Below are 112,510 nucleotides of genomic sequence, written 5' to 3'. Positions count from 1 at the left end.
GGTCCCGCTGCTGCGCCAGTACCTCGGGGAGCGGGCGGTCGTGGCGGTGGGCGGCCAGAAGTGACGGAAGTCTGACGGCGCGGGGCGGACCCTGGCCCTTCGGCCTTCCGACTGGTCGGATCGGCCGTGTGAGCGAAAAGGACGAAGAGGGCCGGGGCACGCCGGTCGGCCGGCGCGTGGTGCTCGGGATGCTCGGGCTCGGCGCGGCGGGAGTCGTGGCCGGTCCGTACCTGCAACGCGCCCAGGACGCGGTGGCCGGCAAGGACCCGACGGGTCTCACCGGCCTGCTGCCGGGCGGAGGCGGCTTCCGGTACTACTCGGTGGTCGCCTCGGTCCCGGCCCGGGGCGAGGACACCTACAGCCTGACGGTGGACGGGCTGGTGGAACGGCCCGGCCGCTACCGACTGGCCGACCTGCGGGTGATGCCGCAGCGCCGGATCGTGCGGGACGTGCAGTGCGTGACCGGCTGGCGGGTGCCGGACACCCCCTTCGAGGGCGTGCCGTTGGCCCACCTGCTCGACGCCGCCGGTGTGACGGCGGGCGCCCGGGCGGTGCGGTTCAGCTGCTTCGACGGCGAGTACACCGAGAGCCTCACCCTGGAGCAGGCCCGGCGGGACGACGTCCTGGTCGCACTCAAGCTCCAGGACGCCCCGATCTCCCACTCCCACGGCGGTCCGGTGCGGCTGTACGTGGCCCCGATGTACTTCTACAAGTCGGCCAAGTGGCTGTCCGGGATCACCGTCACCGATGCGGTGCGGCCGGGCTACTGGGAGGAACTCGGCTACGACACCGACGCCTGGGTCGGCCGCTCGAACGGACGCGACGATGCGCCGACCGCCTGAGCTCCTGCTGCGCTTCACCCGGGCCGAGCGCCTGGTGCACCGCGCCACCGCCGCGCTGATGCTGACCTGCCTGGCCACCGCCGCCTGCCTCTACCTGCCGCCGCTGGCCGAACTGGTCGGCCGCCGAAGGCTGGTGGTCACCGTGCACGTGTGGTGCGGCCTCGCGCTGCCGGTGCCGCTGCTGCTCGGACTGGCGTTCCGCGCGGTGCGCGCGGACGTCTCCCGGCTGAGCCGCTTCGGCCCCGCGGACCGGGCCTGGCTGCGGGCGGTACGGGCGCGTGCGGCGCACCGTCCGGCGGGGAAGTTCAACGCCGGGCAGAAGCTGTACGCCCAGTGGACGCTCGGGTCGATGCTGGTGATCGTCGGCACGGGCCTGATGATGTGGCTGGTCCACCTGACGCCACCGGGCTGGCGGACCGGCGCGACCTTCGTCCACGACTGGCTCGCGGCGGCGATCGCTGTGGTGACCGCCGGGCACGTGCGGATGGCGGTCCGCGATCCCGAGGCCCGGCTCGGGATGCGGACCGGCCTGGTGGACCGGCGCTGGGCCGAGCGCGAGCACCCGCACTGGGTGCCCGCGCCGGCCGCGGACCGGGCGGACCCCGTCCGCGGCGGCGGACCCCCTCCGTGAGCCGCCCGGCGGTGCGGTCCCCGGGTGCGGAGGGGGACGGCCTCAGCGGGCGGGTCCGGCGCGCCCGCGCAGGGCGAGGAAGTGGCGGCCGTGCGAGGTCCACCGCTCCGCCTCGACCAGCCCGGCACCGCGGGCCCGCCGGACGGCGGCCGCTGCGCCGAGGCGCGCCCAGGCGAACGGCGGCCCGAGCCGGCCGTCCGGGCCCTCGACCCGGACGGTGACCCGCTCGTCCACCTCCCGCGGTTCCACCTCCACCAGCAGCAGACCGTCCGGGGCGACCAGTTCGGCGGCGCGCCGCAGCAGGGCCTGCGGGTTGCCGCCGATGCCGAGGTTGCCGTCCGCCAGCAGGGCCGCGCCCCAGCGGCCCTCGGCCGGCAGCCGGTCGAACACCGAACGGCAGAGCGCCGCGCCGCCCAGGCCCAGGGTGCGGCTGACGGCGGCCGGTGTCACGTCGACACCGAGCGCCGGGACGCCGAGGGCGAGCAGCGCGGCGACCAGCCGGCCGGGTCCGCAGCCGAGGTCCACGACCGGCGCGGACAGGTCGAAGCAGCGCAGCAGCAGGCTGTGGTCACCGCCGGCGGCGGGCGCGCACCAGCGTTCGATGTCGAGCGGGATCCGGTGGCCGTCCTCGTCCCGCAGCCAGAGCGGGCCGCGTCCGGTGCGGACGGCCTCGGCGAACGGGTCGTCGATCCAGGCCGTGGCCGTGCCGCTCAACCCGCCACCTCGGGGGCGGTCGGGAGCGTCGACCCGGGGGCGCCCTGGATCGAGTGGAGGAGCGCGGCGAACCGGCTGCGCGGTGCCTGGGCGGCGACCAGCCGGGCGTCCTCGACGGTGTCGACATCGGTGGCCTCGGGCAGCCGGCGGACCACCAGATCCGCCGCCGCGAGCCGGTCGAGCAGCATCCGCCCGGTGTCCGGGGTCGACATCGGCACCCCCAGGAGGAGCCGGCGGGCGAGGTCCTCGGTCGGCCGGGCCAGCCCGAGGGCCCAGAAGCCGCCGTCGGACGCGGGCCCGTACCAGGCGTCCGCCCCGGCCCGGCCCACCGGCGAGAGCGGCTCGGCCAGGGTGGCCGCGGTCACCTGCGGGGTGTCCATGCCGACCAGCAGGGCGGGCGCGTGCGGGGCGAGCCGGGCTGCGTGGCCGAAGGCCGCCGCGAGCCGTGCGTCCAGCCCGCCGCCGCTCTGCGGAACCACCTGCCAGCCCGGCGGGAGCCAGCGGCCCGGTTCGCCGTCGAGGACCAGCAGGCGCCGCCCGGCGGGCACGGTCGCCAGGGTGTGCAGGGTGTCCACGAGTGCGGCCTCGGCCAGCGCCGCCGCCTGCTCGGGCGTGCAGGCCGGGGTGAGCCGGGTCTTCACCCGGCCCGGCACGGGAGCCTTGGCGATGACCAGCAGGGTGGGCGGCGGGGCGGCCAGGACGGCCCCCATGTCGCGGACCGCCTGCCGGGTGCCGCGCAGCGTGCCGGTGACCTTCGACCGGCCGGCGCGCGGCAGGTAGTCGACGGAGGTCTCGGTGATCCGCATGCCGGCGGCCGAGGCGGCGAGCACCATCTCCAGCGGGTAGCCGGAGCGGCGGTCGCCCAGCCCGAGCGCGAGCAGGCGTTCCCGCCGCGCGGCCCGCATCGGCCCCAGGTCGTGCAGCGGGGCGCCGGTGCGGGCCCGCAGGCGGTGCGCCAGCACGGTGTTGGCGAGCCGGGCGTGCACGGGCCAGGCGTTCACGGTCACCGGCCGGCGGCGGCCGAGCACGAGGTCGGCGCTGCCGTCGGCCACCGGAGCGGTGACCCGGGGCAGCTGGGCGGGATCGAGGGAGCCGTCGCAGTCCAGGAAGCAGACCAGCTCGGCGGTGGCGGCCAGGAGCCCGGCATGGCAGGCGGCACCGAATCCGCGCCGGGACTCCTCGACCACGGTCGCCCCGAGGGAGCGGGCCAGCTCGGCCGAGCCGTCGCGCGAACCGTTGTCCACGACGACGGCCCGCCAGCCGGGCGGGATCCGCCCGAGGACCCAGGGCAGGGCCGCCGCCTCGTCGAGGCAGGGCAGGACGACATCGACGCCGGGGGAGAGCGGGGTTACGGAGGTCACGCCGGTCACGCTAGGGGCCGTCCGGCCCCGCGCGGCGGTGCCGCAGCCTTACGGAAGTCGAACGTCGCGCCGACGGCCCACCGGGGCACCGTCGCGACGGAGCGCCGGATCTTACGGAGGTCGAACGGAAGCCTGCCGCGGCCCCCGCACCGGTGCGGGGGCACCTATCCTCGGCGGGGTGAACGAGCCCTCCGCCACCACCGGACCACCGGCCGCCGGCCGCGTCCTGGTGATCGACGACGACCCGACCGTGGCCGAGGTCGTCGCCGGTTACCTCGCCCGAGCCGGCCACCACGTCGACCACGCCGCCGACGGCCCGCAGGGGCTCGCCCTGGCCCGCGCCCACCGTCCCGACCTGGTGGTCCTCGACCTGATGCTCCCGGGCATCGACGGCCTCGAGGTGCTGCGGCGCCTGCGCGGCCAGGACACCGGCGCGCAACTGCCCGTCGTGATGCTCACCGCCAAAGGCGACGAGGGCGACCGCATCCTCGGCCTGGAGCTGGGCGCCGACGACTACGTCACCAAGCCGTTCAGCCCGCGCGAGCTCGTCCTGCGGGTCCAGTCGGTGCTGCGCCGCTCACGGGCGGGGGCTCCGGCGCCCGGCGGCTCGGCCGGTCCGGTCCGCTCCGGGGACATCGGCCTCGACGGGCCGGCCCGTCGCGCCCACCGGGCGGGGAACGAACTGTCTCTCACTGCACGGGAGTTCGACCTGCTGGCGTTCCTCCTGCGGCACCCGGGGACGGTGTTCTCCCGGCAGGAGCTGATGGCCCGCGTCTGGGGCTGGGACTTCGGCGACCTCTCCACCGTGACCGTCCATGTGCGGCGCCTGCGCGAGAAGATCGAGGACGACCCCGCCGCACCCCGGCTGATCAGCACGGTGTGGGGCGTCGGCTACCGCTACGACCCGGCGCCGGGCGCCGAGGAGGACCGCTCGTGAAGGACCTGCTGCTGATCGCCCTGTTCGCCGCCCTCGGCGCCGGCGGAGCGGGCCTGCTCGGCTGGCCCGCCGTCCGGCTGCTGCGCCGGCGCTCGATGGCGCTCTCGCTGTTCTGCGTCGCCGTCGTCACCGTGCTCGCCGTCACCTCCGGGACCTTCGCCGTCGCGCAGGCCATGTTCCTCTCCGCCCACGACCTCGGCGTCGTGATAACGGTGCTCGCCATGGCCGCCGTCGTGTCCCTGTGCACGGCCGCGCTGCTGGGACGGCAGGTGGTCGCCGGCAGCCGGGCGCTGACCGCGGCCGCCAGGACCGTCGGCAGCGACACCGGCTTCACCGCGCCCGCCCACCCGCTGGGCCGCGAGCTCGCCCAGCTCAGCGGGGAGCTCGCCGCGACCAGCGCCCGGCTCGCCGAGTCCCGGGCCCGCGAGCAGGCCCTCGAACAGTCCCGGCGGGAGCTGGTCGCCTGGATCTCGCACGACCTGCGCACCCCGCTGGCCGGGCTGCGGGCGATGGCCGAGGCGCTGGAGGACGGTGTCGCCGAGGAGCCCGAGCGCTACCTCCGGCGGATCCGGACCGAGGTCGAGCGGCTCACCGGCATGGTGGACGATCTGTTCGAACTCTCCCGGATCCAGGCCGGCACCCTCTCCCTCTCGCTCTCCCGGGTCTCCGTCTACGACCTGGTCGACGACGCCCTGGCCGGTGCCCACGCGCTGGCCCGTCAGCGCGGAGTCCGGCTCGAGGGCCGGCAGGTGGAGCCCGAACCGGTCGAGGTGGACAGCCGGGAGATCACCCGGGTGCTGGGCAACCTCCTGGTCAACGCGATCCGTTCGACGCCCCAGGACGGTGTGGTCGCGGTGTCCGCGCGGCGGGAGGCGGACGAGGTACTGCTGTCCGTCACCGACGGCTGCGGCGGCATCCCCGCCCAGGACCTGCCCCGGGTCTTCGAGACCGGCTGGCGCGGCACCGCGGCCCGCACGCCCAGACCGGCCGATCCGGGCGAGCGGTCCGACCGGCCCGAGGCCGGTGGCAGCGGGGCCGGTGGCAGCGGGGCCGGTCTGGGCCTCGCCATCGTCCGTGGCATCGTCGAGGCCCACGCCGGGCGCGCCCGGGTCCACAACGTCGCCGGCGGCTGCTGTTTCGAGATCGCGCTGCCCTCCGCCCGGGGCTGATCCCACCAACCCGGGCCGCCCGCGGAAGCCGCGGGCCCGCGGAGACCACGGGCCCGCAGGGCCTCAGACCTGCAGGACCTCAGACCCGCAGCGGTGCGGCGGCGAACTCCGTCATGCCCCGCTCGAACGGAACCCGCGGCCGCCAGCCCAGTTCGGCCCGCAGCCGGGTCGAGTCGGCGGTGACGTGGCGCACGTCGCCGAGCCGGTACTCGCCCGTCACCACCGGAGCCGGGCCGCCGTGGGCCGCGGCCAGCGCGTCCGCCATCTCCCCGACGGTGCGCACCTCGCCGCTGCCCACGTTGTACGCCCGGGCGCTGCCCGGCGGCCGGTCTCCCACGGCCACCAGCGCCGCCAGGTTGGCGGCCGCGACGTCCTCGACGTGGACGAAGTCCCGCCGCTGGCCGCCGTCCTCGAAGACCCGGGGCGCCTCGCCCCGGGCGAGGGCGGACCGGAAGAGCGAGGCCACCCCCGCGTACGGGGTGTCGCGCGGCATGCCGGGGCCGTACACGTTGTGGTAGCGCAGCGTCAGGACGGCTCCGCCGCAGGCCCGAGCCCAGGCGGCGGCCAGCTGCTCCTGGGCCAGCTTGGTCACCGCGTAGACGTTGCGGGGGTCGGCGGGCGCGCTCTCCGCGACCAGGTCCGGCCGCAGCGGAGCGCCGCAGACCGGGCAGGGCGGCTCGAACCGGCCGGCGTCCAGATCGGCGGGCCGCCTCGGCCCCGGTGCCACCCCGCCGTGCCGCGCGCAGCGGTAGCGCCCCTCGCCGTAGACCACCATGGATCCGGCCAGGACCAGCCGGCGCACGCCTGTCCGTGCCATGGCGGCCAGCAGCACGGCGGTGCCGAGGTCGTTGCAGCCGACGTACTGCGGTGCGTCGTCCAGGTCCAGTCCCAGCCCGACCATCGCCGCCTGGTGGCAGACCGCGTCCACCCCGGCGAGCGCGTCCTCGACGGCCGCGGCGTCCCGGACGTCCGCGTGCCGGAACTCGACGCCCGGCGGCAGCGCGGGTGCCCTCCCGGACGGATGGACCGCGGGCAGCAGGGCGTCCAGGACCCGCACCGCGTGTCCGGCCGCGACCAGGCCGCGCACCACGGACACGCCGATGAAACCGGCACCGCCGGTGACCAGGATTCTCATGCCGTCGACGCTAGCCGCCGCCCGGGTCGTCGGTGCTCCGACACGGGGCGGCGTCAGGGAACGGTAAGACGTGGGTGCCGCCCCGCAGCGGTACGGACGTCAGTAGCCGTAGACCATCCGGTAGGCGACCTCGGGCAGGAACTGGCCGCCGGTCGAGCCCGTGCCGACGCCGCAGTTGCCGTCGGACTCGCCGGGCACCTTGATCCACAGCAGCAGCTCGGCGCCGCCGCCCGTCTGCGGGCGCCGGCCGATCCGCCGTCCCGCCGGGTTGCACCACGTGCCGTCCGAGCCGTTCCCGTTGCGGCTGGTGTCGACGACGTACGGCTTGCTGAAGCCCTTCGTCGCCCTCAGGGCGGCGTTGACGGCGTTGCCGTAGGCGGTGTTCTCCGCGGTGGTGAAGTAGTTCGACACGTTCAGGGAGAAGCCGTGGGCGCCGGCCACCCCCGCCGCGGCCAGATGCCGGGCCATGGTGTCGGCGCTCAGCCAGCCGGGGTTGCCGGCGTCCAGGTAGACCCAGGCGTTCGGCGCCTTGGCCCTGAACTGCGCGAGGGCGTCGTTCAACAGCCCGTTGCGGGCGGCGATCTGGGCCGGGGACATGCAGCTCTCGTCGCCGAGCGAGTCGGGTTCGAGGACGACCAGCGCGGGCCGGCTGCCGATCCCGGCGGCGAACGCGCCGATCCAGCTCCGGTACTCGGCGGCGCTGCCCGCCCCGCCGCCGGACTGTCCCGCGCAGATGTCCCGGTCGGGGATGTTGTAGGCGACCAGGACCGGCCGTTTCCCGGCGGCGGCGGCCGCGCGGGTGTAGGCCGCGGTGGCCGTGCCGACGGCGCCGCTCCAGTTGCCGAACCAGCGTGCCAGCGGCACGTCGGCGATCGAGGACTGGATCGCGGGGGCGCGCCCGTCGCCGCGGTTGGCGTTGACCCACAACTGCGGTCCGGAGCCGGGGTCGACGTAGAAGTCGTCGGCGAGGGGAGCGGGGCCGACGGCGTGGGCGGGCCCGGGGACGAGCGCGAGCAGGACGGCGGTCAGGGCCGGTGCCACGAGCAGGGACGACCTGCGGTTCGATCGGCGCATGGGGGAGCTCCTCCGTGACGGGGCGGGGCGCGGGTACGAGCTCGGCGGGTCTTCGTCGCACACCCTGCCCCCGCCCCTGTCACCGAGTATGTCGAGCAGGTGGCCGCATGCTGCGGGAAACCTAGGGCTGTCCTGACTGTTCGTCAAGTGATTCGTCAAGTGATCCGACCGGGTGGAGCCGACCCTCGTGGCGGCGTCGAACGGACGGCGTGGCCGGTGGTGCCGGTCCGGTCGGCGGCGGTGCCCCGGCGGCGGTTCAGCGGTTCACCGCGCGCATCCCGTCCTCGTCGTAGCGCTCGCCCTCGACCTCGGGCAGCTCGGCGTCGATGCGGGCCAGGTCCTCGGCGGTCAGCTCGACGTCGACCGCACCGGCGTTCTGCTCCAGATAGCTGCGGCGCTTGGTGCCCGGGATCGGCACGAGGTCCTCGCCGCGGGCCAGGACCCAGGCGATGGCCAGCTGGGCCGGGGTGACGTCCTTCTCGGCTGCGATCTCCTTCACCTTCGCGGCGAGCCGGAGGTTGGCGGCGAGGTTGGCGTCGGTGAAGCGCGGGTTGGTGCGGCGGAAGTCGTCCTGGTCGAGCTCCTCGGGGGAGCTGAAGCGGCCCGCGAGGAAGCCCCGGCCGAGCGGGGAGTACGGCACGAAGCCGATTCCGAGCTCCCGGCACGCCGGGAGCACCTCGGCCTCCACGTCCCGGGTCCAGAGCGAGTACTCGCTCTGGACGGCGGTCACCGGGTGGACGGCGTGGGCGCGGCGGATGGTCTCGGCGCTCGCCTCGCTCAGCCCGATGTGGCGCACCTTGCCCTCGGCGACCAGTTCGCCGAGCGCGCCGACGGTCTCCTCGATCGGCACGGTCGGGTCGACCCGGTGCTGGTAGTACAGGTCGATGCGGTCGGTCCCGAGCCGGGCGAGCGAACCGTGGACGGAGCTGCGGACGTGCTCGGCCGAGCCGTCCTGGCGGCCCACCGTCGACATGTCGCCCGGAACGGCTTCGTCCATCCGGTAGTTGAACTTGGTGGCGATCACGTACTCGTCACGGTGGCCCCGGACGGCCTCACCGACCAGGGACTCGTTGGTGAGCGGCCCGTAGACCTGCGCCGTGTCGAGGAAGGTGATCCCGAGGTCCAGCGCCCGCCGGACGGTCGCGATGCCCTCGTCCTGGTCGGCCGTGCCGTAGAAGGCGGACATCCCCATGCAGCCGAGGCCGATGGCCGAAACCTGGAGATCCCGCAGACTGCGCTGTCGCATGTGGCGTGCCGGTCCTTCGTCTCGTTCGTGCCGTGTGCTCTTGATCGTGCGTTCCCGACGTGGCCCGACGCCCTCCGGGCGCCCCGTCCGGTCGACCCCGTTCGGCCACGTCCCCCGGAGACCTTACGGGGTGCTCCGCCGAAGGGAACTGACCGGGCGTCGGTTCGGCGTGCCGCTCGCAGCCCGGCTAGCCTGGAGTCGTGGTTGCCGTCTACCAGGAAGAAGTGGCCATGAGCGAAGCGGAGTTCATCAGCGCCCCCGCCCTCGTCCTGCGGTCCCTCGCCCGGGACCCCGACCGGCCGGCGGTCACCACCGCCGACGGTGCCACCCTCACCGCCGGAGAGTTCGCCGCCACCGCCTACCGGCTCGCCCACGAGCTGGTCGCCCGCGGCGTCACCCGGGGCGACACCGTCGCCCTCCTCACCGGCAACACCGCCGAGGCGCTCGCCGCCCGTTACGCCGTCGGCGTCGCCGGTGCCCGGGTGGTCAACCTCTACGACGGGATGAGCACCGCCGTCCTCGCCGGGATCGTGGCCGGCGTCGACACCGCCGTCCTCCTCGTGGATTCCGAACGGTACGCGGAAGTGGCGGAGTTGACGGCTCTGGTCGACGTGCCGACGGTGCTCGCCCTGGGGCCGGGCCCGGCCGGGGTCGGCGAGGACGCGATCGCGGCCTCGGCCCACCGGCCGGCCGAACCCCCGGCCGTGCCGATCGGCCCGCAGGACCACCTGGGCATCCGCCACACCGGCGGCACCACCGGCATCCCCAAGGGAATCCTCAGCCTGCACGGCCCCTACCGCCGGGTGTTCGACGTCCCGTTCGGCCCGGACGGGACGGCTCCCCGGTTCCTCGCCGCCACCTCGATCGCCCATCTCGCCGGTGTGCTAAGCGATCTGACGCTCCACCACGGTGGAGCGGTGATCCTCCAGCGCTCCTTCGAGCCCGGCGAGGTACTGGCCGCCGTCGAACGCGAGCGCATCACCGACCTGTGGGTCCTGCCGCCGCTGCTCCACCGCCTGCTGGACCACCCGTCGATCTCCACTGCCGACCTCTCCAGCCTGCACCGCGTCAGTTACGGCGGCTGTGTCGCCTCCCCGGCCCGGGTCCGCGAGGCCATCAAGGCGTTCGGCCCGATCCTGACCGGCGGTTACGGGATGTCGGAGGCGCAGAACATCGCCGTGCTCGCCCCGCAGGACCACGACCGGACCGGGCCCGGCGGACAGCTCTCGGTCGGCCGGCCCCTCCCGGGAGTCGAGGTGGAGATCCGTTCCGCCGACGGTACCCGGCTGCCGAGCGGGGAGCAGGGCGACATCCACGTCCGCTCGCGCTCCCTGATGGCCGGGTACTGGAAGCGCCCCGAACTGACCGCCGAGGTGCTGCGCGACGGCTGGCTGCACACCGGTGACATCGGCCACCTCGACCAGGACGGCTACCTCTACCTGGCCGACCGGCGCACGGACCGGATCATCGTGGTCGGCGGCCACGTCTACCCGTCCGAGGTGGAGGAACTGCTGCTCACCCACCCGGACGTGGCCCAGTGCGCGGTCCTCGGCGTGCGGGACGCGCAGCAGACCGAGCACGTCCACGCCGTGGTGGTCCCCGCGCCCGGGAGGCGACCGGACCTCGGGGAGGTGCGCGCCTTCGTCAGCACCCGCAAGGGCCGTATCTACGCTCCCGAGGCGCTGCACCTGGTACCCGAGATCCCGCTCACCTCGGCGGGCAAGCCGGACAAGAAGCGCCTGCGGGAGACGCTCGCTCCCGTCGCGCGGTAGCCGGGGTCCGCTTCCCCGCCGGGGTCCTGACGCTCTCTCGGCGGTCCGGCGGTCGGCAGCGGGGCGGGGTGCGAAAACGACTTGTCCGCCTCGCGAGGCCTGTGCCACTGTTCCGACTCGATCAACAGTGGATCACTGCCGACTGCCGACCGGCGGCTGCCGGGCGCCCCGGCGTCCGCCGGGTCATGGATGGGGAAATATGAGCCTTGGCGCGATGGACCAGCAGTACGCGGACGAGTGTCGGCGGTCCTTGGCCACGGAGCAAGCGCGGAGCCTCTCGGAGACGGACAACTGGGGGCATGTGGACAAGGAGCAGGTCCATCGGGACTGGGGCGTCCTCTACACCGAGGTCGCGGCCCGGCTGGAGGGATCCCTCCCGGAGGACGAGCACATCCAGGAGTTCGTCCGCAGGCACTTCGCGATCATCTGCCGCTTCTACACCCCTACCAGGCAGGCGTACATCGGCATGGCTCTCCTGTACGCGGAGGACGACGCGATGAGGGAGTACCACAACTCCTTCCACCCGCGGATGGTCGAGTTCCTGGGCGACGCGATGAAGGTCCACGCCGAACAGGGCGCCGGCTTCCCCGCGTAGCGACCGGGCCCGCCCGCGCGCAGCGGCCGCCGCGCGGGCGGGCGACCGCCACCGCCAGGCAGGGCGTCCCGTCTCACAGCGGGGCGAGGACGTCCTGGGGGGCTCCGTCGAGGACGAGGCCGTTGTCCCAGCGGACCCGGACCGTCACCCGGTCGCCCCGCTCGCGGTGGGCGGCCCATTCCGGCTCCAGCGTGGCGATCTCGGCCTCCAGCCGCTCCCGGCTGCCCGTCGGCATGGTGTGCCCGTAGTCCTCGAACAGCGCCTTGAGCCGCTGGTACTCGCGTACCTCGTGGCTCTCCGGGAGGACGCCGTCCACCCGCTCGACGGTGCCCTCGATCCCGGCGCCCAGCGAGAGGAACCCGGCCGGGGCCCCGGACTCCCCGGCGAACGCCTCGCCGATCCCGAGGTCCTCCGTCAACCGGACCCGCCGGCCCTCCTCCAGGGTCATCCGTCCGCTGCCTCTCCGTCGTTCTCCGGTGCCGCCGCCGGCCCGGCGGGCCCGCGACCCGGTCATTATCCGCCCCGCGCGCCCCGGCCCTCTCCGGGCCCTGGCCCTTGTCCCGGCCCCGTCCCCGTTCGGGTCCCGGCCGGATCCCGCGCCGGGCCGGAACGACGTACGACCGGCCGTCACGCGAAATTCACAAACCGGCATCTACTCGCATAGACCGGCGATGGGCCATCCTGGTGCGGCATTCGCGGTCGAGTCCGAGGTCCACCACATCCTCACCAGGAGAAGCCGATGAAGCAGATGAAGCCACGTACCGCCGCCACCGCCGCCACCGCGGCCACCGTCCTGGCCCTGGCCGGCCTCGCCGTCTCGGCGCCCACGGCCGGTGCCAGCGGCACCAAGCTGTCGCAGGCGACGGCGGCCGGTCAGTTCCGGAGCGCCGGCATCACCTGGAGCTCCAGTGGCGGCTGCACCACCCGCTCCAACTCCACCTGCACCTCGTTCGAGCAGATCAACTCGGGCACGGTGAGCACGATCATCACCCTCAAGCAGTCCAGCGGCTGCGCGATCAACATCACGGGCGGGACCGAGGTGGGCCACGCCTCCGGCACCTACAGCCACTACAACGGCTACAAGGTCGACATCTCCCGCAGCTCCTGCATCGACGGCTACATCCAGAACAGCTTCACGTACATCGGCCTGCGCGGCGACGGCTACCCGCAGTGGAAGGCCGCCTCCGGCAACCTCTACTGCAACGAGGGCAACCACTGGGACATCACGGTCTACTGACACCGCGCCGGTCCACCGGCACCGCTCCACGGGGCCGGTCCACGGGGCCGGCCCCTCCGGCGGGCCGATCACTCGCCCTCGGTGAACGCCTCCCGCAGCCGGGCCTCCTCCTCCGCCGAGAGGTTCGTCTCCAGGAGCTCGGCCTGCCGGCCGGTGAACTCCGCCCGCACCCGGTCCACCACCGCGTCCGAGCTGAGCACGAACAGCGCCGAGGTGCCCGGGGTGACCTTCTCCCGCACCTGCCGCACGAAGTCGTCGTCGATACCGACGTGCGCGAGGTGTCCCCCGAGCGCACCTCCGGCCGCGCCCAGCGCCGCGCCGAGCAGCGGTACGAAGAAGATCAGCCCGAGGATGAAGCCCCAGAACGCGCCGCCCACGGCGCCCATTCCGACGAGGTCGCCCAGGTGGCGGGTCCGGGGCTTCCTGGCGCCGTCCGGCCAGCTGACCACGGCGCCGTCCTCGACCTTGATCAGTTCCTGCCGCTGGAGCTTCTGCAGGGTGTCGAGGGCTTCGTCCGCCCCGGTCGCGGTGGGGAAACGCCAGACCGTCAGGGTCGCCATCATGGTCTCCGATCGCACGGGAATGTCCGAAGCCCCATCGTCGTCCCGGGCACCGGCCGCCGCCACGCACGGCCGTCGGACGGGCGACCGGGGCGGCCCGGACCACCGGAACCGGCCCCTGCGGCCCTCCGGGCCCCGACTCCCGGCGGCAGCCCGCCCCGGACGGCCGAGGACGGATTGACGCGGCCACCGGGCGGCCGCAGCGTGGCAGACGGCACTCCCTCCACGGACGGCTCCGGCCCCCGTCGGCCCTCGCCGGCCGCCCGGGCCCACCCGGCCGTGCGGACGGAGCGACCGGCGGACTGCGAAAGGAACCGGTGCGGGCGATGTCGGAGGGACGTGCGGCCGAACGCGTCGCGGAGTTCATCGAGCCACTGCGGGTGAAGCCGGGGTCGACGGTGGACCTCACGGAGGACTTCGACCCCCGGTACAAGGCGGGCCTGAAGAAGAGCGAGAGCGTCGAACTGCTCCGCACCGGGGTGTCGCTGCTGGCCGACCACCAGGCGCGACTGGCCGCCCAGGACACCTACGGCGTGCTGTTCTGCCTCCAGGCGATCGACGCCGGCGGCAAGGACGGGACGATCCGCCACGTCATGAGCGGCGTGAACCCGCAGGGTGTCCGGGTGAGCAGCTTCAAGGTGCCGTCCGCCGAGGAACTCGACCACGACTACCTGTGGCGGTACGCGCGGCGGCTGCCGGCGCGCGGCGAGATCGGCGTCTTCAACCGCTCGCACTACGAGGAGGTCCTCGTCGTGCGGGTCCATCCGGAGAACCTCGACCGCCAGAAGCTGCCGGGGGAGGCGAAGGGCCCGGACGTGTGGCAGCGCCGCTACCGGGAGATCAACGACTGGGAGCGCTACCTCACCGACAACGGCATCAAGGTGGTGAAGGTCTTCCTGAACCTCTCCAAGGAGGAACAGCGCCTGCGTTTCCTGAAGCGGATCGACCGGCCGGAGAAGAACTGGAAGTTCTCCGCGGCCGACGTCCGTGAGCGCGAGCACTGGGACGACTACCAGGAGGCCTTCTCGGAGATGCTGTCGGCCACCAGTACGCCGTGGGCGCCCTGGTACGTGGTGCCGGCCGACCGCAAGTGGTTCGCCCGCATCTGCGCGGCCGCCGTGCTCGCACACACGCTGATCGGGATCGACCCGCGGTACCCCTCGCTCGACGCGCAGGCGCGCGAGGAACTCCTCGCCGCCCGGCGCAGGCTGGAGGCGGAGGCCCCCTGACCGGAGGGTCGGAGCGACCGGCGCGTCGGCCGCGGCGGCCCTCCCGGCCCGAGCGGCCGGGCGGCCACCCGGGCCGGGCGTCAGTGCTCGGGGGATCCGGTGTGCCAGGTCAGTTCGACCTCCAGCTCGACCTTGCCGTCCTCCAGCTCGACCTCGATCTCGACGGCGAGCTCGTCGGGGATCCGCAGGGTGAGCCGGCCCGGTCCGAGTTCCAGCTCGGCCTGGCCGCCGCGCCTGAGCGCGGCCGCGAGGGCTTCCAGCTGATCGGCGGCCTCGGCGCGCGACAGGGTGCGCTTCTGGGTGAACTCGAGATCCTTCACGGGTGCCTCCTGCTCCCGGCGGAATCGGCGGCCACACCCCATTCTGGTTCCGTTTCTCCCGGTCGGCCCGGCGGGAGGAGCAGGAGCGGGAACCGGAGCAGGAGCAGGAGCGGGAGCAGAAGCGGGAGCAGCGGAGCAGGGGGGCGGGAGCGCGGACGGGCCGGGAGGGAGGGAGCGTGCCAGACTCGCAGTACCGGGCCCGGTCCACGGTCCGGTGGCGGGCCGGGGAGGCTGGTCCGGCCGGGGCCCGCCGGGTGCGACGGGAGGTACGGCGTCATGTCCTTCGAGGGCGCGATCCCGGATGTCTACGAGCGGTACTTGGTCCCGCTGTTGTTCCGCCCCTATGCCCGGGACCTGGCGCGGCGCCTGGCCGGGCGACGGCCCCGGGACGTGATCGAGACCGCCGCCGGAACCGGTGCGGTCACCCGGGAGCTGGCCGCGGAGCTGCCCCCGGAGACTTCGATCACGGCGACCGACCTCAGCGGGCCGATGCTCGACCGCGCCCGGGCAGTGGTGCCCGACCGCCCGGTGCGCTGGGTCGAGGCGGACGCGACGGCGCTGCCGTTCCCGGACGGTTCCTGCGACGCGGTGGTGTGCCAGTTCGGGGTGATGTTCTTCCCCGACCGGCCGCGTGCCTTCGGCGAGGCGCTCCGGGTGCTGCGGCCCGGCGGCGTCCTGCTGTTCAACGTCTGGGACGCCATCGGGGCGAACGGGTTCACCGCCGTCGCGGAGGCCGCGGTCGCGGAGGTCTTCCCCGCGGACCCGCCGGACTTCATGAGCCGGGTCCCGTTCGCCTACCACGATGCCGCCCTGATCGCGCGCGACCTCGCGGCCGGAGGGTTCACGACCCCGCCGCAGATCGAGACCGTCGCCGAGCGAAGCCGTGCCGGGGCGGCCCGGGACGCGGCGGTGGCCCTCTGTCAGGGCACCCCGCTGCGCACCGAGATCGAGGCGCGGCCCGGGCGCTCCCTGGACGAGGTGACCGGGGCGGTCGAGGCGGCGCTCGCCGACCGTTTCGGCACCGGGCCGATCGAGGGCCCGCTGAGCGCCCTGGTGGTGACCGTCACCCGCTGAGCGGGCGGGGGAGGGGAGGGCCGGGGAGGGGAGGACGGGGGGAGGGCGGGGCACCCGTCGTGGTCGGGCGGTGGCGCTCCGGCACGCTCGCGGTGATACGCCCGGACCTGCCGTACCCGCCTGTCCGGGTGGGGAGTTGCGCCGGTCGGGGTGACGGTTCGGGCCCGGCGTCACGGTGCTCCGGAAGTTGAGGACTTGGTTCCGTTCAACGTCTTCCGCCGCAATGTGAAGTATGCCATTGTACATGCCACACTCCACCGCACCGATGGTGTGCCGATCCCCGCGGCCTGCCCTTCGACGGTCCCCACCCATGCCCGGTCGTGACCCCACGACGTCCGGGTACAGCTCGGAGGCCCCCACTTGAGCCCCACCCGCATACCCGGCCTGCCACAACTGGCAAGGCTGCTGACCCTCCTTCTGGCACTGTGCACCGTGCTCGCCGTGTTCGCCCCCGGCAGCCACGCCGCCCCGTCGGCCACCCCCACGGCCCCGGCCGGCGCCGGCACCCCGGCACCCCAGCCCGCCGCCGGAACCTCCCCGTACACCGGCGAGGCCGACCGGGGCACGCCCGTCCCGGCCAGGAACCGGGCACCGTTCAACGCCCCGCTGGACGCGGTGGCTTCGGCCCAGTCCCTCGGCCTGAACACCAGTACCACCGGCCGCTCCCCGTCCTCCGGGACCGCCGCGAAGTCAGTCGGCAGCGCCGCGCCCTCGGCCACCGCGGCCGCCGAAGCCGCCTGCAACGCCTCGGACTTCACCTCCCGCACCGGCGGTGCCCTGGTCCAGGCGGTCAAGGCCGCCACCAGCGACTGCGTCAACCAGCTGTTCAACCTCACCGGCAACGACGCCTACTGGGCCTTCCGCGAGGCCCAGATGGTGAGTGTCGCCGACGCGCTGCGCTCCTCGGCGTCGGCCTACCCGGGCGACAACAGCACCTCCGTCGCGCAGTTGGTGCTCTACCTGCGGGCCGGCTACTTCGTGCAGTGGTACCACGCGTCCGATGTCGGCACCTACGGCACCGCCCTGCAGAGCTCGATCCGCGGCGCGCTGGACTCCTTCTTCAACAGCGCCCGTTCGCGCGACCTGACCGCCGCCAACGCCGCGATCCTCGGCGAGACGGTCACCCTGATCGACAGCGCGCAGGAGAACACCCGCTACCTGCCGGTGATCAAGAGGCTCCTGACCGACTACGACCCCGCCACCCACAACGGCGTCAAGGGCATGGCCGGAGCGGTCAACAACGTCTTCAACGTGCTGTTCCGCGGCCACCAGCTGGCGAACTTCCAGACGGCCGTGGCGGCCGACCCGTCGCTGCTCGACACCCTCTACAACTTCGCCGCCGTCAACAGCTCCCTGTACGGCACCGACTTCGGCTACCTGCCCTACAACGCGACCCGCGAGCTCGGCCGTTTCGTCCAGTACGCCGCGCTGCAGCCCAAGGTCCGCCCGCTGCTCAAGGGCCTGGCCCAGCAGAGCTCCCCGAGCGGACGGACGGCCTACCAGTGGGCCGCCGTCGCGGAGATGGCCGCCGAGTACGACGCCGCGAACAGCGCCTACTACGGCACCACCGACGCGGCCGCGCGCCTGCGGTCCGGCCTCCTGGCCACCACCTCCACCTGCTCCCCGAGCATCCGGATCATCGCCCAGCAGGCGACCACCGACAACCTGAACGCCGCCTGCCGCAGCCTCACCGCCCAGGACGCGTACTTCCACGCGGTGGCCAAGGACAACGGTCCGGTCGCGGACGACCGGAACACCACCATCGAGGTCGTCGTCTTCGACAGCCCCTTCGACTACCAGGTGTTCGCCGCCTCGATCTACGGCATCAACACCGACAACGGCGGCATGTACCTGGAGGGCAAGCCGAACGTCGCGGGCAACCAGCCGCGCTTCCTCGCCTACGAGGCGCCGTTCGCCAAGCCCGCGTTCGAGGTGTGGAACCTCAACCACGAGTACACCCATTACCTCGACGGCCGCTTCGACATGTACGGCGACTTCGACTCGGGCGTGACCACCCCCACCATCTGGTGGATCGAGGGCTTCGCCGAGTACGTCTCCTACTCCTACCGCAAGCTGAACTACGACGCGGCGATCACCGCGGCGGGCCTGCACACCTACAAGCTCTCCACCCTCTTCGACACCACCTACGAGAACACCAACACCGAGCGCACCTACCGCTGGGGCTACCTCGCCGTGCGCTACATGCTGGAGCAGCACCGGGGCGACGTCGACGCGGTGCTCGCCAAGTACCGCACCGGTGACTGGAACGGCGCCCGCGGCATCCTGAAGAGCACCATCGGCACCCGCTACGACGCCGACTTCGACACCTGGCTCACCGCCTGCGCCGCCGGCGCCTGCGCCAACACCACCCCGCCCGCCAACCGGCCCCCGACCGCGGCCTTCACCGCCTCGGTCAACGGCAGCAGCGTCAACCTGACCGACCTGTCCACCGACCCGGACGGCACCGTCGTCGGCCGGACCTGGAGCTTCGGCGACGGCACCGGGTCCACCGCCGCCAACCCCTACAAGACCTACCAGAGCCCCGGCACCTACACCGTCACCCTGACCGTCGTCGACGACAAGGGCGCCAAGGCGAGCACCAGCCGCAGCCTGGTGATCACCGCCGCGAGCGAGTGCGCCAACCCGGACGTCCGCGTCCTCGACCGCAACTGCGCCCGTAGCAACGTCTCCGCGACCACCGGGAACTACGCCCACTTCTACCTCTACGTGCCGGCCGGCACGCAGAACATCACCGTCAGCACCAGCGGCGGAACCGGCAACGCCGACCTCTACTACGACTGGGGCAGCTGGGCGACCAGGAACAGCTACGTCACCCGGTCGGCCAAGGCCGGCAACACCGAGTCGCTGACCATCACCAACCCCCCGACCGGCTACGTCTACTTCAGCCTCCTCGCGGAGGAGGGCTTCAACGGAGTGACCGTCACTTCCCGCTACTGACCCCCGCCCCCCGGCACCGGCCCCTTGACGCCGGTCCCTCGACGCGGGTCCCGTGACCCGGGCCACGCAGGTCCACCCCTTCCCCGGCAGGCGGCCGGGGAACGGGCCCCCGGGACACCACCGGCCGCCCGCCCCTCCCCGGGGCCGGGCGGCCGGTGCCGTGCGCTCCCGGGTACGGGCCGTCAGACGCGGGCGGTGAGGATCGCGACCCGCACGTCCTCGGTGAACGTCTCCCGGTCGGCGGGCAGGCACCGCCGGACGTACTCCGCGAACGCGGGCCGGTCCGCGGGCGCGGGCAACCGGTCGGCGGGCACGGCGGAGCAGACGCCGCCGACGATCTGCTCCGGGGTGAGTTCGTCGGTGTACTCGACGACGGTCTCCCGGATCTCGGTGAGGCCGGCCGCGCGCAAGGCCTGCCGGTACCGGTCGCGGTCCTGGGCCAGAGTGCCGCACGACGCCGCCAGGGTGGTGCCGAAGTGGCGTTCCAGACCTGCCCGGAGTGGCGGCGACCAGCTGTTCTCCTGGAGCCAGAGCGGGGTGCCGTTGGCCACCACGGCGATCCCGCCGCCGGGCCGCAGGAGCGGGACGAGCGCGTGGAACAGTTCCTCGTGCCGCATCCAGTGGATCGCGTTGCCGATCACGGTCATCGCCAGTGAGTCCTGGCCGAGCAGGGTCCGGAGGGCGGGGACGTCGCGGTCGCCGCCGAGTATCCAGGTCGCGTTGTCGACGCCCTGCGCGGCCGCCGCGGCGCCCGCGAGGCGGAGCATGTCGGGTTCCGGGTCCATGCCGATGACCGACCGGACCCTGCCGGCCAGGGGCAGGGCGAGCTGCCCGGTGCCGCAGCCGAGGTCCAGGACCACGTCCTCCGCACCGAGCCCGAAGGCCTCCTGCAGCGCGTCGACGGCCTGTGGCGGGTAGCCGCGGCGGTACTTCGCGTAGTAACCGGCGACGTCACCGCTGAATCCCCGAGTCATGGCCGACACCCTGCCACCCCGGTGCCGGGCGGGACAGGCCTCCGGTCCGGTGATCGCTGACGGCGCAAACCCCGTGCGAGGGTGCGCAGGACGTGCCGTCATCGGGTGGGGTGGGCGCCGCGGGGGCGTCGGGGCGGGCCGGTAGCGTCGCGGACACCGCCCGCCGGGACCCGGCGGGCCCGTTCCCGGAGGTTCCCTTGCCGCAGATCCTGGTCGACCACTCGGCCGATCTCGACTTCGACCGCGCCGTCCTCGCCGAGAGGGTGCACCGGGCGATCACCGAGGTGATCGACACCGCCGTGCCGGACTGCAAGACCGTCTTCCGCCCGGCCGCGCGGTACGTGGTGGGTGACGGGACGACGGGGGAGGCGGTGGTGCTGGTGGAGATCAAGATCCTGGCCGGCCGCAGCGCGGAGCAGCGGGCGGAGCTGACCGCCCGGGTGCTCGCCGTGCTGGAGTCCTGCGTCACCGTGCCGGCCGCGATCGGGGTGCAGGTCACCGAACTGGACCGCGCCACCTACCGCTTCGTCCACCACCGGTAGCGGCTCCGGCCCACCTGCCCGTCCGCTGGTTGCCCGGCGTCCGTGGATCGCCGTCATGCGTGGGCAGGCGGGCCGTCGGCGGCGGGCGGGTCCGGGCGGCGGGTGAGGGCCTGGCGGGCGATCTTGGCGAGGACCGAGGGGCGCATCAGCAGCGAGGACGGCGCGGTCATGTTGACCACCTTGACGAAGCGGGTCCAGACGTCGGCGTCGTGCCGGGCCAGCCCGAAGACCTGCTGGTTGTACCAGTGCGCGAAGCGGGCGGCCAGTGGCCGGCCGGTGGGGTTCCACATCAGGTCCGAGGTGGTGGACAGCGACCACGGCGCCTTGATGATCCCGGCCGCCGTGCGCAGGTACTCCCGGCTCAGACCGGGCGGGCCCGTGCCGGTGGAGCGGCGGCGGAGCAACGCGCCGAGCGCCTCGGCCTCGATGGCGGGCACGGTCAGCCCCTGGCCGTAGACCGGATTGAAGACGCAGAGCGCGTCGCCGATCGCGATCAGCCCCTCCGGCCAGCCGGGGTTGCGGTGGTGCAGGCGCCAGACGCTCCCGGGGTTGGTGTAGCGGTGCAGCGCGTCGTGGCGGCCCCGTCGGGCGATCTGCTCGGCCAGCCGGGGGTTGTCCAGGCTGCGCGCGTAGTCCAGGAAGCCGTCCGGGTCGGTGGGCGGGTGCTGCTCGAAGCCGAACAGCGAGCAGACCCAGCGGCCGTGCTCCACCGCGAGCATGGCGCCGCCGCGGCGCACCGCGGGAGCGAAGGTCATCTGATAGGCGAGGTCGTAGTCCTTCTCCTCGGGGGTGCGGTCGAAGACCATCGTGGTGTAGGTGATCCTCGCCTTCACCGTGCTCTTCGCCGAGACCGGCAGCCCGGCTTCGCCCAGCCAGTCGTCGATCGAGGTGGTCCGCCCGGAGGCGTCCACCACCAGATCGGCCGAGACCGCCTGTTTCCCGCCTGCCCCGGTCCAGTAGCGCACCTGGTCGATCCGGCCGTCCGGGCCCCTGCCCAGGCCGCTGACCCGGGCCCCGCCGAGCAGCCGAACCGGTGCCAGGTCGAGTACCCGGCCCCGGATCCGTCGTTCCAGTTCGTCCCGGGTGAAGGACTGGATCCGCACCCCGGTGGTGGCGCGCACGGCGAAGCCGGTGGGCAGCAGGAAGCTGATCCGCTCGCCGTAGTCGTAGACGGGCGCGCCGAGCTGTTCCAGCTCCGCCCGCAGGCCGGGGAAGAGCAGCTCCAGCGTCCGGGCGCCCCTGGCCATCATCGCGTGCGCGTGGTACGACTGCGGCGCGCTCGGATGTGCGCCGGTCGTCCGGTCGAGCGTGTCCCGCTCCAGCACCAGGACCTCGGTGAAGTGATCGGCCAGCACCCGGGCCGCCAGCAGGCCCGCGTAACCACCACCGATCACCACGGCCCGTCCCCAGCCCGGTCCGGTCCGGTCCGGGTTCGTGCGCTTGCCCGCGTCGGTGCGGGCGTTCTTCCCCGGTGCCGGAGTGCCGTGGTCCGCTTCCGCCATGCCGATCCCCGTTCGTCGGGCCGTCGGAGGCCCCGTCGGGTCACCGTCCGCGCACCACTTCACCGCGTCGCTCCAGGGACGATCAAGCGTGGCGGAGGGGCGTGCGGAGGCGTACCAGGGGCGCTGGCGGCGGGCGGTTCGCCCGCGGTGGATCCCGCGAGGGCTTCCTGCCGGAGGCGGGGTGCTCCTGCGATCGCAGCGGTCCTGGCGGACGGGCGGCGCGGGGTGCGAGCTCTCGATCGTCGATTCATTTCAGTTTATATTCTGGCGCGGTGGTCGAGCCCGTCGGGCCCTCGGGGCCGAACTTCGAGCGGATCGGTCGACGCCCCGGGGCCGTACCCCTGACCTGGGTACTCGACCGCACTTGCCCAGGGCTTTGCCGATCGGCGGTGTGTCGTTCTCTTGACGCGGGTGACACGGGTTCATCACTCTTGGCCTCGGCCAGCTGGTGTGGCTGAGATGGATAACATCATTCATCTCAGCTCATGCCCCCTCATGGCCTCGACCACGAGTCGTGGAAGGAGGTGTCCGTCATGAAGAAGATCGTCGTCCGCAAGGCCGGCCCGGTCCGCCTGACCAGCACGGCGCGTGCGCTGTACCTGCCGTGGGACTGCATGGTTCAGGTCTGATCCGATCCCCCAGGCAGGGGACGGCGGTGCCGGTCGGGCGCATCACGACCGGCACCGCTCCCTCGGCCGGCCCCTTCCGTTCCACCCGTTCCACCTGTTCGCCGCTCCGCCCGCCCGTTCCCTCCGCCCGCCCACCTCCCGCAAGGAGGCCCCGTGCACTCCCCGGTGGACAGCAACTCCGACGCCCCGGGCCTCGACCTGGACCGACCGCTGCCCCTGCGCCGGCTCGTCTACCTGGAGGAGGCCGACGAAGTCACCATCGGCAGCCCGGAGACCGACACCTACGCCGTCTTCCCGGCCGACGGCGCGGAGCTGGTCCGGATGCTGGCCGACGGCCTCACCCCGCGCGCGGCGGCCGAGCGGTACCGGATCGCGCACGGCGAGAGCGTGGACATCGCCGACCTGGTCGAGGTCCTCGCCGAACTCGACCTGCTCCGCCCGGCCGACGCACCGACGGCGGCAACCGCGCCGGTCCGCTGGCAGCGCCTGGGCGGACTGCTGTTCGGCCGGCCGGCGCTGTTCGGCTACGCGCTCGTGACGGCGCTCGCCGCGGTCGAGATGGTCCGGGTGCCCGGGCTCGTCCCACGGACCGACAACCTGTTCTTCACCACGTCCTACACCCTGGTCGTCCTGCTCCTGTTCTTCGGCCAGGCGCCGCTGCTGGCACTGCACGAGGCGTTCCACGCGCTGGCCGGCCGTCGGCTGGGGCTGCGCTCCCGGCTCTCGGTCGGGCACCGTCTGGTGTACCTGGTGCTGGAGACCTCGCTCGACGGCCTGGTGAGCGTGCCGCGCCGACAGCGCTACCTGCCCATTCTGGCGGGCATGCTGGCCGACGTGCTGGCGATCTCCGTGCTCACCCTGATCGCCGACGTGACACGCGGGGGCGCCGCGACGGTCTCCCGGCTCTGCCTCGCGATGGCCTGGGCCACGGTGCTGCGGCTGGCCTGGCAGGGCTTCTTCTACCTGCGCACCGACCTCTACGTGCTGCTCAGCACCGCGCTGGGCTGCGTGAACCTGCACGCCGCCGCCGTCGACGTGCTCCGCAACACCGTCCGGCGGTTCACCGGGCGGCCGCCGGTGGACCTGGCGGTCCACCACCCCGTGGACCGGCGCGTCGCCCGCTGGTACTCCTGGCTGATGGTGGTGGGTTACGCGTTCACCCTGACGATGTTCGCCGGGGTCGTCGTACCGACGGCGTACCGGCTGCTGCACGACGTCTGGCTGCGGATGACCGGGCAGGGGTCGACGGCCGCCCGGCTGGACTCGATCGTCCTGCTGCTGCTGAGCCTCGCGCAGACCACCGCCGTCGTGGTCCTCGCACTCCGGGAACGCCGCGCTGCCCGGCGCCCCGCCCCCGCCCGGACCGCCTGACCCCGGACCCCGGACCGCCTGACTCCGGACCGCCTGACCCCGCAGCTTGTCGCCACCCGCACCTCGTCGCCACCCGCACCTCGTCGCCACCCGCGCCGCGTCGTCACCCGCCCCACCTCCCCGTCACCGCACGAAAGGCAGCTGTGCCATGGCCGAACACCGCCACCACTGGGTCCGCGCCGCCGGGCGCCACGCCCGCGTCGCCGCCCGCGCGACGCTCGACCTGCCGCCCGTGCTCGCCGTGGTGAACGCCGACCGCCGCCTGCGCGGGCCCTACACCGCCGTCGGCTCGGTCCTGCGGGCGACCCTCCCCGACGCGCTCGCGCGCTGCCCCGAAGCCGTCACCCGGCACGACATCGAGATCCTCTCCACCACCCCCGAGCTGCGGGACCTGGTGCCCGCCACCCGCGAGACGCTCACCTCGCTGGCGGTGCCCAAGGAACGCACCCGCTTCTACTCCGCGCTGCGCACCCTGCGGATCGCGCACGGCCTGGTGGAGTTCCTGGACGCGTACCTGCGCGCCCTCGGCGCGGGCCCGCACACCCTGGTGGTCGAGGACGCGCACCGGGCCGATCCGACCGACGGCGAGTTCCTCGCCGTCCTGCTGCGGCGGATCGACCCGGCACTGCTGACCGTGGTCGTGACCACCGGCACCGAGCCGCTGGAGCGCCCCGAAGGTCCGGGCCGCGAGACGCTGCCCGAGGCGCTCGCCGCCCACTGCGCGGTGCTCGACCCGGTCGAAGGGGAGTCCGCCGGACCCGGGCAGACCGGGCACGGGCAGGGTGAGCACGGGCAGGCCGGTCCCGCGCAGGCCGGACTCGGCCGCGCCCACATCGCCGCCGACGGCATCGGTGACGACGCCGACGCCCTCGCCGCCTACCTCGCGCTCCCGGCCGACGAACGCGCCCGCCTGCACGACCTGCGGCGCGCCGAGCTGGAGACGGCCGGCGAGTCCTCGCTGCGGCTGGGGGCCATCACCTGGCACGCGGAGCACGGCAGCGACCCCGCCGGCGTCGGGGCGGACGTCCTGCGCCACGCCCTCGACCACTGCATGGACCTCGGCTACTACCACGCCGTGGTGGACCTCGGCGAGCGCGGCCGGCGGCTGGTGACGCACGAGAGCAACCCGAACCACTGGTGGGCCTTCACCACCAAGATGACCACCTCCTTCGCCGCGCTCGGCCTCGCGGAGCGCGCCCTGCCGCTGTACGACGAGGCCCGTGCCCTCAGCGCCTCGCCCGAGGTCCACATGCAGGCCGCGTACGCCACCGCGATGCTGCACACCCGGCACTTCGAGGCCGGGCGCCGCGACCACGGGCTGGCCCGCGCCTGGGTCAACCAGGCCATCGCCTTCGCCCGTTGGCACCCGGACCCGAAGGAGCGCGAGGCGCGGGTCGTGTTCAACCGCAACGGCCTCGCGCTGATCGAGGTCCACCAGGGTCGCCCGGCCGCGGCGCTGGAGCTGCTGGACGCCTGCATCGCCCGGCTGGACGAGACGCTGGAACCCGACGAGCACGCGCTGCACCGCTCGGTGCTGCTCTACAACCGGGCCCAGGTGCACGCCGCACTCGGCCACCACGCCCAGGCCGTCGCCGACTACACCGCGGTCATCGAGTGCGACCCCAACTACGCCGAGTACCACTTCGACCGGGGCATGCTCTGGCGCGACCTCGGTGAGCCGGAGCGGGCCCTGGCCGACTACGAGCACGCCATCCGGCTCTCACCGCCTTTCCCCGAGGCCTACTTCAACCGGGCGGACGTGCTCGCCGAGCTGGGCGACACCGCGGCCGCGGCCGCGGACTTCGGGTATGTGCTCCAGCTCGACCCGGAGTTCGACGAGGCCCGGATCAACCGGGCCTCCCTGCTGCTGGAGGCGGGCTCCCACGACCTCGCCCGGGCGGACATCGCGGCCGGACTGGAACGGAACCCCAGGAGCGCCCGACTCCTCTGCCTGAAGGGGCAGTTGCTGGCAGCGGAGGAGGACCTCGCGGCGGCGGCCGGGGCCTACGCGGAGGCCGTCGACATCGATCCCGGGTCCGCCGAGGCGTGGGCGCTGTTCGGGGAACTCCGCTACCAGGAAGGTGACTTGGACGGCGCTGGCAGCCACCTGGCCCGCGCGGTCGAGCTGTCCGCGGAACCGGGCATCCGGTTCAACCTGGCGGTGGTCCACCACGACGCCGGCCGGTACGGGGAGGCGGTCCGGCTGCTCGACGAGGTGGTGGAGGCGACCGAGGACGTGGACGCGCGCCTCCAGCGCGCCCGTTGCCTGCTCGGGCTGGACCGTCCCGAGGCGGCCAGGGCCGATCTGCTCGCCTGCCTGGAGGCCGACTCCGGTGCGGCGGAACAGGTGTACGGGCTGATGCCCGAGCTGGCCCGGGGCTGAACCGCCCGCCCCCACGCCCTGCCGTTCGTCCCCACGCCCTGCCGCGCGCCCCAAGGTCACGCCCCGCCGCCCCGCCGGTCTCACAGCGGTGCGGCGGGGCGGCACGGTGCGGGCGGGCCTCACCGGGCCGTCGCGACCCCGGCCAGCTCCGCCCGCACCCGGCGCCGGACATGGGCCATGACCGGTGAACGGCGGTAGGCGGCGGCCACCTCGACCAGCCACGCCGCCTCCTCGCGGAGACCGGCGGCGAGCGGGTGCGGCACCCACCCCTCGGCGGGGCCGACGGGGAACCGGTGCCCGGCGCGGGCCGCCTCCAGCGCGGCGGCGATCGCGGCGGCCTCGACCACGATCGCGAACCTCTCCGTCCCGGCCGGGCGGACCACCTCGGCCACCCAGAACGGCACCCGGGGGTGCAGATGCGGGCGCAGGGACAGCTGGCCGTCGCGGATCTCGATGATCCGCCGGAACAGCGCGAAGCGGATGTCCCCGCGCCGGCCGCCCCCGGTGCCGAACCACGTTTCCGGCGTGACGAGTTCGATCTCCGGCCGCTCCGCGCGCAGTGCCGACCAGAGGGGGCCGAGCCGGCGGAGGTCGGCCCAGTCGCGGACCGGCCCGCCCCCGTCACCCATGCCGCACCGTCCCGCGCGCCCGCGGTCCGCCGAGTCCGATCCCCCGGCGGAGGACACCGTCCGCCAGCTGCCCGACCACCGAGGACCGCCGGCGCCGCAGCACCCGGTGCAGCGCCAGGGAGGCCACGAGCTCGGCCTCCCGCTCCTGCCGCTGTGTGTACGCCGACCGCCCGAGCACCCGGTGGACCAGCTCGCCCGACAACCGCGGCGTCAACGCCTCCCGGACGTCCTCGCCGATCCCGGCTCCGCCCCCGGTGTGCCGGCACAGGAGATGGCCGATCTCGTGCAGCACGATGTGCTGTTGGTGCAGCGCGGTGGTGTCGACGGCGTAGCCGATGTAGTCCGCGCGGTCGGTGCAGACCAGTACACCGCAGGGCGAGTGCGCGGGGCCGGAGAGCGGGACCAGTTCGATGGGCCTGCCCCGCAGCCGGGTGAGCGAGTCCGTCAGCGCCCCGATGTCGAAGGGCTCCGGAAGCGGTATCGAGTCCGCGACGCCGCGACATCGGAGCCAGAGCCCCCGCTCGACCCCACCCGGATGCCCCATGTCCGTACCCCCGATGCTCCACCGCCCAATTCGGGAGGCGATCCTACGGACGGGGGAGCCCCGGGAGAACCGCTTCGACAGCGATTGCCGCTACCTGCCGCCGTGCCCACTGCCGGACCCGCCGCCGGACCTGCCGTCGGTCCGGCCGACTGACCCACCGTCGGTCCGGCCGCCGGACCCGCCCGACCCGCCGTCCGGCCGGCCGGCGGCCTCGCGGCGGGCGATCGCCTCGATCATGTCGCTGATCGTGCCGAGCCCCTCGGGCGACAGGGCCACCGCACGCAGCGCCACGTCCCGCACCCCGGCGTCCCGCAGCGCGCCGAGCAGCGCCAGTTCCTCGGTGATCCGCACGCTCTGCCGGTCGTCGAAGAAGTACGCGGGCGGCACCTGGAAGAACTGCGCCAGCGCTTCCAGATGACGCTTCGTCGGATTGTCCCGCCGGCCGGTGCGGAGCTGCCACAGATAGGTCGCCGAGAAGGTCTCGCCGGTCGCCTCCCGGCAGGCCCGGGCGACCTCCTCGTGGGTGTACGGTTCGCGGTCGGGACGGCGGACCACGTCGAACAGCCGGTCCAGCTTCGCCGAGAGCGTGGACGCACCGGAGTCTGCTTCGGGCACGGCGCACCTCTTCCCTCACCCCGCGGGCACGCCCCGTGCGTGTGCGGATCCACCACTCGCGACCGGTCACCCATTCTAGGGGCCGCGTCCAGCGGGCTCCCCCCGTCGGGGAGCGGCGGCCGGTGCGACTCGATCGGTGCGTCCGCCGCACGGCGTCGGCCACCGTGCGCGCCGCAGCCCGGACCGCCGGCGCCCCCGCCGTCCGGCCCCGCGTCCTCCGGGATCCTCCGGGCCCGCGGACTCCGGCAGGTCCTGGCCCCTGGGCGACGGAGCGGCCCGCGCGGGAGTGCGCGGCGGGCGTGAGAGAGTCGGGCGGTCAGCCCGGACGCGCGTGAGGAGGGCCCGGTGGCGGGATCGGAGTGGCAGGTCCACGGACGGCGACAGGTCTACGGCTCCCCGTGGGTCGAACTCTGGCTCGACGATGTCGACATCCCCGGTCACGGACGCGTCGAGCACCACGTCGTCCGGATGCCCCGGGCGTCCACCACCGCCGTCGTCACCGACGAGGAGGGGCGGTTCCTGCTCATCTTTCGGCACCGGTTCATCACCGGCCGGTGGGGGTGGGAGGACCCGGCCGGCTGGGCCGAGCCGGGCGAGGAACCGGCCGCCGCCGTCGCCCGGGAGGTCGAGGAGGAGACCGGCTGGCGCCCCGGGGCCGTCGAGCCGATGACCGGGTACGATGCCATGTCCGGCATCTCCGACGCGCGTTTCCACGCCTTTCACGTGACCGGCTGCATCCGGATCGGCGAGCCCGTGGACGTCTCCGAGGCCGACCGGGTGGAATGGCTCCCCGAGGCCGAGGTGGTCGGACTCCTGGTGGACGGCCGGATCCCGGACGGGCCGTCGCACGCGGCGCTCTCCTACTACCTCGGCCCCCACCGCCTCGCCGGCAAGGGCCGCTGACCCGTCCTCCCGGAGTCCTCCGCCACGGTACCGGCCGGGCTGCTGCGGTTCCCGGCGCGGCCGCCACGCCCGCCGTCCTCCCGTGGGCCGCCGGCCGGAGCGGCTGCCTACCAGTCCAGCGGCTTCCCGTCGCGGAAGAACCCGCCGGTGGGGCCGGAGTCGGGCAGGCTCGCGGCCCAGAGCACGCCGGCGGCGCCCCGGTCGACGGGCGCGCCGCCGGGGCCGCCCATGTCGGTGGCGATCCAGCCCGGGCAGACGGCGTTGACCAGGATCCGGTCGTCCCGCAGTTCGTCCGCGAGCTTGCGGGTCAGGGCGTTGAGGGCGGCCTTCGAGACCCCGTAGGCGGGCGTCCCGCCCGACATGTGGGTCAGCGATCCGGACTCGCTGGACACGTTGACCACCCGGGGGTGCGCCGACCGGCGGAGCAGCGGGAGGAAGGCCTGCGCGGTGCGCCACGCGCCGAACAGGTTGGTCTCCAGGGTCCGGGCGACCTCGTCGAGGTCGACACCGGTGGCGCGTTCGCCGGTGTCGTAGTTGACGGCGGCGTTGTTGACGAGGACGTCGAGACGGCCGAACCGCGCGTCGACGGTTCGGGCGAGGTCGGCGACGCCCTCGGCGTCGGTGACGTCCAGCCGGTACGGCAGCAGGGTGCCGGGCACGCCGGGAGCCAGGTCGGCCGAGGCCCGTTCGGCGTCGGAAGCCCGGCGGGCGCACAGCAGGACGGTGTGGCCGAGCGCGGCGAGCTGACGGGCGGTCTCCCGGCCGATTCCCCGGTTGGCGCCCGTGACCAGCGATACCGGCGCGGTGGTGCTCATGGGCTTGCTCCTCGGCAGGGACGATCGGAACCGGAGGCACGACGTCCGTCCCCCGGCGGCTCTCGCAGTGTGCCACGCCGCACGGACGGGACGATCACGGCCCCGGCGCACGGCGGATCGTGGCGGGATCTTGGCACCCGTGGGCGCTGACGGCACTCGTGCGGCCCGGACCGGGGCCGCAGGATGGGGCCGTGGCCGCCCGGGGGAGTCCGGCGCGGCCCCTCATCCCGTCCCGACCAGCAGCCCGCCCCGACCACCAGGTCCCCGACCACCAGGAACGCGAGGCTCCCCGATGCCCGTCGCCACCCCCGCCCCGCCCGCCGCGGTCCGCCCGGCCACGGTGGCCGACCTGCCGGCGATCGCGCGACTGTGCGCCGCCCACGCCGCCTTCGAGAAAGCCGGACCGGTGCCCGCCGACCTCGCCTCCCGACTGGGACCGGCGCTGTTCGGGCCGGGCCCGAGGGCCCGTTGCCTGGTGGTCGACCGCGGCGGCGAACTGGTCGGCTACGCCACCTGGTCCCGGGAGTTCGCCACCTGGCAGGGCGCCGAGTACGTCCATCTGGACTGTCTGTTCGTCACCGAGCCGCACCGGGGCGGGGGCTGGGGGCGCGCTCTGCTCGAGGCGGTGGTGGAAGCGGCCGCGGCCGCCGGCGCCGCCGAGGTGCAGTGGCAGACCCCCGACTGGAACACCGACGCCGTCCGCTTCTACCACCGCGCGGGGGCGCGGGGCCGGCCCAAGGTCAGGTTCTCGCTCCCGCTCTGACCACGGTCCGCCCCGCCCCGGTGCGGTTCAGCGGTACCAGGCGCGGATGGCGGTGGCGGTCTCGCGGACGTCGGCCCGGCCGTCGCGGATCCGCGACGCCAGTTCGACGGCCGCCTTGGGTTCGGCGGTCACGATGACCCCGGAGGCACTGAGGTAGGACGCGGCGACGACGGCCGCGAAGTGCTCGTTGGCGAACTCCAGCGCCGGGACCCGGATGAGCTGGTGCATGAGGGCGGCCGCGCGCTGGTGCACAGCGCCGTACACCGCCACGTCCATCACTTCGTCGACATGCCGGGCGACCGCCGCGGCGAGGGTGCCGTAGTCCGTGACATCGGGATCGGCGCGCAGGAACTGCTGGGCCACCTCCAGCAGCCAGGTGCGGTCGACGCGCAGGATCACGCCGCGTCCGCCGTCCCGGACCGGTGCCCGGCCCCGCCCTGCGGGTACGGGCCGAACTCGGCCTCGAACGCCGGCGCCCACACCTGGGAGAAGTGCGCGGCGGCGGTCAGGAACCGCTCGCGCCGCTCGTCGGCCTCCTCCGCCAGGACCTTGCGGGCGTAGTCCGGCAGGCTCATCCCGGCCGCCTCCGCGCGCTGTTCCAGGGCCTCGTGGGTTTCCTCGTCGATGCGCAGGTTGAGTTGCTTCACGGGTGGCAGCGTAGCGGTTCGTACATCGTGCTACAAGACGGACGTGCCGGACGGGAGCCCGATGCGCTCAGGCCGGGGCGTCGAGGTCCCGGGTGCCCAGGACCGGCGGCCGCCAGTCGTACGTCGGCCCCGAGCGCCCGAGCAGGACGCGGGCGGGCAGCAGGCCGGCCAGGGCGAGGGCGGTGTCGCGCAGGAAGGCGGCGGCGGGGTTCCGGAGGGCGACGAGGTCGCCGATGCGCCGGGACCCGGCGACGATGCCGGTGGTGCGCGGCAGGCGGGCGGCGGTGTAGGCGGGGAGGCCGGCGGCCGGGTCCGTGGACGGGGTGAGCGGGGCGGCGAGGACGACGGCGTCCTCGATCGCCTGGCAGGCGCCCTGGCCCTGGAACGGGCACATCGCGTGGGCGGCGTCGCCGAGCAGGGCGACCCGGCCGAAGTGGTGGGCGGGCAGGGGGTCGGCGAGGTCCCACACGTCGTGGCGCAGGACGCGCCCGGGTTCGGCGAGCGCGAGGAGCTGGGGCACGGGCGCGCACCAGGTGCCGAACCGGCGCAGGAGTTCGGCCCTCTCGTCGCCGTCGGCCGCCCGGGCGCCGGCCGGGGCGAGCGCCGCGCCGTACAGGTAGACCCTGCCGTCGGCGAGCGGGACGACACCGGCGAGCCGGCCGCGCCCCCAGACCTCGCCGGCGGCCTCCGGGCGGCGGGCGGGGGTCACGACGGTGCGCCAGCTGGTGAAACCGCTGTAGCGGGGGCCCGGGTGCCCGGGGAAGAGCAGGTCGCGGGTCGCGGACCGGATGCCGTCGGCGGCGACGACCAGTGCGGCGGCCCGTTCGCCGTCGGCGGTGCGGACGACGGCGGGCTCGGTGCCGCTCCCCGGGGTGACCAGGGCGGCCGGCGAGTCGGTGCGGACGGTGCCCGCGGGGAGGGCGTCGACCAGGGCCGCGACGAGCTCGGCGCGGGCGACGGCGGCGACGGTGTCGCCGAAGCGGGCCTCGAAGGTCGCCGTGTCGGTGCGGGCGAGCCAGCGGCCGGAGGGGTGGCGCAGGCCGATCGCCGGATGCGGGGCGGCCAGGGCGCGCAGGCGCTCGCCGACGCCGAGCCGGTCCAGGGCGCGCAGGGCGTTGGGGGCGAGGGCCAGTCCGGCCCCGACGGGTTCGAGCGAGGCGGCGCGCTCGTGCACGGTCACCGGGATCCCCTGCCGGTGCAGGGCGAGGGCGGCCGCGAGGCCGCCGATCCCGCCGCCGATGACGACGGCCGGGTGCGCGTTCGTGGTGGACATGGTGAGCCCCTTCTCCCCGCCACTACGGCTGTAGTGACCTCCCGGCAGTACCGTACTACAGCTGTAGTGAAAGTGGACTACTCTTGTAGTGAGAACACGTCGAGCCCCGGCCGGGGCAGCTCGCAGGAGGGGCCATGATCGGATCCATGACGCCGCACCGTCCGACACTGATCGCCGACGCCGCCATCGCCCTGATCGCCGAACGCGGTCTGCGCGGGCTGACCCACCGCGCCGTGGACGAGGAGGCCGGACTTCCCGCCGGCTCGACCTCCAACCTCGCCCGGACCAGGGCCGCGCTGCTCGACCTCGCCCTCGCCCGCATCGTCGAACGGGAGACCGAGGGGAGCCCGGTCACGGCCGGCCCGCTCCCCGACGGCGCCGCGGCGCGGGACCTTCTGGTCGAGGGCGGCGCGGACCTGCTGCACCGGGCGCTCACGGTCGGCCGCACGCTCACCCTGGCCCGGCTCGAACTCGCGCTGGAAGCCACCCGCCGGCCCGAGCTGCGCACCGGCTACGACCGGCTGGGCGCCCGCTTCACCGACCTGGCCACCGCGCTGCTGGCGCGGTGCGGCTCCGCCGACCCGGCGGGCGACGCCCGGCGGCTGATCCGCTGGTGCGACGGGGTGCTGTTCAACTCGACGGCCGGGAGCGGTCACCGTCACGTCCCGACGGCGGAGGAACTGCGCGGGGAGACGCGGCGGTACCTGGCCGCGCTGCTCGACCGCGACTGAGCGGGCGCCGGGGCTCCGCCGCGCACCGCTTGCCGCCGCCCGCCCCCGCCGCCGGGGCGCCGGGCGGAACAGCATCGCCCCGGCCGGAGCGGCCGGGGCGATCGGAGCCGAAGGGCTCAGGGGTGACAGGAGCCGGGGATCAGACGGCGACCCGTTCGGGACGCTCCGCCGCCGTGTCGGCCGGCCGGTCCGCGTCGGTGGACGTGTTCTCCCGGGGGGCGGGCAGCACGGCCATGATCACGCCGGAGACCACGATGGTGGCCGCCCAGGCGAGCCCGTACCGGCCGACCGGGGTGTCGGACAGCGGGCCGGCGAACCAGTCGCACTTGGTGAAGGCCAGCCCGACCAGCAGTGCCAGCACCCACGACACCATCGCCTGCCAGCAGAAGCCGCCGACGTACCAGTACCGGCTGGTCCGGCCGGTGTCCATGAGCGCGGCGGCGTCGTAGCGCACCGCGCGCGAGCGACGGCGGAACATGTCCACCGCGTAGACGCCGATCCAGGCCGAGAAGGAGACCGCGAGCAGGATCAGGAAGGTGATGAAGGAACCCAGGAAGCTCGTCGCGACCAGCATCAGCAGCAGGCCGCCGACCAGCGAGATCACGGCGTTGATGCTGACGGCCATGGCGCGCGGCAGCTTGACGCCCATGGTCTGGGCGGTGAAGCCGGCCGAGTACATCGAGAGGCTGTTGATCAGCAGCATGCCCACGATCGCGGTCAGCAGGTACGGCACGGCCAGCCAGGTCGGCAGCAGGTCGCCGAGGAAGGAGACCGGGTCCGCGGCCTCGGCCAGACCGGGGGAGGCCACCGCCATCACGGCGCCCATCAGCACCATCGGCACCATCACCAGGCCGGCGCCGGAGACCGTCACGCCGACGATCTTCCGGCCGGAGGCGGAGTGCGGCAGGTAACGGGCGAAGTCGGGGCCGGTGGGGACCCAGCTGATACCGCCGGCGGCGATGGTCCCGATGCCGGCGACCATCATCGCGGTGGTGCCCGCGGGCTTGGCGAAGACCTCGCTCCAGTCCATGGTCGCGACCAGGTAGCCGAGCACCAGCACGCTGAAGACGCCGAAGAGGTAGGTCGACCACGTGTTGCAGACGTTCAGCGCCTTCCGTCCGAGGCCGGAGACCAGGAAGGTGCAGGCGACGAAGAGGAAGAGCGTGACGACGATCAGCGCGGTGTTGCTCCGGACGCCGAAGAGCAGGTCGAGCACGGTCAGGACGGCGTAGGCGCCGGTGACGGCGTTGATCGTCTCCCAGCCGAACCGGGCGATCCAGAGGATCGCGCCGGGGAAGAGGTTGCCCCGCACACCGAAGGTGGCCCGGGACAGCGTGGCACCCGGAGCCCCGCCCCACTTCCCCGAGACCGAGAGCAGTCCGACCATCCCGAAGGAGGCGAGCGCGGCGCACGCGGCGACGATCAGGACCTGCCAGAAGTTCAGCTGGTTGAACACCACCAGGGCCGCGCCCATGGTGAGCAGCAGGACGCTGATGTTCGCCGCGACCCAGGTCGGGAAGAGTTCGCGGACTCTGCCCCGGCGCTCGTGGTCCGGGACGGGTTCGATACCGCGGGTCTCCATCGCGCCGTCGGTGTCGGCGGTGGACGGGTTGTCCATGAGGGTGGCTCCGTGCGTGTGAAGCGGGAGATTAATCGGGCATAGTTGAACATTTATGGAAGTCTTCGCGCGTAGCGCGAAGGTTGGTTCATCCTACTTGTCTGCTTCGATCCGGGATGCGACCTGGATGCGACCTGGATGCGACCCTGGGCGCGACCCGGGCTCCGGCCTCGGCTCAGACCCGGCGCCGGTCCCGTCCTCGCCCCGGCCTCGGCTCCCGCCCCGCTCCCGGCTCCGGAAACGCCCTGGTCGGACCGTGGGCCCGCTCATATGATCTTGTCCATGGCAACACGACTTGTGCAGATCAACATGAAGGCCCTGGACGACTCCGCGCTGGGCCGGTTCTGGGCGGAGGTGCTCGGCTGGGGGATCGAGAGCGAGGGTCCCGGGGTGACCTGCCTCGAACCCGCGGGAGTCCCCTACCCGGACCCGTCGACGATCTTCATCGACCTGGTGGCCCGTCCGGAGCCCAAGACCGGGAAGAACCGGGTGCACCTCGATCTGGCCACCACCTCGGCCGCCCACCAGGCCGAGCTGGTCGCACGCCTGAGGGACCTCGGCGCGACCCTTGCCGACGTCGGTCAGGGCGACGTCCCCTGGACGGTCATGGCGGACCCGGAGGGCAACGAGTTCTGCGTCCTGGAACCCCGCCCGGTCTACGGGGACACCGGGCCGGTCGCGGCGGTGGTCGTCGACTGCGCCGACCCGCGGGAGATGGCGCGCTTCTGGGGCGCCGCGACGGACTGGACGGTGCACGAGGTCGCCGACGACCACGCGACCATGCGGTCCGCCCACGGTGTCGGCCCGTACCTGGAGTTCGTCCGCACCCCCGACCCCAAGACCGGGTGGAACCGCGTCCACCTCGACATCCGCCCCTACCCGGGTGACGACCTCCAGGCGGAGGCGGCGCGGCTGCGCGCCCTGGGAGCCACCGATCCGGGGTTCGACGCGTCTGCGATCTCGTGGACGGTCCTGGCCGACCCGGAGGGCAACGAGTTCTGCCTCCTCGCCCCGAAGTGACACCGGGCGCCCCCGGTGGCCGTCCTGACGGGGGTGGCCGTCCCGACGGGTCGCCGGGGGAGTTCAGCGGCCGGGGGCACCCGTCGGCGTGCCCTCGAGCACCCGGAAGGAGATCCCGGCCGAGATCAGCCGGTCGATCAGCGGGCGCCCCATCGCCACCGCCGTGGTCAGCTGCCCGGCCGTGGGAGGCAGGTCGTCGTGGGCGAGGCAGAGCGCGGACTCGGCGAGCATGACCGCGGTCTCCTGGTAACCGGGATCGCCCCCGGACACCTCGGTGACCAGCGGCCGGCCGAGATCCGTCCGGGCCACGAACCGCACGGTGAACCAGGACCCGGCCCGCTGCCCGGCGCCCGGGCCCTCGCCGGGCTTCCGCAGTCGCTCCACTGTGCGGCGCAGCGGCCGCAGTTGGGCCGCGAGGGCGATCGCCGCGACGGCGGCGACGCCGCCGACCGCGATCGGCAGTCGCCGCACGGCGGCGTAGTGCGTGTAGCCGAAGTCCGGGCCGTAGGCCTCCAGGGCGGCGGCCGAGCGCCCCACCACCTGCGGGTCGATGGTGGGCAGCGGCAGCGCCCAGGCCCGGGCCGCCCGTGAGCGGTGCGGGCGTCCGGCCGGTGTGCGGACGCGCCGTCCGGCCGGTCGCGGATCGGCCGCGCGGCGCTCCCGGGCGGCCCGCGCCATCGCGCGCGGCCTGGAGAAGGCGGTCATCGCCGAGGCCAGGGTGCCGCCGGAGACGGTGCCGGCGACGCGGACGAAGCCCTCGACCGAGATCCGCTGCGGCGCCGTGCCGCGGCGCAGCAACTCCTCGACGGTGAACAGCACCCCGAGGTCGTGCGGCACCGAGTCGAAGCCGCAGGCGTGGACCAGCCGCGCGCCGGTGGCCACCGCCCGTTCGTGGTGGCGCAGGTACATCCGGTCGACGAACTCCGGCTCGCCGGTGAGGTCCACGTAGTCGGTGCCGCTGTCCGCGCAGGCGGCGACCAGCGGTTCGCCGTACCGGAGGTAGGGGCCGACCGTGGACACCACCACCCGGGCCGAGGCGGCCACCTCTCGCAGGGCCTCGCGGTCCCCGGCGTCGGCGACCAGCAGCGGCAGTCCGGCGCAGCGCGGATCGATCCCGGCCAGTCCGGCGCGGACGGCGGCGAGCCGGTCCGCGTCCCGGCCGGCGAGCGCCCAGCGGCAGCCCTCGGGCGCGGCCCGGGCCAGGTACTCGGCGGTGAGCCGGCCGGTGAACCCGGTGGCTCCGAACAGGACGAGGTCGTACGGGCGCGCTGCGGCCATCAACAGTCCCTACTCGTGGGTAATCGCCCGCGCCACGCTAGGAGTCCGTTGCGGCACTGTCAACGACCCGCTCCGGGAGCGTGCGGAGACGTCCCGCTGTCCGGCGGCCCGGCCGCGCTCGCGGATGCTCCGGAAGATTCTTCCGCCGGGAGCGATGAGTTTCGGTCCGTCGGCCGGTCCGACCATGTGAAAGCAAGCAACCGACCCGGTGCCCGGGCACCGGGAGACGCAGGGAGATCCTGATGCGCAAGCTCACCGCAGGTCTGTTCATCGCTGCCGACGGCGTGGTGGAGAGCCCGGAGCAGTGGCACTTCCCCTACTTCGACGCGGAGATGGGCGCGGCGGTCGGCGCCCAGATGGCGGCGGCGGACACCGTGCTGCTCGGCCGTGCCACCTACGAGGGCTTCGCCGAGGTCTGGCCGGGCCGGGAGGACGCCGGCGGCGAGGAGGGCGGGATGGCGAAGGTGCTCGGGGACGTGCGCAAGGTCGTCGTCTCCCGCTCGGCGCTGGAGCTGACCTGGCGCAACTCGGAGCAGTTGAAGGGTGACCTGGTCGAGGGTGTCACCGCACTGAAGCGGGAGGAGGGCGGCCGGATCGGGATGTCCGGCTCGGTCTCGGTAGTGCGGGCCCTGCTGGCGGCCGGGCTGATCGACGAGCTTCACCTGCTCGTCCACCCGATCGCGGTCGGGCGCGGCATCCGTCTGTTCGAGGAGGGCGCGGACCCGATCCGGCTGAAGCTCCTGAGCAGCACGGCCTTCGCCAGCGGCGTCCTGAACACCGTCTACGGACCGGCCGACGAGTAGCGGGGACGGTCCGTCACGGTCCGGCCGGCCGGTGGCGGACGCGGTCCATGACGACCCGTCCGGCCGGTGGCGGGCACGGCCCGTACGGCAGTGCTATCAGCCGCTCACAATAGATATGCATAAAGCGGTCCGCATTCACCCTAATAGGGAGTGGCGCTGTTCGATTGTCGGGGTGAATGATTCAAGGCGCCCGCCCTGCGCAATCCCGCACGGGATTGCGCAGCGGTGCCACCAGGGCACTTCTCCGTGCGTATGAAGATCGGAGGAGCGGGCGCCCAGCGGACAGTGGAGATGGCTGATCGTGATCGACTACTTCAACGGCATGCCGGCCGACGTCATCGAGGCGACGGACGGCTGGCAGAAGGCCCGGGCCAGCCAGGGCACGGGCGCCTGCCTCGAGCTGCGGAAACTGGACGACGGCCAGGTGGCCCTGCGCAACAGCCGCTTCCCGAGCGGTCCGGCCCTGGTCCTGACCGCGACGGAGATCGCGGCACTGCTGAGCGGTGTGAAGAACGGCGAATTCGACCGGCTGGCGGTTTGAGTTCGTCATACCGGCACCCGGGTCCAGCGGTCCGGCGTGACGGCGGCGCCCCCCTTGTGTGAAGCTGATCCCGACCGTTCGGGGTGAGTTTCGGAATCGTGCCCAAGGGGGGCCCTTTGGCCATGGAGGACCGTGCAGTTCCGTTCGGGCGGCCCGCGCCCGACCCGCCGGGTTCCTGGGGCGTTCCCGCCCTGCTCCTCGGCGCGGAGCTGAAGATCGAGCGCGGCACCCTGACCCAGCGCCAGGTGCTGGAGCGGACCAGGGTCAAGGTCTCCACGTCGGTCTACAGCCGGATCGAGAACGGCGAGATGCGGATCGACAAACCGGCCGTGGTCGAAGCCCTCCTGGACGCCCTCGGGGTGCGGCCCGGGCCCCGGCGCGCACAACTGCTCCAACTCGCCCACGACGCCTCGGCGGAAGGGTGGGCGAACTCGGTGCGGGCCCGCTCCCGCGCCGCCTACCGCGAGGCCGTGCCGGACTCCATGCTGCGGCTGACCAGTCTGGAGGAGTGGGCCGCGCGGCAGGTCATCATCGACACCAATGTGATCCCCGGGGTGCTGCAGATCCCCCGGTACCGCGAGCTGGTGACGGGCCGGACCCTGCTCGCCAGCCAGCGGAGGCTCGCGGACCGGATCATCGAGGTCCGGGGGCTGCGCGCCGAACGGTTCGCGGCCAGACTCCCGAGGTCGACCTTCTTCGTCCAGCGCAGCGCCCTCTACGCCGACTTCGGCGATCCCGGGATGATGGTCGACCAGCTGTCGGTGCTGCTGCGGCACGTGGACGAGGAGCGTTCGCCGGTCGCGGTCCGGGTGATCGCGGTGGAGAACCCCCTCGCGCTCCAGGTGACTTCGCTGATCCGGCTCAGCTTCGAGCAGGGCTCCTTCGCCGCGCCGGACGTCATCTACACCGAGGCCGGAGGGCGGGGCGAGTTCCATCGGGGCCCGATCGCCGGGGAGGAGGCCGACAGCGACTACCTCGACTACCAGGACCTCAGTGACATGGTCATCCGCCAGGCTCCCGGGCCGGTGCCGAGCCGCGAACTGGTCGTCGAGGCACTCGAGCGGCACCGCTCCCGACTCTGACGCCGCCACCGCATGCCCGTCGCCCCGGCCCCGCCGGGCCGGTGGGCGGCCGGGTCGGCGGCACCCCGGCGGAGCGGGGCCGGTGGGCAGCCGGGCCGGCGTGCTCAGTCGACGGTGGCCAGGCCTCCGAACTCGATCCACTCCTGGGTGGCCTGGCGCCGGACCAGATCCGTGTCGGGTCGCCAGTCGGTGACGTCGAGCAGGCCGACCTCCTCCTCGATCCGGAGCCGGGGCACGGTGAAGAGTTCGGCCACCTCGGCCTCGGTCCGTACCCGGCCCCAGCGGTTGCCGGTCTGTTCCCGCATCAGCTCGGTCACCGCGTCGCGGATCCGGGCGTCCTCGCTCACGAGTTGGCAGATCACCACGACGCTGCCGGGAGCGAGCAGACGCACGGTGTCCTCGACCATCCGGCGCGGGTTGCCCCGGTCGTCGTCCGGGACGCAGTGCAGCACGGACACGAAGAGCGCGGCCACCGGCCTGCTGAAGTCGATGATCCGCGCCGCGTCGGCCGCGATGGCCGCGGTCTCCCGCATGTCCGAGGGCAGGATGAGCACGTTCCGGTTCTCCTCCAGGAACGCGCGTCCGTAGCCCAGGACCAGCGGGTCGTTGTCGATGTAGACCACCTTGCTGGCCGGATCGACGCTCTGGGCGACCTGGTGCACGTTGTTCTGGGTGGGCAGGCCCGACCCGTGGTCGAGGAACTGCCTGATCCCGTAGCGCCGGGCGATGTGGCGCACCACCCGCTCCAGGAAGGCCCGGTTGTTGAGCGCCAGCTCCCGGGTGCTGGGGGCGGTCAGCAACAGTTGGTCGCAGGCCTCGCGGTCGCACGGGTAGTTGTAGTGCCCGCCCAGGAGGTAGTCGTACATCCGCGCCGCGCTAGGCGTGTCCGCGTCAACATAGTGCTCCCGCGATTCGGCCCTCGCGTCGTTCACGGTATCCCCTTGGGTGCGCCGAAGTTCCCTGCCGACAAGTCATTGTGACGACACGTCATCCTAGGTCGGCCCGATCGCGGTTGAAACAACCCGGGTGGGTGAACTGTGGCGGGGCATGGCGATGCCGTGGCGCACCGGCGTCCGCGGGGGAGCGGTCGGGTGCGCCACGGCGGGGCGGGCGCCTTCGATGGGGCGTGCGGTCAGGCGCCCCCGTTCCGGCCGCCGGGGTCGAGTCCGGCCAGGATCCGGCGGGCGGCCCGCAGCTGGACCTGCAGTTCGGGTTCGCCCAGGCCCATCAGGGCCGCGGCGTCCTTGGGGGCGAGGCCCAGGCGCTCGTGCAGGAGCGCCGCGTCGGCCGGGCGGTCGGGCAGTGCGCGGTGCAGGTCGTCCGCCGGGGCGTCGGCGGCCTCGACGCGGGCCGTGGTGACGCTCTCCCGCAGCACGTCCCAGGTGAAGGCGGCGGGGTCCCCGCGGAGCGCCGCGCTCCAGCTCAGCTCGGCCCGGCGCAGGACCCGCGCGACGACCGCCGCCGCCAGCGAGCGGTCGCCCAGCCGGGCGCCGGCGTACCGCTCGTAGCTGTGGCGGTGGAGCTGGACGAAGGCCGCGTAGCCGACCGGGCCGGTCGCGGGCCTGTGCGGACCGGGCACCACGTCTCCGATCGGGGTCGGGTCGCAGATGTGCGAGGGCGGTCGAGTGGCAGGGGAGGCGCGGGTGGTCGCGTGGTGCGCGGGGCGCGCGCCGGGGGCCGGAGTTCCGGGTCGGGGGCGCGCGTCGACCGGCCTCCGTCAGAAGGGGGCCGGGCGCGGTTCGCTCAGCGGTGGCGGGTCCGGCGGCCCGGCTCCGGCGCGGTCCGGGCGCCCCGCCCCGCGCTCAGCAGGCCGGGAATCATTCCGAGGCGTTGCCGCCCGCCCGCGCCGTCGGCGTACGCCGCGCGGTCGGCCGCGAACAGGACGGGCGGACGGTGGAGTCGGGGCCGTCCGGGGTGGCGCGCAGGCCACGAAGTCCCGTGGGCGCGCTGCCGCCCCTGCTAGCGTGGGAGATCACCGGGGGCGGGTCCGCCCACCCCCGGGAGGGTCGGTCATTCACAGGTGTGCCTCATCTTCTGTGATCGGCCCGTGCGCCCCACTCGGTGTCCGACCACTGGGTGGGGCAACCCCATTACGGGAAAAGGCCGTTGAGCAGAACCGTACCGCCCTGGTGGGCGCGTTCCGGCCGTTCCGGACCGCGCGGGATCCCCCGGTCGGATCCGGTCGCCACCCGGTCGGATCCGGGCCGGCACAGGCCCCGACCGCCCCGTCCCGAGCAGGTACGATCGCCCGCCGTGCCACGCCCCGAGCCCGCGCCGACGACCGGGCCCCGCCGCCCCGGCCTCCGGACACCGGTGGGCGGGGCCGCTCAGGCCTGGGCTAACCTCCCCTTCGTGGACGATCACCCCGAGCCCTCGACCCTGCGCGTCTTCGTGGCCCTCGCCCCGCCCGACGACGCCAAGGACGAACTGGCCCGGGCCCTGCGCCCCGCCTACGAGACCTTCCCGGGACTGCGGTGGAACCGGATCGAGGACTGGCACATCACCCTGGCCTTCCTGGGCGAACTGCCCTCCACGGCGGTGCCCCCGCTGCGCGCGGCACTGGCCGCCCCGGCGGCGTCGCGCCCCGCCCTGGACCTGCGCCTGCGCGGCGGCGGCCACTTCGACGAGCGGCTGCTGTGGAGCGGGATCGACGGCGACCTGGAGGGACTGCACGCCCTCGCCGCCGACGTCCGCGAGGTGATCGGCTCCTGCGGCATCACCTTCCGGGACCGCCCGCTGCGCCCCCATCTGACTCTGGCCCGCTCCCGCCGCGACGACGCCACCAGCGTCCCGCTCGCCGCGGCCGGGCTCACCGGGTTCGAGGGCCGGACGTGGCCGACGGAACGCCTGCACCTCGTCGGCAGCAACATCGGCCGGGGCCCCGGCCCGATCCGCTACCGCGACATCGAGGCGTGGCGGTTCGGCTCCGCCGTCCCGAGCGACGGCGCGGGCACCCCCACCGCCCGGTAGCGAGGAGGTCACCGCGGCGGCGCACGGGCGACCGAACCGCGGGAGGGGCCCGGGTCACGGTCGCCATTCCCGGCCGGGAATTGAGCGGAGAACGGGGCCGGCGGCACGCTGGAGGCACACACCGAACGCCTCACCACCGGGGGACCGATCATGACCACCACCGCGCCCGCCACGGCCGTCGCCGCGCCCGCCACGGCCACCGCCGTCCCGACGGCCACCGCCGCGTTCCCCTCGACGGTGCGCAGCTACCACCTCGGCGCGGGCAGCGGCCCGGAGCGGCTGACGCTGCGCACGGCCCGGCCGAGGACCCCCGGGCCGGGGGAGGTCGCGGTCGCGGTCCGCGCGGTCTCGCTGAGCTTCCGGGAGCTGCTGGTGCTGCGCGGGCAGTACGTGCTGCCGGTCAAGCCGGACCTCGTCCCGGTCTCCGACGGCGCCGGGGAGGTGGTCGCCGTCGGACCGGGCGTCCGGTGGGCGCGCCCGGGGGACCGGGTCACCGCCACCCTGTTCCCGCACTGGCGGGACGGCCGGCTGGCGGCGGACCTGCTTCCGCAGCTCGGCGGCTCGCTCGACGGCATGCTGACCGAGCTGGCCGTCCTCCCCGAGCAGGCCCTGCTGCCGGTGCCCGCGCACCTCTCGTACCAGGAGGCGGCCACCCTGCCCTGCGTCGGCCTCACCGCCTGGAACGCGCTGACCGGCGACGGCCGCGGCGTGCGCCCGGGGGAGACCGTCCTCACCACCGGCTCCGGGGGAGTGTCCCTGTTCGCGATCCAGTACGCCCACGCCCTCGGCGCGCGGGTGATCGCCACCACCGGGAGCCCGGCGAAGCAGCGGCGACTGCGCGACCTGGGCGCCGACGAGGTGATCGACTACCGGGAGCGGCCCGACTGGCACACCGCGGTCCGGGAACTGACCGGCGGACGCGGTGTCGACCGGGTCGTCGACACCGCCGGATCGCTGGAGCAGTCGCTGAAGTCGCTCGCCGTCGACGGCCACCTCGCCCTCGTCGGCTCCGTCTCCGGCGACTGGCCGGCGGTCGACCCGCGCCTGCTGTTCGGCGCCGCCGCGACCGTCCGGGCGGTGGCGGTCGGCAGCCACGCCCAGTTCGCGGCCATGAACGACTTCGTCGCCGAGCACGCCCTGCGCCCCGTCGTCGACCGGGTCTTCCCGTTCGAGGAGGCGGCGGCGGCCTACACCTACTACGAGCGGGCCAACCCGCTGGGCAAGGTCGTCATCGCCGTCGGCTGACCGGTACTCCGTCCCGACCGGCCACGGGGGTCCCGACCGGCCACGGGGGTGCCGATCGGACGGCGGGGTGCCCGACGGGACGGCCGTGGGCACCCCGCCCCGTCACGGGCGGGCCCCACCGGCCTCCCCCGGCCGCAGCAGGGCGTCGATCCGGGCGGCCACGGCCAGCAGCTCCCGGTCACCGCCGCGCGGTCCGACCAGCTGGAGACCGACCGGCGGCGAGCCGTCGACCGGCAGCGGCACCGTGACCGAGGGCAGCCCCGCCGTGGCCGAGGGGGAGGTGTTGCGGATCAGGGTGGGGAACGTCGGCACGTCCCGGCCGTTGAGGGGGAGCGACTCCTCGTGCCGGTGCAGCGGCCGGGCGCACACCGGCACGGTGGGGCTCAGCAACGCGTCCACGCCGTTCGCCGCGAAGAGTTCGGCGTAGGCGGCCTGCAGCGCTCGGCGTTCCACGAGCGCCCCGCGCAGCGCGTCCGGCCCCGGGTACCCCGGGCCGGTGGGCAGTGCGGCGGCCCGGAGCAGTCCGGCGACGGCCGGGTCGGCGGCCGCCTCGACCACCTCGGCCGCGGTGCGCCCGACGCCGTGTTCGGCCAGGTAGCGCTCGAGAGCGGTGGCGAACTCCCCGAACACGAGGTGCATCCCGGCCCGGGCGTCGGACTCGACCAGGTGCCCGGTGTCCACCGGGACCCGGACGGTCCGCGCCGTGCCGAGCCGTTCCACCGCGGCCTCCCAGGCCGCCCGGACCGGGGCCTCCAGGTCCTCGGCGAACACCTGCCTCGGCAGGCCGAGCCGGAGCGGGCGGTCCGGCGGCGCTGTCCCGGTGCGGCCGGTGACGAAGGCGTCCAGGGCGGCGAGCAGGTCCAGGCTGCGCGCCATCGGTCCGGGGGTGTCCCGGGTGACCGACAGCGGTGTGACACCGGCGGAGGGATAGCGTCCGGCGCTCGGGCGCAGGCCGTAGATCCCGTTGAGCGCGGCCGGGATGCCGACGGACCCGCCGGTGTCGGTGCCGAGCCCGGCGTCCACGACGCCCGAGGCCACCGCGGCGGCCGTACCGCCGCTGCTGCCGCCGGCGAACAGGGCCGGGTCGGTGCCGTTGCCGACCGCGCCGAACGTGGGGTTGCCGGAGGTGACGCCCAGCGCCAGCTCGTGCATGTTGGTCTTGCCCAGGACGATCGCGCCGGCCGCGCGCAGCGCCGCGACGACGGGTGCGTCGGCGGCGGGGACGAACCCGGCGAGCCCCGGGGTGCCCGCCGTGTTGGGCAGGCCCGCGACATGGACGTTGTCCTTGACGGCCAGGCACCAGCGGCGGGCGCCGCGGCCGCGCCGGTCGTGGCGGGCCGCCTCCGCCCCGGCGCCCTCGGCGTCGAGGGTGATGAAGGCGTTGAGGTGCGCGACGGCGGCCGCCCGCTCCAGGGCCGCCGCCACCGCCTGCTGCGCGGGCCCTCGGCCCGCTGCGCCCTGCCCGACCATGTGCCGCTCCCTCCGTACGACCGGTGCGTGCGCGGTACGACCGCGCTCCAGTCTGACGGGAGGCCGGGCCCGGCACGGCCGGTTCCGGGTGGACTCGCCCGCGAGGGCCCCGCCCGGGGCACCGTCAGGCCGGGATCACCCGGTAGCTCCGCGCCGCGGCCGGAAGGTCGGACTGGGCCAGGGACCCGGTCGCCCACGGGGTGGTGCCGGTGCAGCCGGCACCGGGGTAGAGCAGCACGGACGCCGAGCCGGAGACGACCTGGACCGACCGGGCCGGCGTCGCCAGGGTGTGGCAGGTACCGAGGTCGGAGAGGTCCACCGCGGTGACCGTCCCGGTGCCGGTGGTGCCGGAGTACAGGTACGCGCCCTCCTGCAGCGGAGGCCAGCCGGTGGCATGGGCGGCCCCGGTTCCGACGGTGGCCAGGGCGGCGGCCGCGGCGGCGGCCGTGAGCGTGCCGCGCAGTGTCGTCCTCAGGGTGGCCAAGCAACTCACCTCGTCCTCGGTGGGTGGGCGCGGTGGCTCCCGGCGCGTTCGGCGCGCAGTACGCGACGGACCCGGCGGGGGCACCGCTCCGGCCGGACCCGGCCGGCCACAGCCGAGCCTGGCACGGCCGATCATGGGCCCGGGAGTGCAGAACCGGTCAAACCCGGGCGTCGCCCCGCGCGGCGGTGCGCGGCCCGGCGTGGCCGGCTCCCGGTCACCGCTTCCCGCGAGCCGTTCGTAGGCGTAGCGTGGCCACACGGTGGCGCGTCCGCCGGGGTGCCGCCGGGTCCGTGTCGGCACGCCCTGCCGGAGGCCGCGATGGCAGCAGACCGGATGGCCTTCCTGACCACCCCGCGCGCCGAGCGCGCGCGGCGGGACGCGCGGGAGCGGCTCGAGGACTGGCGGGAGGTGTACCGCCCCGGGGCACTGCTGCCGATCGTCGGCGGGCAGGCCGCCCGCTGCATGGACTGCGGGCTGCCGTTCTGCCACAGCGCCTGCCCGCTCGGCAACCTCGTCCCGGACTGGAACCGGCTGGTCGCCCTGGACGGCTGGCGGGCCGCGGCGGTGCGCCTGCTGGCGACGAACAACTTCCCCGAGTTCACCGGGCGGCTCTGCCCGGCCCCGTGCGAGAGCGCCTGCGTGCTGGCCGTCGACGGCGGAGCGCCGGTCACGATCAAGAACATCGAACTCGCCCTGGCCGACCGCGCCTGGGAGGAGGGCTGGGACCTCCCGCAGCCGCCCGCCAGCGGCACCGGCCGCCGGGTGGCCGTGGTCGGCTCCGGTCCGGCGGGCCTCGCCGCCGCCCAGCAGCTCACCCGGGCCGGCCACACCACCACCGTGTACGAGCGGGACGACCGGCCCGGCGGGCTGCTGCGCTACGGCATCCCGCCGTTCCGGCTGGAGAAGCACCGGCTGGACCGCCGGCTCGACCAGATGCGGGCCGAGGGCACCACGTTCCGCACCGGTCTGCGCGTCGGCCGGGAGGTCTCGGCCGACGAGCTGCGGGCCGGCTGCGACGCCCTGGTGGTCGCGGTCGGCGCCGGGCACCGCCGCGACCTGCCGGTGCCCGGGGGCCGGCTCCCGGGCGTCCACCAGGCGATGGCCTACCTGACCGGCGCAAACCGGGTCGACGAGGGCGAACTCCCGGCCGCGCCGGTGTCCGCCGAGGGTCTCCGGGTCGTCATCGTCGGCGGCGGCGACACCGCGGCGGACTGCCTCGGCACCGCGCTGCGGCAGCGGGCGGCGGCCGTGACCCAGCTCGACATCAACCCGCGCCCGCCGGTGCGCAGGGATCCCGGGCAGCCCTGGCCGGTCCACCCCAAGGTCCGCCGGGAGACCACCTCGCACGAGGAGGCGGAAGCCACCGGCGGCGGGGTCCGGGTGTTCGCCGCCAGTACGGTCGCCTTCGAGCCGGGCCCGGACGGACGCCTCGCGGCGGTCCGCTTCGCCGACGCCGAGCCACCGGACCGCAAGCCCCGGGCGGGAACCGAGCGCAGCATCCCGGCCGATCTCGCGCTGCTCGCGCTCGGTTTCACCGGCCCCGAGCCGGAGCCCTGGCTGACCGGCGGGCTCGGTCTCACGGTCGGCCCGGACGGCGCCTTCGCCCGCGACGACGGCTTCGCCGCCGGGACGGCCGGCGTCTTCGTCGCGGGCGACGCGGGGCGCGGGCAGTCGCTGATCGTGTGGGCGATCGCCGAGGGCCGCTCGGCCGCCGCCGCGGTGGACCGCTACCTTCGCGGCCGCACCGAACTCCCCGACCCGATCCGGGCGTCCGCCCGCCGGCTGGCGCTGTGACGCGGGGAGCCGAAGGGCCCGTGGGTCAGAGCTTGTCGGCGCAGGCGAACGGCCCGAACGTGGCCCTGTAGTCGGCGTGCAGCAGGAACTCGAAGGCCGTGCCGGGCGCGCACTTGTCGGGGGTGGCGCCCCGGGCGACGAGCACCGTGGTCACCACCTTGACCACCTTGTACTCCGGTTCGGACGAGCCCGTTCCGTCGCACTTGGTCTCACGGCCGAAGGCTTTTCCGTCGGTGCCGGTCGCTTTCACGACGCAGTCGCCGACGCCGATCATCGGGCCGCCGCCCTGCCCGGGGTCGCCGGGGTGCGGGGCGCTCAGGTTGCGCAGGCAGGCGTACGCCTCGTTCAGGCCGGGGCGGGCGATGCCGCCGCTCGCCCGCACCAGGTTCGGGCCGAGCTCCAGCACGAAGTCGGTGTCGTCCTTGCAGGCGGGCCGCTGCACGGCGGGCACGGTGCGGGGGTCGAAGGCGCCACGGGGGTCGGAGGCGGCGTGGTCACCGCGGGCGGTGCGGGGGACGGTGCGGTCGTCGCCGGAGGGACCGCGGACGGTGGGGACGGTGCGGTGGCCGCCGGTGCGGCGGTCACGGCGCGTACCCAGGATTCTGACGAAAGGTCAGAACGACTGCCGGTGCTGGCCGGAGGGCGTTCTCGCCGGCCGCTCCGGGAGGGTGGTTTGCCGGCGCCGATCCGGGTCAGAAGAGGGCCGGTGGCACGAGCGAGGTCCGGACGGCGAAACTCCCCCCCGCCGCCGTCCGGACCCGCGCCACCGGACGATGCGCCCGGCCGTCGTGGTGATGACACCGGCGGCCGGGCGTGCTCCGTCTGCCGCCTGCCGTGCTCAGGTTGTGGCGCCGGCGGTCGTGCCGGCACGGGCCGAGCCGGTCGTACCGGTGCCCGCCCCGGCGGCGAGGAGCAGTCGGGCGGCCTCCCGGGCCTCGGTGGCGGGGTCCGGGGTCCGGGTGAGGGCGGCCAGGGTGATCGCGCCCTCGGCGAGCAGGGCCAGATGGACCCCGGTGCCGGCCGGAGCGCCGGCGTCCTCGGCGAGTCCGGCGAGGTAGTCGCGCAGGGCCTCCTTGTGCCGACGTGCGGCCCCGGCGACGCCGGGCGCGGTGGCGCCGAGTTCGCCGTAGGAGTTGACGAAGGCGCACCCCCGGAAGCCGGGGCGGGCGAACCAGTCGGCGAGCCAGTCGTACACGGCGAGCACCCGCTCGGCCGGAACGTCGGCGGAGGCGTCCACGTGCGCGGCGAGCTCGGCCAGCCACCGCCGGTCGCGGCGCTCCAGATAGGCCTCGACGAGGTCGTCCTTGGACGGGAAGAGCTGGTAGAGGCGGCGCAGGGTGACCCCGGCGGCGGTGCGGACGGCGTCCATGCCGACGGCCTGGACGCCCTGGGCGTAGAACAGCTCCTCGGCCGCGTCGAGGATCCGGGTACGTGCGGCGTCGGTGTCCATCGGCCCTGTCCTTTACATGAGAACCACGGTTCTCATAGAGTAGCGGACATGGTGAGAACGATCGTTCTCACCCGCTTCCGGCACCATCCAGAAGGAGACCGGCATGTCCGAGCAGCGCCCGCCCCTGCCCCCGTTCACCGAGGAGACCGCCCGCGTGAAGGTCCGGGCCGCCGAGGACGGCTGGAACACCCGCGACCCGCGGCGGGTCTCGCTCGCCTACACCCCGGACAGCCGGTGGCGGAACCGCGCCGAGTTCGTCACCGGGCGCGAGGAGATCGCCGCCTTCCTCACCCGCAAGTGGCAGCGTGAGCACGAGTACCGGCTGATCAAGGAACTCTGGGCACACACCGGCGACCGCATCGCGGTCCGCTTCGCGTACGAGTGGCGCGACGACTCCGGCCAGTGGTACCGCTCCTACGGCAACGAGAACTGGGCCTTCGACCAAGACGGCCTGATGGCGCACCGGCACGCGTCGATCAACGACCTGCCCATCGGCGAGGCCGAGCGCCTGTTCCACTGGCCGCTCGGTCGCCGCCCCGACGACCACCCGGGGCTGACCGACCTCGGGCTCTGACCCCGGGTCCGGAGCCCGCGGTTCCCGGGCGCTTCAGTTGATCGAGTAGGACAGTTTGACCCGGTCGAAGCTGTCGCTGATCCGCAGGCGGAGGTAGTAGACGAACTGGGTGTCGTCGCCGTCCGGATGGGTGGAGAGGGTGCAGGCGTCGCGGAGGGTCACGGTCAGGGGTGTGACCTCGGGCGATCCCGCCGGTCCGATCCTGCCGACCGTCTGCTGTGCGGTGATCTGGGAGTCCGACACGTCGCAGCACTGGTGCACGCTGACGCCCACCGAGCCGTTGCCGGGGATTCCGTTGGGATCGTCGAGCTCCGCCACCAGTTGGATGTTGATCGTGGTGCCGGCGGAAGCGCGGAACGCCGGCGAGAACAGGGTCGCCGTCGTGGAGGCGGTGAACGACTCGTTGATCGGCAGGCTGCGGGAGCCGCTGCACGACTTGTCCGTCCTCAGATCGAGTTCGTCGGACACGGGAGCGTCCTCTCGTGAGGTGGAGGAAATGCCGGATGTCGAGGAAGGGCCGGATGCCGGGGAGGTGTCGGGTGTCGAGGGGGCGCCGGGTGTCGAGGGGGGCGCCGGGCGTCGTGGAGTTGGTGGGCATCGCGAGGCGGGCCCACCTTCTCAGCATCGCCGCAACGGGCCCGGGTCGCATCTCTGTCGGTCCGGCGCGACTCCCCGGTCCCCGCCCGGTCCCCACCGGGCCCCCGCCCGGTCACCCGCCGGCCGGGAGGTGACCGGGGTGGGCCCTGCGGTCCGCGTGGGGTCAGGCGCGGCAGCGCAGCATCGTCAGCGGGGGATTGGCGGCGTAGTCGTCCCAGAACTCCTCGCCGTACTCCCGCACGCCGGCCGCCGAGATCTCCAGCGGCACCCAGGTGATCCCGGTGAACCCGGCCGCCCGCAGGCTCCGCTCGTAGACCTCGCGGCCGGGCGGGTTCGCGACGAAGGAGATCGGCGGGTCGAGCAGCGCGGTGATCCGCACCCGGGGCCCGATCTCGGTGTCCTCGCCCAGCGATTCGCAGAGGAAGCCGTACTTGGCGAGCGACGGTCCGTCGAAGCGGAAGTCCGGGTGCTGCCCGAAGGCGAAGAACTCCGCCCCGGCCGCCATGCTCCGGTGGATGTTGCGACACATCCGCTCGATGGTGGCGACGCCGTCGGCGTAGTTGAACAACTGGACGGCGACCGCGATGTCGAAGGGCTCCTCGAACGCGCGCAGTTCGGCCACGTCGCCGAGCTCGTAGCGCACGCCGAGCGGTTCCTCGTCCTCCCGTGCCCGTGCCGCGTCGACCATCGCGGCGGAGATGTCGACACCGAGGACACGGGAGGCGCCGCGGCGCTTGAACTCCCGGCTGTAGAAGCCGGTTCCGGAGGCGAGGTCGAGGACCGACCGGCCCTCGACGTCGCCGACCAGGCCGAGGAAGCCGGGCACCTCCCCGTAACGGGTGAGCGGAAGGGTCTTGAAGCCCTCGAACGCCTCGCCGATCCCGTCGTACAGCTGACCGCTCATCGTGGCGGTCCCCCCATCTGTTCCGGTCCATGACGGCGGCCGTCGAACCGGCCGCGCCCCTTGGCGGGAAGTCTTCCTCCCGTCCGCCGGGTCGGCGAACTGGTGGAAACCCCGAACCTGGCGCGGCCGGGGGCGGTTCGGTTCTCGTGATCGTCCCGGCCGGGGCCGTTCGCCCCGGTGGCACCCGTCAGTCCAGCAGCACACCGGGGTTGAGGATGCCGTGCGGGTCGAGGGCGTCCTTGACGGCGCGCAGGGCCAGGGCGAACGGCTCCGGACGCTGGCGGTCGTAGCCGGGTCGGTGGTCGCGGCCGACGGCGTGGTGGTGGGTGACCGTGGCGCGGTGGCGGTGCAGGACGTCGGTGGCGACGGCCTTGACGTCGTCCCAGACGGCGACCTCGTCGCCGGGGCGTCCGGCCACGGCGACGGTGAAGTAGGGCGCGGCGCCGTCCGGGTAGACGTGGGTGAGACGGCAGTTGACGGTTGCCTCCCGCCCGGTGGCCGCACGGGCGGCGGCTCCGACCTCGGCGCGCACGGCTTCGACCAGGGCCGGGATCCGGTCCCAGGTGGCGGCGGTCTCGAAGGTCTCCACGACGGCGCCCATCCGGGCCAGCCCGTCACGGAGATAGGGCATCCGCAGGAACGCCGAACGCCAGGCACCCACGGCGCCGCCGCCCGCGCCGCCGTCCGCGGTGTCCGCCCCGACCCGTCCGCCGTGGTCGCGGGCCAGGCCGACGGCGGCGGCGAGCCGGTCGCCGACGGGCCCGGTGGCCGATTCGAAGCCCAGGACCAGGATGCTCGATCCGTCCTTCGACGCGCCGGAGAACAGGGCCTCGCCGGGGTCCAGCAGGCGGCAGTTGGCCGGGCCGAGGTCGGTCTGCGCGACGGCGCGCACGGCGTCCAGCGCGCGCCCGAAGTCGGTGAAGGACAGTGCGGCCGAAGCCTTGTGGCGGGGGCGTTCCTGCACCCGCATCCAGGCCTCGGTGATCACGCCGAGGGTGCCCTCGGACCCGAGGAACAGCCGGTCGGGCGAGGGGCCGGCGCCGGAGGAAGGCAGTCGCCAGGAACTGCTGGTCCCGGCGGGGGTGACCACGCGCAGCGACTGCGCGAAGTCGTCGATCCGGGTGCGTCCGGTGGCGTAATGCCCACCGGCGCGGGTCGCCAGCCAGCCACCGAGGGTGGAGAACTCGAAGCTCTGCGGGAAGTGACGCAGAGTCAGCCCGTGGGGTCGCAGCTGGTCCTCCAGCACGGGGCCGAGGGCCCCGGCCTGGATGCGGGCGGAGCGGCCGGTCAGGTCGACCTCCAGGACCCGGTCCATCGAGGTCAGATCGAGCGACAGCACGGCGCGGTGGGCGTCGCCCCGGTACTCCACCCCGCCGACCACCGAGGACCCGCCGCCGAACGGGACGACGGCCACCCCGTGCGCCCCGGCCCAGTCGAGCAGGTCGGCCACCTCCCGGTCGCCGGTCGGACGGGCGACCAGGTCCGGTATCCGGCCCGGGCGGCCGCGGAGGGCCCGGGCGACGTCGCGGTAGGCCTTGCCCATGGCGTGGGCGGCCCGGTCGCCGGGGTCGCCGCTGACGAGACGCGCCAGGGAGGGCGGTGGCGTCACGGCCGGTCGGCCGACGGCGAGGTCGGCGATCCGGGGGACCGGCAGCGGGCGGGCCAAAGTGCCCGGCAGCAGGGCGCCCAGCGCGAGGCACTCGGCGTCGTCGGGCTGCGCGTCCTGATAGCCCCAGCCCCACCAGGACCGGAGGCGGGGGGCGGTCTCGGCGGCGGGCGTCATGAGGCGGCTCCGGGGGATCCGATGAACTTACTGGTGAGTAAATTACCCTAAGGTAAGATCAGTTCTATGACAATGCTTCCCACCAGGGCCGGCACCAAGGGCATGCCCAGGGCCGAGCGCGAACGACAGGTTCTCGCCGCGGCCACCGAGGAGTTCGGCCGCCGCGGCTACGAGGCCACCACCATGGCCACCGTCGCCGCCCGGGTGGGCGTCACCAAACCCCTGCTGCACCAGTACTTCGGCAGCAAGCAGGACCTCTTCCTCGGCTGCCTCGAACCGGTCGGCGACCGGCTGCTGACAGCCGTCCGGACCGCCATGGCCGATCACGACAACGGCGCGCCCCCCACACCCCTGCGGGTGCTGCGTGCCCTCTTCGACGCCCTCGACGGGCAGCGCGAGGCATGGTTCGTCCTCTACGACCCCTCACTGCCGACCGGCAGCGAGGCCGCCCACCGCGCCGCCCACTACCGCGACGCCATCGACGAACTCGCCGCCACCGGCACCGCCGACCTCCTGCACAGCACCGGATCCGACGACCCCCTCGACGCCGACGCCCTCAAGTACGCCTGGCGCGGCCTGTGCACCACCCTGGTCCGCTGGTGGATCGAACACCCCGACCAGAGCCCCGAGGCCATGGCGGGACGCTGCGCCCGGATCTTCGCCACGGCCCGGGCCGTCGGTCCGGGCTGAGGGCCCGGACGCGAGCCGCCGCCGGGCGACACCGCGCCGACCCGCCGCCGGGCCGCACCGTACCGACCCGCCGCCGGGCGGACGGCAGAGCCGACCGCCCGGCGGCGCGAGGCGGACGTCAGCGCCGCGAGCGCCGCGCCGCCACCAGCAGGCCGCCGAGGGCGAGGAGCAGAACGGTGACCAGCAGCGCGGGCTTCGGGCTGCCGCTGCCGGTCGGAGGCAGCGGCGGCCGGGTCGTCGGACTGGGGCTCGGGCTCGGCGGCCTGCGGACCGTGGTGGTGGTCGAGCAGTCGCCGCCCGTGCCCACCGCCGCCGCCCGCCGCGCTCCGGCGCCGTTCCCGTCGGCGGTGGAGCAGTTGGACCCGTCGGCCGAGAGCCGGTTGACGAGCGTCGCGCCACCCGCCCCGGGCTTCACGGTGACGGTGTAGCTGAGCGTCGCCGTCGCTCCGGGGCGCAGGTCCAGCGTCCACGTCAGCCGGGGCGCCGCGTAGGCCGTCCGCCCGGTGTCGGCGCCGGCGTCCAGACCGTAGACCGCTCCGTCCAGGACCCCGGAGAGGTCGTCGGTGACGACGGCGCCGAAGTACGTGCCACTGGCCCGGTTGGTGGCGGTGACGGTGTACGTGACCCGGTCACCGGGCTTCGGGGCCGCCGGCGTCGCGTGCTTGGTCAGCAGCAGGTCGTGCCGCACGGTGATCGGCACGGTCGGGGTGGCCACCGCGGTGCGTTCGGTCGCGTCCGGGTCGGGCCCGCCGGTCACCACCACCGTGTTGACCGGGACGGCCGTGACATCCGCGTCCAGCGTGCCGGTGAGCGTCCAGCCCACCGTGCCGCCGACCGGGATCTCCACGGCGGGGCAGGTCGCCGTCCCGTCCGCGACCGGGCAGGCGGCGCCGTCGTCCGCCGCCATCGAGGCGTCGTGCACCCCGGCGGGCACCCGGTCGGTGACCACGACGTTCCGCGCCCGCGAAGGCCCGTGGTTGGTGACGGTGACCCGCCACCGGATCCGCTGCCCGGCGACGACCGGATCGGTGAGCAGCACCTTGGCGACGCTCAGCCGCGCCTGTGCCGACGGCGACCCCGAGGGCGAGGCGACCGCCGTGTGCGTCGGCGTAGCCGGGTCGGGGCCGCCGGTGACCGTCACGGTGTTGGTGGGCGTGACCGTGGCGTCCGGGGCCAAGGTGCCGGTCAGGGTCCAGGTCCGGGTCGCCCCGACCGGGATCCCGACGGGCGGGCAGACGGCGGTGCCGCCGGAGATCGCGCAGGCGGTGCCGTCGTCCGCCGCCATCGAGGCGCCGTTCACGCCTGCGGGCACCCGGTCCGTGACCAGCACGTCACGGGCCACCGAGGGGCCCCGGTTGGTCACCGAGACCTGCCACTGAATCCGCTGCCCGGGCACGACCGGATCAGTCAGCAGCGCCTTGGAGACCGAGAGGCGGGCCTCCTGCACCGGCTCGACGGACGGGCTGGCGACGGCGGTGTGGGTGGGTGTCGCGGGGTCGGGTCCGCCGGTGACGGTGGCGGTGTTGGTCGGGGTCACGGTCGTGTTGGCGTCGAGGGTGCCGGTCAGGGTCCAGGTCCGGGTTTCCCCGGCGGGGATCTCCACGGCGGGGCAGGTTGCGGTCCCGTTCGTGATCGGGCACGCGGTGCTGTCGTCGGCCGTCATCGAAGCGTTGGACACCCCGGTGGGTACGCGGTCGGTGACGATGACGTTCCGTGCTCGGGAGGGTCCGTTGTTGGTGACGGTGACGCGCCACTGGATCTGCTGTCCCGGGACCACCGGGTCGGTGACCAGGATCTTGGCGACGACGAGGTTGGCCTGCGGTGCGGGGGTTTCGCTCGGTGAGGCCACGGCGGTGTGCGTCGGGGTTGCGGGGTCGGGCCCGCCGGTGACCGTCACGGAGTTGGTGGGAGTGACCGTCGTGTTGGCGTCGAGGGTGCCGGTGAGTGTCCAGGTCGCGGAGGAGCCGGCCGGGAGTTCGACGGCGGGGCAGGTGGCCGTCCCGCCGCTGATCGGGCAGTTGGTCCCGTCGGCGGCGGTCATGGATGCGTTGTCGACCCCGGCGGGAACGGTGTCGGTGACGACGACGTCGCGGGCGCGGGAGGGTCCGTTGTTGGTGACGGTCACCTGCCACTGGATCTGCTGACCCGGCACGACGGGGCTGGTGAGCAGAACCTTGGACACCGTGAGGTCGGCCAGTGGCGTCGGAGAGTTGGTCGGCGAGGCAACCGCTGTGTGGGTGGGTGTCGCGGGGTCGGGTCCGCCGGTGACGGTGGCGGTGTTGGTCGGGGTCACGGTCGTGTTGGCGTCGAGGGTGCCGGTCAGGGTCCAGGTCCGGGTTTCCCCGGCGGGGATCTCCACGGCGGGGCAGGTTGCGGTCCCGTTCGTGATCGGGCACGCGGTGCCGTCGTCCGCCGTCATCGAAGCGTTGGACACCCCGGTGGGTACGCGGTCGGTGACGACGACGTTCCGTGCTCGGGAGGGTCCGTTGTTGGTGACGGTGACGCGCCACTGGATCTGCTGTCCCGGGACCACCGGGTCGGTGACCAGGATCTTGGCGACGACGAGGTTGGCCTGCGGTGCGGGGGTTTCGCTCGGTGAGGCGATGGCGGTGTGGGTCGGGGTTGCCGGGTCGGGTCCGCCGGTGACCGTCACCGTGTTGGTCGGCGTGACCGTGGCGTCCTGGGCCAGCGTGCCGCTCAGCGTGTACGAGGCGGTCTCCCCGACCTCAAGGTCGATCGCCGGGCACGTGGCGGTGCCGCTCGCGACCGGGCAGACGGTGCCGTCCTCGTCCGAGACCATCGAGGCCCCCGACACCCCGTCCGGGACCCGGTCCGAGACGACGACGTTCCGGGCTCGCGAAGGACCGTCGTTGACCACGGTCACCCGCCACTGCACGGTCCGGCCGGGCACTACCGGATCGGTCACCAGCACTTTGGAGACCGTCAGCTTCGCCTGCGGCGTGGGCGTGTTGGTCGGGCTGGCGACGGCGGTGTGCGTCGGGGTTGCGGGGTCGGGCCCGCCGGTGACCGTCACCGTGTTGGTCGGCGTGACCGTGGCGTCCTGGGCCAGCGTGCCGCTCAGCGTGTACGTGACGGTCCCGCCGACCGGGACCTCGACCGGTGGGCAGACGGCCGTGCCGTCCGTGACCGGGCACGCCGCGCCCGTCGCGTCCGGCGAGAGCGAGGCACCGACGACACCTGCCGGGATCCGGTCGCTCACCACGACATCGCGGGCCAGGCTCGGCCCGTTGTTGGTCACGCTGATCCGCCAGGCGATCGACTCACCGGGCACGACCGGGTCGGTGAGCAGCGCCTTCGACACGGTGAGGTTCGCCCGCGGCTCGACCGTCTCGCTGGCGTGCGCTGTCGCCGTGTGCGCGGTCGCGGTCGGATCGGGTCCGCCGGTGACGACGGCCACGTTGACCGGGGTGCCGGTCGCCGTCGGGTCGAGCGTCCCGCCGACGGTGTACGAGACGCTGCCGCCGGCCGGGATCTCCACGGCCGGGCAGGTCGCCGCCCCGCCGCTGATCGGGCAGTTCGTTCCGTCGTCAGCGGTCATCGCCGGGTCGGTCACCCCGGTGGGCACCTGGTCGGTGACGACGACGTTCCGGGCCCGCGAAGGACCGCGGTTGGTCACCGTGACCCGCCACTCGATCCGCTCTCCGGGCACGACCGGGTTGGTGAGGAGCGCCTTGGCGATGCTCAGGTTCGCCTGCGGTACGGGCGAGTCGGTCGGTGAGGCGACGGCCGTGCGGGTGGGCGTGGCCGGGTCGGGTCCGCCGGTGACCACCACCGTGTTCGTCGGGGTCACGGTCGCGTCCGGCGCGAGCGTCGCGGTCAGCGTGTACGAGGCGGTCTGTCCGACCTCCAGCTCGATCGCGGGGCAGACCGCCGCCCCGTCGGTGATCGGGCAGGCGGACGCGTCGGCGTCCGACTGGAGGACGGCGTCGGACACCCCGGCCGGGATCCGATCGGTGATGACGACGTTGCGCGCCTTGGACGGACCGTTGTTGGTCACGGTGACCCGCCACTGGACGACCTCGCCCGGCACGACCGGGTCGGTCACCAGCGCCTTGGCGACGGTCAGGCGCGCCAGCGGCGACGGCGAATCGGTGGGCGAGGCGACGGCGGTGTGCGTGGGTGTCGCCGGGTCGGGTCCGCCGGTGACGACCGCCGTGTTGGTGGGCGTGACGGTCGCGTCCTGCATCAACGTGCCGCTCAGCGTGTAGGAGACCGTCTGTCCGACCTCAAGGTCGACTGCCGGGCAGACGGCCGTGCCGTCCGTGATCGGGCACACGCTTCCGTTGGCGGCCGTCATGCTCGGCCCGCCGACCCCGGCCGGGACGGTGTCGGTGACGACGACGTTCCGGGCGCGGGAGGGTCCGTTGTTGGTGACGGTCACCTGCCACTGGATCTGTTGGCCGGGGACGACGGGGTTGGTGAGCAGGACCTTGGAGACGGTGAGGTTGGCCTGCGCTGTGGGCGTGTTGGTCGGGGTGGCGACGGCGGTGTGGGTGGGTGTTGCGGGGTCGGGGCCGCCGGTGACGATCGCCGTGTTCGTCGGTGTGACCGTGGCGTCCTGCGCCAGTGTGCCGGTGAGTGTCCAGGTCAGGGTCTGACCGACGGGGATTTCGACAGCGGGGCAGGTGGCTGTGCCGTTGCTGATGGGGCAGTTGGTTCCGTCGGCAGCCGTCATCGCCGGGTTGTTGACCCCGGCGGGAACGGTGTCGGTGACGACGACGTCACGGGCCCGGGAGGGACCGTTGTTGGTGACACTGACTTGCCACTGGATCTGCTGGCCGGGGACGACGGGGTTGGTGAGCAGGACCTTCGACACGGTCAGATTGGCCTGCGGCGCGGGCGTGTTGGTCGGGGTGGCGACGGCGGTGTGGGTGGGTGTTGCGGGGTCGGGTCCGCCGGTGACAGTTGCGGTGTTGGCAGGAGTCGTCGTCGCGTTGGTGTCGAGCGTGCCGGTGAGCGTCCAGGTGGCCGTCTGGCCGACGGGGATCTCCACGGTGGGGCAGGTCGCCGTCCCGTTGTTGATCGGGCAGGGCGTGTTGTCGGCGTCGGCCTTCATGCTGGCGCCGGTGACACTCGTCGGAACGGTGTCGGTGACGACGACGTCACGGGCCCGGGAGGGTCCGTTGTTGGTGACGGTGACCCGCCACTGGATCTGCTGGCCGGGGACGACGGGGTTGGTGAGCAGTGCCTTGGAGACGGTGAGGTTGGCCTGCGGTGTGGGCGTGTTGGTCGGGGTGGCGATGGCGGTGTGGGTGGGTGTGGCGGGGTCGGGTCCGCCGGTGACCACCACCGTGTTCGTCGGTGTGACCGTGGCGTCCTGGGCCAGCGTGCCGGTGAGTGTCCAGGTCAGGGTCTGGCCGACCGGGATCTCGACAGCAGGGCAGGTGGCGGCGCCACCGTTGATCGGGCAGTTGACCCCATCGGCATCCGCCTTCATCGAGGCGTTGTCGACCCCGGCGGGCACCTGGTCGTTGACCACGACGTCCCGGGCCCGGGAGGGTCCGTTGTTCGTCACGCTGACCCGCCACTGGATCTGCTGGCCGGGGACGACGGGGTTGGTGAGCAGCGCCTTCGAGACTACGAGGTTGGCCTGGGGCGTAGGCGTGTTGGTCGGTGAGGCGACGGCGGTGTGGGTGGGTGTCGCGGGGTCGGGTCCGCCGGTGACGGTCGCGGTGTTGGTCGGTGTGACCGTGGCGTCTTGGGCCAGCGTGCCGGTGAGTGTCCAGGTGGCCGTCTGGCCGACGGGGATCTCCACGGCGGGGCAGGTCGCCGTCCCGTTGTTGATCGGGCAGGGCGTGTTGTCGGCGTCGGCCTTCATGCTGGCGCCGCTGACTCCGGCCGGTACCTGGTCGGTGACGACGACGTTCCGGGCGCGGGAGGGCCCGTTATTGGTGACGGTGACCCGCCACTGGATCTGTTGGCCGGGGACGACGGGGTTGGTGAGCAGCGCCTTGGAGACGGTGAGGTTGGCCTGCGGCGCGGGCGTGTTGGTCGGGGTGGCGACGGCGGTGTGGGTGGGTGTTGCGGGGTCGGGTCCGCCGGTGACGATCGCCGTGTTCGTCGGTGTGACCGTGGCGTCCTGGGCCAGTGTGCCGGTGAGGGTCCAGCTCAGCGACGAACCCGCCGGGATCTCGACGGCCGGGCAGGTCGCCGTACCGCCGGTGATGGGACACGGAGTGCCGTCGGCCGCTGCCATTGAGGCGTTGCCGACGCCGGCCGGTACCTGGTCGGTGACGACGACGTTCCGGGCGCGAGAGGGTCCGTTGTTGGTGACGGTGACCCGCCACTGGATCTGTTGGCCGGGGACGACCGGGTTGGTGAGCAGCGCCTTGGAGACGGTGAGGTTGGCCTGCGGTGTGGGCGTGTTGGTCGGGGTGGCGACGGCGGTGTGGGTGGGTGTTGCGGGGTCGGGTCCGCCGGTGACGATCGCCGTGTTCGTCGGTGTGACCGTGGCGTCCTGGGCCAGCGTGCCGGTGAGGGTCCAGCTCAGCGACGAACCCGCCGGGATCTCGACCGCCGGGCAGGTCGCGATGCCGCTGCTGATGGGGCAGTTGGCCCCGCCTGTATCAGCGGTCATCGTCGCGCCGGTGACGCCTGTCGGCACCTGGTCCGTCACGACGACGTTCCGGGCGCGGGAGGGTCCGTTGTTGGTGACGGTGACCCGCCATTGGATCTGCTGCCCGGGGACGACCGGGTTGGTGAGTAGTACCTTCGAAGCCGTCAGGTTGGCCTGCGGCATGGGCGTGTTGGTCGGGCTGGCGACGGCGGTGTGGGTCGGGGTTGCGGGATCGGGTCCGCCGGTGACCGTCACCGTATTGGCGGGCGTGGCGGTCGCGTTGGCGTCCAGGGTGCCGGTGAGCGTCCAGCTCAGCGACGAACCCGCCGGGATCTCGTCGGCTGGGCAGGTCGCGATGCCGCCGGTGATCGGGCAGTTGGTCCCGCTCGTGTCGGCGGTCATGGTCGCGCCGGTGACGCCGCCCGGCACCTGGTCCGTCACGACGACGTTCCGGGCGCGGGAGGGTCCGTTGTTGGTGACGGTGACCCGCCATTGGATCTGCTGCCCGGGGACGACCGGATTGGTGAGCAGCACTTTCGAAACCGTCAGGTCGGCCTGCGGTGAGGGCGAGGTGGTCGGCGAGGCGACCGCCGTCCTGGTGGACGCCGACGGGTCCGGGCCGCCCGTGACCGTCACGGAGTTCACCGGCGTGGAGGTTGCGTCGGAGGCGAGCGTGCCGGTCAGCGTCCAGGTCTGCGAGGAGCCGGCCGGGATCTCGACCGCCGGGCAGGTCGCGACGCCGCCGGTGATCGGGCAGTTGGCCGCGCCCGTGTCGGCGGTCATCGTCGCGCCGGTGACGCCGGTCGGCACCTGGTCCGTCACCACCACGTTCCGGGCCCGGGACGGCCCGTTGTTGGTCACCGTCACCCGCCACTGGATCTGCTGCCCCGGGACCACCGGGTCGGTGAGCAGGACCTTGGAGACGGTGAGGTTGGCCTGCGGCGACGGCGAGCCGGAGGGGCTGGCGACGGCGGTGTGGGTCGGGGTTGCGGGGTCCGGCCCGCCGGTGACCGTCACCGTATTGGCCGGCGTAGTGGTGGCGTTGGCGTCCAGGGTCCCGGTGAGGGTCCAGCTCAGTGACGAACCCGCCGGGAGCTCGACCGCCGGGCAGGTCGCGATGCCGCCGGTGATCGGGCAGTTGGTCCCGCCCGTGTCGGCGGTCATGGTCGCGCCGGTGACGCCGGTCGGCACCTGGTCCGTCACCACCACGTTCCGGGCCCGCGACGGCCCGTTGTTGGTCACCGTCACCCGCCACTGGATCTGCTGCCCGGGGACGACCGGGTTGCTGAGCAGGACCTTCGAAACCGTCAGGTCGGCCTGCGGCGAGGGCGAGGTGGTCGGCGAGGCCACCGCCGTGTGGGTGGATGCCGTCGGGTCCGGTCCTCCGGTGACCGTCGCCGTGTTCGTCGGCGTCGTCGTCGCGTTGGGGTCCAGTGTGCCGGTCAGCGTCCAGTTCAGTGCCTGCCCGGCCGGGATCTCGACCGCCGGGCAGGTCGCGACGCCGCCGGTGATCGGGCAGGCGGTCCCGTTCGGCGCGGTCATCACGGGGTTGTCGACCCCGGCCGGGACGGTGTCCGTGACGACCACGTTCCGGGCCCGCGACGGACCGGCGTTGAAGACGTTGACCCGCCACTCGATCCGCTGCCCGGGCACCACCGGGTTGGTCACCAGGGACTTGCTGACGGTCAGGTTGGCCTGCGGTGAAGGGCCGGCGGTCGGCGAGGCGACGGCGGTGCGCGAGGATGCGGAGGGGTCCGGTCCTCCGGTGACCGTCACCGTATTGGCCGGCGTGGTGGTGGCGTTGGCGTCCAGGGTCCCGGTGAGGGTCCAGCTCAGCGACGAACCCGCCGGGATCTCGACCGCCGGGCAGGTCGCGACGCCGCCGGTGATCGGGCAGTTGGCCGCGCCCGTGTCGGCGGTCATCGTCGCGCCGGTGACGCCGGTCGGCACCTGGTCCGTCACCACCACGTTCCGGGCCCGGGACGGCCCGTTGTTGGTCACCGTCACCCGCCACTGGACCGGCTGGCCTGGCACGACCGGGCTGGTGAGCAGCGACTTGGAGACGGTCAGGTTGGCCTGCGGCGAGGGGCTCGCGGTCGGCGAGGCGACCGCGGTCCGGGCGGTGGCGCCCGGGTCGGGGCCACCGGTGACCACCGCCGTGTTGGTGGGTGTGACGGTGGTGTTCGGGTCCAGGGTGCCGGTGAGGGTCCAGGTCTGGGAGGAACCGACCGGAATCTCGACCGCCGGGCAGGTCGCGACGCCGCCGCTGATCGGGCAGTTGGCCCCGTCGACACCCTGCCGCATCGTCGCGCCGGTGACGCCGGCCGGCACCTGGTCCGTCACGACCACGTTCCGGGCCCGGGACGGCCCGTTGTTGGTCACCGTGACCCGCCACTGGATCTGCCCGCCGGGCACGACGGGATTGGTGAGCAGCGTCTTGGAGATGGTGAGGCCGGCCTGCGGCGAGGGGCTCGCGGTCGGCGAGGCGACGGCGGTACGGGTGGCGGCGGACGGGTCGGGGCCGCCGGTGACCAGCGCGGTGTTGGTCGGCGTGGTGGTCGCGTTGGGGTCCAGCGTGCCGGTGAGGGTCCAGCTGGCGGTGCCGTTGACGGGGATCTCGACGGCGGGGCAGTTCGCGGTGCCGCCGGTGATCGGGCAGGCGGTGCCGTCCTGGTCGTAGGCCATGCTCGCGGCGGTCACGCCGGCCGGGACCTGGTCCGTCACCACGACGTTCCGGGCCCGGGAGGGACCGTTGTTGGTGACCTTGACCTGCCACCTGATCTGCTGGCCGGGCACCACGGGGTTGGTCAGCAGCGTCTTCGAGACGACCAGGTTGGCCTGGTTGCCGGGCGGGACGGGGTTGGCGGTGCTGGTGCAGCTGGGGGAGCAGTTCGGGTCGGTGACGCCGCCCGGCGGGGTGACGGTGGCGCGGTTGTCGAGGGAGCCGGTGGCGTCCGCCGGGACGGTTCCGGTGAGGCGGTAGGTGACCTGTGCGCCCGCCGGGAGGTCGACGGTGGTGTTGATGTCGCCGGTGCCGGAGGCGGGGGTGCCGCAACTGCCGCCCCCGGCGGCGGTGCAGGTCCAGGAGAAGTTCCGGATCGTGGTGGGCAGGGTGTCCCTGACCGAGGTCCCGGGGGCGTCCGAGGGGCCGTCGTTCTTGACCACGATCGTGTAGGTGAGCGGTTGGCCGGGCACGTACGGGTTCTTGTCCGGGGTCTTGGTGACCGAGAGACCGGTGGTGGGGCGCCCGGGGGTGTCGACGGTGCTGGAGCAGGTCGGACCGCAGTTGGGGTCGGTGCTGGCGGCCGGGCGGGTCACGGTCGCGGTGTTCGACAGCGTACCGGTGGTGGAGGAGGGGACGGTGCCCGTCACCGTGTACGTCACGGAGCTGTTGGCCGCGATCGTGGCGGTCGTGTCCAGGTTGCCGGTGCCGCTCGCGGCGCCGCAACTGCTGCCGGTGCCGCCGGACGCGCAGGTCCAGGTGAAGCCGGACAGTGCGGACGGCAGCGCGTCGCGCACGGCGGCGTTGACGGCGGGCGCGGGTCCGGCGTTGCTCACCACGAAGGTGTAGGTGAGCCGTTGTCCCGGGACGTACGTCGCGGGGGAGGCAGTCTTCTTCACGGACAGGCCGACCTGGGTGACCCACTCCAGGACGATCTCGCCGTTGCCGCCGTTGCTGTAGCCGCCGCCGTCGCCGATGCCGCTGGTGTACTGGGCGTCGCCGCGGCCGCCCGAGGTGCCGCCGACGCCGTTGCCGTTGCTGTTGGTGCCGTTGGAGGTCTGTGTGTTGGTGACGCCGGTTCCCCGGTTGTAGCCGGAGCCGCCGCCGCCCATGCCGTTGGCGTCGAGCGTGCCGCCGCGCTGGCAGGCGCCGCCACCACCGCCGTAGTAGCCGCCGCCGCCTCCGCCGCCGCCCTCGTTCTGCGGGAAGGGGGCGCCGCGGCCGCCCTGGTACTGGCTGCCGGCGGTGGCGGCCGCGCACGCGGTCTGGGTGGCGGCGGCGCCGCCCGCGGTCTGGGTGCCGCCCCGACCGGAGGCGGCGGGCTGGTTGTCCTGGCCGCCGTTGCTGCCGCCACCGCCGCCGGCCGCCGGCGTGGTCGCGTCGGCGCCGGGCGAGGAACCGCCGCCACCACCGGCGATGACCAGCGGATTGCTGCCGTAGGCACCGTTCCACACGGCGCTCATGCCGCCGCCGCTGCCGCCGGTCGCGCCGGCCCCGCCGGACACCGAGAAGCCCTGGCCGCCCCCGCCGCCCCCGCCGTAGGTGGAGGCGGTGCTGTTGAGCCGGCCGCCCTGGCCGACGGTGAGGGTCAGCGACTGACCGGGTGTCACCGCCAGGGTGCCGGTGGTGTAGCCGCCACCGCCGCCGCCGTACTGGCCGGTGTAGTAGTCGCGGGGGGAGCCCGCGCCGCCGGCGCCGAACACCCGGGCGTACACCGCGGTGACGCCGGCCGGCACGGTGAAGGTCTGGTCGGCGCCGCTGTAGGTGACGCGGGCGCAGTTGGTGAAGCTGCCGGTCGGGGTGCACGCGACCTGTGCCCGCTGCTCCCGGGGCAGGCCCTGCGGGCCGTGGGCGGGAGGGGCGGCGGCGAGCGCCAGTCCGCCCTGGGGGACCAGGCACAGGAGCGCGAGCACGCCGCGCGTCGCCGTCCGGAACCGACCGCCGAGCAACGACCTCACCGGGGCCATCCGGCGTCTCCTCTCGCGACCGTGCGCGCACGGGCCCAGCTGGGCGGACAACACGACAAATCAGGCGAATGTACGCAGATGAGATCAGAGACTGCCGAGAAGGGGTGCCCATGAGGGCGACGTGATGACGTGTCAGTCGGCTTTTGTGCCGGAATCCGCGCTTTCGGCCCATCCGGGTCACCGTTCGGCGCAGTCGGGTGGAGCGGCCCCGGGGCGGAGTGGGGCGGGGCCGCTGTGCCCGGGACCGGCCCTGGGCGCCCGTCGCTTGCGGCCGTCAGCCGAAGGTCGGCACGGTGTCCAGGATCGCGAGCCGCGCGTTGGCCGTCCTGATGCTGCCGCAGAGCACCTGCGCGCCGCCGACGCGGTAGTCCTCACCGCTGCCGGTGGCCTTGATCGCGGCACCCTGGAGCGAGGTGTACTGCTTGTCCTGGAGATCGTCCTTGCGCAGGTCGCGGACGACGATGAGCTTGCGGACCAGGTCGCCGGCGCCCTGCTGGGTGGCCAGGGCCTTCCTCTGGTCCTCGCCCAGTTTGGCGAAGGCCGCGTCGTTCGGGGCGAAGACGGTGACGTTCTCCATCGAGTCGAAGATGTCCTTCGCCTTGGCCGTCTTGACCAGGGCGGACAACTGGGAGAGGTCCTTGGCCCGGTCGATCGCGCCCAGCACCGGCAGGCGGCCCATCGCGTCGAGGCTGCCCGTGCCGTCGCCGGTCATCGTCGCGCAGGCCTGGCCGAAGGCCTTCTCGGGCGGCGGGGGCGCGGCGGCCACCGGGCCGGGCCCACCGGTCCCGGCGTCGACACCGCCGCAACCGGCGAGCGGGGCGACGGCGAGCGCCAGGGCCGTGAGGAGGGCGGGGCGGTGGGTGCGGCGGCTCATACGGGGATCCTCCAGGGGGAACCGGTCGAATCGTGCCGGATACGCCCCAGATGGTGACACCGTACCGAGCCGCCGCCCGGGAGATCCGGCCCGCACGGCAACGCCCGTCACCCGTGCGGAGCCGTCTCCGCCCCCGCCCCCGGCCCCCCGGCCGTCGTCCTTCCCGGGGCGGTGGAGATCACCACGGTCGGCCGGCGGGCTTCCGTGCGGTGAGGCCTCAGCGGACCGCGGGCACACCGTCGGACCGGTCGAGGAGGTGCAGGGCCTGCTCGGCGGGGCTGCCGGGCGGGGCCGTGTAGACCACGAGGACGTGGTGGGCGGCGCCCGGGACCTGGAAGGTCTCGTAGGTCAGCGCGACATCGCCGACGACGGGATGCCGGAAGCGCTTGGGGCCGTGGGTCTTCTCGTGCACATGGTGGCCGGCCCACAGCTTGCGGAAGCTGTCGCTGCCCAGCGACAGTTCGCCGACGAGGCGCACGAGTTCCGGGTCGTGCGGGCGCCGCCCGGCGGCCATGCGCAGGACGCCGACCGTGGTGCGCGCGGCCTCGTCCCAGTCGGAGTGGACCTCGCGGGCGTCCGGGGCCAGGAAGATCCGTCGGGCCATGTTCCGCTCGCGCGGCGCCAAGTTGGGGAAGTCGGCGATCAGAGCGGTCGCCGGCCGGTTCCAGGCCAGGACGTCGCTCCGATCGTTCATGACCAGGGCGGGGGAGACGGGGACGGCCTCGACGACCTGCCGCACCGCCGGGCGCAGCACCTCGCTCCGGACACCGGCCGCTGCCGTCGTCCGGGCCGGGCGGGGCGGCCGGGCCAGGTCGTGCAGATGGGCGCGTTCGGCGGATCCGAGCCTCAGGGCTCGGCCGAGAGCGTCGAGGACCTGGTCGGACGGACGGTCGGCGCGTCCCTGCTCCAGGCGGACGTAGTAGTCGGTGCTCAGCCCGACCAGTTCGGCGACCTCTTCGCGTCGCAGTCCGGGCACGCGGCGGCGGCCGGTCGGCGGCAGGCCCACGTCCGCCGGTGACACCAGGGCGCGCCGCGCCCGAAGGTAGTCACCGAGCCTGTCGCTGATCGTGTTCGTCCCGGCCATGCGTTCCAGTATGGAGGTGCCGGCGGGGGGTGCGGCGGCGGGAGGGTGGCCCTGTCGGTCCCAGGGAACGGCGGGTCCTTCATGCGCGGGTGGTCCTCGCGAACGATCGACGTCATGTCCACTCCTTCCGCCCCTTCCGCGCGAACCGGGCACTCCGCCCCGCTCGCCCTCGCTGCCCCTCCTGCCCTCGCCGCCCCGTCGCCGCCACCGTCCCCGGCCCGGTCCGGGACTCGGACCCGGTCCGGGACCCGGACCGGCGGCGGTGGCGGCGACATCGGGCGCGGCTACTGGCCGACGGTGCTCGCGGTCGCCTCCGCCGGAGTGATGCTGCCGTTCTCCGTCACCGGGGCGGCGGTCGCCCTGCCGGACATGGCCGCCCGGCTGGGCTCCTCGACCGGCTCCGCGCAGTGGATGCTGAACGCCTTCAACGTCACGTTCGCCGCCCTGCCGCTCGCGGCCGGCGGCCTCGCGGACCGGTTCGGCCGCCGCCGCGTCCTGCTGACCGGCATCGCCCTGGTCGGTGCGATGTCGCTGCTGGTCGCACTGTCGCCCTCGATGGCCCTGGCGGACGCGGCCCGGGCGGTCCAGGGATGCGGTGCGGCGGCCGTCCTGGCCTCGGGCGCGGCGGTACTGGCTCACGCCACGTCCGGCCGGCGCCGACAGCTGGCCTTCGGGATCCTCGGCACGTCGTTCGGCACGGGCCTGGCGATCGGGCCGCCGCTCGCCGGGGTCCTGGTCGAACTGGCCGGCTGGCGCTCGGTGTTCCTCCTGGTCGCGGTGATGTCGGTGCCCGCCTGGTTGTGCGCGACCCGCGCCCCGGAGTCCCGCAACCCCGCCGGGACCGCCCTGGACCTGGCCGGGCCGGCCGCCTTCACCGCCGGACTGGCCTTCCTTTCGCTCGCCTTCGTCCGGGCCGGGGCCGCGGGCTGGGCCGCACCGGGCACCCTGCTGCTGCTCGCCGCGGCCGTGGCGCTGGTGGTGCTGTTCGCCGCGGTGGAGGTCCGTCTGGGCGAGCGCGCGATGTTCGACGTCCGGCTGTTCCGCAGGCCCGAGTTCGCCGCGCTGGTCTGCCAGCCCTTCACCGTCACCCTCGGCTTCGTCGTCCTGCTGGTCTACCTGCCCGCCTACCTCCAGGGCGTCGCCGGCCGTTCGACCTCGGCCAGCGGACTGCTCCTGCTGCCGATGACCGCACCGGTGCTGCTCCTGCCGCTCGCCGCCGCCCGGCTGGCCGCGCGCACCTCCGTGCGGGCGGTGCTGACCGCCGCCTCCGTGCTGATCATGGTCGGCGCCCTGCTCCTGACGACCCTGCGCGGCGACGGATCGTGGCCGGCCCTGGCGCTTCCGCTGCTCCCCTTCGGCATGGGCGTCGGGCTGGCGTTCGGAGTGATGGACAACGCCGCCGTCGGCACCGTCCCGGTCGAGAACGCCGGCGCCGCGGCGGGCATCTTCAACACGATGCGGATCACCGGTGAGTCGGTGGCCGTCGCCGGCGCGGCCGCCCTGCTCACGACGCTCACCGCCGCCCGGTCGACGGGCGGCGGCCTCCCCTCCGAGGCCGCGACCCGGCTGGCCGGGCACGCCGTCCAGGGCCGGGTGGACGAGGCCCATCGCGCCGCCCTGGCCGAGGGTTTCACCGACGCCTTCCACACCCTCGGCCTCGTCCTCGCCGCCCTGTCCGCCCTGGGCGCCGTCCTCACCTGGTGCGCGCTCGCACCGCGCCGCTCCGCGGACCGAGCCCGCGCACCCCGTCCGTAGCACTCGGCCGTGGCCCTCGCCCGTACTCCTCGGCCGTATCCCTCGCCCGTCCTACCCGGTCCGTTCGGGTTCGACGGCGCTGAGCGGAGCGGCCAGTGACTCCAGGCTGCGCCGTTCGGCCTTGACGCCGATCGCCGCCTCGACCAGTCCGGCGAGGGTCATCAGGGTGGCGCCGATGCAGAAGGCCAGGGTGGTGTCGGAGACCTTTCCGCTGCCCACCAGGCCGTTGAAGAGCAACGGGCCGCTGATGCCGCCGACGGCGGTGCCGACGGCGTAGAAGAAGGCGATGCACATCGCCCTGGTCTCCAGCGGGAAGATCTCGCTGACCGTCAGGTAGGCGGAGCTGGCGCCCGCGGAGGCCAGGAACAGGACGGCCGTCCAGCAGGCGGTCATGGTCACGGCGGACAGGGAGCCCTGCTGGAAGAGCAGCGCGGTGCCGAACAGCAGCACACCGGAGCCGATGTAGGTGCCGGCGATCATCGGCTTGCGCCCGACGGAGTCGAACAGGCCGCCCAGCAGCAGCGGACCGAGGAAGTTGCCGACCGCGATCACCGCGAAGTAGTACCCGGTGTCGCCCTCGGGGACGGCGAAGAACTTGGTGAGGATCACCGCGTAGCCGAAGGTCACCGCGTTGTAGAGGAAGGCCTGCCCGATGAACAGGGACAGGCCGAGCACGGTGCGGCGCGGATAGCGGGTGACGACCGTGCGGGCGATGGTGCCGAAGCCGAGCGGGCCGCGCTCCCGGATGCGGATCGGTCCGCCCTCGACGGGCGGCAGCTCGCGGCCGTACTCCTCCCGCACGATGCGTTCGGCCTCGGCCACCACCTCCTCGGCCTCCTCGGCCCGGCCGTGGGTGAACAGCCAGCGCGGACTCTCCGGGACGTGCCGGCGCACCAGCAGGATGACCAGGCCGAGGGCCACGCCGATGCCGAAGGCCAGCCGCCAGCCCAGGTCGGTCGCGAACAGGGCGGTGTTCAGCAGGGCGATCGAGGCGAAGGCGCCGATCGCCGCGCCGATCCAGAAGCTGCCGTTGATCACCAGATCGATCCGGCCGCGCACCCGGGCCGGGATCAGCTCGTCGATCGCGGAGTTGATCGCCGCGTACTCGCCGCCGATGCCGAATCCGGTGAAGAAGCGACAGAGGAAGAAGAACCAGGCGGACCACGAGAACGCGGTGACGGCGGTGGCCGCCAGGTACACGGCCAGGGTGATCATGAAGAGCTTCTTGCGGCCCAGCCGGTCGGTCAGCCAGCCGAAGAACAGCGCGCCGCTGCACGCCCCCGCGACGTAGACGGCGGCGGCGATCGTGGTGACCTGGGTGGTCGTGATGGTGATCCCGCTGCCGCTCTCCGCGAGCCGGGCCGCCATGTTGCCGACGATCGTGACCTCGAGGCCGTCGAGGATCCAGACCGTCCCCAGCCCGATCACGATCCGCCAGTGCCAGCGGGACCACGGCAGCCGGTCCAGCCGCGCGGGGACGTCGGTCTCGACGACCCCGTCGCCGGGGCGGTCCTGGGCGGGCGGCCGTTGCCGCACCTCTCGCCCCGCTCCCTCCACCGGGTCGGACATGGCGAACTCCTTCCCTCGCGCCGGTAGGACTCCCGGCGTCTGCCCGGATCCCGCACGACCACACCACACCACATCGCCCCGTTCGTCCGGCGCATCCCGCCCACCGGGCCTGCCGGTGTCCGGTTCCGGCAACTCCGCTGCCGGGTCTGGTGGTTGGGGATGCGGCGGGCCATGCTGGCGATGGGGGTGCGTTCACCCGGCCGGCCGGGTGGACGACCGGGTCCGCAGCGCCGGACACCGGGCCCCGTACTCGGCTCCGGACTTCGGAAAGGCCTGTTCCCCATGGACGAGACGCTGGATCGGTTCCTGCCCGTGTACGGGCACCGAGCGGTTCACGGGATCACTCTGGCGGCGCCGCCGGAGGAGGTCTGGGCGGCGCTGCAGAGGGTGACGCTGGCCGACCTTCCGCTGCCCCGGATGCTGCTGGCACTGCGGACGCTGCCCTCGCGCCTGCGGAACACGGGCCCCGACCTGCTGGACCGCTCGGTGCCCCTGGCGGAGCTGTTCCGCAGGGACGACCGCTGGGTGACCCTGGCCGACGAGCCGGGGCGGGCCCTGGTGCTCGGCCGGGTCGCGCGGTTCTGGAGCCCGGTGCCGCGGGAGCCGGCGCGACCGGGGGACGGCGCGGCGTTCGCCGCGTTCGCCGAGCCGGGCTGGGCGAAGGCGGTCATCTCGCACGAGGTGTTCGCCCACGGCAGCGGCTCGCGGCTGGTGACGGAGACCCGGATCCAGGGGACCGACGCGCGCGCGAGGCGACGGTTCGCGGCGTACTGGCTCCTGATCCGCCCGGGTGTCGGCCTCATCCGGCGCAGCGCCCTCGCCGCGGCGGGCCGCCACTGCGAGAGCGCCTGAGAATTGCGAGAGCTTCGTCGGGACCCGTCCTCCCCGCACCCCGACGAGGGCCTTCCACCCCAGCAGCCGCTACTCGGCCACTGCCTCCACTACCGGTACCGGGGACCGTATGTACCTGAGCGTCATCACCCCCTGCCTGCTGCCACCGTCCGCGGGCCCCGCTCCCGTGCCGTAGGGGTTCCGACCCGGGGCCCGCCGGAACGTGCGGGCTACCGGTCGGGGGCGGCGCCCTCGATGGCGGCGAGGAGGAGCGCGTGGACCGCCGCGGCCGCCTCCTGGGTGGCCGGGTCGGGGTCCTTCAGCTGGGGCGTGATCAGCTCGGCGGCCGCGGCGAGGAGCGGGACCGGCACGGTGGCCTCGCGCAGGTGGAGCAGCTGGGAGGCGGCGCGCTCACCGGGCGTGGCCCTGGTTCGGGCGTCGGGGATCAGGGCGGTGAGGCCGCGGGGGAGGGGCTGGGTGCTGGTCACCCGGCCCATTCTTCCGGGTCGGGGCCGGTGTCGATCACCACAGCCGTCCGGCGGGTCCCCGGCCCGGGCCCTTCCCCGCTCCACCCCCCGTTTGCGACCTGACACCTTGAGCAGGTCGGCGCCGCCGCGGTCCGCGGCGGCGCCGAGAGCAGGCGCCGGAGAACCGGCCCGTCAGCCCGTGCGCCGCCCGCCCGTCCCGAGCCGCCGTCCGGACGGGAGTGTCCGTTCGAGGGCGAGCATCGCGGCGGCGACCTCGTCGACCGCCGCGTCGGGGATCGCGATCGCGGCGTGGTCGAGGACGAGCAGTCGGGCGTCTGGGATCTCGTGGGCGAGGGCCGCGCCGTTGCCGAGGGGGAAGAGCGGGTCGTGGCGGCCGTGGACGACCAGGGTGGGGAGGTCGAGCGTGGGCAGGCGCTCGCGCCAGCGGGGTCGGCAGTCGAGGCGGGCGAAGACCGTGCCCAGCTGGTTGGCGAGGTGGACCGCCGGGTCGCTGCCCGGGGTGCGGTCCCAGATGCGGGCGGCGGTGGCGCGGGCGGCGGCGGGGTCGTCGCCGCGGATGCTCGCGCCGGTGGCGGCGAACTCCGCGACCGCCTCCCGGTCGGTCCAGTCCGGCATTGGGCGGGCGAACAATCGGCCCATGGTCGCCCGGTCGTGGTCGGGGAGGTCGTCGTCGGGAGGACCGGGGGCGACGGCGCGGGTGCCGGCCAGGGTGAGGGCGGAGAACGCGTCGGGGTGGTCGAGGGCGGCGACCTGGGCGACCATCCCGCCGACGCCGTTCCCCGCGAGGTGCGCGGGCGCCGCGCCCAGGGCGCGGGCGAGGGCGGCGGCGTCGGCGGCCAGGTCGCGCAGGGTGTAGGCGGGCGCCTGCGGGTCCACCGTCGCCGACTCGCCGCTGTCGCGCAGGTCGTAGCGCACCACGCGGCGCCCGCCGGCGGCGAGCCGTTCGCAGAGCGCGTCGGGCCAGGAGAGCATGGTCGGCCCGCCCGCGAGCAGGAGGAGCGGCGCGTCGTGGTCGCCGAAGGACTCGATGCCGAGGACGGTGCCGTTGACGGCGACGGTGGCCATCTCAGGTCACCGGCCGTTGCTGGTGCCGCCGGTGCCGCTGCCACCGTCGTTGCCGCTGCCGTTGTCGCCGTCGCGCCCCAGCCCCCGGTCCGGCGCGCTCATGTCGCCCGTCGCCGGGGTGCCGTCGGTGCGGGCGTAGCGCAGGTAGACGGTGCCCTCCGGTCCGGCGACCGGCGGCTCGAGGAGGGCGAGGTTGGTGGGAACGGCGCCGCCGTCGAACACCTTCTTCCCGACGCCGAGCACGATCGGGTGCACCCAGAGGTCGAGGCGGTCGAACAGCCGCTCCCGCAGCAGCGTCTGCACCAGGTCGAGGCTGCCGACGACCTTCACGTTCTCGTGCCGGTCACGGATCTCGCGCACGGCGGCGGCCAGGTCCGGGCCGAGCTGCGTGGAGCCGTCCCAGGGGAGGTCCGGCGTGCCGCGGGAGGCCACGTACTTCGGGACGCGGTTGAACAGCTCGGCGATCTCGCCGTCCTTCTGGTGCGGCCAGTACGCGGCGAAGATGTCGTACGTCCGCCGGCCGAGCAGCAGGGCGTCCGTGCCCTCGTACGCGGCGACGATCTGCGCCCCGGTGACCTCGTTCAGCAGGGGCGCCTGCCAGCCCCCGAACGGGAACCCGACCGGGTCCTCGTCCGGTCCGCCGGGCGCCTGCGCGACGAGGTCGAGGGTGGCGAACAGTTCGATCTGGACGATTCCCATGGTCCGTACTCCCGGTGTGTGCGGTGCGGTTGTCCCTTCGAGATGTAGACCGGCCGGGACCGGAAAACTCATCGCCACGCCGGTGGTCGATTTTCCGCACCCGCGGGCCGGCCGGCCGCGCACAGCTCGGCGCGGCCGACCGGACCGCCGCCACCGGTGTCAGCCCGGGACCGGTACGGCGGCGAACTGGCGGGCGAGGTAGTCGAACCAGGTCCGGTGGAAGGCTGTGGCCAGCCGGGAGCCGGGAGCGATGAGGTCGAACGCGTGGTAGGCACCGGGGTAGAGGTGGAGCTCGACCGGGACGCCCTGGGCCCGCAGGCGGGTGGCGTAGTCGAGGTCCTCGTCCCGGAAGCAGTCGAGGTCACCGACGGTGATGAAGGTGGGCGGCAGGTCGGCGAGGTCGTCGGCGCGGGAGGGGGCCGAGTACGGGCACACGTCCTCGGTGCCGGTGCGGTCGCCCAGGATCGCCTGCCAGGCCAGCAGGTTGGTCGAACGGTCCCAGATGCCGATGTCGGTGATCTCGTGACTCGACGCGGTCCGGTTGCGGTCGTCGAGCATGGGATACGTCAGCGACTGGAACAGCGGTGCCGCGCCGCCGCGGTCGCGGACCAGGAGGGCCGTGGCGGCCGCGATCCCGCCGCCCCCGCTCTGGCCGGCGATGCCGATGCGGGCGCCGTCCAGGCCCAGGGCGTCGGCCTCGCGGCAGAGCCACTGGTAGGCGGTGAAACCGTCCTCGGCGGCGCCGGGGGCGGGCGTCTCCGGGGCGAGCCGGTAGTCGACCGCGGCGACGGCGCAGCCGAGGGCCGCCGCCAGCCCGGTCAGCCACGGCTCGTCCTGGGCGGCGAAGCCGAGCACCTGGCCGCCGCCGTGGAACCAGAGCAGGACCGGCAGGGGCCCGGGCGCGGTGGTGGGGCGCAGCAGGCGGACGGCCACCGGCACGTCGGGGCCGTGCGCCCGGTCCGCCCGGCTCGCGAGGTGTTCCTCGACGGTGACCGACGGGTCGGCGGGCGAGCTGTCGGCGGCGGCCTCGGCCTGGGCGCGGAAGGCCGCGCGCGTCGTGGCCAGGTCGGTCAGGTCGAACGCTCCGTTGGGGGTCATCGGGACCGCGTCGAGGGCCAGGCTCAGCTCCTGGTCCATCCGCCGACGGGAATCGGGCCGACGGGAATCGGGCCGAGGGGCATCGGGCCGACGGGAATCGTGGGTGCAGCTGTCATACGTGCGGGAACCGGACGTGCGGGGATCGGCCATGGTCGTGACTGCTTTCGGGGAGTGGGAGCTCGTCGGGGGCGACGGATTCAGGCGCTGAACGAGTCGATGACGACGACACCGGTCGGTCCGTACGTCTCCAGGGACTCCAGGACCTCGCTCGCCTCGTGGAGGCCGACGGTGCGCGAGACGATCCGGCCGGGGGCGAGCCGGCCGGCGGCGATCATGTTCAACATGGTGCCGAAGCGCTGGCCCTGCATGCCGAAAGCGCTCACGAACTCCAGCTCCTTGACCATCATGACGTCGATCGGCAGGGCGACGTCGCCCTGTTCGGCGGCGGTGGTGTGCCCGAGCTGGAGGTGGCGGCCGCGGGTGCGCAGGGAGAGTACGGAGTTGCGGCAGGCGGCGGCGATGCCGACGGCGTCGACCGATACCTGGGCGCCGCCGCCGGTGAGGGTCTTCACGGCCTCGACGGGGTCGGTCGCGGCGGCGTTCACGGTGTGGACCGCGCCGAGCGCGCGGGCGGCGTCCAGCTTGTCGTCCGTGATGTCGATCGCGATGACGTTGGCACCCGTCGCCGCGGCGATCTCCACCGTCGACAGGCCCGTGCCGCCCCCGGCGCCGTACACCGCGACCCACTCGCCGCCGCGGACCCGGGCCTGGTCGACGACCCCGTGGAAGGCCGTCATGTAGCGGCAGGCCAGCGCGGCGACGTCGGTGAAGCCGACCCCCTCGGGCACCTCGACCAGGTTGACGTCGGCGAAGCGGACCATCACGTACTCGGCGAAGGCGCCCCAGTACGAGACCCCGGGCACCAGCGCGTCGACATGGTCGCAGACGTGCTGGTTGCCACTGCGGCACGGTTCGCAGGAGCCCTCGCCGGGGTTCATCGGGAAGATGACACGAGCGCCCTCCTTCCACCCCCGGACGTCGCGGCCGACCTCCACGACGGTGCCGGCGAACTCGTGGCCGAGCACGAACGGGGCCTCCACCCGCGGTCCGCCGGTCCAGAACTGCCCGGCCCACAGCGCCCAGTCGGTCCGGCAGATGCCGTTCGCCCCGACCTTCACGATCGCTCCGTCCGGCGGGCAGACGGGGTCGGGCACATCGCGGAGGACGAGCGGCCGGTGGAGTTCCTCGATGACTGCGGCGCGCACGGCGCCACCTCCTCGTACTGGGGGGTGAAGACGCGTGAAGCGGGAGACCGCCACGCAAAGTCCACCGGTTCAAGTGGTGGACCTGGAACGTAGACGCTTGTTCGGAACGATGTCAACCGCATAGAGTGGTGGACATGGAAGGCGAACCCAAGGACCCGACCCCGTCCCCGGCCGGCGCGGGAAGTACGGGCAGTGCAGGTGGAACAGGCGCTGCGGACGGAACCCGGGAGGGACGTCAACGCGCCAAGAGCGACTTCCGCTTCGACGACGCGCGGCTGTGCTTCGCCTTCGCCGGCACCCTGGCCGACCGCGGCACCGGCACGCCCTTCGAACGGCTGCTCCGGCCCGAGGACTTGAGCCGCTGGGCGGTGGAGAGCGCCTGCACCACGGCCGCACCGCCCTGCACCGGTGCCGACCTCGATCGGGCGCGACACCTCCGCGAGGCGATCCACCGGACCGGCCGGGCACTGGCGGAGGCCGTCCCGCCCGCCCCGGAGGACATCGCGCTGGTCAACCGCGCCGCCGCCGAGCCGCCCTCGATGCCCGAACTCGCCCCGGACGCCGGCACCGTGCGCTGGCACGGCGACGGGATCACAGCGGTGCTCTCCATGGTCGCCCGGGACCTGATCTCCCTCTGCGCCTCCGAGCACCGCGCCCACGTCCGCCTGTGCGGGAACCCCGACTGCGCGGTCCCCTTCGTCGACACCTCCCGTGCCAGCGCCCGCCGTTGGTGCTCCATGAAGACCTGCGGCGCCCTCGCCAAGAAGCGCGCCTACCGCGCGAGGCGGCAGTCACCGGCCCAGTGAGGCGCTCCCGGCTCCCGGGTCCCGGGCGGCGGGTCCCGGCCACCGGTCACCGGGCGGCGGGCGGCGGTGCGGCTCCGCCCGATGCGGAACCCGACCGAACGGCACAGGATCAGCGCGTCCCGCGGATCGTCGGCCCGGCGGCCGAACCTGCGGAGGAGCGCCGCCCTGCCGGGTGGCGCGGGGCCTTCAGCGGGCGTGGAACCAGGTGTACGGTTTCGGCGTGCGGCCCTTCCGGCGGTGCGGGACGTCACGTTCGGTTCGGGGGGAGCCCACCCGCCGTCGGCGGTGCTCGTTCCTCCGTGCGCGGTGAGAGGGGGCAGGGTGAGAGTCCCATGACGGGCGCTGCCGTCCCGCGAACGCGGTGGATCGCCCGCCCCGACGCGGTCCTGCGTGGCGAGGAGGTCGGTGCCGGACCGACCTACGTCCTGCTCCACGCCGGTGGCGAACGCCGTCACGTGTGGGCGCCGGTCAGCAAGGCCCTCGTCGACGCCGGATTCCGCTGCGTGGCCTTCGACCAGCGAGGTCATGGTGACAGCGACGGCGACGCCCGAACGCTGGCGGCGTGCGCGGAGGACGTCGCCGCCGTGGTGTGCGGCGAGCCGTCGGGCTGCGTGGTCGTCGGCGCTTCGCTGGGCGGACTCGCCGCCGTGGCCGCCCTCACCGATCCGGCCGTGCGAGCGAGGGTGGCAGGGCTGGTCCTGGTCGACGTCGTCCCCTGTCTCGACGCCCCCCGGGTCCGCGCCTTCCTCGCCGCCGGCGGCCTGGCCGGCGCATACGCGGAACTCGTCGAGGACATCCTCGCTCATGTGCCCGTGCTCCGGCAGGTCACCGCGGAGCTAGACCTGCCCGTCCTGCTCGTCCACGGTGGTACCGGATCGTCGGTCGGCGCCGAGGACATCGACGAGTTGCTGCGGCTGGCTCCGCACACCACGGTCCTGCCCGTCCGCGACGCCGGACACCTCATCGCCCGCGAGCAGCCTGCGGCGCTGGCCCGGACCGTCATCGCCGCCACCGCCGCCTGGCACGGCGCGCGGTAACGAGCGCGCCGTCCAGGGGCCTTGTCCCTTCCGCTACCGACGGCCGGGTGCCGTGCGGGCAGTTCCGGAGCGCGGGAGGGGCAGAACGGTGGGGGCGGACGGGCAGCGCGGCAGGGCGGGCCGGGTCGGGAGAACCCGTCCGGTGGCGTCGAGGTGAAGCGTTCCCGCAGGTCAGGAGGGGTGATGTCGGCCAGGTGCGGGCCGGATCGGGAGCGCAGGGGCGTCGGGCGGAGCCGGGAGGGGACCGCAGTACTGTCCGGCGGGGTTCCGACGGTGCTGCCGGGCGATCCCGCACATCCGTACGTCGTCCCCGGGGGATCTGCCATGTCGGCTCGCCGCACTCTGCTCGTTCCGGCCGCGCTCGTCGGCGTCCTCCTCGCGGCGAGCGGCTGCGGACCCGACGACCCCACCGGTCCGGGGCCGGCGCAGGCCGCGACCGGGACGCCGACGGCGGGCCCGACCGGCGCTCCGACCGGTGGCGCGACCGCTGCTCCGACCGGCGCTCCGGCCGCACCGCCGAAGACCACGGTGCCCACAGCGCCGACGGTGCCCACGGCGGCGGCGACGCCCTCCGGTGCGACGCCCCCGTCCGGTGCGACGGCCGCGCCCGGTGCGACGGCCGCGCCCGGCGGCGGAGGTGCCGATGATTCCTACGCCTACACCCACCCCTGTGACGCCAAGGACCTGGCGATACGGGTGACCACCCGCCCCGAGGCGCCGAGCCAGCGGGTGATCGAGGTCCGCAACCAGGGCGCGCGCTCCTGCGGCCTGAGCTACTTCCCGCTGGTCAGCGTGGGCGACTCGCACGCCGCCGACCGTGGCAAGGACATCCGGCCGCTGGTCCCGGGCGGGCTGGGCGGCCCGCCCGCCTACCCGGTCGGCGCGGGCAGGACGGCGTTCGCCGTGATCGACCTCAACCCCGGTGGCGGAACCGCCGCGTCCGCGAGCGGGGTCGACGAGCTGAACGTGGTGGCCGACGGCGACCACATGCCGACCGCCGAGGCCCGGAACTTCCCGCTCGGCTCCGGCGCGAAGGTGCGGGCGCCCAGGCTGGGCCTCTACCGGGCCACCGTCGCCGACGCGGTCGCCAGCGCCGCCACCGCGGACCAGAAGCAGGCGTAGCGGTCGTCGCGCTCAGCCGAGCCGGACGGCCTCGACGCGGGAGAGCAGCGGGACCAGCCGGAAGCCGGCCCGGCTCCCGGACGGGAACCCCACCTGAACGACCGGCCGCCCGTACGAGCCGTGGGTCTGCCGGCCTGTCCGCCGCGCTGCCTGCCCCGGCCCGGGCCCGGTTGGTAGGTTCGTTCACCCGGACGCACTGACGACGGACACGGACCCGAAGGAGCGGCATGGGCGTCTTCCGCAAGCTCACCTCGATGGGCACGTTCGGCCTGGTCGACTTCCGCAGCGACAAGGAACGGATCGCCAGGAACACCAGGCGGACCGTCAAGGAACTGCGGAAGCAGACGAAGCTGATGAAGGAAGCGCGGAAGCGCGGCAGGTAGCCGGAGCCCCGGGCGAGGGGCAGGGGCAAGCGGCTCGGGGCAAGAGTCCCGGGCAGGGCGTGTCCCGGGCCGGGTCGTTCGTCCACGGGCCTATGGTGCTGGGTGTTCCCGCCCAGGCTCTCCCGGAGGACACCGATGGCCGTTCCCGCGCTGGACCACTCGACGACCCGCTATTCCCTGCAGCACGCCTACTGGATGGCGCGCGCGGCGGGCCTGGCGCCGCTGGAACGCGAGGCCATCGAGGAGCAGGCGCGGGCCTGGGGCTTCCAGGAGGTCAGACACTTCGAGTCCAAGCACGCCATGCCGTTCCCGATCGAGGACACCCAGGCCTACGTCATGGCCGGTGACCGCATGATCGTCGTCGGGTTCCGCGGCACCGAGGTGCTCAAGATCTACGACTGGCTCACCGACGTGAACACCCCGCCGGTCCCCGGACCGGCGAACAAGGGCTTCGTGCACTACGGCTTCCACCAGGCCCTGCAGTCCGTCTACCCCGGGATCCGCGACACCGTGAAGGAACTGCGTACCGGGAACCAGAGCATCTGGTTCACCGGGCACAGCCTCGGCGGCGCCCTCGCGATGCTGGCCGGCAGCAGGTTCTACTTCGAGGAGCCGCGGCTCCTGCCGGACGGCATCTACACCTTCGGCCAGCCCCGGACGTGCGAGCGCCAGCTCGCCGCCGCCCACAACACGGCCTTCCGGCAGCGCTGCTACCGCTTCGTCAACAACAACGACATCGTCCCCCACCTGCCGCCCGGCCCGTTCTTCACCCACGTCGACACGCTGCGCTACTTCGACGCGGGCGGTCACCTCCACGAGTCCATGCCGCTCGTGGCGGGGCTGAAGGACCGGGCCAAGGGCTTCGCGACCGACCTGCTGGCCCCGGAGACGGACGCCGTCAGGGACCATCACCTGCCCAACTACCTGGCCGCGTTCGAGAAGAGCCTCGCCGCATCGGGCTGAGGACGGAATGCCGAGTGCCGAGTGCCAAGTACCGAGCGCCGAGTGCCGGACGACGCCTGTGGCTCGCCGCCGGGTACGCCTGTCACCCCGGCCACAGGCGTCGCCACCGGGGCCGCCGCCGGTGTCCGGCGGGAGTCGCGTCCTCGGGCGGACGGGACTTCCGGAGCGGGGCGGTTTCGAGCAAGCCGGTGAGATGCGCGCCCAGGCCGAGCGAGCCCACCGCGACAGCGGCCAGGCCGGCGTTGCGCGCGGTGGCGTCGGGCGGCCCGGGAGGCGGGCCCAGGCGGGACCGGGCCGCTCCCGACGGGTCCACGGTGACGACGGTCTGCTCGCCGGTCCGCGGCGTCCAGTCACCCAGCTCCACGTTCCCGTGGCGACTGCCGTCGGGGAGGCGTACCTCGACGGTGGTGGAGGAGTTCTGGTCGCCCTTCCGCACCTTGACGACCACGGCGGGCACGGTCGTGCCCCGGTCGTGGAGCGCCTGTTGGTCGGCCATCGACACGCAGTACTCCTCGAAGACCAGCCAGCCGACCGCGAACACGGCCAACGACGCCGCTGACACCCTCCACCACGCGGGGTGGTAGGCCACGCCGGCCGCCGCCCCGAGAAGGAGGGCCGCCGCACCCGCCAGCATGACAACGATGCCGACCACATGGAGGTGGGCCCAGTGGTAGACCATCCACATCGACAGCCACCCCACGCCGGCGACCACGCCCGTCATGAGCGCGGCGAGGCCTGTCGCGGTCACGCCGCGCAGCAGAATCCGGCCCCGTAGTGGCACTCTGCGCCCCTCCGCCCCTGCCGCCACGCCCACCCCCGGCTCGTCGAACCCCGCCCGCTCGCAGACCTGTTGTCCCGATCCAGCGTGCAGGCGCGGGCCGCCCGGCGACAAGAGCAGTGCCGCCGCGACCGTCGGCGGCGTGGTCGAGCACCTGGCCCACCACCTCGCGCCGCATACGGGTGTCGGTCGCACGCTCCACTCCACCGGCGCGGGCACCGCGTCGTCCTCGGAGACGAAGCCGGCCGCTTCCCGGGAGCGGACATCCGCAGCACCCACCACGAACCCCGACTGCGGCACCGTCAGCACCCCTCCGCCACCGGGCCACTCCGCGGGGGACCGAACCGATCAGCGCCCGACCGGTCGGACGAGCCGTCCGTCGGCACCCGACCCGGCGCCCGGAACGCCAGGAGAACGTCAACCTGCCGTCATGGAGGTCCCGCTCCGGGGCGCCGAGGATGGGGGACAACGGCAGGGCGCGACCAGGGACCGTCCCGGCACCCGCCGCCCGGCCCGCAGGAGGAAATCACCATGTTCATCGGCAGGAAGCTGACCGCGACCCTGGCGCTGCTCGGCGCCGCGGCCACGGGCGGAGTGGTGGCCGCCGCCCCGGCGGGAGCGGCTCCGCGCGCCGCCACCTCGCAGACCACCCTCGCGTCGGTGGGAATCCGGCTGAGCACCAGTCACGGTGTCGGTGTGTACGGGTACTACAACGTGAACAGCGCCAAGGTCGCGGCGGACCTCTTCCCGTCCTCGCACGACGGGATCGACGTCGACTGCTGGAGCGACTGGGGCCAGGACATCGGCTCCGGAAGCCTCTGGTACCACACCTACCGCGAGTACCACAACGACGCCGGGTGGCAGCAGAGCGTGTACGGGTGGACCTACGCGGCATACGTGGACTACGGCGCCGCCAAGAGCCGCCTGCCCTTCTGCGGTTACTAGGCCGCGCCGTCCCTGACCAGCACCCGGGTCGCCCACTGACCGGGAACGGTACGGCCGGGCGGTGACACATCAACACCTGCCGCCGCCGGGGGACGGCGAGCGACAGACAGCGCCTGCGGCGAACCCCTGCGCGACCTCCGGCCCCACCCGGTGGAACGCAGGACGAACCGGCCGCCGTACGGGGGTCCCGGCCCACTCGACGAGTGTGCCGGCAACGGAACGGCCGCAGCCGAGGCGCCCGCCGTCGGGCCGCGTCGTCGCGAACACTGTTCGCGACGACGCGGCCCGACTTCTCGTTCGAGGAAAGCCGATGGAGTCGGCGATTGCCGCGGTGCTGTTGATCGCGACAGGGAAGGCCGGCGTTCGCGCCACCGGGAGGCGGATCTTCCGGGAGCGGGTGCTGGAGTTCCACGTCGTCCACGTCGATGGAGAGGAACGGAAGGCGTACCGATCCCCCTCCGGGGAGACACCGTTGTGGGAGCGGCTCATCGGTGGGCAAGTGACGGCTGGTTGAGGTGGGCCCGGTCAGGTGCGGCGGGTGACGGCGACGCCGGCGAGGCAGAGGGCGCCGCCGGCGAGGGTGAGGAGAGCGGGGGTTTCGCCGAGGAGGAGCCAGGCCATGGCGACGACGAGGGCGGGGACGGAGTAGGTGGTGGCGCCCATGCGGGCGGCGGTGGTGCGGGAGAGGGCGTAGGCCCAGGTGGTGAAGGCCAGGGCGGTGGGGAACAGGCCGAGGTAGACCACGTCGAGGGTGGAGGACAGGGGGGCGGCGGAGAGGTCCGAGGCCAGCTGGGGGGCGAACGGGAGGCAGGCGACGGCGCCGATCAGGCAGCCGAAGGTCGTCACCTGGAGGGCGGTGGCGTGCCGCAGGGCGGGCTTCTGGGCGACCACGCCCGCCGCGTAGGCGACGGCCGCGAGCAGGCACAGGCCGATGCCGGTCACCGAGCTGCCCTCGCCGCCCGACATGGAGAGGCCGACGACGATCACGCCGGTCAGCGAGACGGCCATCCCGGCGAGCAGCTTGGACGGGAGGCCCTCGCGCAGCAGCCAGCCGCCCAGCAGGGCGATCAGGACCGGGCCGATGCCGATCAGCATCGCCGCCGTGCCCGCCTCGACCTCCTTCTCGCCCCAGTTCAGGGCGACCATGTAGAGGCCGAACCAGAGCAGGCCCGAGACGGCGATGCCCGGCCAGGCGGCGCGCGGGGGCAGGCCCTCCCGGCGGTAGGCCAGCAGGCCGAGCAGGGCGACCGTGCCCACCAGCAGGCGGCCGAGCGCCAGGGATCCGGGGCCGAAGTGTCCGTTCGCGCTGCGGATCGCCACGAAGGCGGATGCCCACAGCACCACCGTCGTCGAGGCCGCCGCCAGTGCCTTGCCGTCCCTCGGGGCCACGCCCGCCGCTGAGATGCTCATGAGGGAGAACCTATGGTGCCGAGGTTTCGGCCCGCACCGAAATAACGGCCTCAGCCGTCGCCGAGCACGACGTCGGCGACCAGGCGGGCCACCGCCTCGGGCTGCTCCACCATCACCATGTGCCCGCTGTCGGGGACCTCCACCAGGGTGGCGGAGGGGCAGGCCTCGAGGGCGGCGCGCTCGGTGTCCGTGAGCCCGACCTCGTCCCGGTCGCCGCGCACCACCCAGGCGCGGGCACCGGACTCGCACAGCCGGGGGACGAGGTTGCCGTGCCGGTCGAGGTAGGCGAAGTACTCGGCGATGGCGCGGTTGCAGAACGACGGGGAGTTGCGCTTCAGATCGGCTACGAGCTCCGCCCGGCGCCGTTCCGGGAAGCCCTCGGCCAGGATCTTCGGCGTCATCCACAGCATGACCGGCCAGACCAGGGCGCCCAGCCCCGGGACCCGGCCGAGTGCCGAGGCGACCGCGAGCGCCTTGGACTCGTCCGGCCGGGAGAACGTGGGTGAGAGCAGTACCACCGGCCCGGAGAAGTGTCCGCCGGCCACCATCTCCAGCGCGACGTTGGCGCCGATGCTGTGGCCCACCACGGCCGTGCAGCCGCGTTCGGCCGCGAAGGTGCCGGTGATCGCCGCGTAGTTCTCGATCGACACGTCCACGGGCGCGATCGTGCCGGCGTGGCCGGGGACGGTCGCCGCGATCAGTCGGACCGGTGCGTCGGCGAGTGCGGGGGCGGCCGTCACGTCGGCGAAGAAGGTCGTGCCGCACATCCCGCCGGGCAGGAGGAGGACCCGGTGCGGGGCGTCGGGCGGACCGGACTCCCGTACGTCCCAGGCGTGGAACTGCGCGGCACCGACCATGGTTCGTCCCTCCGGGCTCGTACGACGAACCGCATTGTCGCGTGCCGCGCCGAAACGGTCGGTGACCTTGGGCCGGGCGTGGCATGTCGGGCCGTGCGCGGGCGGGCGGGAATATTCGGTTGCGCCGATCTCGGAAGTCGCTAAGCTCTCACTCGTTCGCGCCGCGGGGCTCCCGTGGCGTGGGGACCGACGTGGAGAAGCAGAGGAGGTGCGTTTCGATGGTCGCCGCCGTGTCGCGGCGCGCCTTGGTGTGCGCGCCATACGCCTCTTCCTCTCGTCTTTCGCCCACCGGCTGACGACGCCTCTCGACTGGCGCAACGGTGGGCTGTTCCCCAGGAGCCACCGCAGTGCGCGAGCGCTTTTCCGAGACCGATTCCTTCTCCCGTATCCGCGCCAAGGGCGCACCCCGCCGCGGCCGCCGCTCCGAGCGGTTCGACGACCACGAGCCCGAGGTCGTGTTCCGGTTCGACGACCACGGGGCCTACGCCGTCGCCGGTGACGAGTACGCCGACTTCGACGCCGAGCAGCACGACGGCCACGACGGCCATGGCGGCGCGTACGAGAACCACGGCGACAGCCACGACAGTTACGACGACAACCCCGACGGCGGCCCGGCCGAGGGCGACCGCTGGTCGACCTGGGACCGGTCCACCCCCACCGAGAAGGGGCCCGAGCCGCGCCCCGACTGGGTGGTGACCGAACTCGCGGCCGTGGACACCGAATTCGGGCTGGTGAAGACCGGCAAGGAGGCGGACGTGTTCCTGCTGGAGCGCGGGGTGCCGGGCACGGACCGCCGCACCCTGATGGCGGCCAAGCGCTACCGCGACTCCCAGCACCGGATGTTCCACCGCGACTCCGGCTACCTGGAGGGGCGGCGGCACAAGGAGTCCCGGATCGCCCGGGCGATGGCCAAGCGGACCGCGTTCGGCAAGGAGGCCATCGCCGCGCAGTGGGCCGGCGCCGAGTTCACCGCGCTGTGCCGGCTGTACTCGGCCGGGGTGGCCGTTCCCTACCCGGTGCAGATCCTGGGCACGGAGATCCTGATGGAGTTCGTCGGCGACGAGAGCGGCGCCGCGGCGCCCCGGCTCGCGCAGCTGCGCGCGGAGGAGGCGGACGTCGAGGACCTGTGGGAGCAGCTGGGGCGGAGCCTGTCGTTGCTCGCGGTCGACGGCTACGCGCACGGGGATCTCTCGGCGTACAACATCCTGGTCCACGAAGGGCGGCTGGTGATCATCGATGTGCCGCAGATCGTGGACGTCGTCGCGAATCCCCGTGGCCGTTCGTTCCTGGAGCGGGACGTGCGCAACGTCGGCGCCTGGTTCGTCTCCCGGGGCCTGCCGGAACGGCGGGTCGGCGAGCTGGTCGAGTCCCTGGAGTTCGACGCCCGGCTGGGGTGACGGGCGTCGGTCGGGCGGCGGGGTCGCACCCCGCCGCCCGACCTGACCCGAGCGGACGCCTCCGGCGGCCGCCGTCAGGCCCCGCGCTTCCAGAGCCCCCGCTCGGCGAGGATCGGCAGCACGTTCTCCCCGACCCAGTACGCCTCCTCCAGGTGCGGGGCACCGGAGAGGACGAACTCGTCCACGCCCAGCCGGTGGTACTCCTCGATCCGGTCGGCCACCTCGCGGTGGTCGCCGACGAGGGCGGTGCCCGCGCCGCCGCGCACCAGGCCGATGCCGGCCCACAGGTTGGGCGAGACCTCCAGCCGGTCGGTCGAGCCGCCGTGCAGCTGGCGCATCCGCCGCTGCCCCTCGGACTCGCTGCGGGCCAGTGCCGCCTGGGTCTCGGCGATCCGCGCCGGGTCCATGCCGGCGAGCAGCCGGTCGGCCTCCGCCCACGCCGCCCGCGCGGTGTCGCGGGTGATGACGTGCAGCCGGATGCCGAACCGCGGCGCGCGGCCGTGCCGGGCGGCGAGTTCGCGGACGTGCCGGATCTTCTCGGCGACCATGGCCGGGGGCTCGCCCCAGGTGAGGTAGACGTCGGCGTGCCGGGCGGCGACCTCGACGGCCTCCGGCGAGGAGCCGCCGAAGTACACCTCGGGCACCGGTTCCGGCAGCCGGGTCAGCCGGGCGCCCTCCACCCGGAGGTGGGTGCCGCGGTGGTCGACCTGTTCGCCGCGCCACAGCCGCCCGGTGACGGAGAGGAACTCCCCGGTGCGGGCGTAGCGGCCCGCCTTGTCGAGGAAGTCCCCGTACGCGCGCTGCTCGGCGGACTCGCCACCGGTGACGACGTTGAGCAGCAGGCGGCCGCCCGACTGGTTCTGGTAGCTGGTGGCCATCTGGGCGGCCAGCGTCGGGCTGAGCTGACCGGGGCGGAAGGCCACCAGGTACTTCAGGCGCTCGGTCTCCCGGGTGAGCATCGCGGTGGTCAGCCAGGCGTCCTCGCACCAGGCGCCGGTCGGCGTCAGCGCCCCGGTGAAGCCGAGCTGTTCCGCACTGCGCGCGATCTGGCCGAGGTAGGCGACGCTCGGCGGCCGGTCGGTGCCGACGGTGCCGGGCGTCGAGCCGTGGCCGCCGCCGACGACGTGCCGGCTGTCCCCGGTGGTCGGCAGGAACCAGTGGGCGGTGAGCGTCATGGCGGCTCAGCCCTCCCGGAGCGGGGTGAACCCGCCGTAGCCGCCGTCGTGGTGGACCAGCGGCGGGCCGTCGGTGGTGTCGACGGCCAGTACCTCGCCGACGACCAGCAGGTGGTCGCCGACCGGCTGGAGCAGGAACGGGCGGGCCGTGAGCCGGGCGGCGGCGCCCGCGAGGACGGGTGTGCCGTACGGGCCGGTGTGCCACTCGGTACCGGCGAAGCGGTCGGTCCCGCTGCGGGCGAAGCGGTTCGCCAGCTCCCGCTGGTCCTCGCGCAGGATGTGCACGGTGAAGGCCTCCGCCTCCCGTACCGCGGGCGCGGCCGAGGCGGTGGCCGACAGGTAGAAGGACACCAGGGCGGGGTCCAGGCTCACCGAGGTGAACGAGGTGGCGGTGAAGCCGGCGGGGCCGCCGGGCCCGGCCGCGGTGATCACCGTGACACCGGCCGCGTGCCGGCGCAGGGCACGGCGGAGCAGGTCGGCACCGTGGGTGCCGCCGAGCGCGGACGGCCGGGCAGGTGCGGACGGCTGGGTGCGGACGGGCCGTTCGTCGAGGGTGGTCATGCGGGACTTCCTTCCGGGGCACGCGGGTGGGGGGTGCGTCCGCCCGCGTCGGTGGTGACGATCCGGGCGGGCAGGTGCGGGCCGCCCCGCAGGCGTTCCAGCCACTGGACGACGGCGGCGGCGACGCTGCGGTGGGCGGCGTCGTTGAGCGCGTCGTGACGGCCGTCGGCGACCAGGACGAGCCCGGCGGCGAGGCGGTCGGCGAAGCGCCGTGCGGTGGCGGGCGGCGACACCGGGTCGGCGGACCCGTGCACCACGAGGACCGGTACCCCTACGGAGGCGATCGCGGTGGCCGCGTCCTCGGCGGCCCGGGCCAGGGCGGCGGGCACGTCCTGGGCGAGGGCACCGGACCGGAACTCCGGGTCGGTGGCCAGCAGGTCGCGGTGCATCGGGCAGGACGTCCGGGCGCCGAGCTCGTCCGTCCAGGTCTCGGCGGTGTCCGAAGCCCCGGTTGCGGCACCCGCGGTGGGCAGACCGACGAGCAGCAGCCCGTCGGGCGCGGCCTGCCGGGCGGCGGCCAGGGCGAGCAGAGCGCCGGTGTCCGAGCCGGCCAGGACCACGGGCGTGCCGGACGGGGCACTCGCGCGGGCCTCGGTGACCTGACCGGCCAGGTCCGGCGGGACGGATCCCGCAGCGGGGACGGATCCCGCAGCGGGAACGGATCCCGCAGCGGGAACGGCCGGGACGGCCACCCGGTAGCCGTCGAAGGCCAGCCGCCGCCCGAAGCGGGCGTACACACCGGGGTGCTCACCCCGGCCGGGCAGCAGCAGGACGGTGCCGCGCACGGTGACGCCCACGGCGGGCTCCCAGACGGCGGGCTCCCGGAGGGCGGGGGACGGGCCGGCCAGTGGCACGGGGGCGGCCGCTGCGGTGGTGGTCATCGGGCGGCACCGGACACTGCGACGGCGGCCTGCTCGGACTGCCGCACCCGGGTCTCCGCAGCGTCCCGCGCAGCCAGGGCATCGCGGCGGGCGACCTCCTGGCGCACCAGCGGGATGAGCTCCTTTCCGTAGTCGAGCGCGTCGTCCAGCGGGTCGTAGCCGCGGATCAGCAGCGTGGTCGCGCCGAGGTCGACGTAGTCCAGCAGCGCCTGGGCGACCGTCTCCGGCGTGCCGACCAGCGCGGTCGAGTTCCCCGCGGCGCCGGTTGCCGCGGCGGGGGCCGTCCACAGCGCGCGGTCGTGCCGGTCGCCCTTGGCGGCGGCGGCCAGCAGGCGCTGGGAGCCGACGTTCTGCGGGGCGGCCCCGGGGCCGGTCGGCAGGATCCTGCGGCGGCCGCCGAAGACGTCGCCGCCCTGCTTGATGGTGGCCAGGACGCGGTGGGCGCGCTCCCAGGCCTCCTCCTCGGTGCGGCCGAGGATCGGGCGGAAGGACACGCTGATGCCCTGGACGTCGGTGCGCCCGGCGGCGGTGGCGGCGGCGCGGACGGAGGCGATCTGCTGGGCGGTCTCGGCGAGCGGCTCGCCCCACAGCGCGAAGGTGTCGGCGTGCCTGCCGCCGACCCGGTAGGCGGCCTCGGAGGAGCCGCCGAAGAACAGCGGGATGCGCGGCCGCTGGAGCGGCAGCACCTCGGACTTGAAGTCGGCGAAGCGGTAGTACGGGCCCTCGTGGTCGAACGGTTCCTCGGCGGTCCAGGCCTTGGTGAGCACGGTCAGGTAGTCGTCGGTGCGTGCGTAGCGCTCGTCCTTGGTGAGGTAGTCGCCGTCGCGGCGCTGCTCGGCGTCGTGGCCGCCGGTGATGATGTGGACGGCGACCCGGCCGCCGGAGAACCGGTCCAGGGTCGCGAAGGTGCGAGCGGCGACGGTGGGTGCGACGAAGCCGGGGCGGTGCGCGATCAGCAGGCCCAGCCGCTCGGTGTTGGCGGCGGCGAAGGCGGCGACCTGGTTGGGGTCGGGGCTGGCCGAGGAGTGGGCGATCAGGATGCGGTCGAAACCGGCCTCCTCGTGGGCCCGGGCGAACCGGCGGGTGTAGTCGGGGTCGACCACCGGGCCGTGCGCGGGGCGGGTCTCGGAGACGTCGTGGGTGGAGATCATGCCGATGAACTCGACGGGCATGGCGGTCTGCCTTTCGTGGCGAGGGGACTTCTTGGCAACGGGACTTCTTGGCGAGGGGACTTCTTGGCAAGGGGACTTCTTGGCAAGGGGACTTCTTGGCAAGGGGACGGGGAGGAGCGCCGCGGACGGCGGGGCCGGTGGGAAGGGGAAGGAGCGAGCCGTCAGCCGACCGTCGGGCGGTGCAGGGCGGCCCGGCCCCGGGCGAGCAGGACGGTGTCGTCCTGCGGGGTGTGCACCCGGGCGCACAGCACGTCGCGCAGATGCCGCTGGAGCGGGTGGTGCCGGGTCAGGCCGTGGTTGCCGACCAGGGCGACGGCCCGCTGGACGGACTCCACGGCGGCGCGGGTGCCGAGCAGCTTCGCTCCGGGGGCCTCCTCGACGGCCGACGGCTCGCCCGCGTCGACGGCCGCGGCCAGGGCGGCGACCAGCCGCTCGGCGCCGCCGAGTTCGACGTCGATCAGGCCGAGTTCGCTCTGGAAGCGGGGCAGGCTCGCCAGGGGCGCGCCCAGGGCGCTCGGGGTGCGCTCGTGCAGGAAGGCGGTGAGCCAGGACTGCGCCGCGCGGGCGACGCCCAGGTAGAGGGCGGTCAGGCCGAGCGAGTTCCAGGCGGCGCCGATCGGGTCCCGGCCGCCCTCCGGGGAGGGGGCGGCGAGGCGTGCGGTGTGGTCGAGCGGGACCCGTACCGCGTCCAGCAGCACGTCGTCGCTGCGGCTGGCCCGCAGGCCGAGGTGGTCCCAGGTCGGCTCGACGGTGATGCCGGGCAGGTCGCCGCGGACCAGGAACGAGCCGACCCGGGGTTCGGGTTCGTCGGTGCGGGCCCACACCAGCAGCCAGCGCAGCGCGGGCGCGCCGGTGGAGAAGATCTTGCGCCCGGTCAGTTCCCAGCTGTCGCCGCGCCGTCTCGCCACAGTCGCCGGCAGCCCGCCGCGTACGGGGGTGCCGAGCTCCGGTTCCACCCGGACGTGGTTGACCAGGGTGGGGCGCTCGGCCGACTCGGCGAGCAGCTGCGCCAGCGGACCGGCCGGCCAGTGGGCCTCGCGCGCCTCGGCGGCGTGGACGAACAGGGTCATCGCGGTGACCAGGGCGACCGCCGGGTCGCCCGCGCCGAGCGCGCGCAGGATCCGGACGGCGTCGGCGAGACCTCGGCCGGGGCCGCCGTGCCGTTCGGCGACGGTCGCGGTGAGCAGACCGGCCCGGTGGACGAGCGCGATGCCTTCGGTGGGGAAGGTGGCGTCCCGGTCGTGTTCGGCGGCCCGCTCCGCCAGGGCGGCGGTCAGCGCGGGCAGCCCGTCGAGGTCGGGCGGTGGGGGCGCGGGTCGGGCGGGGGCGGCCGCTGCCGGTGCCGGGGTCATCGGGGCTGCTCCGAAACGGTGGTGGGGCGGGGGCGCCGTGGGCGTTGCCCGGGTCGAGCCGGGCCCGCCAGTCCGGGCTGTGGTGGCAGGCGGCGGTGTGCGTGTGCTGACCGGTGCCGGGGACCGCGAGCGCCGGTCCGAGTTCCGGGACCGCCGCGCAGGCCGCGTCCGCGAACGGGCACCGGTGCGCGAACCCGCAGCCCCCACCGGGGACGGCGGCCGCGGCGGGCGCCCGCAGGATCCGCAGCGCGGCCCGCCGGGCGGGATCCGGGCCCGGTGCCGAGGCGGCCAGCAGCGCGCTGTACGGGTGCAGCGGCCGGTCCAGCACCGCCGGTGCCGGTCCCTGCTCGACGATCCGGCCCCGGTACAGCACGGCGATCCGGTCGGCTATCCCGGCCAGTGAGTCGAGGTCGTGCGAGATCACCACGACGGCCAGGCCCAGTTCGTGACGGAGCCGGTCCAGCAGGCGCAGGACGTGGTTGCGGTTGGAGGCGTCCAGGGCGCTGACCGGTTCGTCGGCCAGCAGCAGCCGGGGCCGTCCGACGATCGCCCGGGCCAGGGCGACCCGCTGGCGCTGGCCGCCCGACAGCGCGCCCGGGGTGCGGCCGGCGAGTGCGGCGTCCAGGCCGACCCGGTCGAGCGCCTCCCGCACCCTCGGCCCGCGCTCGGCGCGGGGTACGCCGGCCACGGCGAGCGGTTCACCGACGAGGCGGGCCACCGTGAGATCGGGGTCCAGGGAGCGCAGCGGGTCCTGGAACATGTACTGGACGGTCCCGGCCCGCCGCGCCGTCCGCAGGGAGCGGCCGCGCAGGACGGTGCGGTCGGCGCCGTCCACCGTGATCCGGCCGGAGGTGACGGGCGCGAGCCCGGCCACGGCCCGGGCGAGCGTGGTCTTTCCGGAGCCGGTCTCGCCGATGAGGCCCAGGATCTCTCCGGAGCGTGCCTCCAGGTCGACCCCGCCCAGCACGGTGCTGCGGCCGTAGCGGACCTCCAGGCGCTCGATCCGCAGGGCGGGGGACCCGGCGGCGGGCGCCGGTCCGTCGGTGATCGAAGAGGCGATGGCGGTGATGCTCATACCGGGACCTCCGTTCGTTCCGTGACGTCCGTCCGTTCGCGGACGCCGCTGAGGGCCAGTTCGGCGCTGCGCAGGCAGCGCGCCGCCCGGCGGCCGGTCCCGGGGACGGGCGTGAGCGGGACGGTCTGCTCGGCGCAGGCGGCGGTGGCGTACTCGCAGCGCGCGGCGAAGCGGCAGCCGGCCCCGGTGGTGCCGGGCTCGGGCGGCCGGCCGGGAATGACGGCGAGCTCCCGGCGGTCCCGGCGGCCCAGGCCGGCGACCCGCAGCAGCGCCTCGGTGTACGGGTGGGCCGGGGCGGCGGCCACCTCGGCGGTCGGGCCCTCCTCGACGACCTCGCCCGCGTAGAGCACCAGCACCCGGTCGCACACCTCGGCGACCACCGCCAGGTCGTGACTGACCAGCAGCAGTGCCAGCCCGTGCCGGTCGCGGAGCACGCCCAGCAGGTCCAGCACCTCGGCCTGGACGACGGTGTCCAGCGCGGTGGTGGCCTCGTCGGCGACCAGCAGCTGCGGGTCGCCGGAGATCGCGACCGCGATCAGGACCCGCTGGAGCATGCCGCCGGAGAGCTCGTGCGGGTAGCTGTCGTGGACCCGCTCCGGGTCGTGCAGGCCGACGGCCCCGAAGAGTTCCACTGCCCGTCGGCGGGCCTCGGCCCGGCCGAGTCCGCGCCGGCGCAGCGGTTCGCCGAGCTGGCGCCCGACGGTGAGGGTGGGGTTGAGGTACGAGCCCGGGTCCTGGAAGACGGCGCCGATCCGGGTGCCGCGCACCTGCTGCCACTGGCGGTCGGTCAGGCCGACGAGATCCGTGTCGGGGCTCCCCGGGCCGTTGCCCGCCGTGCCGCCGAGAACGATCCGGCCGGCGGACACGGCGACCCCGGGCGCGGGCAGGCCGAGCACCGAGCGGCAGGTGAGCGTCTTGCCGCTGCCGGACTCGCCGACGAGCCCGACGGCCTCGCCGGGGAGTACGTCGAACGAGACGTCGCGGACGGCCTCGGTGCGGCCGTGGCCCACGGTCACGTGCAGCCCCTCGACCCGCAGGGCGGCGGTGGTGCGAGCGGGAGGGCCGGGTTCAGGCGGGGTGCGGGACATGGTCGTGCTCCTTCCGGTCCGGCGCGGACGGGGTTCCTGTCACGGACAGGGTTCCTGGCGCGGACGGGGATACCGGCCCGGACGTCACGCCCGACGCCGCGCGTCTCCTCGCGGCCCGGCTGGTGCGGGTGGCGGCCGGGGCGGCGCCGGTCCGGTCGCTGTCGGCGAGGACGTCGGCCAGCAGGTTCAGCGCCCCGACGGTGAGCATGATCAGCACGGCCGGCGGGACCGGTGCCCACGGCTGCTGGGCCAGGAAGCCGAGGTCGCTGGCGAGCATGCCGCCCCAGGTCGGCGCCGGCGGCTGCACGCCGATCCCCAGGAAGGTGAGCGAGGAGACCGTGAGCAGACCGGTGGCCAGCGCGTGCGCGGTGGTGACGGCGACGGTCGGAAGTACCTTGCGCCAGATGTGCACCCGCAGGATCCAGGACCGGGAGGCGCCCATCAGCTCGGCGGCCTCGACGTACTGGGCGCGGTCCAGTCCGAGCGCGGCGGCCCGGGTGACACGGAAGAACAGCGGCGCGAGCAGGACACCGAGCGCCAGCATCGCCTGGTGCAGCCCGTTGCCGAGCAGACCGACGGCGGCGATCGCGAAGAGGGTGAACGGCAGCGTCATCAGGGAGTCCACGGCGCGCAGGGCCAGCCAGGACCAGGCCGCGCCGAACCGCACCGACAGCAGACCGGGGACGACGCCGAGCAGGGCGGCGACGGCCACCGCCTCGACGGCGGCGAGCACGGAGAGCCCGGTGCCGGCCAGCAGTCGGCTCAGGACGTCGCGGCCCAGGTAGTCGGTGCCCAGCAGGTGCTCCGCGGAGGGCCCGCCCAGGATGTGGGCGGTGTCCTGGGCGAGCGGGTCCGCCGGGGCGATCCGTGCGCCGAACAGGGCCAGCAGCAGGACGAGGGCCAGCACGGCCAGCGCGGCGCGGGCGACGGGCACCCGCAGCGAGGCGCTCAGCGTGTTCACGTGTTCACTCCCACAGCCGGAGCCGGAGCCGGAGCCGGAGCCGGAGCCGGAGCCGGCCCGCTCCGCTTCGTCGCGCGTCCCTCCGGCCGAGGCCCGCGCCGGGCCACCGGGTTGAGGGCGAACAGCACGGCGTCGACGGCCAGATTGGCCACGAGCACAACCGCGACGGTGACCAGCAGGGTGCCCTGGATCACCGGCACGTCGTGCTGCTCGGCCGCGCGGAGGGAGAGTTGGGCGATTCCCGGGAGGTTGAAGATCCGCTCGGTGACCACGGCGCCGCCGATGAGGACCGGCACGCTCATGCCGAGCACGGTGAACGCCGGTCCGGCGGCGTTGCGCAGCGCGTGGTCGAACAGCACCCGGCGTCCGGAGAGTCCGCGCATCAGGGCACCGGTCGTGTAGTTGCGCCGCAGCTCCGCGACCAGCGAGGTCCGCAGCTGGCGGGCGATGCCGGCGGCGGTGTCCAGGCTGAGGGCCAGCGCCGGCAGCAGGGCGAACCGCAGCCACTCGCCCGGCTGCCGGGAGAACGGCACGTACCCGCCGGAGGGCAGCAGGCGCAGTTGGACGGCGACCAGGGTGATCAGGCCGATCGCGATGACGAAGGCGGGCAGGGTGCCGAGGAGGGTGCAGACGGCGGTGACCGCTCGGTCCAGCCGGCCGCCGTTGCTCAGCGCCGCCGCGATCCCGGCCGCGCCGCCCAGCAGCACGGCCAGCAGCAGGGCGAGGCCGGCGATGGAGAGGTCGACCGGGAGCGCGGTGGCGATCGAGTCGGCGACCGGCACGGTGGTGAACCAGGAGGTGCCGAGGTCGCCGCCGACCGCGTGGGACAGCCAGTCGCCGTACTGCGCGGGCAGCGGCCGGTCCAGGCCGAACTCGTGGTCCAGCCGGGCGATGTCGGCCGCGGTGGCGGTCTCGCCGAGGACGGCGGCGGCCGGGTTGGCGTCCGAGACGGCGCCGAGGCCGAAGGTCAGCAGCGAGGAGAGCAGGAAGACGGTGACGGTGCTCCCGAGCACCCGCCCCAGCGGGCGCGGGGCGCGCGCGGCCCGGCGGGCCAGGGGCCCCGCGCGCCAGGCGCCCGCACGGGGCAGGACGGCGCTCACGACGCGGTCACCCCCTCGAACCGCTGCACCGCCGTGAAGGCCGGGATCGGCGAGACGGACTTCCGCCGGGCCAGCAGCCGGGGGACGCTGTACAGGAAGGTGTTGGGCATCGTGCGCACCGCGAGCGCGGTGGCCGCCCGGAGGACGGCCGGGTACTCCGGCGAGTCCAGCGGGGTGCGCGAGACCTGCTCGACGGCCGCGGCCAGCTCCGGCGGGGTCCGCCGGCCCGGGTTCATCAGGCCCTGCTCGCCGAAGAGCACCTGGAAGGCCTGCGCGGCGGAGTCGCGGCCCGCGAACTGGTCGGTGAACAGGGCCTTGGTGTGCTGGATGTAGACGATCTGGGTGGCCTGCGCGGCCGGGACCACGTCGATGGTGGCCCGGATGCCGACCTCCTTCAGCTGCGCCTGGAGTTGCTCGGGCAGTCCCTGCGCGGCCGTGGTGGTCAGGGTGAGGTCGACGCCGTCGGGGTGGCCGGCCTCGGTGAGCAGCGCGCGGGCCTTGGCCGGGTCGTATCGGTAGAGGTCGGCCGAGGCGGGGTCGTAGCCGACGTAACCCTTGGGGAACGGCTGGTGGTTGACCTCGCCGTAGCCGAACAGCTGGGTCTTGAGCAGGGCGTCCCGGTCGATCGCGAACTTGAGCGCCTCGACCACCTTGGGGTTGTCGAACGGAGCCTTCTCGACGTTGACGTCCAGGACCGCCACCACCAGGGACGGGATCACCTGGACCTCCAGGCCCGCCGCCTTGGCCGCGGCCACCTGGCTGCCCGGGATCTGGGCCACGTCGAACTGGCCGGACTGGAGTCCGGCGACCACGGTGGCGGCGTCCGGGAGCGGATGGACCTCGAAGTTCTCCAGCTTGATCGCGGTCGCGTCCCAGTAGGCGGGGTTGCGGCGCAGCACGGCCTTGGCGTTCTGGGTGTACGAGGTGAGGGTGAACGGCCCGGCACCGGCCGGGCGGGTCGCCAGCCCGGCGGCGTCCGACTCGAAGGCCTTCGGGTTGACGATCATGCCGGTCTTCCCGGCCAGCAGGTTGGGGATCTGGTAGTCGGGCCGGGAGAGTTCGAGCAGCACGGTCTGCGGGTCGGGTGCGGACACCTCGCGGACGCTGGTGAGCTGCGGGGCGACCAGGGACTTGGGCTCGGTGCGGCCGCGGTCCAGGCTCTTCTTGACGGCGGCGGCGTCCAGCGGGCTGCCGTCGGAGAACGTCAGCCCGGGGCGCAGGGTGAAGGTGACCGAGGTGCCGTCGGCGCCGAACTTCCAGGCCGAGGCCAGGGCCGGTACGGCGGTGCCCTGTTCGTCGAGCTTGGTGAGGCCCGCGTAGACCAGCGACAGCGAGTGGACGTCCCAGCCCGCCGAGGAGAACACCGGGTCCCACGAAGTCGGCAGCGCCCAGCCCCACTTGAGGGTGCCGCCGGCGGTGGACCCGCCCGCCCCGCCCGTCCCGGCCTGCCCGGGGTCGCCGCACGCGGCGAGGACGAACGAAGCGCCGAGGCCGAGGCCGAGGCCGAGCAGGGAACGTCTGCCGAGCAGCGGGCGGTCGTTGGAGGGGCTGGTCATGACGATCAGTCACCTTTCATGGGATGCACGACAGTTGTGACTTCGGTGCGGACGTGGGTGTGGGCACGGGCGGCGCGGGCCGGGGCGATGGGTGGAGCAACGGCGCCTGGAGGCGGAGCCGGGAGGGTGCGGGGTGGGCGGTGCCGAGGGCCGGGGGCCGCCGGGGGGCGCCTGGGGGTGCAGGGGCCGCGGTCGGCCGGGGGAGGCCCGATCGACGGAGGGGTCGGGCGGCCTGGAGTCCGGGCCCGTGGTGCCGGGTTCAGGCCCTGTGCGAGCGGTTCGCCCGGGCGGGCCGGGGCGCGGCGGCGTCGTGGCCGCCAGGTCCGGACGCGGTCAACAACAGCGGGCGCTGCTGGTGCGTCGGTGACTCTTCCGGCGGCGCACCGGGAGGGGGTGCGAGGAGGTCATGGACTCATCCTGGCCAGGTCAGCGGCCTGCTGTCAATGGACACCAAAAGGTGTCCCTTTGCTTCGCCGGGTGCCGCAACACGCCCTCAACACGCCGTTCACGCGCCACCTTTGCGACGTCCACGGAGCGCCGTTGCGGGGCCGGGACCGGGCCGCCGCGCCGCGTGCGGGGCGGCGCCGTGTGACGTCTTGGTCCGGTCGGCGGGCGCGGGTCCTCAGCCGGCGGCGGGGGAGCGGCGGGCCGCCACGACGGCCGGGCCGGAGCGTTCCTGCGGATGGAGCACGACGTCCCCGTTCGCGGTCGGCACGCGCCGGGTGCCGGGCGGCAGCCCTCCCGCCGCTCCTGCCAGCTCGGGAGCGGTCAGGCTCCGGTACCGCTCCAACAGCTCCCCGGCGGTGGGAACGCGGTCCGCCGGCACCAGCGGCGCGGGGGAGACCGCGGCCAGCGCCGCCCGGTACTCCTCCGCGCTCCGCCACCCCGGCACCACCCGGCGCCCGCCCGGCCCGGTGAACACCAAGGTCGGCAGCGCGTACCGGTGGCCGCCGTCCTCGGTCTCCTTCGCCGCCCCCGGGTGGGGCCCGTCCCCGCGCAGGCCGATCACCTCCGGCAGCGGCCGCCGGGCCTCGGCCCGGTCGCGGCGCACCCGCTCGCGGACGGCCGCGGAGGCCAGATCGGCCCGCAGCCGCGGCTCGTCGAGACCGGGCACCCCCGCCACCGCGGCGAGCACGCGCCCGGGGGTGTCGGCGGGCTCGCCGAGCACGAACACGCTCTCCCGCAGCCGGCGCAGCACCCGGTCGGCGACCAGCGGGCCCTGCGCCTCGGCGGCGGCCGCCGCCAGCGAGGACGGCCAGCTGCTCGCGGCCACCCAGCCCAGCCGGGCGGCCCTCGGTGCGCCCGCGTGGTCGGTGATCCGCTGGACGTACCCGGCGTACCAGGCCGTCTCGGCGGCCGGGTCCGGCGCGGGCGCCTCGTCCTCGTCGAACAGGACCCCGAAGACCCGCCGGTGCCCGCAGAAGCCCTCCGCCTCGCGCAGCAGTGTCCGCAGCCTCGGCTCGGCCGCCCAGGACCACGGGCACATCGGGTCGGTGTACTCCACCACCTCGACCTGGACCCGGACCTCGGCGGCCGTGCCCTCGGCCCCGCCCTCGCCCTCGTCCCCACTCACGCGGTCGCCACCCGGTCGCCGGACCGCACCAGTTGGGCCACGGTCGTGCCCGAGAGGATCTCCACGGCGCGCTCCTCGACGCTGCGCCAGACCGACGGAAGCCCCTGCGCGGGGCCCGGGTAGTCGAGTCCGGCCAGCGGCTCGCCGCGCAGTGTGATCACCTCGCCGTCCACCGCACGCACCACGTCCAGCAGGGTGATCTCCTCGGCCGTCCGGCCGAGCCAGTAGCCGCCCTCGCAGCCGCGCTGGCTGCGGACCAGCCCGGCCCGCCGCAGTTCACCCACCACGGACTTGAGGAACCGGAACGGGATGCCCTGGGAGGCGGCGATGGCCTCGCAGGTGAGGGGGCGCGACGTGTCGCAGGCGAGCTCGACCAGAGCCCGGGCGGCGTAGTCGGCCTTGGCGGATATGTGCATGCCCCGAGTATCCCCCGGGCGGAGCGGTGCTCAAGTCCCTTGTCCGCCAAGGGCGGGCCCGGTCGGCGGGAAAAGACACCTCTTGACATCCTTTTGCCGCCGGGCCTAGCGTCCGGTGACATCCCGGGTCGTCGGGCGCGGCCGGGGGAGACGCCGGGCGACGCCGCCGCAACTGCCCTGCCAGCCCGCCGACGAGGAGCACCATGTCCGCCGAACCCCACTCCCACTCCCACTCCCGTACCGCCGCGCCCGCCGGTGAGGGGGCGGCCGTCGTCACGGAGGCCGGCACCGGCTTCCACCCGCACCTGCACAGCACGGACGCCCCCGCCGGCACCGCCCTGCGGGCCCGGCTGCACCACGTCCGCGCGGGCGAACTCGACGACGGCACCGCCCAGACCGGCGGGATGCGGCGTTTCGCCGCGATCAGCGGACGGACGGTCGGCTCGGAGAAGCTCTGGATGGGACAGACCCACGTCGCCCCGGCCACCGCCTCCTCCGACCACCACCACGGCGAGTCCGAGACCGCCATCCACGTGGTCAGTGGGCACCCCGAGTTCGTCTTCGTCGACGACTCCTCCGGTACGCCCGAGGAGGTCCGCCTGCGCACCGGCCCGGGCGACTACATCTTCGTCCCGCCGTTCGTCCCGCACCGGGAGGAGAACCCGGACCCGGAGGAGGAGGCGGTGGTCGTCATCGCCCGCAGCACCCAGGAAGCCGTCGTGGTCAACCTCCCCGGCCTCTACGCCCTCGGCGACGGCGTGGGCGACCGGGCCTGAGGACGGCGACCTGGCCCGCCCCCGCCCCGGCTGCTCACCGGTCGGCGGGCCGGTCCGCCCAGACCCGGGCCAGACAGCGTCGCTCTCCCGGCCCGACGGGATCGCTGAACCCGGTCCGTCCGTGCAGCACGGCCGTGTTGTCCAGGAGCAGGAGATCGCCCCGGCGCATCGGGACGCGCAGGACCGTCCCGGGGTCGGTGAGGACCCCGTGGAGGGTGTCCAGCGCCGCCAGTCGGCCCGGCGGGAACGGCCGGCCGGTCTCCTGCTGGCCGCGCTCGATCCAGTAGCGGTTGTACTGGACGTGCAGGCCGTGGCGACGCTGCTGGAAGACGGGGGAGACGCGGTCGAAGTCCGGTCCGCGCCCGAAGTGGAAGTCCTGGTACAGGTGGTGCAGCGCGGACGGGTCCTGCTCCGCGAGACGGTCGTGGACGGCACGGGCGCTGACGAGCAACGACTCACCACCGGCCCGGGCCGGCCGGATGCACAGCAGACCCAGCAGCCACGGCGACTCCGGGCCGTGCGACCGGTCGGTGTGCGGGTCGAGCGTCCTGGCGTCGCCGTCGCGCTGCGCGGCCCGGGCGGCGGTCCCGTCGGTGGTCCGGTCGGTGGTCCGGTCGGTGGCCGGGAGCTCGACCGCCGGCGCGGTCTCGGCGGTGAGCAGGTCGTCCGCGGCCGGGCCCGCCGGGAGCGGCCGCACCGTGCCCAGCCGCGCCGCGAAACGCCGGCACAGCTCGGCGCACTCCGGATCGCCGAGCCCGTCCAGCGCCAGGCCGCGCACCAGGGCCAGGCCCGGTCCGTGGCGCAGGGCGTGGGCGACCCGCGCGACCGGATCCGATCTCCCGTCCGGTCCGTCCGGCGGCCACGGGACGATCCAGTCCTCCTCGTCCAAGGTGTCCGGGGTCCAGGCCCGGGGCCCCGCCCCTTCGGCACGTCCCGTCATCGGTGCTCCCCTTCCCTGCCGGGTGGCGCGCGCGGTCCGAGCGGGGCACCGTCCCGACGGCCACGTCCACGGCCGCACGAGCGGGAGTCCCGACACCTTCTTCCCCGCCCCCGGGGCGGACAACCCCGCCCGACGGTCACCGGGCGGTCGGGACGGAGGTGACGGCGACGTACGGTGTGCCACTCCGTCGTTCGTGACCGACCGGGCAACAAAGGTGTTGCTCCACCAGGGGATCCGCACGCTTGAATACGGCCATGGAAAACCCACTGTGGGGCGCGCTGCCCGCCGGAGTGCAGGACGAAGTGGATGCCCTGCTGGCGAAGGAGCACCGCGTCCGAGCGATCAAGGCCGTCCGCGACGCCTCCCCGCCGCCCGCGCCGGGCATCCCTGAGTGCTTGGACCTGATCATGGAACGCTCTGCCGTACTGGGTTTGTAGCGTCTGTCCCGGGTCCCGGCCGCGCCTCCGGACCTCGAGACACCGACCACCGAGGTGGCGGGGCTTCCCCGTCGGCCGACCGCGATCGAGGCGGTGCGGGGTGCCGTTCCACTTCGAGAGCCCCGAGGTGCCCGACCGGCACCGCCTTGCGCTGGTGGGATCCACCCTGAGGAGCACCCGCCGGGGCCGCGGGCACCCGGCCGGCCTGCCATCTGGCGCGGGCCCGCCGCAGGGCCCGGGGGACCGCGAGCCCGGTGTCCGCCGCCGTCCGCCCGTCATGGACGACGGTCATGGATGCCCGTCACGGATGCCCGGCCTGCGTCACGGGGGCCGGGCTCGTAGGGTGTGCGCTGTGAACGATGGGTACGGATGGCGGGTCGCGCCCGATCCCGGCCGGGCGGTCCAGGCGACTTGCGACCACGTCGAGGGGCTGCACGAGGTCCCCGCGAACGCGGCCCCCGGCTGCGAGGACTGCCTACGGGACGGCCGCACCTGGGTGAACCTGCTGGCCTGCCTCAGCTGCGGGCACATCGGCTGCTGCGACAGCTCCCCGGGGCAGCACGCCTACCGCCACGCCCACGCCCACCCCGCCCACCACCTGGCCCGCTCGCTCCGGCCCGGCGCGGACTGGGCCTGGTGCTACACCGACGAGGTCTACCTGCACCGCACCCGGCCGGCCTGACCGGCGCGGAACGTCCACGGGGGTGGATCCGGGGCCCGAGGGGGATCGGTCGCGTACGGTGGGTCATCGTGGAGCGACTCATGGTCACGGCATCGGTCGAGGACGCCGAGCCCGGCACGGTACGCCAGGCGGTGGTCCTGGCCGGGGGCCTCGGCAGTCGCCTGCGGCCGCTGACACTGACCGTGCCCAAGCCCATGGTCGAGGTACGCGGCACACCGATCCTGCGCCACCAGCTCGACTGGCTCGCCGAATCGCGCGTGGAACAGGTCGTCGTCTCCGCCGGCCACCGGGCGCAAGTGATCGACGACTACCTCGCCTCCCACCGGATGCCGCTGCGCACGGACCTGGTGGTCGAGGACCGGCCCCTCGGCCGGGGCGGGGGACTCAAGCTGGCCGCCGCCGCGCTCGAGCGGCCCGGCGAACCCTGGCTGGCGCTCTACGGGGACATCTGGACCCGGTTCCCCCTCGCCGGGATGTTCGCCCACCACCGGCGGCACGGCGCGCTCGCCACGCTCGCACTCTCCCGGCCGTGGCTGCCCAGGGGCAGCGTCGACTGCGACGACCGGGGGCGGGTGACCGCACTGGTCTCGCAGGTGCCGCCGCCGCTACGGGTCAACGGAGGCGTGTTCGTCTTCGACCCGCAGATCGTGGACATGCTGCCCGACGAGGGCGACCACGAGCAGACCACCCTGCCCCGGCTCGTCCGTGCGCAGCAGTTGATGGGCTACCCGGTGGACAGCCCTTGGCGAGCGATCAACACGCCGCACGACCTGGCCGACGTCGAATGCGGACTCGCCGGGCCGGGCTGAGTCGAACGACCGAGGTCCCATCCGGGTCGACCGGAACGACCGGAGCCCGGCGGCGCGACGGCCGCCGGACCACCGGCGGCGGGTCGAGGATCAGGCCCGGCCGCCGTCGCCGCGCGCGTAGGTCCGGATCCGGTAGCGCAGGCCCGACGTCGAGAGCTGCGGTCCGCCGTCCTCGGTGACGGTCCAGTCGGGGCCGACGGCGGGGGCGTAGGTGTCGCCCGGCACCGCGAGGTCGATCTCGGTGACCGACAGGGTCACGGCCCGGTCCACGGCCTGGCGGTACAGCTGCCCGCCGCCGATCACCCAGGTCTCGGCACCGTTGCCCCGCCCGGGTTCCCCGGCCGCGAGGCGCAGCGCCTCGTCGAGGGACCCGGCGCGGTCGGCGCCGTCCGCGGACCACTGCGCGTTGCGGGTCACCACGATGTTGCGCCGCCCGGGCAGCGGGCGGAAGCGCGGCGGGAGCGACTCCCAGGTGCGGCGGCCCATCACCACGGGGCGCCCGAAGGTGGTCGCCTTGAAGTGGGCGAGGTCCTCGGGCAGGTGCCACGGCATGGTGTTGTCCGCGCCGATCACCCCCTCCGGCGTCTGGGCCCAGATCAGTCCGATCCTCATACCGCGACCGGCGCCTTGATGGCGGGGTGGTGCTTGTAGTCCACCATCTGCACGTCGTCGAACGTGTACTCGAAGAGCGAATCGGCCTTCCGCAGCCGCAGCTCGGGGAAGTCGAACGGCGTCCGAGAGAGCTGCTCGGTCACCTGCTCCACGTGGTTGTCGTAGATGTGGCAGTCACCGCCGGTCCAGACGAAGTCCCCGGGCTCCAGGCCCACCTGCTGCGCGACCATGTGGGTGAGCAGGGCGTAACTGGCGATGTTGAACGGGACCCCGAGGAACAGGTCGGCGCTGCGCTGGTAGAGCTGGCAGGAGAGCCGGCCGTCGGCCACGTAGAACTGGAACAGGGCGTGGCACGGGGCGAGCGCCATCGCCTCCAGCTCCCCGACGTTCCAGGCCGAGACGATCATCCGGCGCGAGTCCGGGTCGTTGCGCAGCGTGTCCAGGACCTGGCTGATCTGGTCGATGTGCCGGCCGTCGGGGGTCGGCCAGCTGCGCCACTGGACGCCGTAGACGGGGCCGAGGTCGCCCTGCTGGTCGGCCCACTCGTCCCAGATGGTGACACCGTTCTCACGCAGCCACTTCACGTTGGACTCGCCGCGCAGGAACCACAGCAGCTCGAACACCACGGACTTCAGGTGCACCCTCTTGGTGGTGACCAGCGGGAACCCCTGCGAGAGGTCGTAGCGCAACTGGTGTCCGAACACGCTCCGGGTACCGGTGCCCGTCCGGTCGGCCTTGGCCGTCCCGGCGGTGAGCGTGTGCCTCAACAGGTCTTCGTACTGGGTGTCCGCCACGAGGAGAAAGTGTACGTGTCCGTCCGGTGCCCACGGTCCGCCGCCCCGGTCCCTCACCGCCCGGTGTCCGGCGCGCCCGGCGGGTCGAGCAGCCAGGTCACCGGTCGGGTGGGGTCCGGGTCGTAGCGGCAGGAGGCGCCGGTGTGCACCGTGTCGCGCAGCAGTCCGGCGAGCGGGCCGTCCCGTGCGGCGATGCGGTCGAGCGCGGACACGACGGCCTTGCGCACGGCGACCCTGGCGCGCTCGTTCGTGGAGCTGAACCGGCGCGCCCGTCCACCGAGACCGACGGCGGCACGGAGTTCGTGCAGCAGTGCTTCGCGTTCCAGCCGCAGCCGCTCGGTCCGACCCCGGTCGGCCCAGGAGAGGGCGTCGTCCAGTTCGGCGTCGATGTCGCGCAGACGGGTCCGGTAGGCGGCTAGGGCCCGCCGGTCGGCGATCTCGGCCGTCTCGGAGTCGATGACGGTGCCGGAGTCGATGACGGCGCCGGTGTCCGCGGCGGTGCCGGTGCCGGTGACCGTGCCGGTGCGGGCCCGGCCCGGGGCCGCCGCGGACAGGTCGAGCGCGCTGACGTCGGCGCCGGGCCGCCCGAGCAGCACCCGCAGGTGGTCCAGGCCCCTGAGGTGGGGGAGTACGAACGCGGAACCCTCGGCGCCGACGAGCCAGCCGGACTCGCCGTCGGGGTGCAGGTGGACGGTGCGGGCCCGGGGCACCGGTGCCGGAGCGGGGACGGCGAGCCGCTCCAGCCACCAGGTGGCGCCGATCCGCCGGTAGGCGGCCGCGGCGGCGCGGCGCGAGTCGGCCGCGCCGGGGAGCCCGAGGGCCGTTCCCGCGAGGTGGAGGTAGTCGTCGACCACGCCGTGGAAGGTGACCGCGCCGCCGTTGAGCACCGCCCGGCCGGCGAAGGGGGCCAGCAGCCGGGCGCCGGCGGCGGCGAGGTCCTCGCGGCGCAGCGCGGACGCGACCTCGGTGAGGCAGGCGACGACGAGCAGGAAGTCGACGTCGCGCGTCACGGTCTCGAAGCCGGTACCCGCGAGCCGGTCGAGCAGCTGCCGCGCCCGTCCCGCCTCACCGGCGGCCAGCCACAGCACGGAGGCCTCGGCGGACACGGACGGAACCCCCTCGGCGGCCCCGAACTCCTCGAAGGCCGCGGCCTCCCGGCGCAGCGCACCGGTGTCGCCCGCGCGGCGGGCACGGGCGGCGGAGAGGTCGTGGACGACCGCCTCCAGGTCGGGTTCGGCGGCCCTGGTCCCGAGCTCGCGGGTCCGGGCGAGGAGCCGGTCGGCCTGTTCGGCCGCGCCTGCGACGAGGGCGAGCGCGGTGCGGCGCGACGCGGCGAAGAAGGCGTGGCGCGGCCGCCCGGACTCCTCAGCGAGCGTGTCGAGCGCACGCAGCTGGCGCTGCACGGCGACGAGGTCCAGGCACTCCCAGGCCGTGGTCAGCTGCCACAGGTGACCGGTCAGCCGTTTCTCGGGGTCCGTGAGGTGGGCCGTGGTGTCGGCCAGCCGCGCGGAGAGCGCGAGGCGCTCGGCGAAGTCGTCGGGCCCCCAGTGCGCCACAAGCGCGGCGTCCAGCGCCTCGGCGAGGACTTCCGGAGCGTCCAGGCCGTCCGCCAGGGCCACCGCCTCCTGGGCGAAGGCCGTCGCCCGGTGCGCGTCCCCGCCGTACACCCAGGCCCGGGCCAGGGCGGCGGCCAGCCGGCAGCGGTCCACCGGGGTGACGGCGGCCGTGTACGCCTCGTGGATCAGCGCCGGGACCCGCCCCGGATGGACGCCGAAGCGCAGGCCGGACGGCAGATCGAGGGCGGCCGCGGCCATGAGCTCGGCGTCGCCCGTCTCCCGCGCCCGTTCGTAGGCCGCCGACAGACCGCTCCGGGCGGCCGCCGCCGGCACCGGCTCGGCCTCCATACGCCGATCGTACGGCGGTAGCGCCGACGACGCCGTCGACGGTGCCCAGGAGCTCAGGTGCTCAGACGCGCAGCAGCCGCACGCTGCGGGCGTGCTCGGCCACCCGGTCCCGGTCCCAGTCCCCGGTGCAGTAGACCGACAGCTCGCGGACCGATCCGTTCCGCACGTCGGCGCGGAACAGCTCCCGGCAGTACCAGGGCTGCCCGTCCTGTTCCCACCGTTCCTCGACCTCCAGGACGAAGCCCGTGGTGGTGGCGTCGAACCGCGACCGCGGGACCCGGCCGGGGCCGGGGTGCCCGGCACGCCGCAGCGCGAGCACACCGTCCACGCCCCGGGCCTGCAGCCGCCAGCGCGGCATCGTGAAGTCGCAGAAGACGTCGGACGCGAACAGACCGGCGGGCGGGACGCCGGTCTCCAGGAAGGCGACGAAGTCATCGGCCAGGTCGCGGGCCCGGGCGGCCGTACCGGTGGTGACCGGTGCCGTGCTCATCGCGCGCCTCCCTCGGCCGCGGCCAGGTTCGCCGCCACCACGTCCGCCGTGCGCCGCAGCGCGGCGGTGGGACTGAACTCCACCGTCTCCGTTCCCGCCGCGACCACGGGTACATGGCCGGGCGGGGCGTAGTACGCGTCGCCCGGCCGGTAGGTCTCGACGCGGTCGGGGTAGCGCATGACCAGCCGGCCCGACAGCACCAGGCCCCAGTGCGGGCACTGGCACCGGCCGTCGGGCAGTCCGCGGAATGCCTCGGCGGCGTCGGCGTCGGCGGGGAAGGTCTCGAAGGAGACCGTCCAGTCGTCCAGTTCGACGTACCGGCCCTGGACCACCGGTGCGTCGACGAGCAGCGGAGCCTCGTCCTTGCGGGTGCGCGGCATGATGACCTCCGGAATCTCGAAGCGGTCACCCGGTAGGCGTGAGGTCCCGCCGTCACAATGTGACCTCACCGGCGTGCCCCGTCCACGGCCGTGCCGCGCCTGCGCCGGACCTGGTGGGCCGTGCCGCTCCTGCTGCCGGGGCACACCCGCCGCACGGGAGTGCGCCGCCCACGGCTACCGGGTGTCGGCTCCCGCGCCCGGCGCGGCGCCGGTCGTCCGGAGGGCTCATCGGAACAGTCTCCGCTGTGAACGATGACAGTCATGCCCATGGTCCTTGACAGTCCGTCAGCGGGGCGGAGAGACATCCAACCGAACCGTGGAGCGGCCGCTCGCGGACTCGGCTTCGACGGTGTACTGCCGCACGGGCTGTCCGGGCGGGCTGTGCGGACCGGGCCGGTCCCAGGCCTGCCGTCCGCCGCGGGTGACCGCCGCGCCCGGCGCCCCCCGGGCCCGGTCGATATTCCGAATTCCGAGGCGCCGCGTCCCCATGGTGCTACCCTTCATACAGGCGTTGCTGGAAGCCCACCCCTCCGGGTGCGGGAACCAGGCGCCGTTACCAGCCGAGTCCCTCGTCGGGGCAGGCTCTGACACCGGTGGACCGAAGACCTTCGAGGCTCCGTTCCCGGGACATCCGCAGGAGCCGAGAGCGCTCGCCCCCGGCACTGCCCGGCCGACCCGCGACAGGCGGCGGCCGACGCCCACCGCGCGACCCTTCACGGCCGTGCCGAGGGCGCCTCGCCCGCCGTCGCGCGCATCCCGGCCGCTCGCGGCCATTCACGGCCGAACCGCGATCCCGTTCCGCGCGCCCGCCCGGCCACTCACGGCCGCCGCGCCACCACACCTTTCACACACCACAGGAGTACCTGCTCGTGACCACCACCATCGAACCGACCACCACCCGACCGGCCACCACGGAGCCGGCCATCACGGAGCCGACCGCCGCCGCCACCACGCAGCTGAACGCCCTGCTGAAGGCCGACCTGCACCAACTCGCCTCCTCCCTGGGCATCCAGGGCGCCGCCCGCCTGCGCAAGGGCGAACTCGTCGAGGCGATCACCGCCACGCGCTCCACCGTCCGCCCGCCGGCGCCGGCCGAAGCACCCCGGCCGGCTGCTGCGCCCGCCGAAGGCGGCGTTCGCCCCGCCCAGCGGGCCCGCGCCCGCTCCGACGGACCGGCGCGGGCGGACACCGCCCCCGAGAGCGACCTCCTCCCCGTCGCCGGAGTGCTGGACATCCGCGAGGGCAACGCCGTACTGCGCACCTCCGGCTACCTGCCCGGGCCCACCGACGTGCACCTGCCCGCCGGCCAGGTCCGCGCGCTCGGCCTGCGGACCGGCGACGTCCTGACCGGCGCGACCCGCCCCCGCGCGAGCGGCACGACCCGCCCTCGTGCGGGCGGTGCCCGGCCGCAGATGGCCCGGGTCGACACGGTCAACGGCAGCCCCGCCGAGGAGTCCCGGCCCCGCCCGGCGTTCCACGAACTGACCCCGCTGTACCCGCACCGGCAGCTGCGCCTGGAGACCGAGAGCGACCCGAGGCAGCTGACGGGCCGTGTCATCGACCTGGTGGCGCCGATCGGGAAGGGCCAGCGCGGCCTGATCGTCGCGCCGCCGAAGGCGGGCAAGACCCTCGTCCTGCAGTCCATCGCGGAGGCGATCGCCCGCAACCACCCCGAGGCGCACCTGATGGTCGTCCTGGTCGACGAGCGCCCGGAGGAGGTCACCGACATGCGCCGCTCGGTCAAGGGCGAGGTCATCGCCTCGACCTTCGACCGGCCCGCCCGCGAGCACATCGCGCTGGCCGAACTCGCCGTCGAGCGGGCCAAGCGCCTCGTCGAACTCGGCCACGACGTGGTCGTCCTGCTCGACTCCCTCACCCGCCTCGCCCGCGCCCACAACACCACCGCCCCCGCCCACGGACGGACCCTCAGCGGCGGCCTCGACGCGAGCGTGCTGCAGCACCCGAAGCGGCTCTTCGGTGCGGCGCGCAGCATCGAGAACGGTGGTTCGCTGACCATCCTGGCCACCGCCCTCGTCGACACCGGCTCCCGGATGGACGACCTGATCTTCGAGGAGTTCAAGAGCACCGGCAACATGGAGCTCCGCCTCGACCGCCGCCTCGCCGACCGGCGCGTCTTCCCGGCCGTCGACGTCAAGGCCTCCGGCACCCGCCGCGAGGAGCTCCTCCTCGGCCCGGTCCGCACCCCCGCGACCTGGGCGCTGCGCCGGGCCCTGGGCGGCCTCGACACCCAGCAGGCGACCGAACTCCTCCTGGACCGGGTGAAGCGCACCCGCACCAACGCCGACCTCCTGCGCCAGGTGGTGACCAGTTCCCCGTCCGGCGCGGCCTGACCCGGAGCAGCGGACTCCGGCACCGCGTCACCCTGTCCCGCCGCGCCGCGGCCGCACGGGTACCCTGCCGGAATGCCGTACGAGCTCAACGCCGTCATCGGACCCTTCGACCTGCTCAGGCGCCGTACCGCCGGGATCCGGGAAGCGGTGGTCGCCCCGCTCCGGCAGTCCATGGGGCTGGTGCCCGTCACTGAGGAACTCCTCGCGGAGCTGACCGGCGCAGCCACCGGCCATGACGGCCCGTCCACCCTTCATGACGGCGCACCCACCGGCGCCGACAGCACCGGGCCCGGGTGTCGACCCGTCAGGACGATGTCCCCGGCCTCCGAGCAGATCCTGGACGGGACGCTGGGGCGGACCTTGAGCGACTGGGCCGCGCACGCGCCGATCGCCCATGTGGAGGCCGACTTCCACGGCGGAGCCGGACACCAGACCGCCGTCGTGCGGGGACCCGGCACGGCGATGTGGGGGCCGGTCCACGCGGCGCAGTTCACCGGTTCGCGCGAGCAGTGGCCGATCAACGCCGCGCTCGCCCTGCTCGGTGTGGTCGCGGGGGCCGCCGAGGCCATCGACCACCAGGACCTGTTCCTGGCGGTGGGGCTCGGCGGGGAACAGGACACGGACGGCTGGCGGGCGGCGGGCCGGACGGCCCGCTGGGCGGCGAGCTACGACGAGTGGCACCACGAGCAGCTGGCGGAACGTGAGAGAGCCGCGCGTGCCGCCGCCGAGTTCGAGCGACGCCGACGGCTCCCGGACGTTCCGGCGGCCCTGGACGGCAGGGCGATCATGGACCTGCTGGGCCTGCCCCCGGGCCCGCTGATCGGCGCGGCCACCCGCCATCTGCAGGAACTGCACCTCGAACGCGGCCCGCTGGCACCGGAGGCGGCCGCGGCGTTGCTACGGGCCTGGGCCCGCCGCCAGGAGCGCCCCACAGGCGACGCGCGGACTCCTCCCCGGTGAGCCGGGCCGGGCCGACCGGCCGGGGCCGCAGCCTCACTCGCCGCACCGGCCTCGCCCACCTCACTGCAGGATGTTGATCGCCCGGGCGACCACCAGTGTCGCCACGATCAGGGAGGTGGCGGCCTCGATCATCATGAGCAGTTTGGCCCACCGCTTGATCGCGGAGACGTCGGTCGGGCTGAACGCGGTCGCCGTCCAGAAGGACAGCGACAAGTAGTCGGCGAAGCGCGGCATCCAGTCCGCCGGTGCGTACTCGGTGTGCTGCATCTCGGGGAAGACGAACGCCGGCTCCGTGGCCGGCCGGTGGGCTCGGGCGGCGGCGCCGCCGCGATCCAGGTCCCAGTACCAGAGCGCGAAGGCGATCACGTTCGTCGCCCAGGTCACTCCACCGGTCGCCAGCAGACCGGTGGCGTTGTCGGCGAACAGCTTGTTGTTGGTGAGGATGTCCGACACCAGGTGGATCCCGGCGTACAGGTTCGAGGCGGTGATGAAGGCGATCACGGTCTCGGTGACCACCCGCAGCCAGGTCTTGCGGCGGTCGATCCGCCCCGGGTCGCCGACGACCAGCACTACCAGCAGGGCGAACAGCACCACCGGAACCACCCACACCGGGTCCACCCGGTACGACACGGGCAGCACCACGTGCAACAGCCCGGCACTCACCACCGCCGACGCGACCGGCCACCAGTGCTCACCGCGCTCATCGGCCCGACCTGGCACCACCGGGGACGGCCCGGCCGGGCCGGGGCTTGCTCGCATGCCTCATTCTGGCCTCCTCGACGGGCATCCGCCGCGCGCCCCGGCCCGCGACACGCGGCCGGCCGATCAGGTGGCGCACGATCGTCCCGGCCCGCACCCGTGATCCGCTGTGATCAGCGGATCCTGAGGAATCCGCAGGTGAACGCGGTAGTGCCGAGTAGCTCCGGCGTAGGGCGGACTCCGGTCATGGTCTCCGCGAGGGCGAAGGCCGCAGCCACCGACCGGTCGACGTCCGGTGCGTCGGTGCCGAAGTGGAAGCCGACCCGGTGCATCGCGCTCAGCTGGTCATCGGGGGTGCTGCCCCAACGGGAATCGGGGAGTACCGGCTCGAACGCCGAGCGGACCCCGCCGTCCTCGGCCCAGAGGAACGAGCCCAGGCCGTTGACGTTGCAGAAGTGCGAGATCCACGTGGTTCCCGCCGAAGCCGGCAGTGCCCGCTCCTCGTCGACGCCGAGGTGGCCGTTCGGCTCGATCATCAGTGTCCACGGGCCGACGCGGGCCATCGCGACGAGCTGCTGCGAGTCGCCCAGGCGGTAGGCGGCTTCGACCACCGCTGCCGCTCCGGTCAGTACCGGGCCCTCTTCCCCGTCGAGGCGTCGCAGCAGATCGGCCGGCGCGAGGTCCTTCACCAGTGTGAGGCAGTACGCCTCGGCGAGGTCCGGGAACGTGTCCTCGAACCACGAGTAGTCAGCAGCGGTCACCGTCATGACGCCGATTCTCGGCCGTGCCACTGACAGTGCCGGGCCGGAACAGGCCGTGACGAGGCCGCCTCGCACACGGTCCCGCCCGGGCCCGGCGTCGTTCGGACCGCTCCGACCGTCAGGCGCGGTGCCGGAACCAGAGGTTCACGGCCTGCTCGCCGTGCGCGAACTGCCCGGGGGCGCAGTAGTAGTACACCTGCGGGTCCAGGTTCCCGGACCGGTCGAGGATGCCGTTCTGCGCCCGCTTGCTGCTGTTGCACTCGTTCCAGTTGGCGCCGCTGTCGCCGCTGGCGAAGGTGTACGTGAGCGAGTTGGCGTAGCCGGCCGCCGAGGCGGTTCCGGCGCTCACGGCGAGCATGCCGGTCGCCGCGGCTCCTGCGAGGAGCAGTGCGGCCGTGGTCCGTGCCGTGCGCTTCATGAAGGCGATCTCCCTTGTTCGGTCGGGTGGCCGGCCGCGCGGGCTGTGCGGTGCGGGGCGGCCGCCGAGCGGTCGCTCCCCGGATCGGGGGCGCTGTCCTGCCCGGCGAGATCGACTCTGGCCGACCCGGAGCCGGCGGGCATCGGTCATCTGACTGCGAGGGGCCGAAGGCGCCGCGGACTACGACACGGACACCGCCGCAACGGCGCGCGCCGGGCAGAGCAGAGCAGAGCAGGGCGGGGCAGGGCGGGGCAGGGCGCCAGGGCGGTGCGGGCCGGGCGTCAGTGCGGGCCGACGGCCACGGCGGCGACCACGATTCCCGCCAGGACCAGGAACGCGAGCCCCACCATCGCGTTCACCGTGCTGTGGCCCAGTGGCTCGCGGAGCCGCATCCGCCGCTGCCGCACCCGCCACTGCCAGTACCCCGAGACCGTCGCCGCCACCGCGAGGAGGATCAGGTAGCAGGCCAGCCCGAGCCGTACGCCGTACGGGCCCACCTGCCCCAGTCCCAGGACCGCCAGCGCCCCGGCCAGCAGTGCCAGCGCCGTACGGGACCAGGCCAGGAACGTCCGCTCGTTGGCCATCGTCGCCCGGTAGTCCGGCTCCTCGCCCTCCTCCCACCACCGAGCGGGGGACTCCGGCCCGCGCTCCCCGTCCTGCCGCGAACCGTCCACAGTCACCGGCTGCTCCTCGGGTTCCGTCGGCACAGTCTCCCCGGCCGCGCGCGGGCGGCGTCGGAGCGACGCGCCCCTTCGTCGGCCCGGGTCCCGGACGCTCCGGTGGGCGCCGACACCGGCCGGAGCGGACCGCGGCGCCCACGGGCCGGGAAGCCGACGCGCGGAATCGATGCGGCACCGTGTCCCTGCCCCCGGGGCGTGCGGCGCCGGGCCAATCCGTTCCCCGGTCTGTTCCGAACACCTGGTGCAACGACCATGCGGGCCCCGTCGCGGCCCCGACCGGAGGGGCCCTCGTGACCACGTTCGACACCGTCCCCGCCGCCCGAACCGACGCCGCCGCGGTCGGTAACGCCGTCAGCGCTGCCGCCGTCCCGGCTCCCGCGCGGGTCGGGCCGCGTCCCGGCGGGGGCCCGCGTCCGCGCACGGTGGCGGTGGTCGGGTCCGGCGTCGCCGGGCTCACCGCGGCGTACGAGCTCACCCGGGCCGGGGTGGAGGTCGAGCTGTTCGAGGCCGACGGGCGCCTCGGCGGCCACGCGCACACCCAGGACGCCGTCGACCGCGCCGGGCGGGCACTCGCGCTGGACACCGGGTTCCTGGTGCACAACGCCCGCACCTACCCGCACCTGGTGCGCCTGTTCGCGGAACTCGGGGTCCGCACCCAGGAGAGCGAGATGAGCATGTCCGTACGCTGCGACGGCTGCGGCCTGGAGTACGCGGGCGCGCGGGGACCGGTGGGACTG

At 74.3% G+C, this 112,510-nt stretch carries 104 protein-coding genes and 2 pseudogenes (2 of these 106 cut by a window edge); 43 read left to right on the top strand and 63 right to left on the bottom strand.

Annotated features, from left to right (window positions below; translation table 11 throughout):
- The 3 genes from BLU95_RS02375 to BLU95_RS02365 all read left to right on the top strand — a co-directional run.
- Positions 1-64 carry the final stretch of a glycosyltransferase 87 family protein gene (locus BLU95_RS02375; RefSeq protein WP_231978217.1) on the top strand. It extends 1,286 nt beyond the left edge of the window, so 64 of the gene's 1,350 nt are visible here — the last part of the coding sequence; the start codon falls outside the window, past its left edge; its stop codon occupies positions 62-64.
- A gap of 124 nt (positions 65-188) precedes the next feature.
- On the top strand, positions 189-842 hold the full coding sequence (locus tag BLU95_RS02370; protein ID WP_093864585.1) for a molybdopterin-dependent oxidoreductase: 654 nt from the start codon (positions 189-191) through the stop codon (positions 840-842).
- The gene (locus BLU95_RS02365) at positions 826-1,473 is read left to right on the top strand and encodes a cytochrome b/b6 domain-containing protein (RefSeq protein ID WP_093858439.1); all 648 of its coding nucleotides are present in this window, start codon (positions 826-828) and stop codon (positions 1,471-1,473) included. Before BLU95_RS02370 ends, BLU95_RS02365 begins: the two co-directional genes overlap by 17 nt.
- A 42-nt stretch (positions 1,474-1,515) precedes the next feature.
- Here the strand turns inward: BLU95_RS02365 and BLU95_RS02360 are convergent, their stop codons facing one another.
- From BLU95_RS02360 to BLU95_RS43655, 3 genes and pseudogenes are all read right to left on the bottom strand, one after another.
- Positions 1,516-2,187: a methyltransferase domain-containing protein gene (locus tag BLU95_RS02360; protein WP_093858438.1), complete on the bottom strand. Its 672-nt coding sequence runs from the start codon at positions 2,185-2,187 to the stop codon at positions 1,516-1,518.
- On the bottom strand, positions 2,184-2,666 hold the full coding sequence (locus BLU95_RS43660; protein ID WP_502689855.1) for a TIGR04282 family arsenosugar biosynthesis glycosyltransferase: 483 nt from the start codon (positions 2,664-2,666) through the stop codon (positions 2,184-2,186). The genes BLU95_RS02360 and BLU95_RS43660 overlap by 4 nt, the downstream gene beginning before the upstream one ends.
- A 168-nt stretch (positions 2,667-2,834) precedes the next feature.
- Positions 2,835-3,548, bottom strand: a pseudogene (locus BLU95_RS43655) (glycosyltransferase family 2 protein); the annotation flags it as partial.
- Positions 3,549-3,726: 178 nt separating this feature from the next.
- On the opposite strand from BLU95_RS43655, the gene BLU95_RS02350 reads away from it, so the two are divergent.
- Together BLU95_RS02350 and BLU95_RS02345 are read left to right on the top strand one after the other, a co-directional pair.
- Positions 3,727-4,485, top strand: a complete 759-nt coding sequence (locus tag BLU95_RS02350) for a response regulator transcription factor (RefSeq protein WP_197698698.1) — start codon at positions 3,727-3,729, stop codon at positions 4,483-4,485.
- Positions 4,482-5,654 carry a sensor histidine kinase gene (locus BLU95_RS02345; protein WP_093858437.1) on the top strand — a complete coding sequence of 391 codons (1,173 nt, stop codon included), beginning with the start codon at positions 4,482-4,484 and terminating at the stop codon, positions 5,652-5,654. Before BLU95_RS02350 ends, BLU95_RS02345 begins: the two co-directional genes overlap by 4 nt.
- Positions 5,655-5,733: 79 nt before the next feature.
- On the opposite strand, the gene BLU95_RS02340 is transcribed toward BLU95_RS02345, so the two are convergent.
- From BLU95_RS02340 to BLU95_RS02330, 3 genes are all read right to left on the bottom strand, one after another.
- On the bottom strand, positions 5,734-6,789 hold the full coding sequence (locus tag BLU95_RS02340) for an NAD-dependent epimerase/dehydratase family protein (RefSeq protein ID WP_093858436.1): 1,056 nt from the start codon (positions 6,787-6,789) through the stop codon (positions 5,734-5,736).
- Positions 6,790-6,888: 99 nt separating this feature from the next.
- Entirely contained in the window at positions 6,889-7,863 is a 975-nt protein-coding gene (locus BLU95_RS02335) for a glycoside hydrolase family 6 protein (RefSeq protein WP_093858435.1), read from the bottom strand.
- 256 nt (positions 7,864-8,119) lie between these two features.
- Positions 8,120-9,109 carry an aldo/keto reductase gene (locus BLU95_RS02330; protein WP_093858434.1) on the bottom strand — a complete coding sequence of 330 codons (990 nt, stop codon included), beginning with the start codon at positions 9,107-9,109 and terminating at the stop codon, positions 8,120-8,122.
- A gap of 230 nt (positions 9,110-9,339) precedes the next feature.
- On the opposite strand from BLU95_RS02330, the gene BLU95_RS02325 reads away from it, so the two are divergent.
- On the top strand, positions 9,340-10,881 hold the full coding sequence (locus BLU95_RS02325; RefSeq protein WP_093858433.1) for an AMP-binding protein: 1,542 nt from the start codon (positions 9,340-9,342) through the stop codon (positions 10,879-10,881).
- Between the two features lie 199 nt (positions 10,882-11,080).
- A complete protein-coding gene (locus tag BLU95_RS02320; RefSeq protein ID WP_231978216.1) occupies positions 11,081-11,476 on the top strand; it encodes a TipAS antibiotic-recognition domain-containing protein in 396 nt (131 codons plus the stop codon).
- 73 nt (positions 11,477-11,549) lie between these two features.
- Here the strand turns inward: BLU95_RS02320 and BLU95_RS02315 are convergent, their stop codons facing one another.
- A complete protein-coding gene (locus tag BLU95_RS02315) occupies positions 11,550-11,924 on the bottom strand; it encodes a hypothetical protein (protein WP_093858432.1) in 375 nt (124 codons plus the stop codon).
- 300 nt (positions 11,925-12,224) lie between these two features.
- Between BLU95_RS02315 and BLU95_RS02310 the strand changes: the two genes are divergently transcribed.
- Positions 12,225-12,713, top strand: a complete 489-nt coding sequence (locus tag BLU95_RS02310; RefSeq protein ID WP_093864582.1) for a hypothetical protein — start codon at positions 12,225-12,227, stop codon at positions 12,711-12,713.
- Positions 12,714-12,781: 68 nt separating this feature from the next.
- On the opposite strand, the gene BLU95_RS02305 is transcribed toward BLU95_RS02310, so the two are convergent.
- Complete coding sequence (locus tag BLU95_RS02305; RefSeq protein WP_231978214.1) at positions 12,782-13,291, bottom strand: DUF1269 domain-containing protein; 510 nt, start codon at positions 13,289-13,291, stop codon at positions 12,782-12,784.
- A 308-nt stretch (positions 13,292-13,599) separates the two neighbouring features.
- On the opposite strand from BLU95_RS02305, the gene BLU95_RS02300 reads away from it, so the two are divergent.
- The gene (locus BLU95_RS02300; RefSeq protein ID WP_093858430.1) at positions 13,600-14,502 is read left to right on the top strand and encodes a polyphosphate kinase 2 family protein; all 903 of its coding nucleotides are present in this window, start codon (positions 13,600-13,602) and stop codon (positions 14,500-14,502) included.
- Between the two features lie 80 nt (positions 14,503-14,582).
- On the opposite strand, the gene BLU95_RS02295 is transcribed toward BLU95_RS02300, so the two are convergent.
- The gene (locus BLU95_RS02295) at positions 14,583-14,822 is read right to left on the bottom strand and encodes an amphi-Trp domain-containing protein (protein ID WP_093858429.1); all 240 of its coding nucleotides are present in this window, start codon (positions 14,820-14,822) and stop codon (positions 14,583-14,585) included.
- A gap of 276 nt (positions 14,823-15,098) precedes the next feature.
- Between BLU95_RS02295 and BLU95_RS02290 the strand changes: the two genes are divergently transcribed.
- Positions 15,099-15,896 (top strand): class I SAM-dependent methyltransferase, encoded by a 798-nt coding sequence (locus BLU95_RS02290; RefSeq protein ID WP_093858428.1) that lies wholly within the window; start codon positions 15,099-15,101, stop codon positions 15,894-15,896.
- Positions 15,897-16,256: 360 nt separating this feature from the next.
- Entirely contained in the window at positions 16,257-18,854 is a 2,598-nt protein-coding gene (locus BLU95_RS02285; protein ID WP_231978212.1) for a collagenase, read from the top strand.
- A 182-nt stretch (positions 18,855-19,036) separates the two neighbouring features.
- Here BLU95_RS02285 and BLU95_RS02280 read toward each other — a convergent pair whose 3' ends face one another.
- Positions 19,037-19,828, bottom strand: coding sequence for a class I SAM-dependent methyltransferase (locus BLU95_RS02280; RefSeq protein WP_093858427.1), 792 nt, complete (start codon positions 19,826-19,828; stop codon positions 19,037-19,039).
- Positions 19,829-20,025: 197 nt separating this feature from the next.
- Here BLU95_RS02280 and BLU95_RS02275 point away from each other — a divergent pair, with 197 nt between their 5' ends.
- Positions 20,026-20,370, top strand: a complete 345-nt coding sequence (locus BLU95_RS02275; protein WP_093864580.1) for a 5-carboxymethyl-2-hydroxymuconate Delta-isomerase — start codon at positions 20,026-20,028, stop codon at positions 20,368-20,370.
- 53 nt (positions 20,371-20,423) lie between these two features.
- On the opposite strand, the gene BLU95_RS02270 is transcribed toward BLU95_RS02275, so the two are convergent.
- The gene (locus BLU95_RS02270; RefSeq protein WP_093858426.1) at positions 20,424-21,872 is read right to left on the bottom strand and encodes an FAD-dependent oxidoreductase; all 1,449 of its coding nucleotides are present in this window, start codon (positions 21,870-21,872) and stop codon (positions 20,424-20,426) included.
- Positions 21,873-22,654: 782 nt separating this feature from the next.
- On the opposite strand from BLU95_RS02270, the gene BLU95_RS02265 reads away from it, so the two are divergent.
- On the top strand, positions 22,655-23,872 hold the full coding sequence (locus BLU95_RS02265; RefSeq protein WP_197698697.1) for a hypothetical protein: 1,218 nt from the start codon (positions 22,655-22,657) through the stop codon (positions 23,870-23,872).
- A gap of 148 nt (positions 23,873-24,020) precedes the next feature.
- Positions 24,021-26,255, top strand: coding sequence for a tetratricopeptide repeat protein (locus BLU95_RS02260; protein WP_093858425.1), 2,235 nt, complete (start codon positions 24,021-24,023; stop codon positions 26,253-26,255).
- Positions 26,256-26,374: 119 nt separating this feature from the next.
- On the opposite strand, the gene BLU95_RS02255 is transcribed toward BLU95_RS02260, so the two are convergent.
- The 3 genes from BLU95_RS02255 to BLU95_RS02245 all read right to left on the bottom strand — a co-directional run bounded on the left by BLU95_RS02255 (position 26,375) and on the right by BLU95_RS02245 (position 28,043).
- On the bottom strand, positions 26,375-26,884 hold the full coding sequence (locus tag BLU95_RS02255; RefSeq protein WP_093858424.1) for a DUF6545 domain-containing protein: 510 nt from the start codon (positions 26,882-26,884) through the stop codon (positions 26,375-26,377).
- Positions 26,877-27,428, bottom strand: coding sequence for a ParH-like protein (locus BLU95_RS02250; RefSeq protein WP_197698696.1), 552 nt, complete (start codon positions 27,426-27,428; stop codon positions 26,877-26,879). The genes BLU95_RS02255 and BLU95_RS02250 overlap by 8 nt, the downstream gene beginning before the upstream one ends.
- A 90-nt stretch (positions 27,429-27,518) precedes the next feature.
- Positions 27,519-28,043, bottom strand: coding sequence for a helix-turn-helix domain-containing protein (locus BLU95_RS02245; protein WP_107452456.1), 525 nt, complete (start codon positions 28,041-28,043; stop codon positions 27,519-27,521).
- A gap of 345 nt (positions 28,044-28,388) precedes the next feature.
- Here BLU95_RS02245 and BLU95_RS02240 point away from each other — a divergent pair, with 345 nt between their 5' ends.
- A complete protein-coding gene (locus BLU95_RS02240) occupies positions 28,389-28,946 on the top strand; it encodes an NUDIX hydrolase (RefSeq protein WP_093858423.1) in 558 nt (185 codons plus the stop codon).
- Positions 28,947-29,053: 107 nt separating this feature from the next.
- Here the strand turns inward: BLU95_RS02240 and BLU95_RS02235 are convergent, their stop codons facing one another.
- Complete coding sequence (locus tag BLU95_RS02235; RefSeq protein WP_093858422.1) at positions 29,054-29,761, bottom strand: SDR family oxidoreductase; 708 nt, start codon at positions 29,759-29,761, stop codon at positions 29,054-29,056.
- Positions 29,762-30,053: 292 nt separating this feature from the next.
- On the opposite strand from BLU95_RS02235, the gene BLU95_RS02230 reads away from it, so the two are divergent.
- Positions 30,054-30,524, top strand: coding sequence for a GNAT family N-acetyltransferase (locus tag BLU95_RS02230; protein WP_093858421.1), 471 nt, complete (start codon positions 30,054-30,056; stop codon positions 30,522-30,524).
- Positions 30,525-30,551: 27 nt separating this feature from the next.
- Here the strand turns inward: BLU95_RS02230 and BLU95_RS02225 are convergent, their stop codons facing one another.
- The 3 genes from BLU95_RS02225 to BLU95_RS02215 form a co-directional block, all read right to left on the bottom strand.
- A complete protein-coding gene (locus BLU95_RS02225; protein WP_093858420.1) occupies positions 30,552-30,923 on the bottom strand; it encodes a fic family toxin-antitoxin system, toxin component in 372 nt (123 codons plus the stop codon).
- Entirely contained in the window at positions 30,920-31,171 is a 252-nt protein-coding gene (locus BLU95_RS02220) for a plasmid mobilization protein (protein ID WP_030397208.1), read from the bottom strand. Before BLU95_RS02220 ends, BLU95_RS02225 begins: the two co-directional genes overlap by 4 nt.
- Positions 31,172-31,238: 67 nt before the next feature.
- Positions 31,239-32,444, bottom strand: a complete 1,206-nt coding sequence (locus tag BLU95_RS02215) for an FAD-dependent monooxygenase (protein WP_093858419.1) — start codon at positions 32,442-32,444, stop codon at positions 31,239-31,241.
- Positions 32,445-32,578: 134 nt separating this feature from the next.
- Here BLU95_RS02215 and BLU95_RS02210 point away from each other — a divergent pair, with 134 nt between their 5' ends.
- Positions 32,579-33,175 carry a TetR/AcrR family transcriptional regulator gene (locus BLU95_RS02210; protein ID WP_093858418.1) on the top strand — a complete coding sequence of 199 codons (597 nt, stop codon included), beginning with the start codon at positions 32,579-32,581 and terminating at the stop codon, positions 33,173-33,175.
- A 139-nt stretch (positions 33,176-33,314) separates the two neighbouring features.
- Here BLU95_RS02210 and BLU95_RS02205 read toward each other — a convergent pair whose 3' ends face one another.
- Positions 33,315-34,793, bottom strand: a complete 1,479-nt coding sequence (locus BLU95_RS02205) for a purine-cytosine permease family protein (protein WP_093858417.1) — start codon at positions 34,791-34,793, stop codon at positions 33,315-33,317.
- A 282-nt stretch (positions 34,794-35,075) separates the two neighbouring features.
- On the opposite strand from BLU95_RS02205, the gene BLU95_RS02200 reads away from it, so the two are divergent.
- A complete protein-coding gene (locus tag BLU95_RS02200) occupies positions 35,076-35,813 on the top strand; it encodes a VOC family protein (RefSeq protein ID WP_093864578.1) in 738 nt (245 codons plus the stop codon).
- Positions 35,814-35,876: 63 nt separating this feature from the next.
- Here BLU95_RS02200 and BLU95_RS02195 read toward each other — a convergent pair whose 3' ends face one another.
- The gene (locus tag BLU95_RS02195) at positions 35,877-37,091 is read right to left on the bottom strand and encodes a saccharopine dehydrogenase family protein (protein ID WP_093858416.1); all 1,215 of its coding nucleotides are present in this window, start codon (positions 37,089-37,091) and stop codon (positions 35,877-35,879) included.
- Between the two features lie 242 nt (positions 37,092-37,333).
- Between BLU95_RS02195 and BLU95_RS02190 the strand changes: the two genes are divergently transcribed.
- The 3 genes from BLU95_RS02190 (at position 37,334) to BLU95_RS02180 (ending at position 39,517) form a co-directional block, all read left to right on the top strand.
- Positions 37,334-37,894: a dihydrofolate reductase family protein gene (locus BLU95_RS02190; RefSeq protein WP_173861996.1), complete on the top strand. Its 561-nt coding sequence runs from the start codon at positions 37,334-37,336 to the stop codon at positions 37,892-37,894.
- Between the two features lie 298 nt (positions 37,895-38,192).
- Entirely contained in the window at positions 38,193-38,435 is a 243-nt protein-coding gene (locus BLU95_RS02185) for a DUF397 domain-containing protein (protein ID WP_400745199.1), read from the top strand.
- Positions 38,436-38,557: 122 nt separating this feature from the next.
- Positions 38,558-39,517, top strand: coding sequence for a Scr1 family TA system antitoxin-like transcriptional regulator (locus BLU95_RS02180; RefSeq protein ID WP_093858414.1), 960 nt, complete (start codon positions 38,558-38,560; stop codon positions 39,515-39,517).
- Positions 39,518-39,621: 104 nt separating this feature from the next.
- Here the strand turns inward: BLU95_RS02180 and BLU95_RS02175 are convergent, their stop codons facing one another.
- Both BLU95_RS02175 and BLU95_RS02170 read right to left on the bottom strand, forming a co-directional pair.
- A complete protein-coding gene (locus BLU95_RS02175; protein WP_286158614.1) occupies positions 39,622-40,449 on the bottom strand; it encodes an SAM-dependent methyltransferase in 828 nt (275 codons plus the stop codon).
- Positions 40,450-40,649: 200 nt separating this feature from the next.
- Positions 40,650-41,096, bottom strand: coding sequence for an RNA polymerase sigma factor (locus BLU95_RS02170; RefSeq protein WP_093858412.1), 447 nt, complete (start codon positions 41,094-41,096; stop codon positions 40,650-40,652).
- A 773-nt stretch (positions 41,097-41,869) separates the two neighbouring features.
- Here BLU95_RS02170 and thpR point away from each other — a divergent pair.
- Both thpR and BLU95_RS02160 read left to right on the top strand, forming a co-directional pair.
- Entirely contained in the window at positions 41,870-42,487 is a 618-nt protein-coding gene (gene thpR / locus BLU95_RS02165) for an RNA 2',3'-cyclic phosphodiesterase (protein ID WP_093864576.1), read from the top strand.
- 150 nt (positions 42,488-42,637) lie between these two features.
- Positions 42,638-43,732 carry a zinc-dependent alcohol dehydrogenase family protein gene (locus tag BLU95_RS02160; RefSeq protein WP_093858411.1) on the top strand — a complete coding sequence of 365 codons (1,095 nt, stop codon included), beginning with the start codon at positions 42,638-42,640 and terminating at the stop codon, positions 43,730-43,732.
- A gap of 102 nt (positions 43,733-43,834) precedes the next feature.
- Here the strand turns inward: BLU95_RS02160 and BLU95_RS02155 are convergent, their stop codons facing one another.
- Together BLU95_RS02155 and BLU95_RS02150 are read right to left on the bottom strand one after the other, a co-directional pair.
- Positions 43,835-45,202 carry an amidase family protein gene (locus BLU95_RS02155; RefSeq protein WP_093858410.1) on the bottom strand — a complete coding sequence of 456 codons (1,368 nt, stop codon included), beginning with the start codon at positions 45,200-45,202 and terminating at the stop codon, positions 43,835-43,837.
- Between the two features lie 124 nt (positions 45,203-45,326).
- Complete coding sequence (locus BLU95_RS02150) at positions 45,327-45,686, bottom strand: hypothetical protein (protein ID WP_093858409.1); 360 nt, start codon at positions 45,684-45,686, stop codon at positions 45,327-45,329.
- A 318-nt stretch (positions 45,687-46,004) separates the two neighbouring features.
- On the opposite strand from BLU95_RS02150, the gene BLU95_RS02145 reads away from it, so the two are divergent.
- Positions 46,005-47,480, top strand: coding sequence for a glutamate synthase subunit beta (locus tag BLU95_RS02145; RefSeq protein ID WP_231978210.1), 1,476 nt, complete (start codon positions 46,005-46,007; stop codon positions 47,478-47,480).
- A gap of 25 nt (positions 47,481-47,505) precedes the next feature.
- Here the strand turns inward: BLU95_RS02145 and BLU95_RS45465 are convergent, their stop codons facing one another.
- Together BLU95_RS45465 and BLU95_RS02135 are read right to left on the bottom strand one after the other, a co-directional pair.
- Positions 47,506-47,931, bottom strand: coding sequence for a hypothetical protein (locus BLU95_RS45465; protein WP_159424730.1), 426 nt, complete (start codon positions 47,929-47,931; stop codon positions 47,506-47,508).
- A 387-nt stretch (positions 47,932-48,318) separates the two neighbouring features.
- Positions 48,319-48,930, bottom strand: a complete 612-nt coding sequence (locus BLU95_RS02135; RefSeq protein WP_093858406.1) for a TetR/AcrR family transcriptional regulator — start codon at positions 48,928-48,930, stop codon at positions 48,319-48,321.
- 103 nt (positions 48,931-49,033) lie between these two features.
- Between BLU95_RS02135 and BLU95_RS02130 the strand changes: the two genes are divergently transcribed.
- Positions 49,034-49,504, top strand: coding sequence for a nuclear transport factor 2 family protein (locus BLU95_RS02130; protein ID WP_093858405.1), 471 nt, complete (start codon positions 49,034-49,036; stop codon positions 49,502-49,504).
- A 33-nt stretch (positions 49,505-49,537) separates the two neighbouring features.
- Here the strand turns inward: BLU95_RS02130 and BLU95_RS02125 are convergent, their stop codons facing one another.
- The 3 genes from BLU95_RS02125 to BLU95_RS02115 all read right to left on the bottom strand — a co-directional run bounded on the left by BLU95_RS02125 (position 49,538) and on the right by BLU95_RS02115 (position 52,788).
- A complete protein-coding gene (locus BLU95_RS02125) occupies positions 49,538-49,972 on the bottom strand; it encodes a hypothetical protein (protein ID WP_093858404.1) in 435 nt (144 codons plus the stop codon).
- Positions 49,973-50,264: 292 nt separating this feature from the next.
- Complete coding sequence (locus tag BLU95_RS02120) at positions 50,265-51,005, bottom strand: class I SAM-dependent methyltransferase (RefSeq protein ID WP_093858403.1); 741 nt, start codon at positions 51,003-51,005, stop codon at positions 50,265-50,267.
- A gap of 187 nt (positions 51,006-51,192) precedes the next feature.
- Positions 51,193-52,788, bottom strand: coding sequence for an FAD-binding oxidoreductase (locus BLU95_RS02115; RefSeq protein WP_093858402.1), 1,596 nt, complete (start codon positions 52,786-52,788; stop codon positions 51,193-51,195).
- A gap of 66 nt (positions 52,789-52,854) precedes the next feature.
- On the opposite strand from BLU95_RS02115, the gene BLU95_RS02110 reads away from it, so the two are divergent.
- Positions 52,855-53,478: a TetR/AcrR family transcriptional regulator gene (locus BLU95_RS02110; protein WP_093858401.1), complete on the top strand. Its 624-nt coding sequence runs from the start codon at positions 52,855-52,857 to the stop codon at positions 53,476-53,478.
- A gap of 118 nt (positions 53,479-53,596) precedes the next feature.
- On the opposite strand, the gene BLU95_RS02105 is transcribed toward BLU95_RS02110, so the two are convergent.
- The 3 genes from BLU95_RS02105 to BLU95_RS02095 all read right to left on the bottom strand — a co-directional run bounded on the left by BLU95_RS02105 (position 53,597) and on the right by BLU95_RS02095 (position 66,702).
- Positions 53,597-64,744, bottom strand: coding sequence for a DUF7927 domain-containing protein (locus tag BLU95_RS02105; protein ID WP_159424729.1), 11,148 nt, complete (start codon positions 64,742-64,744; stop codon positions 53,597-53,599).
- A 274-nt stretch (positions 64,745-65,018) separates the two neighbouring features.
- Positions 65,019-65,618: a fasciclin domain-containing protein gene (locus BLU95_RS02100; protein WP_093858399.1), complete on the bottom strand. Its 600-nt coding sequence runs from the start codon at positions 65,616-65,618 to the stop codon at positions 65,019-65,021.
- Between the two features lie 217 nt (positions 65,619-65,835).
- Complete coding sequence (locus BLU95_RS02095; RefSeq protein ID WP_093858398.1) at positions 65,836-66,702, bottom strand: helix-turn-helix transcriptional regulator; 867 nt, start codon at positions 66,700-66,702, stop codon at positions 65,836-65,838.
- Between the two features lie 114 nt (positions 66,703-66,816).
- Between BLU95_RS02095 and BLU95_RS02090 the strand changes: the two genes are divergently transcribed.
- Positions 66,817-68,457, top strand: coding sequence for an MFS transporter (locus BLU95_RS02090; protein WP_231978209.1), 1,641 nt, complete (start codon positions 66,817-66,819; stop codon positions 68,455-68,457).
- Positions 68,458-68,508: 51 nt separating this feature from the next.
- Here BLU95_RS02090 and BLU95_RS02085 read toward each other — a convergent pair whose 3' ends face one another.
- Positions 68,509-70,026, bottom strand: a complete 1,518-nt coding sequence (locus BLU95_RS02085) for an MFS transporter (RefSeq protein ID WP_093858397.1) — start codon at positions 70,024-70,026, stop codon at positions 68,509-68,511.
- A gap of 282 nt (positions 70,027-70,308) precedes the next feature.
- Here BLU95_RS02085 and BLU95_RS02080 point away from each other — a divergent pair, with 282 nt between their 5' ends.
- Positions 70,309-70,878: a hypothetical protein gene (locus BLU95_RS02080; protein WP_093858396.1), complete on the top strand. Its 570-nt coding sequence runs from the start codon at positions 70,309-70,311 to the stop codon at positions 70,876-70,878.
- Between the two features lie 209 nt (positions 70,879-71,087).
- On the opposite strand, the gene BLU95_RS02075 is transcribed toward BLU95_RS02080, so the two are convergent.
- The 5 genes from BLU95_RS02075 to BLU95_RS02055 form a co-directional block, all read right to left on the bottom strand.
- Complete coding sequence (locus tag BLU95_RS02075; protein WP_159424728.1) at positions 71,088-71,345, bottom strand: hypothetical protein; 258 nt, start codon at positions 71,343-71,345, stop codon at positions 71,088-71,090.
- A gap of 171 nt (positions 71,346-71,516) precedes the next feature.
- Positions 71,517-72,410 carry an alpha/beta fold hydrolase gene (locus tag BLU95_RS02070; protein ID WP_093858394.1) on the bottom strand — a complete coding sequence of 298 codons (894 nt, stop codon included), beginning with the start codon at positions 72,408-72,410 and terminating at the stop codon, positions 71,517-71,519.
- A 6-nt stretch (positions 72,411-72,416) separates the two neighbouring features.
- Positions 72,417-73,109, bottom strand: coding sequence for a dihydrofolate reductase family protein (locus BLU95_RS02065; RefSeq protein WP_093858393.1), 693 nt, complete (start codon positions 73,107-73,109; stop codon positions 72,417-72,419).
- Positions 73,110-73,268: 159 nt separating this feature from the next.
- Positions 73,269-74,246: an alpha/beta hydrolase fold domain-containing protein gene (locus tag BLU95_RS02060; protein ID WP_159424727.1), complete on the bottom strand. Its 978-nt coding sequence runs from the start codon at positions 74,244-74,246 to the stop codon at positions 73,269-73,271.
- A 158-nt stretch (positions 74,247-74,404) separates the two neighbouring features.
- Positions 74,405-75,472 carry an alcohol dehydrogenase catalytic domain-containing protein gene (locus BLU95_RS02055; RefSeq protein ID WP_093858391.1) on the bottom strand — a complete coding sequence of 356 codons (1,068 nt, stop codon included), beginning with the start codon at positions 75,470-75,472 and terminating at the stop codon, positions 74,405-74,407.
- A gap of 134 nt (positions 75,473-75,606) precedes the next feature.
- Between BLU95_RS02055 and BLU95_RS02050 the strand changes: the two genes are divergently transcribed.
- The 5 genes from BLU95_RS02050 to BLU95_RS02035 all read left to right on the top strand — a co-directional run bounded on the left by BLU95_RS02050 (position 75,607) and on the right by BLU95_RS02035 (position 79,783).
- Positions 75,607-76,278 (top strand): CGNR zinc finger domain-containing protein, encoded by a 672-nt coding sequence (locus BLU95_RS02050; protein WP_159424726.1) that lies wholly within the window; start codon positions 75,607-75,609, stop codon positions 76,276-76,278.
- Positions 76,279-76,610: 332 nt separating this feature from the next.
- On the top strand, positions 76,611-77,315 hold the full coding sequence (locus tag BLU95_RS02045; RefSeq protein ID WP_093858389.1) for an alpha/beta fold hydrolase: 705 nt from the start codon (positions 76,611-76,613) through the stop codon (positions 77,313-77,315).
- Positions 77,316-77,639: 324 nt separating this feature from the next.
- Positions 77,640-78,437 (top strand): DUF4232 domain-containing protein, encoded by a 798-nt coding sequence (locus BLU95_RS02040; protein ID WP_093858388.1) that lies wholly within the window; start codon positions 77,640-77,642, stop codon positions 78,435-78,437.
- A gap of 227 nt (positions 78,438-78,664) precedes the next feature.
- The gene (locus tag BLU95_RS42060; RefSeq protein ID WP_159424725.1) at positions 78,665-78,820 is read left to right on the top strand and encodes a hypothetical protein; all 156 of its coding nucleotides are present in this window, start codon (positions 78,665-78,667) and stop codon (positions 78,818-78,820) included.
- A gap of 135 nt (positions 78,821-78,955) precedes the next feature.
- The gene (locus BLU95_RS02035) at positions 78,956-79,783 is read left to right on the top strand and encodes a lipase family protein (RefSeq protein WP_093858387.1); all 828 of its coding nucleotides are present in this window, start codon (positions 78,956-78,958) and stop codon (positions 79,781-79,783) included.
- Positions 79,784-79,865: 82 nt separating this feature from the next.
- Here the strand turns inward: BLU95_RS02035 and BLU95_RS02030 are convergent, their stop codons facing one another.
- The gene (locus BLU95_RS02030; protein WP_159424724.1) at positions 79,866-80,531 is read right to left on the bottom strand and encodes a hypothetical protein; all 666 of its coding nucleotides are present in this window, start codon (positions 80,529-80,531) and stop codon (positions 79,866-79,868) included.
- Between the two features lie 561 nt (positions 80,532-81,092).
- Here BLU95_RS02030 and BLU95_RS02025 point away from each other — a divergent pair.
- Together BLU95_RS02025 and BLU95_RS02020 are read left to right on the top strand one after the other, a co-directional pair.
- Positions 81,093-81,506, top strand: coding sequence for a hypothetical protein (locus BLU95_RS02025; RefSeq protein ID WP_093858385.1), 414 nt, complete (start codon positions 81,093-81,095; stop codon positions 81,504-81,506).
- Positions 81,507-81,816: 310 nt separating this feature from the next.
- Positions 81,817-82,020, top strand: a complete 204-nt coding sequence (locus BLU95_RS02020; RefSeq protein ID WP_093858384.1) for a hypothetical protein — start codon at positions 81,817-81,819, stop codon at positions 82,018-82,020.
- Between the two features lie 11 nt (positions 82,021-82,031).
- Here BLU95_RS02020 and BLU95_RS02015 read toward each other — a convergent pair whose 3' ends face one another.
- Positions 82,032-82,916 (bottom strand): DMT family transporter, encoded by an 885-nt coding sequence (locus BLU95_RS02015; protein WP_093858383.1) that lies wholly within the window; start codon positions 82,914-82,916, stop codon positions 82,032-82,034.
- Positions 82,917-82,966: 50 nt separating this feature from the next.
- Positions 82,967-83,773, bottom strand: coding sequence for an alpha/beta fold hydrolase (locus BLU95_RS02010; RefSeq protein ID WP_159424723.1), 807 nt, complete (start codon positions 83,771-83,773; stop codon positions 82,967-82,969).
- Positions 83,774-84,120: 347 nt separating this feature from the next.
- On the opposite strand from BLU95_RS02010, the gene BLU95_RS02005 reads away from it, so the two are divergent.
- Complete coding sequence (locus tag BLU95_RS02005; RefSeq protein WP_093858381.1) at positions 84,121-85,170, top strand: serine protein kinase RIO; 1,050 nt, start codon at positions 84,121-84,123, stop codon at positions 85,168-85,170.
- Between the two features lie 74 nt (positions 85,171-85,244).
- Here BLU95_RS02005 and BLU95_RS02000 read toward each other — a convergent pair whose 3' ends face one another.
- From BLU95_RS02000 to BLU95_RS01945, 12 genes and pseudogenes are all read right to left on the bottom strand, one after another.
- Entirely contained in the window at positions 85,245-86,345 is a 1,101-nt protein-coding gene (locus BLU95_RS02000) for an LLM class flavin-dependent oxidoreductase (protein WP_093858380.1), read from the bottom strand.
- 6 nt (positions 86,346-86,351) lie between these two features.
- Complete coding sequence (locus BLU95_RS01995; protein ID WP_093858379.1) at positions 86,352-86,906, bottom strand: flavin reductase family protein; 555 nt, start codon at positions 86,904-86,906, stop codon at positions 86,352-86,354.
- Positions 86,903-87,787: an alpha/beta hydrolase gene (locus BLU95_RS01990; RefSeq protein ID WP_093858378.1), complete on the bottom strand. Its 885-nt coding sequence runs from the start codon at positions 87,785-87,787 to the stop codon at positions 86,903-86,905. The genes BLU95_RS01995 and BLU95_RS01990 overlap by 4 nt, the downstream gene beginning before the upstream one ends.
- On the bottom strand, positions 87,784-88,959 hold the full coding sequence (locus tag BLU95_RS01985; protein ID WP_093864574.1) for an LLM class flavin-dependent oxidoreductase: 1,176 nt from the start codon (positions 88,957-88,959) through the stop codon (positions 87,784-87,786). Before BLU95_RS01985 ends, BLU95_RS01990 begins: the two co-directional genes overlap by 4 nt.
- 161 nt (positions 88,960-89,120) lie before the next feature.
- Positions 89,121-90,311, bottom strand: a complete 1,191-nt coding sequence (locus BLU95_RS01980; protein WP_093858377.1) for an acyl-CoA dehydrogenase family protein — start codon at positions 90,309-90,311, stop codon at positions 89,121-89,123.
- 157 nt (positions 90,312-90,468) lie between these two features.
- Positions 90,469-91,386, bottom strand: a pseudogene (locus tag BLU95_RS01975) (ABC transporter ATP-binding protein); the annotation flags it as partial.
- Positions 91,383-92,474, bottom strand: coding sequence for an ABC transporter ATP-binding protein (locus tag BLU95_RS01970; protein ID WP_093858376.1), 1,092 nt, complete (start codon positions 92,472-92,474; stop codon positions 91,383-91,385). The pseudogene BLU95_RS01975 and the gene BLU95_RS01970, both read right to left, overlap by 4 nt.
- Positions 92,455-93,435 (bottom strand): ABC transporter permease, encoded by a 981-nt coding sequence (locus tag BLU95_RS01965; protein WP_231978207.1) that lies wholly within the window; start codon positions 93,433-93,435, stop codon positions 92,455-92,457. The genes BLU95_RS01970 and BLU95_RS01965 overlap by 20 nt, the downstream gene beginning before the upstream one ends.
- On the bottom strand, positions 93,432-94,535 hold the full coding sequence (locus tag BLU95_RS01960; RefSeq protein ID WP_159424722.1) for an ABC transporter permease: 1,104 nt from the start codon (positions 94,533-94,535) through the stop codon (positions 93,432-93,434). The genes BLU95_RS01965 and BLU95_RS01960 overlap by 4 nt, the downstream gene beginning before the upstream one ends.
- Positions 94,532-96,091, bottom strand: coding sequence for an ABC transporter substrate-binding protein (locus BLU95_RS01955; RefSeq protein WP_093858375.1), 1,560 nt, complete (start codon positions 96,089-96,091; stop codon positions 94,532-94,534). Before BLU95_RS01955 ends, BLU95_RS01960 begins: the two co-directional genes overlap by 4 nt.
- A gap of 622 nt (positions 96,092-96,713) precedes the next feature.
- On the bottom strand, positions 96,714-97,577 hold the full coding sequence (locus tag BLU95_RS01950; protein ID WP_093864571.1) for a DsbA family protein: 864 nt from the start codon (positions 97,575-97,577) through the stop codon (positions 96,714-96,716).
- An 83-nt stretch (positions 97,578-97,660) separates the two neighbouring features.
- Positions 97,661-98,080 (bottom strand): RrF2 family transcriptional regulator, encoded by a 420-nt coding sequence (locus BLU95_RS01945; protein ID WP_093858374.1) that lies wholly within the window; start codon positions 98,078-98,080, stop codon positions 97,661-97,663.
- A gap of 203 nt (positions 98,081-98,283) precedes the next feature.
- Between BLU95_RS01945 and BLU95_RS01940 the strand changes: the two genes are divergently transcribed.
- Positions 98,284-98,856, top strand: a complete 573-nt coding sequence (locus BLU95_RS01940) for a cupin domain-containing protein (RefSeq protein WP_093858373.1) — start codon at positions 98,284-98,286, stop codon at positions 98,854-98,856.
- Between the two features lie 34 nt (positions 98,857-98,890).
- Here the strand turns inward: BLU95_RS01940 and BLU95_RS01935 are convergent, their stop codons facing one another.
- Positions 98,891-99,796: a TauD/TfdA family dioxygenase gene (locus tag BLU95_RS01935; protein ID WP_093858372.1), complete on the bottom strand. Its 906-nt coding sequence runs from the start codon at positions 99,794-99,796 to the stop codon at positions 98,891-98,893.
- 254 nt (positions 99,797-100,050) lie between these two features.
- Between BLU95_RS01935 and BLU95_RS42055 the strand changes: the two genes are divergently transcribed.
- From BLU95_RS42055 to BLU95_RS01925, 3 genes are all read left to right on the top strand, one after another.
- Positions 100,051-100,233 carry a hypothetical protein gene (locus BLU95_RS42055; protein WP_159424721.1) on the top strand — a complete coding sequence of 61 codons (183 nt, stop codon included), beginning with the start codon at positions 100,051-100,053 and terminating at the stop codon, positions 100,231-100,233.
- Between the two features lie 352 nt (positions 100,234-100,585).
- Positions 100,586-100,915, top strand: a complete 330-nt coding sequence (locus BLU95_RS01930; RefSeq protein WP_231978206.1) for a UBP-type zinc finger domain-containing protein — start codon at positions 100,586-100,588, stop codon at positions 100,913-100,915.
- 80 nt (positions 100,916-100,995) lie between these two features.
- Complete coding sequence (locus tag BLU95_RS01925) at positions 100,996-101,724, top strand: nucleotidyltransferase family protein (protein WP_093858370.1); 729 nt, start codon at positions 100,996-100,998, stop codon at positions 101,722-101,724.
- A gap of 90 nt (positions 101,725-101,814) precedes the next feature.
- Here BLU95_RS01925 and BLU95_RS01920 read toward each other — a convergent pair whose 3' ends face one another.
- The 5 genes from BLU95_RS01920 to BLU95_RS01900 all read right to left on the bottom strand — a co-directional run bounded on the left by BLU95_RS01920 (position 101,815) and on the right by BLU95_RS01900 (position 105,904).
- The gene (locus BLU95_RS01920) at positions 101,815-102,336 is read right to left on the bottom strand and encodes a dihydrofolate reductase (protein ID WP_093858369.1); all 522 of its coding nucleotides are present in this window, start codon (positions 102,334-102,336) and stop codon (positions 101,815-101,817) included.
- Entirely contained in the window at positions 102,333-103,130 is a 798-nt protein-coding gene (locus BLU95_RS01915; protein ID WP_093858368.1) for a thymidylate synthase, read from the bottom strand. The genes BLU95_RS01920 and BLU95_RS01915 overlap by 4 nt, the downstream gene beginning before the upstream one ends.
- Before the next feature lie 53 nt (positions 103,131-103,183).
- Positions 103,184-105,034, bottom strand: a complete 1,851-nt coding sequence (locus BLU95_RS01910; RefSeq protein WP_093858367.1) for a hypothetical protein — start codon at positions 105,032-105,034, stop codon at positions 103,184-103,186.
- Positions 105,035-105,095: 61 nt separating this feature from the next.
- Positions 105,096-105,524 (bottom strand): hypothetical protein, encoded by a 429-nt coding sequence (locus BLU95_RS01905; protein WP_093858366.1) that lies wholly within the window; start codon positions 105,522-105,524, stop codon positions 105,096-105,098.
- Positions 105,521-105,904 carry a cupin domain-containing protein gene (locus BLU95_RS01900; RefSeq protein WP_093858365.1) on the bottom strand — a complete coding sequence of 128 codons (384 nt, stop codon included), beginning with the start codon at positions 105,902-105,904 and terminating at the stop codon, positions 105,521-105,523. Before BLU95_RS01900 ends, BLU95_RS01905 begins: the two co-directional genes overlap by 4 nt.
- A 593-nt stretch (positions 105,905-106,497) precedes the next feature.
- Between BLU95_RS01900 and rho the strand changes: the two genes are divergently transcribed.
- Entirely contained in the window at positions 106,498-108,255 is a 1,758-nt protein-coding gene (rho, locus tag BLU95_RS01895) for a transcription termination factor Rho (RefSeq protein ID WP_353653536.1), read from the top strand.
- Positions 108,256-108,327: 72 nt separating this feature from the next.
- On the top strand, positions 108,328-109,215 hold the full coding sequence (locus tag BLU95_RS43645) for a hypothetical protein (protein ID WP_231978204.1): 888 nt from the start codon (positions 108,328-108,330) through the stop codon (positions 109,213-109,215).
- Between the two features lie 60 nt (positions 109,216-109,275).
- On the opposite strand, the gene BLU95_RS01885 is transcribed toward BLU95_RS43645, so the two are convergent.
- The 4 genes from BLU95_RS01885 to BLU95_RS01870 form a co-directional block, all read right to left on the bottom strand.
- Positions 109,276-109,974 carry a hypothetical protein gene (locus BLU95_RS01885; RefSeq protein WP_159424720.1) on the bottom strand — a complete coding sequence of 233 codons (699 nt, stop codon included), beginning with the start codon at positions 109,972-109,974 and terminating at the stop codon, positions 109,276-109,278.
- A gap of 113 nt (positions 109,975-110,087) precedes the next feature.
- On the bottom strand, positions 110,088-110,681 hold the full coding sequence (locus BLU95_RS01880; RefSeq protein ID WP_093858362.1) for a DUF6461 domain-containing protein: 594 nt from the start codon (positions 110,679-110,681) through the stop codon (positions 110,088-110,090).
- A 112-nt stretch (positions 110,682-110,793) separates the two neighbouring features.
- The gene (locus BLU95_RS01875) at positions 110,794-111,093 is read right to left on the bottom strand and encodes a hypothetical protein (RefSeq protein WP_093858361.1); all 300 of its coding nucleotides are present in this window, start codon (positions 111,091-111,093) and stop codon (positions 110,794-110,796) included.
- 281 nt (positions 111,094-111,374) lie between these two features.
- On the bottom strand, positions 111,375-111,773 hold the full coding sequence (locus BLU95_RS01870) for a YidH family protein (protein WP_197698694.1): 399 nt from the start codon (positions 111,771-111,773) through the stop codon (positions 111,375-111,377).
- A 422-nt stretch (positions 111,774-112,195) separates the two neighbouring features.
- Between BLU95_RS01870 and BLU95_RS01865 the strand changes: the two genes are divergently transcribed.
- Positions 112,196-112,510, top strand: the start of a protein-coding gene (locus BLU95_RS01865; protein ID WP_093864567.1) for an NAD(P)/FAD-dependent oxidoreductase. It continues 948 nt past the right edge of the window; only the first 315 of its 1,263 coding nucleotides appear in the window; it begins with the start codon at positions 112,196-112,198; its stop codon lies off the right edge, out of view.

Source organism: Streptomyces sp. TLI_053 (assembly GCF_900105395.1).
GTDB lineage: Bacteria > Actinomycetota > Actinomycetes > Streptomycetales > Streptomycetaceae > Kitasatospora.
This window is presented reverse-complemented; position numbering and strand designations above follow the sequence as displayed.

Coding starts and splice junctions, on each gene's coding strand:
- BLU95_RS02370 (WP_093864585.1), top strand. CDS start 189: ATGCTCGGGCTCGGCGCGGCGGGAGTCGTGGCCGGTCCGTACCTGCAA.
- BLU95_RS02365 (WP_093858439.1), top strand. CDS start 826: ATGCGCCGACCGCCTGAGCTCCTGCTGCGCTTCACCCGGGCCGAGCGC.
- BLU95_RS02340 (WP_093858436.1), bottom strand. CDS start 6,789: ATGAGAATCCTGGTCACCGGCGGTGCCGGTTTCATCGGCGTGTCCGTG.
- BLU95_RS02335 (WP_093858435.1), bottom strand. CDS start 7,863: ATGCGCCGATCGAACCGCAGGTCGTCCCTGCTCGTGGCACCGGCCCTG.
- BLU95_RS02330 (WP_093858434.1), bottom strand. CDS start 9,109: ATGCGACAGCGCAGTCTGCGGGATCTCCAGGTTTCGGCCATCGGCCTC.
- BLU95_RS02325 (WP_093858433.1), top strand. CDS start 9,340: ATGAGCGAAGCGGAGTTCATCAGCGCCCCCGCCCTCGTCCTGCGGTCC.
- BLU95_RS02320 (WP_231978216.1), top strand. CDS start 11,081: ATGAGCCTTGGCGCGATGGACCAGCAGTACGCGGACGAGTGTCGGCGG.
- BLU95_RS02315 (WP_093858432.1), bottom strand. CDS start 11,924: ATGACCCTGGAGGAGGGCCGGCGGGTCCGGTTGACGGAGGACCTCGGG.
- BLU95_RS02310 (WP_093864582.1), top strand. CDS start 12,225: ATGAAGCCACGTACCGCCGCCACCGCCGCCACCGCGGCCACCGTCCTG.
- BLU95_RS02300 (WP_093858430.1), top strand. CDS start 13,600: ATGTCGGAGGGACGTGCGGCCGAACGCGTCGCGGAGTTCATCGAGCCA.
- BLU95_RS02290 (WP_093858428.1), top strand. CDS start 15,099: ATGTCCTTCGAGGGCGCGATCCCGGATGTCTACGAGCGGTACTTGGTC.
- BLU95_RS02280 (WP_093858427.1), bottom strand. CDS start 19,828: ATGACTCGGGGATTCAGCGGTGACGTCGCCGGTTACTACGCGAAGTAC.
- BLU95_RS02270 (WP_093858426.1), bottom strand. CDS start 21,872: ATGGCGGAAGCGGACCACGGCACTCCGGCACCGGGGAAGAACGCCCGC.
- BLU95_RS02260 (WP_093858425.1), top strand. CDS start 24,021: ATGGCCGAACACCGCCACCACTGGGTCCGCGCCGCCGGGCGCCACGCC.
- BLU95_RS02255 (WP_093858424.1), bottom strand. CDS start 26,884: ATGGGTGACGGGGGCGGGCCGGTCCGCGACTGGGCCGACCTCCGCCGG.
- BLU95_RS02250 (WP_197698696.1), bottom strand. CDS start 27,428: ATGGGGCATCCGGGTGGGGTCGAGCGGGGGCTCTGGCTCCGATGTCGC.
- BLU95_RS02235 (WP_093858422.1), bottom strand. CDS start 29,761: ATGAGCACCACCGCGCCGGTATCGCTGGTCACGGGCGCCAACCGGGGA.
- BLU95_RS02230 (WP_093858421.1), top strand. CDS start 30,054: ATGCCCGTCGCCACCCCCGCCCCGCCCGCCGCGGTCCGCCCGGCCACG.
- BLU95_RS02215 (WP_093858419.1), bottom strand. CDS start 32,444: ATGTCCACCACGAACGCGCACCCGGCCGTCGTCATCGGCGGCGGGATC.
- BLU95_RS02210 (WP_093858418.1), top strand. CDS start 32,579: ATGATCGGATCCATGACGCCGCACCGTCCGACACTGATCGCCGACGCC.
- BLU95_RS02205 (WP_093858417.1), bottom strand. CDS start 34,793: ATGGACAACCCGTCCACCGCCGACACCGACGGCGCGATGGAGACCCGC.
- BLU95_RS02200 (WP_093864578.1), top strand. CDS start 35,076: ATGGCAACACGACTTGTGCAGATCAACATGAAGGCCCTGGACGACTCC.
- BLU95_RS02195 (WP_093858416.1), bottom strand. CDS start 37,091: ATGGCCGCAGCGCGCCCGTACGACCTCGTCCTGTTCGGAGCCACCGGG.
- BLU95_RS02190 (WP_173861996.1), top strand. CDS start 37,334: ATGCGCAAGCTCACCGCAGGTCTGTTCATCGCTGCCGACGGCGTGGTG.
- BLU95_RS02180 (WP_093858414.1), top strand. CDS start 38,558: ATGGAGGACCGTGCAGTTCCGTTCGGGCGGCCCGCGCCCGACCCGCCG.
- BLU95_RS02160 (WP_093858411.1), top strand. CDS start 42,638: ATGACCACCACCGCGCCCGCCACGGCCGTCGCCGCGCCCGCCACGGCC.
- BLU95_RS02155 (WP_093858410.1), bottom strand. CDS start 45,202: ATGGTCGGGCAGGGCGCAGCGGGCCGAGGGCCCGCGCAGCAGGCGGTG.
- BLU95_RS02145 (WP_231978210.1), top strand. CDS start 46,005: ATGGCAGCAGACCGGATGGCCTTCCTGACCACCCCGCGCGCCGAGCGC.
- BLU95_RS02135 (WP_093858406.1), bottom strand. CDS start 48,930: ATGGACACCGACGCCGCACGTACCCGGATCCTCGACGCGGCCGAGGAG.
- BLU95_RS02130 (WP_093858405.1), top strand. CDS start 49,034: ATGTCCGAGCAGCGCCCGCCCCTGCCCCCGTTCACCGAGGAGACCGCC.
- BLU95_RS02120 (WP_093858403.1), bottom strand. CDS start 51,005: ATGAGCGGTCAGCTGTACGACGGGATCGGCGAGGCGTTCGAGGGCTTC.
- BLU95_RS02115 (WP_093858402.1), bottom strand. CDS start 52,788: ATGACGCCCGCCGCCGAGACCGCCCCCCGCCTCCGGTCCTGGTGGGGC.
- BLU95_RS02110 (WP_093858401.1), top strand. CDS start 52,855: ATGACAATGCTTCCCACCAGGGCCGGCACCAAGGGCATGCCCAGGGCC.
- BLU95_RS02105 (WP_159424729.1), bottom strand. CDS start 64,744: ATGGCCCCGGTGAGGTCGTTGCTCGGCGGTCGGTTCCGGACGGCGACG.
- BLU95_RS02100 (WP_093858399.1), bottom strand. CDS start 65,618: ATGAGCCGCCGCACCCACCGCCCCGCCCTCCTCACGGCCCTGGCGCTC.
- BLU95_RS02095 (WP_093858398.1), bottom strand. CDS start 66,702: ATGGCCGGGACGAACACGATCAGCGACAGGCTCGGTGACTACCTTCGG.
- BLU95_RS02090 (WP_231978209.1), top strand. CDS start 66,817: ATGTCCACTCCTTCCGCCCCTTCCGCGCGAACCGGGCACTCCGCCCCG.
- BLU95_RS02085 (WP_093858397.1), bottom strand. CDS start 70,026: ATGTCCGACCCGGTGGAGGGAGCGGGGCGAGAGGTGCGGCAACGGCCG.
- BLU95_RS02080 (WP_093858396.1), top strand. CDS start 70,309: ATGGACGAGACGCTGGATCGGTTCCTGCCCGTGTACGGGCACCGAGCG.
- BLU95_RS02070 (WP_093858394.1), bottom strand. CDS start 72,410: ATGGCCACCGTCGCCGTCAACGGCACCGTCCTCGGCATCGAGTCCTTC.
- BLU95_RS02065 (WP_093858393.1), bottom strand. CDS start 73,109: ATGGGAATCGTCCAGATCGAACTGTTCGCCACCCTCGACCTCGTCGCG.
- BLU95_RS02060 (WP_159424727.1), bottom strand. CDS start 74,246: ATGGACCAGGAGCTGAGCCTGGCCCTCGACGCGGTCCCGATGACCCCC.
- BLU95_RS02050 (WP_159424726.1), top strand. CDS start 75,607: ATGGAAGGCGAACCCAAGGACCCGACCCCGTCCCCGGCCGGCGCGGGA.
- BLU95_RS02045 (WP_093858389.1), top strand. CDS start 76,611: ATGACGGGCGCTGCCGTCCCGCGAACGCGGTGGATCGCCCGCCCCGAC.
- BLU95_RS02040 (WP_093858388.1), top strand. CDS start 77,640: ATGTCGGCTCGCCGCACTCTGCTCGTTCCGGCCGCGCTCGTCGGCGTC.
- BLU95_RS42060 (WP_159424725.1), top strand. CDS start 78,665: ATGGGCGTCTTCCGCAAGCTCACCTCGATGGGCACGTTCGGCCTGGTC.
- BLU95_RS02035 (WP_093858387.1), top strand. CDS start 78,956: ATGGCCGTTCCCGCGCTGGACCACTCGACGACCCGCTATTCCCTGCAG.
- BLU95_RS02025 (WP_093858385.1), top strand. CDS start 81,093: ATGTTCATCGGCAGGAAGCTGACCGCGACCCTGGCGCTGCTCGGCGCC.
- BLU95_RS02020 (WP_093858384.1), top strand. CDS start 81,817: ATGGAGTCGGCGATTGCCGCGGTGCTGTTGATCGCGACAGGGAAGGCC.
- BLU95_RS02015 (WP_093858383.1), bottom strand. CDS start 82,916: ATGAGCATCTCAGCGGCGGGCGTGGCCCCGAGGGACGGCAAGGCACTG.
- BLU95_RS02010 (WP_159424723.1), bottom strand. CDS start 83,773: ATGGTCGGTGCCGCGCAGTTCCACGCCTGGGACGTACGGGAGTCCGGT.
- BLU95_RS02000 (WP_093858380.1), bottom strand. CDS start 86,345: ATGACGCTCACCGCCCACTGGTTCCTGCCGACCACCGGGGACAGCCGG.
- BLU95_RS01995 (WP_093858379.1), bottom strand. CDS start 86,906: ATGACCACCCTCGACGAACGGCCCGTCCGCACCCAGCCGTCCGCACCT.
- BLU95_RS01990 (WP_093858378.1), bottom strand. CDS start 87,787: ATGACCACCACCGCAGCGGCCGCCCCCGTGCCACTGGCCGGCCCGTCC.
- BLU95_RS01985 (WP_093864574.1), bottom strand. CDS start 88,959: ATGCCCGTCGAGTTCATCGGCATGATCTCCACCCACGACGTCTCCGAG.
- BLU95_RS01980 (WP_093858377.1), bottom strand. CDS start 90,311: ATGACCCCGGCACCGGCAGCGGCCGCCCCCGCCCGACCCGCGCCCCCA.
- BLU95_RS01970 (WP_093858376.1), bottom strand. CDS start 92,474: ATGTCCCGCACCCCGCCTGAACCCGGCCCTCCCGCTCGCACCACCGCC.
- BLU95_RS01955 (WP_093858375.1), bottom strand. CDS start 96,091: ATGACCAGCCCCTCCAACGACCGCCCGCTGCTCGGCAGACGTTCCCTG.
- BLU95_RS01950 (WP_093864571.1), bottom strand. CDS start 97,577: ATGTGCCCGTGGTCCTGGGCGGCCGAGCCGAGGCTGCGGACACTGCTG.
- BLU95_RS01945 (WP_093858374.1), bottom strand. CDS start 98,080: ATGCACATATCCGCCAAGGCCGACTACGCCGCCCGGGCTCTGGTCGAG.
- BLU95_RS01940 (WP_093858373.1), top strand. CDS start 98,284: ATGTCCGCCGAACCCCACTCCCACTCCCACTCCCGTACCGCCGCGCCC.
- BLU95_RS01935 (WP_093858372.1), bottom strand. CDS start 99,796: ATGACGGGACGTGCCGAAGGGGCGGGGCCCCGGGCCTGGACCCCGGAC.
- BLU95_RS42055 (WP_159424721.1), top strand. CDS start 100,051: ATGGAAAACCCACTGTGGGGCGCGCTGCCCGCCGGAGTGCAGGACGAA.
- BLU95_RS01925 (WP_093858370.1), top strand. CDS start 100,996: ATGGTCACGGCATCGGTCGAGGACGCCGAGCCCGGCACGGTACGCCAG.
- BLU95_RS01920 (WP_093858369.1), bottom strand. CDS start 102,336: ATGAGGATCGGACTGATCTGGGCCCAGACGCCGGAGGGGGTGATCGGC.
- BLU95_RS01910 (WP_093858367.1), bottom strand. CDS start 105,034: ATGGAGGCCGAGCCGGTGCCGGCGGCGGCCGCCCGGAGCGGTCTGTCG.
- BLU95_RS01905 (WP_093858366.1), bottom strand. CDS start 105,524: ATGAGCACGGCACCGGTCACCACCGGTACGGCCGCCCGGGCCCGCGAC.
- BLU95_RS01900 (WP_093858365.1), bottom strand. CDS start 105,904: ATGCCGCGCACCCGCAAGGACGAGGCTCCGCTGCTCGTCGACGCACCG.
- BLU95_RS43645 (WP_231978204.1), top strand. CDS start 108,328: ATGCCGTACGAGCTCAACGCCGTCATCGGACCCTTCGACCTGCTCAGG.
- BLU95_RS01885 (WP_159424720.1), bottom strand. CDS start 109,974: ATGCGAGCAAGCCCCGGCCCGGCCGGGCCGTCCCCGGTGGTGCCAGGT.
- BLU95_RS01880 (WP_093858362.1), bottom strand. CDS start 110,681: ATGACGGTGACCGCTGCTGACTACTCGTGGTTCGAGGACACGTTCCCG.
- BLU95_RS01875 (WP_093858361.1), bottom strand. CDS start 111,093: ATGAAGCGCACGGCACGGACCACGGCCGCACTGCTCCTCGCAGGAGCC.